Origin of the sequence: Streptomyces sp. NPDC049813 (assembly GCF_044465085.1) — a bacterium.
GTDB lineage: Bacteria > Actinomycetota > Actinomycetes > Streptomycetales > Streptomycetaceae > Streptomyces.
Genome location: NZ_JBITLI010000002.1, coordinates 112,064 through 219,172, shown reverse-complemented (window position 1 = coordinate 219,172; position 107,109 = coordinate 112,064). Strand labels below are relative to the sequence as shown.

Annotated in this window: 83 protein-coding genes, 1 tRNA gene and 1 other RNA gene (1 of these 85 running past the window's edge); 59 read left to right on the top strand and 26 right to left on the bottom strand. The window is 72.6% G+C overall.

The genetic code is table 11. The annotated features are described in order from the left end of the window. The first annotated feature begins 404 nt into the window (after window positions 1-404). The 5 genes from ACIBW6_RS05035 (at window position 405) to ACIBW6_RS05015 (ending at window position 9,989) form a co-directional block, all read left to right on the top strand. On the top strand, window positions 405-1,538 hold the full coding sequence (locus ACIBW6_RS05035) for an acyltransferase family protein (protein ID WP_399056783.1): 1,134 nt from the start codon (window positions 405-407) through the stop codon (window positions 1,536-1,538). Between the two features lie 60 nt (window positions 1,539-1,598). Further along, complete coding sequence (locus ACIBW6_RS05030) at window positions 1,599-2,477, top strand: TylF/MycF/NovP-related O-methyltransferase (protein WP_399056780.1); 879 nt, start codon at window positions 1,599-1,601, stop codon at window positions 2,475-2,477. 167 nt (window positions 2,478-2,644) lie between these two features. Next, window positions 2,645-6,109, top strand: coding sequence for a CDP-glycerol glycerophosphotransferase family protein (locus tag ACIBW6_RS05025; protein ID WP_399056778.1), 3,465 nt, complete (start codon window positions 2,645-2,647; stop codon window positions 6,107-6,109). After that, on the top strand, window positions 6,106-8,847 hold the full coding sequence (locus ACIBW6_RS05020; RefSeq protein ID WP_399056776.1) for a CDP-glycerol glycerophosphotransferase family protein: 2,742 nt from the start codon (window positions 6,106-6,108) through the stop codon (window positions 8,845-8,847). Before ACIBW6_RS05025 ends, ACIBW6_RS05020 begins: the two co-directional genes overlap by 4 nt. Beyond that, window positions 8,844-9,989, top strand: a complete 1,146-nt coding sequence (locus tag ACIBW6_RS05015) for a glycosyltransferase (RefSeq protein WP_399056774.1) — start codon at window positions 8,844-8,846, stop codon at window positions 9,987-9,989. The genes ACIBW6_RS05020 and ACIBW6_RS05015 overlap by 4 nt, the downstream gene beginning before the upstream one ends. Window positions 9,990-10,007: 18 nt before the next feature. On the opposite strand, the gene ACIBW6_RS05010 is transcribed toward ACIBW6_RS05015, so the two are convergent. From ACIBW6_RS05010 to ACIBW6_RS04990, 5 genes are all read right to left on the bottom strand, one after another. Then, window positions 10,008-10,895 (bottom strand): class I SAM-dependent methyltransferase, encoded by an 888-nt coding sequence (locus ACIBW6_RS05010; protein ID WP_399056772.1) that lies wholly within the window; start codon window positions 10,893-10,895, stop codon window positions 10,008-10,010. Between the two features lie 256 nt (window positions 10,896-11,151). Then, the gene (locus ACIBW6_RS05005) at window positions 11,152-12,033 is read right to left on the bottom strand and encodes a carbohydrate ABC transporter permease (RefSeq protein ID WP_399056770.1); all 882 of its coding nucleotides are present in this window, start codon (window positions 12,031-12,033) and stop codon (window positions 11,152-11,154) included. Then, entirely contained in the window at window positions 12,030-13,358 is a 1,329-nt protein-coding gene (locus tag ACIBW6_RS05000; RefSeq protein ID WP_399057667.1) for a carbohydrate ABC transporter permease, read from the bottom strand. The genes ACIBW6_RS05005 and ACIBW6_RS05000 overlap by 4 nt, the downstream gene beginning before the upstream one ends. Before the next feature lie 127 nt (window positions 13,359-13,485). After that, window positions 13,486-14,862 (bottom strand): ABC transporter substrate-binding protein, encoded by a 1,377-nt coding sequence (locus ACIBW6_RS04995; RefSeq protein WP_399056768.1) that lies wholly within the window; start codon window positions 14,860-14,862, stop codon window positions 13,486-13,488. A 460-nt stretch (window positions 14,863-15,322) separates the two neighbouring features. After that, the gene (locus ACIBW6_RS04990; protein ID WP_399056766.1) at window positions 15,323-19,327 is read right to left on the bottom strand and encodes an FHA domain-containing protein; all 4,005 of its coding nucleotides are present in this window, start codon (window positions 19,325-19,327) and stop codon (window positions 15,323-15,325) included. 432 nt (window positions 19,328-19,759) lie between these two features. Between ACIBW6_RS04990 and ACIBW6_RS04985 the strand changes: the two genes are divergently transcribed. The 4 genes from ACIBW6_RS04985 to ACIBW6_RS04970 all read left to right on the top strand — a co-directional run bounded on the left by ACIBW6_RS04985 (window position 19,760) and on the right by ACIBW6_RS04970 (window position 25,371). Then, window positions 19,760-21,436 (top strand): serine/threonine-protein kinase, encoded by a 1,677-nt coding sequence (locus tag ACIBW6_RS04985; RefSeq protein WP_399057664.1) that lies wholly within the window; start codon window positions 19,760-19,762, stop codon window positions 21,434-21,436. 174 nt (window positions 21,437-21,610) lie between these two features. Then, a complete protein-coding gene (locus ACIBW6_RS04980; RefSeq protein WP_399056763.1) occupies window positions 21,611-22,912 on the top strand; it encodes a protein kinase in 1,302 nt (433 codons plus the stop codon). Window positions 22,913-23,116: 204 nt separating this feature from the next. Beyond that, window positions 23,117-24,223 carry a peptide chain release factor 2 gene (gene prfB, locus ACIBW6_RS04975; RefSeq protein WP_399056761.1) on the top strand — a complete coding sequence of 369 codons (1,107 nt, stop codon included), beginning with the start codon at window positions 23,117-23,119 and terminating at the stop codon, window positions 24,221-24,223. Between the two features lie 335 nt (window positions 24,224-24,558). After that, the gene (locus ACIBW6_RS04970) at window positions 24,559-25,371 is read left to right on the top strand and encodes a hypothetical protein (RefSeq protein WP_399056759.1); all 813 of its coding nucleotides are present in this window, start codon (window positions 24,559-24,561) and stop codon (window positions 25,369-25,371) included. A 209-nt stretch (window positions 25,372-25,580) separates the two neighbouring features. Here ACIBW6_RS04970 and ACIBW6_RS04965 read toward each other — a convergent pair whose 3' ends face one another. Continuing rightward, on the bottom strand, window positions 25,581-25,772 hold the full coding sequence (locus ACIBW6_RS04965; protein WP_399056757.1) for a hypothetical protein: 192 nt from the start codon (window positions 25,770-25,772) through the stop codon (window positions 25,581-25,583). A 351-nt stretch (window positions 25,773-26,123) separates the two neighbouring features. Between ACIBW6_RS04965 and ftsE the strand changes: the two genes are divergently transcribed. From ftsE to ssrA, 5 genes are all read left to right on the top strand, one after another. Then, complete coding sequence (gene ftsE, locus ACIBW6_RS04960; protein WP_324767349.1) at window positions 26,124-26,813, top strand: cell division ATP-binding protein FtsE; 690 nt, start codon at window positions 26,124-26,126, stop codon at window positions 26,811-26,813. Between the two features lie 72 nt (window positions 26,814-26,885). Next, window positions 26,886-27,803, top strand: a complete 918-nt coding sequence (ftsX, locus tag ACIBW6_RS04955) for a permease-like cell division protein FtsX (protein WP_399056754.1) — start codon at window positions 26,886-26,888, stop codon at window positions 27,801-27,803. 78 nt (window positions 27,804-27,881) lie between these two features. Further along, window positions 27,882-29,051 (top strand): S41 family peptidase, encoded by a 1,170-nt coding sequence (locus ACIBW6_RS04950; RefSeq protein ID WP_399056752.1) that lies wholly within the window; start codon window positions 27,882-27,884, stop codon window positions 29,049-29,051. 31 nt (window positions 29,052-29,082) lie between these two features. Then, a complete protein-coding gene (gene smpB, locus ACIBW6_RS04945; protein ID WP_399057662.1) occupies window positions 29,083-29,619 on the top strand; it encodes an SsrA-binding protein SmpB in 537 nt (178 codons plus the stop codon). Between the two features lie 128 nt (window positions 29,620-29,747). Then, window positions 29,748-30,135, top strand: a transfer-messenger RNA (tmRNA) gene (ssrA, locus tag ACIBW6_RS04940). Between the two features lie 73 nt (window positions 30,136-30,208). Here ssrA and ACIBW6_RS04935 read toward each other — a convergent pair. Beyond that, on the bottom strand, window positions 30,209-31,627 hold the full coding sequence (locus ACIBW6_RS04935) for a hypothetical protein (RefSeq protein WP_399056750.1): 1,419 nt from the start codon (window positions 31,625-31,627) through the stop codon (window positions 30,209-30,211). Window positions 31,628-31,934: 307 nt separating this feature from the next. Here ACIBW6_RS04935 and ACIBW6_RS04930 point away from each other — a divergent pair, with 307 nt between their 5' ends. Both ACIBW6_RS04930 and dacB read left to right on the top strand, forming a co-directional pair. Further along, the gene (locus ACIBW6_RS04930; RefSeq protein WP_399056747.1) at window positions 31,935-32,942 is read left to right on the top strand and encodes a PHB depolymerase family esterase; all 1,008 of its coding nucleotides are present in this window, start codon (window positions 31,935-31,937) and stop codon (window positions 32,940-32,942) included. Between the two features lie 29 nt (window positions 32,943-32,971). After that, a complete protein-coding gene (gene dacB / locus ACIBW6_RS04925; RefSeq protein ID WP_399056745.1) occupies window positions 32,972-34,597 on the top strand; it encodes a D-alanyl-D-alanine carboxypeptidase/D-alanyl-D-alanine-endopeptidase in 1,626 nt (541 codons plus the stop codon). A gap of 4 nt (window positions 34,598-34,601) precedes the next feature. On the opposite strand, the gene ACIBW6_RS04920 is transcribed toward dacB, so the two are convergent. Then, window positions 34,602-35,936, bottom strand: coding sequence for an MFS transporter (locus ACIBW6_RS04920; RefSeq protein ID WP_399056743.1), 1,335 nt, complete (start codon window positions 35,934-35,936; stop codon window positions 34,602-34,604). A gap of 84 nt (window positions 35,937-36,020) precedes the next feature. Here ACIBW6_RS04920 and ACIBW6_RS04915 point away from each other — a divergent pair, with 84 nt between their 5' ends. The 14 genes from ACIBW6_RS04915 to ACIBW6_RS04850 all read left to right on the top strand — a co-directional run bounded on the left by ACIBW6_RS04915 (window position 36,021) and on the right by ACIBW6_RS04850 (window position 53,275). Further along, on the top strand, window positions 36,021-37,013 hold the full coding sequence (locus ACIBW6_RS04915) for a LysR family transcriptional regulator (RefSeq protein WP_399056741.1): 993 nt from the start codon (window positions 36,021-36,023) through the stop codon (window positions 37,011-37,013). 215 nt (window positions 37,014-37,228) lie between these two features. Further along, on the top strand, window positions 37,229-37,987 hold the full coding sequence (locus tag ACIBW6_RS04910) for a hypothetical protein (RefSeq protein ID WP_399056739.1): 759 nt from the start codon (window positions 37,229-37,231) through the stop codon (window positions 37,985-37,987). Then, a complete protein-coding gene (locus tag ACIBW6_RS04905) occupies window positions 37,988-40,183 on the top strand; it encodes a glycosyltransferase (protein ID WP_399056737.1) in 2,196 nt (731 codons plus the stop codon). Next, window positions 40,180-41,748 carry an acyltransferase gene (locus ACIBW6_RS04900; protein ID WP_399056735.1) on the top strand — a complete coding sequence of 523 codons (1,569 nt, stop codon included), beginning with the start codon at window positions 40,180-40,182 and terminating at the stop codon, window positions 41,746-41,748. The genes ACIBW6_RS04905 and ACIBW6_RS04900 overlap by 4 nt, the downstream gene beginning before the upstream one ends. 109 nt (window positions 41,749-41,857) lie before the next feature. Further along, window positions 41,858-42,787, top strand: coding sequence for a hypothetical protein (locus ACIBW6_RS04895; protein WP_399056733.1), 930 nt, complete (start codon window positions 41,858-41,860; stop codon window positions 42,785-42,787). 146 nt (window positions 42,788-42,933) lie between these two features. Next, window positions 42,934-44,295 (top strand): nitrate/nitrite transporter, encoded by a 1,362-nt coding sequence (locus tag ACIBW6_RS04890; protein ID WP_399056731.1) that lies wholly within the window; start codon window positions 42,934-42,936, stop codon window positions 44,293-44,295. Window positions 44,296-44,449: 154 nt separating this feature from the next. After that, complete coding sequence (locus ACIBW6_RS04885; RefSeq protein ID WP_399056729.1) at window positions 44,450-45,616, top strand: uroporphyrinogen-III synthase; 1,167 nt, start codon at window positions 44,450-44,452, stop codon at window positions 45,614-45,616. A gap of 69 nt (window positions 45,617-45,685) precedes the next feature. Then, on the top strand, window positions 45,686-46,228 hold the full coding sequence (locus ACIBW6_RS04880) for a GNAT family N-acetyltransferase (protein ID WP_399056727.1): 543 nt from the start codon (window positions 45,686-45,688) through the stop codon (window positions 46,226-46,228). A gap of 53 nt (window positions 46,229-46,281) precedes the next feature. Continuing rightward, a complete protein-coding gene (locus ACIBW6_RS04875) occupies window positions 46,282-46,890 on the top strand; it encodes a CGNR zinc finger domain-containing protein (RefSeq protein WP_399056725.1) in 609 nt (202 codons plus the stop codon). 116 nt (window positions 46,891-47,006) lie between these two features. Beyond that, a complete protein-coding gene (locus tag ACIBW6_RS04870) occupies window positions 47,007-47,582 on the top strand; it encodes a sigma-70 family RNA polymerase sigma factor (RefSeq protein ID WP_365573088.1) in 576 nt (191 codons plus the stop codon). Beyond that, window positions 47,579-48,388 carry an anti-sigma factor family protein gene (locus ACIBW6_RS04865; protein WP_399056722.1) on the top strand — a complete coding sequence of 270 codons (810 nt, stop codon included), beginning with the start codon at window positions 47,579-47,581 and terminating at the stop codon, window positions 48,386-48,388. The genes ACIBW6_RS04870 and ACIBW6_RS04865 overlap by 4 nt, the downstream gene beginning before the upstream one ends. A 92-nt stretch (window positions 48,389-48,480) precedes the next feature. After that, entirely contained in the window at window positions 48,481-50,850 is a 2,370-nt protein-coding gene (locus ACIBW6_RS04860; protein ID WP_399056720.1) for a HelD family protein, read from the top strand. A 381-nt stretch (window positions 50,851-51,231) separates the two neighbouring features. Further along, the gene (locus tag ACIBW6_RS04855) at window positions 51,232-52,665 is read left to right on the top strand and encodes an NAD-dependent malic enzyme (RefSeq protein ID WP_399056718.1); all 1,434 of its coding nucleotides are present in this window, start codon (window positions 51,232-51,234) and stop codon (window positions 52,663-52,665) included. A gap of 328 nt (window positions 52,666-52,993) precedes the next feature. Next, window positions 52,994-53,275: an HU family DNA-binding protein gene (locus tag ACIBW6_RS04850; protein ID WP_016645140.1), complete on the top strand. Its 282-nt coding sequence runs from the start codon at window positions 52,994-52,996 to the stop codon at window positions 53,273-53,275. Window positions 53,276-53,648: 373 nt separating this feature from the next. Here the strand turns inward: ACIBW6_RS04850 and murA are convergent, their stop codons facing one another. After that, window positions 53,649-54,989, bottom strand: coding sequence for a UDP-N-acetylglucosamine 1-carboxyvinyltransferase (gene murA / locus ACIBW6_RS04845; protein ID WP_399056716.1), 1,341 nt, complete (start codon window positions 54,987-54,989; stop codon window positions 53,649-53,651). A 282-nt stretch (window positions 54,990-55,271) separates the two neighbouring features. On the opposite strand from murA, the gene ACIBW6_RS04840 reads away from it, so the two are divergent. From ACIBW6_RS04840 to mycP, 11 genes are all read left to right on the top strand, one after another. Further along, complete coding sequence (locus tag ACIBW6_RS04840; RefSeq protein WP_399056714.1) at window positions 55,272-55,832, top strand: YqgE/AlgH family protein; 561 nt, start codon at window positions 55,272-55,274, stop codon at window positions 55,830-55,832. A 52-nt stretch (window positions 55,833-55,884) separates the two neighbouring features. Next, the gene (locus tag ACIBW6_RS04835) at window positions 55,885-56,172 is read left to right on the top strand and encodes a DUF3039 domain-containing protein (protein ID WP_356494052.1); all 288 of its coding nucleotides are present in this window, start codon (window positions 55,885-55,887) and stop codon (window positions 56,170-56,172) included. A 235-nt stretch (window positions 56,173-56,407) separates the two neighbouring features. After that, entirely contained in the window at window positions 56,408-57,718 is a 1,311-nt protein-coding gene (locus ACIBW6_RS04830; protein ID WP_399056711.1) for an extracellular solute-binding protein, read from the top strand. After that, window positions 57,715-58,638, top strand: coding sequence for a carbohydrate ABC transporter permease (locus ACIBW6_RS04825; protein ID WP_399056709.1), 924 nt, complete (start codon window positions 57,715-57,717; stop codon window positions 58,636-58,638). Before ACIBW6_RS04830 ends, ACIBW6_RS04825 begins: the two co-directional genes overlap by 4 nt. Then, window positions 58,635-59,507 carry a carbohydrate ABC transporter permease gene (locus ACIBW6_RS04820; RefSeq protein ID WP_399056707.1) on the top strand — a complete coding sequence of 291 codons (873 nt, stop codon included), beginning with the start codon at window positions 58,635-58,637 and terminating at the stop codon, window positions 59,505-59,507. The genes ACIBW6_RS04825 and ACIBW6_RS04820 overlap by 4 nt, the downstream gene beginning before the upstream one ends. 1 nt (window position 59,508) lies before the next feature. Further along, the gene (locus tag ACIBW6_RS04815) at window positions 59,509-61,134 is read left to right on the top strand and encodes a beta-N-acetylhexosaminidase (protein ID WP_399056705.1); all 1,626 of its coding nucleotides are present in this window, start codon (window positions 59,509-59,511) and stop codon (window positions 61,132-61,134) included. Between the two features lie 409 nt (window positions 61,135-61,543). Beyond that, entirely contained in the window at window positions 61,544-62,440 is an 897-nt protein-coding gene (locus ACIBW6_RS04810) for an FAD binding domain-containing protein (RefSeq protein ID WP_399056703.1), read from the top strand. Further along, window positions 62,437-65,151 (top strand): 2Fe-2S iron-sulfur cluster-binding protein, encoded by a 2,715-nt coding sequence (locus tag ACIBW6_RS04805; RefSeq protein ID WP_399056701.1) that lies wholly within the window; start codon window positions 62,437-62,439, stop codon window positions 65,149-65,151. Before ACIBW6_RS04810 ends, ACIBW6_RS04805 begins: the two co-directional genes overlap by 4 nt. Beyond that, window positions 65,148-67,484, top strand: a complete 2,337-nt coding sequence (locus tag ACIBW6_RS04800; RefSeq protein WP_399056699.1) for a xanthine dehydrogenase family protein molybdopterin-binding subunit — start codon at window positions 65,148-65,150, stop codon at window positions 67,482-67,484. The genes ACIBW6_RS04805 and ACIBW6_RS04800 overlap by 4 nt, the downstream gene beginning before the upstream one ends. Window positions 67,485-67,695: 211 nt before the next feature. Beyond that, entirely contained in the window at window positions 67,696-68,214 is a 519-nt protein-coding gene (locus ACIBW6_RS04795; protein ID WP_399056697.1) for a hypothetical protein, read from the top strand. Between the two features lie 1,735 nt (window positions 68,215-69,949). After that, window positions 69,950-71,365 carry a type VII secretion-associated serine protease mycosin gene (gene mycP / locus ACIBW6_RS04790; RefSeq protein WP_399056695.1) on the top strand — a complete coding sequence of 472 codons (1,416 nt, stop codon included), beginning with the start codon at window positions 69,950-69,952 and terminating at the stop codon, window positions 71,363-71,365. A gap of 28 nt (window positions 71,366-71,393) precedes the next feature. Here mycP and ACIBW6_RS04785 read toward each other — a convergent pair whose 3' ends face one another. From ACIBW6_RS04785 to ACIBW6_RS04765, 5 genes are all read right to left on the bottom strand, one after another. Continuing rightward, on the bottom strand, window positions 71,394-71,702 hold the full coding sequence (locus ACIBW6_RS04785; RefSeq protein ID WP_399056693.1) for a hypothetical protein: 309 nt from the start codon (window positions 71,700-71,702) through the stop codon (window positions 71,394-71,396). A 392-nt stretch (window positions 71,703-72,094) separates the two neighbouring features. Then, window positions 72,095-72,649, bottom strand: a complete 555-nt coding sequence (locus ACIBW6_RS04780) for a hypothetical protein (protein ID WP_399056691.1) — start codon at window positions 72,647-72,649, stop codon at window positions 72,095-72,097. Window positions 72,650-72,664: 15 nt separating this feature from the next. Further along, window positions 72,665-74,965 (bottom strand): hypothetical protein, encoded by a 2,301-nt coding sequence (locus ACIBW6_RS04775; RefSeq protein WP_399056689.1) that lies wholly within the window; start codon window positions 74,963-74,965, stop codon window positions 72,665-72,667. Further along, a complete protein-coding gene (locus tag ACIBW6_RS04770) occupies window positions 74,965-75,474 on the bottom strand; it encodes a hypothetical protein (protein WP_399056686.1) in 510 nt (169 codons plus the stop codon). Before ACIBW6_RS04770 ends, ACIBW6_RS04775 begins: the two co-directional genes overlap by 1 nt. 396 nt (window positions 75,475-75,870) lie before the next feature. Then, window positions 75,871-75,942, bottom strand: a tRNA-Cys gene (locus ACIBW6_RS04765). Window positions 75,943-76,161: 219 nt separating this feature from the next. Between ACIBW6_RS04765 and ACIBW6_RS04760 the strand changes: the two genes are divergently transcribed. From ACIBW6_RS04760 to ACIBW6_RS04745, 4 genes are all read left to right on the top strand, one after another. Further along, on the top strand, window positions 76,162-77,643 hold the full coding sequence (locus tag ACIBW6_RS04760) for an MFS transporter (RefSeq protein ID WP_399056684.1): 1,482 nt from the start codon (window positions 76,162-76,164) through the stop codon (window positions 77,641-77,643). Window positions 77,644-77,837: 194 nt separating this feature from the next. Beyond that, the gene (locus ACIBW6_RS04755) at window positions 77,838-79,640 is read left to right on the top strand and encodes a DEAD/DEAH box helicase (protein ID WP_399056681.1); all 1,803 of its coding nucleotides are present in this window, start codon (window positions 77,838-77,840) and stop codon (window positions 79,638-79,640) included. Window positions 79,641-79,939: 299 nt separating this feature from the next. Beyond that, the gene (locus tag ACIBW6_RS04750) at window positions 79,940-80,581 is read left to right on the top strand and encodes an IclR family transcriptional regulator (RefSeq protein ID WP_399056679.1); all 642 of its coding nucleotides are present in this window, start codon (window positions 79,940-79,942) and stop codon (window positions 80,579-80,581) included. 491 nt (window positions 80,582-81,072) lie between these two features. Continuing rightward, complete coding sequence (locus ACIBW6_RS04745; protein ID WP_399056677.1) at window positions 81,073-81,873, top strand: S16 family serine protease; 801 nt, start codon at window positions 81,073-81,075, stop codon at window positions 81,871-81,873. 28 nt (window positions 81,874-81,901) lie between these two features. On the opposite strand, the gene ACIBW6_RS04740 is transcribed toward ACIBW6_RS04745, so the two are convergent. The 5 genes from ACIBW6_RS04740 to ACIBW6_RS04720 are packed head-to-tail and all read right to left on the bottom strand — an operon-like array spanning window position 81,902 to window position 86,141. Beyond that, window positions 81,902-82,870: a glycine betaine ABC transporter substrate-binding protein gene (locus ACIBW6_RS04740; RefSeq protein ID WP_399056674.1), complete on the bottom strand. Its 969-nt coding sequence runs from the start codon at window positions 82,868-82,870 to the stop codon at window positions 81,902-81,904. Then, window positions 82,867-83,721 (bottom strand): ABC transporter permease, encoded by an 855-nt coding sequence (locus tag ACIBW6_RS04735; protein ID WP_399057660.1) that lies wholly within the window; start codon window positions 83,719-83,721, stop codon window positions 82,867-82,869. The genes ACIBW6_RS04740 and ACIBW6_RS04735 overlap by 4 nt, the downstream gene beginning before the upstream one ends. Window positions 83,722-83,729: 8 nt before the next feature. Continuing rightward, window positions 83,730-85,001 (bottom strand): ABC transporter ATP-binding protein, encoded by a 1,272-nt coding sequence (locus ACIBW6_RS04730; protein ID WP_399056671.1) that lies wholly within the window; start codon window positions 84,999-85,001, stop codon window positions 83,730-83,732. Then, window positions 84,994-85,641: an ABC transporter permease gene (locus tag ACIBW6_RS04725; RefSeq protein WP_399056669.1), complete on the bottom strand. Its 648-nt coding sequence runs from the start codon at window positions 85,639-85,641 to the stop codon at window positions 84,994-84,996. The genes ACIBW6_RS04730 and ACIBW6_RS04725 overlap by 8 nt, the downstream gene beginning before the upstream one ends. 29 nt (window positions 85,642-85,670) lie before the next feature. After that, window positions 85,671-86,141, bottom strand: coding sequence for an Lrp/AsnC family transcriptional regulator (locus ACIBW6_RS04720; RefSeq protein ID WP_399056667.1), 471 nt, complete (start codon window positions 86,139-86,141; stop codon window positions 85,671-85,673). 122 nt (window positions 86,142-86,263) lie between these two features. Between ACIBW6_RS04720 and hppD the strand changes: the two genes are divergently transcribed. Further along, window positions 86,264-87,421, top strand: a complete 1,158-nt coding sequence (gene hppD, locus ACIBW6_RS04715; RefSeq protein WP_399056665.1) for a 4-hydroxyphenylpyruvate dioxygenase — start codon at window positions 86,264-86,266, stop codon at window positions 87,419-87,421. Between the two features lie 582 nt (window positions 87,422-88,003). On the opposite strand, the gene ACIBW6_RS04710 is transcribed toward hppD, so the two are convergent. Next, window positions 88,004-89,542, bottom strand: a complete 1,539-nt coding sequence (locus ACIBW6_RS04710; protein WP_399056662.1) for a tetratricopeptide repeat protein — start codon at window positions 89,540-89,542, stop codon at window positions 88,004-88,006. 108 nt (window positions 89,543-89,650) lie between these two features. Here ACIBW6_RS04710 and ACIBW6_RS04705 point away from each other — a divergent pair, with 108 nt between their 5' ends. Further along, window positions 89,651-91,021, top strand: a complete 1,371-nt coding sequence (locus tag ACIBW6_RS04705; protein WP_399056660.1) for an FAD-binding oxidoreductase — start codon at window positions 89,651-89,653, stop codon at window positions 91,019-91,021. A 22-nt stretch (window positions 91,022-91,043) separates the two neighbouring features. On the opposite strand, the gene ACIBW6_RS04700 is transcribed toward ACIBW6_RS04705, so the two are convergent. Further along, the gene (locus ACIBW6_RS04700) at window positions 91,044-91,523 is read right to left on the bottom strand and encodes an SsgA family sporulation/cell division regulator (RefSeq protein ID WP_399057658.1); all 480 of its coding nucleotides are present in this window, start codon (window positions 91,521-91,523) and stop codon (window positions 91,044-91,046) included. 243 nt (window positions 91,524-91,766) lie between these two features. Between ACIBW6_RS04700 and ACIBW6_RS04695 the strand changes: the two genes are divergently transcribed. Together ACIBW6_RS04695 and ACIBW6_RS04690 are read left to right on the top strand one after the other, a co-directional pair. Continuing rightward, window positions 91,767-93,731 (top strand): RDD family protein, encoded by a 1,965-nt coding sequence (locus ACIBW6_RS04695; protein WP_399056657.1) that lies wholly within the window; start codon window positions 91,767-91,769, stop codon window positions 93,729-93,731. 108 nt (window positions 93,732-93,839) lie between these two features. Next, window positions 93,840-94,550: an RDD family protein gene (locus tag ACIBW6_RS04690; protein ID WP_399056655.1), complete on the top strand. Its 711-nt coding sequence runs from the start codon at window positions 93,840-93,842 to the stop codon at window positions 94,548-94,550. Between the two features lie 36 nt (window positions 94,551-94,586). Here the strand turns inward: ACIBW6_RS04690 and ACIBW6_RS04685 are convergent, their stop codons facing one another. Next, on the bottom strand, window positions 94,587-94,886 hold the full coding sequence (locus ACIBW6_RS04685; protein WP_399056653.1) for a hypothetical protein: 300 nt from the start codon (window positions 94,884-94,886) through the stop codon (window positions 94,587-94,589). 347 nt (window positions 94,887-95,233) lie between these two features. Here ACIBW6_RS04685 and ACIBW6_RS04680 point away from each other — a divergent pair, with 347 nt between their 5' ends. Together ACIBW6_RS04680 and ACIBW6_RS04675 are read left to right on the top strand one after the other, a co-directional pair. After that, window positions 95,234-97,621 carry an immune inhibitor A domain-containing protein gene (locus ACIBW6_RS04680; RefSeq protein WP_399056651.1) on the top strand — a complete coding sequence of 796 codons (2,388 nt, stop codon included), beginning with the start codon at window positions 95,234-95,236 and terminating at the stop codon, window positions 97,619-97,621. 133 nt (window positions 97,622-97,754) lie between these two features. Further along, on the top strand, window positions 97,755-98,075 hold the full coding sequence (locus ACIBW6_RS04675) for a hypothetical protein (protein ID WP_399056649.1): 321 nt from the start codon (window positions 97,755-97,757) through the stop codon (window positions 98,073-98,075). 168 nt (window positions 98,076-98,243) lie between these two features. On the opposite strand, the gene ACIBW6_RS04670 is transcribed toward ACIBW6_RS04675, so the two are convergent. Both ACIBW6_RS04670 and ACIBW6_RS04665 read right to left on the bottom strand, forming a co-directional pair. Then, a complete protein-coding gene (locus ACIBW6_RS04670; protein WP_399056647.1) occupies window positions 98,244-98,843 on the bottom strand; it encodes an isochorismatase family protein in 600 nt (199 codons plus the stop codon). 111 nt (window positions 98,844-98,954) lie between these two features. Then, window positions 98,955-100,283: a nicotinate phosphoribosyltransferase gene (locus tag ACIBW6_RS04665; protein ID WP_399056645.1), complete on the bottom strand. Its 1,329-nt coding sequence runs from the start codon at window positions 100,281-100,283 to the stop codon at window positions 98,955-98,957. Between the two features lie 118 nt (window positions 100,284-100,401). Between ACIBW6_RS04665 and clpS the strand changes: the two genes are divergently transcribed. The 7 genes from clpS to ACIBW6_RS04630 all read left to right on the top strand — a co-directional run bounded on the left by clpS (window position 100,402) and on the right by ACIBW6_RS04630 (window position 105,207). Next, on the top strand, window positions 100,402-100,719 hold the full coding sequence (gene clpS, locus ACIBW6_RS04660; RefSeq protein WP_399056642.1) for an ATP-dependent Clp protease adapter ClpS: 318 nt from the start codon (window positions 100,402-100,404) through the stop codon (window positions 100,717-100,719). A gap of 44 nt (window positions 100,720-100,763) precedes the next feature. Then, window positions 100,764-101,372: a DUF2017 domain-containing protein gene (locus ACIBW6_RS04655; RefSeq protein WP_399056640.1), complete on the top strand. Its 609-nt coding sequence runs from the start codon at window positions 100,764-100,766 to the stop codon at window positions 101,370-101,372. Window positions 101,373-101,728: 356 nt separating this feature from the next. Then, on the top strand, window positions 101,729-103,165 hold the full coding sequence (locus ACIBW6_RS04650; RefSeq protein ID WP_399056638.1) for an amino acid permease: 1,437 nt from the start codon (window positions 101,729-101,731) through the stop codon (window positions 103,163-103,165). Window positions 103,166-103,251: 86 nt separating this feature from the next. Then, a complete protein-coding gene (locus ACIBW6_RS04645) occupies window positions 103,252-103,668 on the top strand; it encodes a Mov34/MPN/PAD-1 family protein (protein ID WP_399056636.1) in 417 nt (138 codons plus the stop codon). Window positions 103,669-103,758: 90 nt separating this feature from the next. After that, entirely contained in the window at window positions 103,759-103,860 is a 102-nt protein-coding gene (locus ACIBW6_RS04640) for a putative leader peptide (RefSeq protein ID WP_018531834.1), read from the top strand. A 100-nt stretch (window positions 103,861-103,960) separates the two neighbouring features. After that, window positions 103,961-104,239 (top strand): MoaD/ThiS family protein, encoded by a 279-nt coding sequence (locus ACIBW6_RS04635; protein ID WP_399056633.1) that lies wholly within the window; start codon window positions 103,961-103,963, stop codon window positions 104,237-104,239. A gap of 17 nt (window positions 104,240-104,256) precedes the next feature. Next, complete coding sequence (locus ACIBW6_RS04630) at window positions 104,257-105,207, top strand: PLP-dependent cysteine synthase family protein (RefSeq protein ID WP_399056630.1); 951 nt, start codon at window positions 104,257-104,259, stop codon at window positions 105,205-105,207. Between the two features lie 169 nt (window positions 105,208-105,376). On the opposite strand, the gene ACIBW6_RS04625 is transcribed toward ACIBW6_RS04630, so the two are convergent. Further along, window positions 105,377-105,811: a type II toxin-antitoxin system PemK/MazF family toxin gene (locus ACIBW6_RS04625; RefSeq protein ID WP_399056628.1), complete on the bottom strand. Its 435-nt coding sequence runs from the start codon at window positions 105,809-105,811 to the stop codon at window positions 105,377-105,379. Window positions 105,812-106,009: 198 nt separating this feature from the next. Here ACIBW6_RS04625 and ACIBW6_RS04620 point away from each other — a divergent pair, with 198 nt between their 5' ends. After that, window positions 106,010-106,762, top strand: coding sequence for an MBL fold metallo-hydrolase (locus tag ACIBW6_RS04620; protein WP_399056626.1), 753 nt, complete (start codon window positions 106,010-106,012; stop codon window positions 106,760-106,762). 79 nt (window positions 106,763-106,841) lie between these two features. Here the strand turns inward: ACIBW6_RS04620 and ACIBW6_RS04615 are convergent, their stop codons facing one another. Continuing rightward, a protein-coding gene (locus ACIBW6_RS04615; protein ID WP_399056624.1) for a PTS transporter subunit EIIC crosses the window boundary here: on the bottom strand, window positions 106,842-107,109 show its 3' end. 995 nt of this gene lie beyond the right edge of the window; only the last 268 of its 1,263 coding nucleotides appear in the window; the start codon falls outside the window, past its right edge; it ends in the stop codon at window positions 106,842-106,844.

Genomic DNA, 107,109 nt, shown 5'->3' with positions numbered 1-107,109 from the left:
GACGAGGCCCCGCACGGCACCGCCCGCCCGATCCCCCTGGCGGAACTCAGGCCGCCCGCGCCGGTGGTCCCGGTCGCGTGGCGGGGGCCGGGTGAGGGCGATTCGGGCGGCAGCGCTCAGCCGTCTCCGCAGGCCGAGCCGGTGCCGTCGGCCGACGCATGGCGGCCCCCGCACGACGAGGCCCCGCACGGCACCGCCCGCCCGATCCCCCTGGCGGAACTCAGGCCGCCCGCGCCGGTGGTCCCGGTCGCGTGGCGGGGGCCGGGTGAGCGTGGCCCGCGGAGGAGTGCCCGGCCGATCGCCTCGGTCGGACTCCGGCCGGCCGCGCCCGTGGTTCCCGTCGCCCGGCGGAAGCCGCCGGGCGGCGCTCACCCCGTCCCCCTCGCCGGGCGGTGGGTGCGGCTGTGACCACCGCGCTTCTCCCCGCTCAGCCGCCGCTGCGGCAGCGCGCCCGCGCGGCCCGGGCCGGGCGGCTCGACTCGCTCACGGGGCTGCGGTTCCTCGCCGCGTTCGCCGTCTTCGCGCACCACTTCACGGGCGCGAGCCCCTCCGGCGGCGTCGCCCACGCGCCCGTGCTGTTCCCCTACACCACGATGGGCGTCAACGGCGTCGGGTTCTTCTTCGTCCTGTCCGGCTTCCTGCTCGCCTGGGGCCACCGCGCGGGCAGCGGCGCCAAGGAGTTCTACCGGCGCCGGGCGGGCCGCGTCCTGCCGCTGCACCTCGCCGCGACCGTGCCCTGCATCTGGGTGTTCCACGTGTGGGGCGGGGTGCCGTGGGACCTGCCGAGCTTCCTCGCGTCGCTGGTGCTCGTGCAGACCTGGTTCCCGGGCGTCGTCCCGATGTTCCCCGGCAACGGCGTGTCGTGGACGCTCAGCGTCGAGGTCTTCTTCTACCTGCTCTTCCCGTTCGTCATCCGCGGCGCCTACCGGCTGCGCACCCGGACCCTGTTCGCCCTCTCCGGGTCCGGGCTCGTCGCGATGTGGGCCGTCAACTGGTGGGCGGCCGCGCACCTTTCCCCGTTCCACCGGGAATGGCTGATGCGGCTCCCGGTGACCCGGCTGCCCGAGTTCGCGCTCGGACTCACGCTCGCGCTCGCCGTCGGCCGGGGCCTGCGCCTGCCGCTGCGGCCCGGCGTCCTCGCCGCGCTCTTCGCCGGGTACACGGTGGTGTACGTACACCGCGCCACCTGGTGCCCCGGCGCCGTAGCCGACCAACTGGCGTGGACCGTACGCCCGTTGGTCGCGCTCTTCTCCGCGCTGGTCATCGTCGCGTACGTGCAGCGCGAGCGGGCCGGGTGGCGCGGCTGGCTCTGCACCCCGGTCATGGTGCGGCTCGGGGCCTGGTCGTACGCGTTCTACCTGCTGCACCAGACCGTGAACCGGCTGATCCTCGACCGCTGGGGCCGGGCCGAGCCGGGCAACCTGTCCGTGTTCACGCTGCTCGGCGTCGCCTCCGTCGTCGTCGCGCTGTCCTGGGCCGCGTACACCTACGTCGAGGAACCGGCCCGCCGCTGGTGGAGCCGGAGCCAAAGCACGTAGTGTGACGGCCAGTTGACAGTGCGTGACATGGCGGGGCATTTGGGCGTAGTGTCCCGCTCCATGGCATGGAAGAAAGCTGTCAACGACGCCCTCCGGACCCTCACCGGATACCAGTTGACCCGGCCGCGGGTGCCCGCCCCGCGCGCCGAGGCGCCGAAGGCCCCCGAGCCCGCGCCCCCCACGCCACCCGCACCGCCCGCGCCCGGCCCCGGCAAGAGCGAGAGCGAGAGCGCAAGCGCGAGCGCGAGCACGAGCAAGGGGCCGCGGCTGCCCGTCGACTACGACGACGAGGCCAAGGAGACGATCCGCGCGGTCAAGCCGTGGACCATGACGTCCCCCGAGCGGCTCAACGCGTTCATCCTCGCCACCCGGTACGTCGTCCGGCACGGCATCCCCGGCGACATCGTCGAGTGCGGGGTGTGGCGCGGCGGTTCCATGCAGGCCTGCGCCAAGACGCTGCTGGGCTGCGGCGCCACCGACCGCGACCTGTACCTCTTCGACACCTTCGAGGGGATGACCCCGCCGACCGACGAGGACCTGCGCCGTGACGGGACGCCCGCCGCCGACATGCTCGCCCGGCACGGCAAGGAGAACGCGATCTGGGCGTACGCCACCCTCGACGACGTCAGGTCCGGTTTCGAGCAGGTGCCGTACCCGGCCGAGCGCGTCCACTACGTGCAGGGCAAGGTCGAGGAGACCGTGCCGGGTCAGGCGCCGGACCGGATCGCGATCCTGCGGCTCGACACCGACTGGTACGCCTCCACCAAGCACGAACTCGACCACCTCTACGACCGGTTGGTCCCCGGCGGCGTCCTGCTCATCGACGACTACGGCTACTGGCAGGGCTCCCGCCAGGCCGTCGACGAGTTCCTCGAGCGGACCGGGGAGCGGTTGTTGCTGCTGCGGATGGACGAAGGGCGCATCGCGGTGAAGCCGTGACCCCGCGCGCCCGCCCCGCCCGCCCGTGACGTCCGGTCCCCGCGCCGCCCGGTGCGGGGGCCGCCGCGCGCTCACCCAGATGGCCCAGGACCGGTGACCGGGCACGGCGGCACCGGTTGTCCACCCGAAGGCCCCCCGTCGTCCGCCGGAAGGAATGTGCGCAGCGCATGACACCCCGCCTCACCGTCGTCGTCCCCGTATACAACGTCGAGGAGTACCTCGGCGCCTGCCTGGAGTCGCTGGCGGCCCAAGCCGTGCCGGACCTCGAGGTCGTGCTGGTCGACGACGGTTCCACCGACGGCAGCGGCGGGATCGCACGCGCGTACGCCGCGCAGGACTCCCGGTTCCGGCTGGTCGAGCAGGCCAACGCGGGCCTGGGCGCCGCCCGCAACACCGGCGTCCGGCACGCCACCGGCAGCCACCTCGCCTTCGTGGACAGCGACGACGTCATCCCCGAGGGCGCCTACGAGCTGATGCTCGCCACCCTTGAGGAGTCCGGCTCCGACTTCGTCACCGGCAACGTCTTCCGGCTGCGCGCCGACGGCACCGCCGACCAGTCGCCCATGTTCCGCAAGGTGATGGCCGCCGGCCGCGTCGCCACCCACGTCACCCGGGACTGGGACCTGCTCGCCGACCGCATCGCCTGCAACAAGGTCTTCCGGCGCGCCTTCTGGGACGAACACGCCCTCGCCTTCCCCGAAGGCGTCCTCTTCGAGGACATCCCCGTCGTGCTGCCCGCCCACTTCCTGGCGCGCTCCGTCGACGTCCTGGAGGAGACCGTCTACCTGTGGCGCGACCGCGAGGGCTCCATCTCCAACCGCCGTGCCCTGCCGCGCGCCGTGCGTGACCGCACCGCTTCCGTCACCCACGTCAGCCGCTTCCTCGCCGGACGCCCCGAGTGGCAGGAGGGCAAGCGCCGCTACGACGCCTCCGTGCTCGGCGGCGACCTGTGGATGTTCATGGAGGCGCTCCCGGACGGCGACGCCGCCTACCACGAGGCGTTCCTGGACCACGCCAACGCCTTCGCCGACCGCGTCGACCCGGCCGTCGTCGACACCCTGCCGCTCGGCCTGCGGGTGCGCTGGCGGCTGATCCGCGAGCGCCGCCTCACCGAACTCCTCGCCTTCATGGCGTACGAGAACGCCAACTCCGGTGCCTTCCGGGTCCGCCGCGGACTGCGCGGCCGGCGCGCCGACTTCCCCGCCCTGACCGGCCGGCTGCCCCGCAAGGCCGCCGCCCTCACCCGGGCCGAACTGCCGCTGGAGGCCCGCGTCACGCACGCCGCCTGGAGCGAGGACGGCCTGCTGCGCCTCAAGGGCTACGCGTACGTGCGCAACCTCCCCCCGGGCCGCATCCGCGCCCGCGTCCGCGTCGCCTGGCTGCGCGCGGGCCGGCGCCGCGCGGTGCCGCTGTGGCTGCGCACCGTCCGCTCGCGCGAGGCGACCCTCGCCTCCCGGCAGGGGCTGCACAGCTACGACCGGACCGGGTTCGAGACCGCCCTCGACCCGGCGCGGCTGGTCACCCGGCGGGCCGCCACCACCTGGAAGCTGGAGCTGGGCGCGTACGCGGGCGGCCTGCTGCCGCGCACCGGACCGGTCCGGATGAGCGGCACCTGCCCGCTGCCCGTGCGCCACCTCGACGACTTCCTGCGGATCAGCCCCACCCTCCAGCGCGGCCGGCTGCGCCTGCGCGTGGAGCGGCTGCGCGCGCGCCTCGCCGGGCACGAGAGCGACGGCCGGCGGGTGCGCGTCACCGGCGAGCTGAAGTCCGCGAGGCAGCCCGCGCCGGTCGCCGTACGCGTCGAGAACTGGCGGACCAAGGAGGCCCACGACCTGCCGCTCACCCGCGACGGGCGCACCTTCACCGCCGACGTGCCGCTCTCCCTCTTCGGCGGCGCGCAGGGCCCCGCGGACCCCTGGGGCGTCGCCCTGGTCGGCGCGGACGGCGAGGCGACCCCCCTCGCCGCGCGCCCCGACACCGCGCCCGGCCGCTACGGCCTCGGCGGCGGCCGCGAGCTGATGGTGCTCGCCAACGCCTCCGGCAACACCGAACTGCGCGACCAGACGGTCCGGCCCGTCGTCGACACCGTCCGCTGGGAGGAGGACGGCCGGCTGCTGCTCGCGGGCAGCTACCCGGACACCGCCCGCCGCGAACTGGTCCTCGTGCACAGCGGCCACGACGAGGAGGCCGTGGTGCCGCTCCGGCTCGCCGACGGCCGTTTCGAGGCCGTCCTGTCCCCGCAGGCGCTCCCCGGACCGGCCGGGACGCTGCCGCTGGCCGAGGGCAACTGGTACCCGTCGCTGCGCGCGAGCGGCGACAGCGACCCCGACGGGCGCGTCCCCGTCCTCGTCGCACCCGTCCGCCACCCGGACCTGCCGCTCGTCCGGACGCTCGGCGGCCGCGACTTCGTCGTGCAGCGCCGCCACCACGACCACCTCCTGCTCACCTCCGGCACCTCACTGCCCGAAGCGGACCGCGGCCGCGGCGCCCAGCAGGCGCTGCGCCGGGCCTACGTGGTCCAGCGCACCCTGCCGCGCCGCGACGCCGTCCTCTACACGAGCTTCGACGGCCGCCAGTACTCCGACTCGCCGCGCGCCGTCCACGCCGAGCTGGAGGCCCGCGGCGTCCCCCTGGAACACCTGTGGGCCTTCCGCGACCAGCAGGTCGAACTGCCGCCCGGCGCCACCCCCGTCGCCATGTGGAGCGCCGCGTGGCACGAGGCGCTGGCCCGCAGCCGGTACATCGTCACCAACACGCACCTGCCCGCCTGGTTCGAGCGCGCGGAGGGCCAGTACGTCGTCCAGACCTGGCACGGCACCCCGCTCAAGCGGATCGGCCGCGACCTGCTGGGCAACGCCTCCGCCGACGCCCAGTACATCGCCACGCTGCCCGCCCGCGCCGACCAGTGGTCGCTGCTCGTCTCCCCGAACAGCTTCGCCACGCCGGTCCTGCGCGGCGCCTTCGGCTACACCGGCTCCGTCCTCGCCGGCGGCTACCCGCGCAACGACGTGCTGCACGCCCCCGACCGGGAGAAGCACGCCACCGCCGTCCGCGAACGCCTGGGCGTCCCCGAGGACAAGCGCGTCATCCTCTACGCGCCGACCTGGCGCGAGAACCAGCCCCGCCGCTCCGGCCGGTACGGGCTCGACCTCCAGCTCGACCTGGCGGCGGCCCGGGCCGCCCTCGGCGACGACCACGTCCTGCTGGTGCGCCGCCACTACCTGGTCGGCGGCTGCGTCCCCGAGAACGACTTCGTGCGCGACGTCACCCGGTACCCGGACGCCGCCGACCTGCTGCTCGTCGCGGACGTCCTGGTCACCGACTACTCCTCGATGATGTTCGACTTCGCGCAGACGGGCCGGCCGATGCTGTTCCACACCTACGACCTCGACCACTACCGGGACTCCCTGCGCGGCTTCTACTTCGACTTCACCGCCCAGGCGCCCGGCCCGCTGCTGCGCAGCAGCGACGAGGTGATCGCCGCGCTCCTCGACCCGGACGCCGCGGTCGCCGGGCACCGGGACGCCTACGCGCGGTTCCGGGAGGCGTTCTGCGACCTCGACGACGGCAGCGCCGCCGCGCAGGTCGCCGACGCGATGCTCGCCCACGGCGCGGACGGAGGCCACCGATGACCCCCGCCACCACCCCTGACGTCAGCGTCCTCCTCGACTGCCCGGCGGGCACCGACCCGGCGCGGCTCACCGCCACCCTGCGCTCCGTCCAGGACCAGACCCACGGCCGCACCGAGGCCGTGCTCACCGGCGACGGCGCCCCCGAGGCGGCCGCCGCCCACCCCGGCCGGGCCCGCACCGGCGCCCCCCGCGGCACGTACGTCCTGCCGCTGGCCGCCGGCGAACTCCTGGAGCGCGACGCCTGCCGCAACCTCCACGCCACCGCCCGCCGCACCGACGCCGACCTGATCGCCGGCCGCTGGACCCGGCTGACCGGCACCGGCACGAAGGACTCGAAGGGCTCGAAGGAACACAGCCCCGCCTGGCAGAGCGCCCTGTACGCGCGCTCCCGGGTGCTGACCGCCGCGGACCAGGCGCCGGAGCTGCTGACCCGGCCCGCGCTGACCGCCGGGTACTGCGTGCGCAGGACCCTGCTGGAGGCCGCCGCCCCCGGCGCCCGCGACGGGCTCGACCTCGCGCTCGCCGCCCGGCGCATCGCCCTCGTCCCGCAGCTGATCACCACGCACCGCGCCGCCCCCGACCCCCGCACCGGGCTCCAGGCCGCCGCCGCCCGGCACCGGCACGCCCTCGCCCTGCTCACCGACCCCGCGCTGCGCGCGGCCCGCACCCACGCCTTCGCCGCCGACGACGTGCTGCCCCTGGTCCGCGCCTTCCCCGGACTTCCCCGCGCCCGCCGCGCCGAACTGGCCGCCGAATCCGCGCGGTTGCTCGACGGGCTGCTCGACGCGGCCGCGCTCGACGGGCTGGCGCCCCTGGAGCGCGTCGCCGTGGCGCTGCTCGCCGCCGGGGACGCCGACGGCGTGCACCGCGCCGCGCACGCCCTGCAACGGCCCGGCACCGTCGTCTCCGCGCTGACCCGCACGGACGGCCGCGTCCATTGGAGCCCGGAGCACCGGGGCCCCGCGTACGACGTGACCGAACTCGGCCACCAGTACACGCCGCTCACCGGACTCGCCCTCCTCACCCGCGTCACCCGCTGCGCCCGCGAGGACGGCCTGCTCGTCGTCGAGGGCGAGACCGTCGTGCCGCTCGGCCTGACCGGCGACGCCCGCCCGCAGGCCCTCACCGGCACCCTCGACCTGCGGGTGCGCGGCGGGAGCCGGACGGTGACCGTGCCCGCCGACGACGTCCGGCTCCAGGGCGGCGCCACCCTCGCCTGGCGGGCCGCCGTGCCGCTCACCCGGGCCCTGCGCCCGCGCGGCATCGGCGACCGCGTCTGGGACCTGCGGCTGCGCCTGGCCGCCGACGGCGCACTGCTGCGCCCGCTCGACCTGTGCGCCGGGCCGGACACCGTGCCAGGACCGGCCGCCGCGCTCCCGGCCCGGCCCCGGCTCACCCGGCTCACCGGCGACACCTGGCAGCCCTACGTCACCGCCCGCCACCACCTCGCCCTGTGCCTGCTGCCCCGCGCCCGGCCCGCCCGCACGGCCGCCGCCGTCGCCCGCTACCTCACCCGCTTCCGGCCCGCCCGGGCGCTGCGCACGCTCGGCAAGAAGCTCCGGAGGCGGTACGACGCCCTGCACACGCGGCGCTTCAAGACCCGCGTCTACCAGCGGTTCCTGCGCCACCTCCCGGTCAGCCGCGGCACCGTCGTCTTCGAGAGCCACATGGGCAAGAGCTACAGCGACAGCCCGCGCGCCGTCCACGAGGAACTGGTGGCCCGGCGCCGCGGGGCGCGCGTCGTGTGGTCCTACGCGACGTCCCCGGCCGGCTTCCCCACGGACGCCACCCTCGTGCGCCGCTGGTCCTGGCGGTACCTGTGGGCCCTCGCGCGCGCCGAATGGTGGGTCGACAACCAGGGGTTCCCGCACGCCCTCGACAAGCCGCGCCACACCACGTACCTCCAGACCTGGCACGGCTCCGCGTACAAGCGGATGGGCTTCGACGAGATCCGGCACCGCACGCAGAACGCCCCGCAGCGCGAGAGGCTCGCGCGCGCCGTCGCCCGGTTCGACCACTTCCTCGTCCGCTCCGAGCACGACGTGCGGACCCTGGCCCGCGCCTACCGCCTGCCCGAGGAGCGGCTGCTGCGCGTCGGTTACCCGCGCAACGACCGGCTGGTGGCGGCCAGGAGGCGTGACGAGCGCGAGGGCCGCTTCCCCCGCCCGGCCCCCGCCGCCGCCCTCGGCATCCCCGACCACCGGACGGTCGTGCTGTACGCGCCCACCTTCCGCGGCACCCCGAAGAACCGGACGGCCCGACTGCCGCTCGACGTACGGGCGTTCGCCGAACGGTTCGGTGACACGCACGTGCTGCTGGTGCGCGCCCACTACCTGGAGGCGGCGGCGCTGCCCGCCACCCCGCCCGGCACCGTCCTGGACGTCGGCGCCCACCACGACGTCCAGGAACTCCTGTGCCTGGCCGACGTACTGATCACCGACTACTCCTCCGTCATGTTCGACTACGCCCTCCTGGACCGCCCGCTCGTGCACTTCGCGCCCGACCTCGACGCGTACACCGCCGAGCGCGGCAGCTACTTCGACCTGCGCGCCCGCGCCGGCGGCCCGGTCGCCGAGACCCAGGAGGAGCTGCACCGCGTCCTCGCCGGGATCAAGGAGGCCGACGGCGACTGGCAGGAGGCGCGGCGCGCGTTCGCCGCCGAGTTCGGCACGTACGACGACGGCGGGGCCGCCCGCGCGGTCGTCGACGCGCTCTTCACGCGAAAGGCAGGTTCATGACCGCGGCCCGCGACCTCTTCCTCGTCGCCAACAGCACCGACGAACTCGGCGGAGTCACCGCCTGGACCCACCAGATGGCCCGCCTGTTCACCGGCGCGGGCCACCGCGTGCACGTCGTCGGCGTCCACGAGTCCGAGCTGAAGATGGCGGTGCCCCAGGCCCCCGGCTACGCCGTGACCAGCCTCTACGAGCGGCATCCGGCGACCGCGCGGCCGCTGCGCGGCGCCCGCAGGTTCAGCCTGCCCGCCCGGCGCGCCGAGCGCCGGCGGGTCGCCGCGAAGAAGCGGGCCCGCGCCACGCTGGAGTCGGTCCTCGCCCCCGCGCCGCCCGGCTCCGTCGTCGTCGTCACGCAGGTGTGGCCGATGGAGTGGCTGCGCGAGATCGACACCTCGCACCTCACGGTCGTCGGGATGAGCCACGAGTCGTTCGCGTACTCGCGCGCGAGCCACCGCTACCACTGGATCAAGCGGCACTACCCGCACGTCGACCGCTGGCTGGTGCTCACCCAGGAGGACGCCGACGTCTGGGCGGCCGAGGGCCTCAACAACGTGGACTTCATGCCGAACGCCCTCGCCCACCTGCCCGACGTGCCCTCCCCGCGCACGGAGAAGGTGGTCTGCTCGATCGGCCGGCTCGCCGACCAGAAGGGCGTCGACATGCTCCTCGACACCTGGGCGAAGGTCGCGCCGTTCCGCGCGGACTGGCAGCTGCACGTGTACGGGGCGGGCGCCGACGAGCCCCAGCTGCGCCGGCACTGCCGCGAGCTGGGCCTCGACGGGTCGGTGCGGTGGCGCGGGCGCACCGACGACGTGCCCGGCGCCCTCGCCGCCTCCTCGGTGTTCGTGCAGTCCTCCCGCGGCGAGGGCTTCCCGCTGGCCCTCATGGAGGCGATGGCCGGGGCCGTGCCGTGCGCCGCGTTCGACTGCGCGCCCGGCGTCCGCGAGATCGTCCGCGACGGCGAGGACGGCCTCCTCGCCCCGGTCGGCGACGTTGACGCCCTCGCCGACCGGCTGCTGCGCCTGACCGGCAACCCGCGGCTGCGGGACGCGATGGGGGAGCGGGCCCGGGTCAACGTGCAGCGGTTCTCCGAGGAGCGCGTCCTGGAGCTGTGGGAGGACCTGTTCGCGCTCCTGGAGCGCTGACCCCGCCCCGTACGGGCTTCAGCGGCGGCCGAGCAGGGAGCGCAGCGGGTTGCGGGACCGGGAGCCGCTTTGCCGCGGTGCCGCCGCGGGCTGCGACGCGGCCTGCGCCTCCGGCTGCGGCTGCGACTCCGCTTCCGGCTTCTCGGCGGCGTACCGGGAGCGCGGCTGCGCGGGCTGCTTCGCCCTGCGGCCGTCGATCCGGATCATCGAGTGCCCGGCGACCTCCTCGGCCCCGTGCCAGAAGTCGTCCCGCCCGGCGAGCATCGCGCCGAGGTCGCCGCGCACCGGCTCGAAGGCACCCCAGGTCCCGTAGAACTTGGTCGCGGTGATGCACAGCGGCTTCAGCCCGGTCGTGGCGACGGCGCCCCAGGTGGCCGCGGCCACGCCCGGACAGTGCTCGGCCCGGAAGTCGTCGAGGACCACGACGCCGTCCTCGCCGAGCAGGGTGCGGGCCGCCGCGATGTCCCCGTGCACGTGCTCGTACAGGTGCGAGGCGTCGACGTGCACGAAGCGGCAGCTGCCCGCCGCCACCCGGTCCGTGATCACCTGTGAGGGGCCCTGGACGACCCGTGGCAACTCCTCGTGGAAAGCACGGTAGTTGGCCTCGAAGGCGGTCCGGGTCAGCGTGCTGTACGACTTGTTCATCTCCTTGTCGTTGGCCGTGTCGGAGGCCGGGGAGTCGAAGAGGTCGCAGACCGTGAACGTCTCGCCGTCGGCCAGGTACTGACCCATGAAGATGGCGCTCTTGCCGAGGTAGACCCCCAGTTCGAGCAGGTCGCCCGCCTGCCCGCGCTCGCGCTGCCGGGTCAGGAACCAGTCGAAGAGCACCTGGTCGATGGGGTGGAACCAGCCTTTGACCTCGTCGAGGGCGGCCGGGCGTGGCAGAGCGGGTGCCTCGTGCTGCATGTCTTCTCCCGTGTCGGATGGGGCTCGGGGTGCGGGCGGACAGCCGTGCTGGGGCGTGGGGGCAGGCGCGGGCCCGGTCCGGAGGGACGTGCGGGTCACGGAGGCCATCAGCACTGGGTAGGACCGCCGGGTGTCCGGAGGATGGCCGGAAAGCGACGGGCAGCCGTCCCGCGCGATGAACAGCCGGTGCGGGCCCGGAACAGAGGTGAGGGGTGGACCGTGTCCCGGCCCACCCCTCACCTCGTACGACGCTCCGCTACTTCACGGCGCCCGCCATGACACCGGAGACGAACTGGCGCTGGAACGCGAAGAACACCGCCAGCGGCACCACCATCGAGATGAACGCGCCCGGGCCGAGCACGTCGACGTTGTTGCCGAACTGCCGGACCTGGGTCTGCAGCGCGACCGTGATCGGCTGGCTGTCGGTGTCCGTGAAGATCAGCGCGACCAGCATGTCGTTCCACACCCACAGGAACTGGAAGATGCCGAGCGAGGCGATCGCCGGGCCGCCCAGCGGCATCACGACGCGCAGGAACAGGCGCAGCTCGCCCGCGCCGTCCAGCCGCGCCGCCTCCAGCAGCTCGCGGGGGATCTCCGCGAAGAAGTTCCGCAGCAGGAACACCGCGAACGGCAGCCCGAACCCGACGTGGAAGAGGATCACGCCGAAGATCGACCCGAAGATCCCGATGTCGCCGAAGAGCTTGGCGATCGGCACCAGCGCGAGCTGCACCGGCACCACGAGCAGCCCCACCACGACGAGGAACCACCAGTCGCGCCCCGGGAACTCCATCCAGGCGAAGGCGTATCCGGCCAGCGAGCCGATGACGATCACCAGCAGCGTCGCGGGGACCGTGATCAGGGCCGTGTTGACCAGGGACCTGGTGACGTCGGAGTTCTCCAGGAGGCGGGCGTAGCTGTCGAAGGTGAGCTGGGACGGCTTGCCGAACACCTTCCACCAGCCGCTGCCCGCCATGTCGTCGGGGCTGCGCAGCGAGGAGAACAGCAGGCCGACCGTGGGCACCAGCCAGACCGCGCCGACCAGGACCAGGACGAACTGCAGGACGCCGCTGCCGACCTTGTCGGTGACGCGGCTCGCGAGCGACCGCGGCTTCTTCACTGTGTCGTCGACGGTGGTCATCGTCGTTCCTCCCGCCGCAGGCGCCGCATGTTGAACCACATCACCGGGATCACCAGGAGCAGCAGCAGGACCGCGATGGCGCTGGCCAGCCCCTCGTTGCCCTCGCTGAACGCGGACCGGTACAGCTGCAGCGCCAGCACGTTGGCGTCGTCCTGCGAGGAGCCCGGGGCGATGATGAAGATCAGGTCGAAGATCTTCAGGACGTTGATCATCAGCGTCACCAGGACGACGGCGAGCACCGGGGCGAGCAGCGGCACCGTCACGCGGCGGAACACCTGCCACTCGCTCGCGCCGTCGACCCGGGCCGCCTCCAGCAGCTCCCGGGGGATGCTCGCCAGACCGGCCCCGATCAGCACCATCGCGAAGCCCGCCCACATCCACACGTACGAGACCATGATCGAGGTGGTCACGATGTTGAGGTAGAGGTCGAAGCCGCCGAGGTGGATCGTGAAGTACTTCTTGTCGCCGAGCCAGTCGACGCCGTTGTAGGCCTCCTCGAAGTTCGAGGGCGGCAGCCGCAGCCGCGCGCCGTCGGCCGCGGCGGGCAGGCTGAACGTGCCGTCGGACGCGGCCGTCGCGGACGCCACCACCTTGCCGCCCTTGACCGCCTCGATCCGCATGCCCGGGTAGCCGAGCTCGGTGGCGTCGATGCCGTTCAGGCCGCCCGCGCCCTTGCCGAGGGTGAAGTCCTGCCAGACGGTGCCGGTGACCCCGGCGCCCGCGGCGCGCGGCTCCTTCGCCGGCGCCGCGTCCTTCGGCATCTGGTCGGCGGCGACCCCGACGAGCGCCAGCTTCACCGGCTGCCCGGCCCGCACCGGCTCCTTGGTGAGGTAGGGGCCGCCGCTCTTGCCGGCGAGCGCGCCGTTGGGCCGCGGATGCGCCTTCGGGAAGGCGGACGACCCGGCGAACGTGTCGTGGACGCCGACCCAGACCGCGTTCACCGCGCCCTTCTCCGGGTCCTGGTCGTAGACGAGCCGGAAGATGATGCCCGCGGCCAGCATCGAGATGGCCATCGGCATGAAGACGACCAGCTTGAACGCGGTGCCCCAGCGGATGCGTTCGGTGAGCACGGCGAAGATCAGGCCGAGCGCGGTGGCGACCGTCGGGGCGAGCACCACCCAGAAGATGTTGTTGTTGATCGCCGCTTTGGTGTCGGCGCGGGTGAACAGCGTCTCGTAGTTGTCGAACCCGATGAACGAGCCGCCCGACGCGTCGAAGAAGCTGCGCACGAGCGAGTACCCGATGGGGTACACGACCAGCGCGCCGAGCAGCACGAGCGCGGGCAGCAGGAAGAGCAGGGCGACCGTTCTGCGGGTGCCCGTCACGCTCTTGGACCGTGGGGGTTTCCTGGCGGGGGTGGGCCCGGACGGCGCCGCCGGTGCACCCGTGGTGACGGGCTCCCTGGCGGTGCGGTCCGGGCCTTCCCCGGCGGCGGCCGAGGTCATCGCCGCGTCAGTCCTTGTACGCCTTGGCCGCTTCGGCCTCCAGCGTCGCCTGGGTGCCCGCGATGTCCTTCGGGTTCACCAGGAAGTCCTGGAGCGCCTTCCACTCGCCCTTGCCGGGCGTGCCGCCGAAGGCCTGCGGGGTCTGGTCCGACATGTCGAAGCGGAAGTCGTCGCCCGCGTCGATGACGGCCTTGGCGATGGTGCGCTGCACCTCGTTCGGGTACGCCGACACGTCCACGTTCTTGTTCGGCGAGAGGTACCCGCCGAGCTTGGCCTGGATCGTCGCCGCGTCGGGCGAGGCCAGCCAGGTCACCAGGGCCTGCGCCGCCGGGGAGTCCTTGAGGATCACCGCGGCGTCACCGCCGCTGACCACCGGCGCGTCCGCGCCGACCGCGGGGAACGGGAACACCTTGGCGTCCGAGCCGATCTTCGCCTTGGTCTGCCCGATGTTGACCTGCGCGAAGTCGCCCTCGAAGACCATCGCGCCCTTGGGCTGATCGCCGCCGGTGAAGGTCTGCTCGACCGACTTCGTGAACTCGGTCTGCACGGCTCCCTTGTTGCCGCCCGCGAGGAAGTCGCTCTTGCCCCACAGCTGCGCGAGCGTGGTCAGCGCCTGCTTGACGGACGGGTCCGTCCACTTGATCTCGTGCTTGGCCAGCTGGTCGTACTTCTCGGGGCCGGCCTGCGAGAGGTAGATGTTCTCGAACCAGTCGGTCAGCGGCCAGCCGTCGGCCCCGCCGACCGACATCGGCGTCACCCCCGAGTCGTAGACCGACTGGGCGGTCGCCAGGAACTCCTTCCAGGTCTTGGGCTCCTTGGCCGCCGCGTTCTCGAAGACCGCGTTGTTGTACCAGACCAGCGACTTGTTCGCGGCCTTGTAGTACGCCGCGTACTGCGTCCCGCCGACCTTGCCCAGGTCCTGCCAGCCCTGGCTGTAGTTCTTGGTGAGCTGGGCCTGGGCGTCCTTGCCGAGCGGCTTGGCCCACTTCTTGTCGACGGCCTGCTTGATGGCGCCGGGCTGCGGCAGCATCGCCACGTCCGGCGGGGCCCCGCCGGCCACCTTCGACCCCAGGAAGTTGATGATCGGGTCCTGGGCCGGTACGAACGTCACCTTGGCGCCCGTCCGCTTCTCGAACTCGGCCAGCACCTGCTTGAAGTTCTTCTGCTCGTCGCCGGTCCACACCGCGGCGATCTCCAGCGACTCACCGTCCAGCTTCGGCAGTCGGACCCCGGAGGCGGGTTTCGTGCTGTCGCCCCCGCTCGCCTTGTCGTTCTTGTCGCCGTTGTCGTCATCCCCGCACGCGGTGAGCCCGAGGGCCAGTGACCCGACGGCCACGGCCACGAGGGCTCGGCGGAATATGGGTGTACGAAGAGTGCTGCGCATCGCTGCCCCGTTCTCGTCCTGAACGCTGAACGTACGTACTGAGCGCTGTCCCGTGCGCACTGGTCTACGCCCGACCAGGGGAAACCGGCAAGAGTGCCAGGGCCGTCCCGGCGGTGATCGTGACGGGGTCGTGATGCGTCAACGCCGTTACGCGGGGCACGAGTTGCCCCGAGCACCCGGGTGACCTCCCGGGCGAGGCCCGCCAGTACGCGGGCGCTCCCCGCCCTGGGCAATCTGCCTCCTCCTGACTCCGTCCGGGGCCCAGAGCGGCAGGCAATGCAGGACGCCCCCGCCTTGGGCAATCTGCCGCCAAGGGCGGCAGGGTGGGCAAGGCGGCCCCCAGCGCCGGGCGCGCTCATCGACGACCCGGACCCGAACCCCGCTGCCGGGCACACGGGCAGCCCCGCCGCGACAACCCCGCCGGGCGCACATCCTGCCGGGTCCACCCAAGCGCAGGCCCTCACAGAAGCGAGGGCACCTCCCGCGCCGCCACCGACCGAGCGGCCCGCTCCAGCGCACTGGCCAACAACGCCAGATCCGTCGGCCCGTTCCCCAACTCCCGTACGGGCCGCCGATCCGGCGGATCCCCCATCCGCGCCCAGTCGAGCCCGACCACCGTCGGCCGCTGCGTGGCCGTCCGGGGGATCCGTCCGGTCACCCGGCCCGCCTGCACCCCCACGTCCCGCCCGTCGGCCCCCCGCAGAACCCCGCGCCCCGGCGCCGGATCCTCCGCACCCGACCCGGCCGGGTCAAGGACCACCGACGGCAGCCCCGCCCACCCCGGCGCCGCGCCGGAGGCGAACGCCGCCACGAGATGGACCCCGAGCCGCTCCCCGTCCCGCGCCACCGCCTCCAGGGCCCGCACGACGGACCCCGCGGCGGGCCGCCCCGGCGAGCCGAGCGGCGGCGCCAGCAGCGCGTCCAGGTCGTCGACGATCACCACGAGCCGCGGCAGCACCGGCCCGGCCTCCGCCTGCTTCGGCGCCCCGCCGGGCCGCAGCCGGATCGTGGCGGCGCTGGGCGGCGCGTCCAGATCGGCGGCCCCGCCCGAGCCCGCCCCGCCGGAGGACGGCCCCCCGGCGGACGGTGCGCCGCGCTGCGCCACCATCCGGCCCGAGACGGCCCGCTGCGTGTGCCACTCCGTGAAGTGCGTCCGCCCCGTCAGCTCGGCCCGCCGCTTCAGCTCCGTGGTCAGCGACTGCGCGAACTCCCGCATGCGCACCGGGTCGTTGGCCGCCAGGTGCGTCGTCACGTGCGGCAGGTCGGTGCAGACCCGCAGCCCGTCCACCCGCTGGCCGCGCTCGCCGCCGGTACCGCCGCCCTGCCCGTCCACGAGCACGACACCGAGCCGGTCGGGCCGCTCGGCGGCGGCCAGGGACGCGGTGACCGAACGCAGCAGCTCCGTACGGCCGCTGCCCGCGGGCCCCTCGATCAGCAGATGCGGCCCGTCGGCGGCCAGATCGACGGCGACCGGGCCGCGCGGCCCCGCCCCGAGCACCGCCCACACCCGCCCGCCCAGCGACCCCGGATCGTCCGCGGCCGCCGCCCAACGGGCCAGCAGCGACGCCGGGGTGGCCCGCGCCAGGCCCAACTCGTCCAGCAGCCGCGCCGACTGCGGCAGCGGCGCCGACACCCGGGCCTGCCGGGACCCCGGGCCGCCCGCCGCGTCCGTACGCAGCGGCGCCAGCGCCCGCGCGAACCGCTGCGCCCAGGCGAGCGACACCGCGTCCACCGTGGCGACCGTGCCGTGCCCGGCGAGCTGACCGTGCGCCGCCCGGTGCAGCCGCAGCGCCGTCGCCACGTCCCCGCTGAGCAGCGCCACCGCGCCGCACGCCCGGAACGCCGGGCTCTGCGCGCACGCCTCCTCGTACGTCTCCGCCACGGGCGACGCGGGGGAGGCGGGGGCCGCCTCGGCCAGCGCGAGGACGTGGATCCCGGCCGGGGCCCCTTCGGCGGCGAGCCGCGCGGTGGCCTCCCGCAGCGTGGCGGAACCGGGGTCGCCGTCGACGACCACGATCGTCGGCACGACGGTGCCGTCCCCGCCCGCCGCCGGGTCGGCGCGGCCGGGCCGGAACCCCGCCGCGTGGTCGTCGAGCCGCCGCAGCAGCTCGCCGGTCCGCGCCGCCGCCTGGTCACGGTCGTACGCGAGCAGCAGCCGGCAGTCCTGCCCGTGGGCCGGGCGCACGTGCGGCAGCCAGCCCAGCCAGGACCACTCCGCGACGCGCTCCTCGACGGTCCGGGCGCGGTCCGTGGCGATCAGTACGATCTCCAGCCGGTCCGGCGCGTGCAGCGCGGCGAGCTGGGCGAGCGCGCAGCGGGCGAGCCCCGTGAGGCGGGCCCGCGGACCGGCCAGGCCGAGCGCGCCGGCCTCGGCGATCCCCACGGTCACCGGCACCGCGGGCAGCAGCCCCGCGCCGTCCGGGCCCGTGCGGTCCACGGTGCCGAGCCGCACGGCCAGCGCCTCGGGGTGCCCTGGCCCGCGCTCCCACAGCCGGGGCCCGGGGCCCAGCGCGGTCAGCAGCAGCGCGGCGGCGTCCGGCCAGGTCTCCTCGGTGGCCCCGGTCACGCCCGCCGGCACGGGCTCGGGGGTGTGCGGGGTGCGCAGTGCGTACGGTTCGTGGATCTCGTGCTGCTGGTCCTGCTCGTCGCGGCCGCGGCGCAACAGCCGCCCCAGGCCGCCGCGCCGGCGCGCGGGACGCGGCAGCGGGGTGCCGCGCGGCGGGGTGCCGAGCCGGGTCCGCTCCACCTCGGGCGGCCCACCCTGCCCCGGCACCTGGGCCCCGCCCCCGTACCCCTCCCCGGCGGCTCCCCAGGAGGCATCCCCGTACGCATGCCGCGTCTCGTCCGACCCCGCGCCCGAGGCGCCCCGGGCGAACCCGTCCCGCCCCTCGCGCCGGCTCCCGCCCCACGACCCCGCAGCGGCCGTGCCCCGGGCGTCGTCCCCGGCCCCCGCCCGGCCCCCGTCCCACGAGGCCGCGCCGCGACCGCCCGCAGCGCCGTACGCGGAGGCCTGCCGGGGCCCGGGGAGGCTCTCACCCCTGCCGCCGTATCCGGAGCCCCGCCCGCTGCAACTCGCCCCGCCGTACCCGCCCGCCTGCGCGGCACGGCCCGCGTCGCCGTACCCGCCCGCCTGCCCGGCAGGGTCCGCGCTGCCGTATCCGGCCGCCTGCCCTGTACCGCCCGCCCCGCCGTACCCGCCCGCCTGCCCGGCAGGGTCCGCGTCGCCGTTTCCGGCGGCCCGCCCGGCACGGCCCGCGTCGCCGTACCCGCCCGCCTGCCCGGCACGGCCCGCGTCGCCGTATCCGGCGGCCCGCCCGGCACGGCCAGAGTCGCCGTACCCGCCTGCCTGCCCGGCAGGGCCAGAGTCGCCGTACCCGCCCGCCCGCACGGCACGGCCCGCGTCGCCGTATCCGGCCGCCTGCCCGGTATCGCCCGCGTCGCCGTATCCGGCGGCCCGCCCGGCACGGCCAGAGTCGCCGTACCCGCCCGCCTGCCCGGTACCGCCCGCGTCGCCGTATCCGGCCGCCTGCCCACCACGGCCCTGCCCGCCATCACCGGAGCCCCGCCCGGCCCCGGCCCCGTCGTCCCCGGGGGCCCGGCCGGGCCCGACCTGATCGCCGTACGCGGAGACCGGCCGGGGCCCGGCCCCAGCCCCCTCCTCGCCCCCGGCGCCCTGCCCAGGGTCCCGCCCGGGCCCGCTCGGGTCGTCGTGGCCGGAGCCGCGTACGGACTGGCCCGCACCCGCGGCCGAACCCCCGGCGGAGCCGTCCGCGGGGGGCTGGGACGGGATCAGGCCGGGGACGCTCACGCGGACGTGGCCCTCCCCGTCGGGCGCCGTCCGCACCGGCGCCGCGGCATCCGCGCCTCCCGCGACAGCGACCCGCAGGGCCGATTCGCCGAGCCGCAGGAGGGCGCCGGGGGAGAGGCGGACGGGGCGGTCGCCGAGGGGGCGGCCGTCCACCGTCGTGCCGTTCGTCGAGCCCAGGTCCACCACCGAGACCGCACCATCAGCGGCCAGCGTCACCGCGCAGTGCAGCCGCGACACGTCCGGGTCGTCCAGCGGCACGTCCGCGTCGGCGGAGCGGCCGACGCGGATCTGCCCGCCGTGCAGCAGGTGGACGCCGCCCGCGTCCGGCCCGGCCACCACGTGCAGCTGCGCGGCCGCGCCGTCCGGCTCGGGCCCGGGGTCGGTGGGCGCGCCCAGCGACAGCACCGCCCCGTCGATCAGCGGCGGGTCGCCGAGCAGGCAGCGCTGCGCGTCGAGCCGCTCGGCCCCCGCGTACAGGACCGTGGACGGCGCGTCGCCGCCCGCGACGGCGGCGGCGAGGCCGGAGGCGACGGCGGCGAGCGCGGTGCCGCCGGGCGCGGTGACCAGGACGTCCACCGCGCCGCCCGCGGCTCCCGCGCGCGCGGACGCGTCGGGGCGCGTGCCCAGGGGGTCTACGACGGTAAGGCGGATCTGCATCGCCGTCTGCGGTCCCTTCTGCGCGGGCGCCCGGGACGGAACAGCCCGCGGTCCCCCCACCGCAGATTCCCCCATCGCTACGGGCACGTCAGCCAGTGCTGGAGGCATCCTCGCACCTGCCACCGACAACACGCCCGCCCCCCACCCGTAAGTGATCTTGATTGGTCGGCTCTGCCCGCAAAAGTGCCTGCTGCGGGCCGCAAGGCAGCCGCTTGAGATCGGTCACGTCGCCGCGCGGCAACCAAGGGCGCGGCCCTTGCGTCTTCCCGTCGGACACGGGTGTGCCCGGGGCGACGGGCACCGGGACGGGCAGGAGGCCCCCGCGATCGACCGCCGGTACCCCGGACGCCGCCACTAGAGTGGGCCGCGACACCCGGGACCGGGACCAGGCAAGTGCAGACCAAGCAAGTACCGATGCAGGGAGCGCATGACGTGCGGCCGGTAGGGAGCAAGTACCTGCTCGAGGAGCCGCTCGGACGCGGCGCCACGGGCACCGTCTGGCGGGCCCGCCAGCGCGAGACCGCGGGCTCCGAGGCGGCCGTCGCCGGGCAGCCGGGCGAGACCGTCGCGATCAAGGTCCTCAAGGAGGAGCTGGCGAACGACGCGGACGTGGTGATGCGCTTCCTGCGGGAGCGCTCCGTCCTGCTGCGTCTCACCCACCCGAACATCGTGCGCACCCGCGACCTGGTCGTCGAGGGCGAGCTGCTCGCCCTCGTCATGGATCTGATCGACGGCCCCGACCTGCACCGCTACCTGCGCGAGAACGGCCCGTTCTCGCCGGTCGCCGCCGCGCTGCTGACCGCGCAGATCGCCGACGCGCTCGCCGCCAGCCACGCCGACGGCGTCGTGCACCGCGACCTGAAGCCGGCGAACGTGCTGCTCAAATGGGACCAGGACGAGGGCGCGGGCATGCACCCGATGCTCACCGACTTCGGCATCGCGCGCCTCGCCGACTCCCCGGGCCTGACCCGCACGCACGAGTTCGTCGGCACGCCCGCGTACGTGGCCCCGGAGTCCGCCGAGGGCCGCCCGCAGACCAGCGCCGTCGACATCTACGGCGCGGGCATCCTGCTGTACGAGCTGATCACCGGCCGGCCGCCGTTCTCCGGTGGCTCGGCGCTCGAAGTCCTGCACCAGCACCTCAGCGCCGAACCGCGCCGCCCCTCGACCGTCCCCGACCCGCTGTGGACGGTCATCGAGCGCTGCCTGCGCAAGAACCCGGACGACCGGCCGAGCGCCGAGAACCTCGCCCGCGCCCTGCGCACCGTCGCCGGGGGCATCGGCGTGCACGCCAACAGCGCGCAGATCGCCGCGGCCGAGGGCGTGGGCGCCCTGCTGGCCCCCGATCCCGACCCCGCCCCGGTCCCGGGCGCCCCCGGCGCCGCCGACCCGACGCAGGTCCTGCCGGGCAACGCGCCCTCGTACGACCCGAACGCGGCGACCAGCGTCATGCAGCAGCAGGGGAACCAGCCCGGCGGGTACGGGGACGCGGACCCCACGTCCGTGCTGCCGAACCGCGGCGCCGCCGACCCGACCGCCGTCATGCCGCCCGTCCCGCCGCACCAGCCGGGTCAGAACCCGGCCGGCGGCGAACCGGAGGGCCCGCACCCCTGGCAGAACCAGCTGCGCGCGGCCCGCGACCGCAACGAGCAGACGCAGGTCCAGTACCTCGACCCGAACCAGGACCCGCTGCGCCGCCGCCCGCAGCGCCAGGTCGCGCGTCCCGAGCAGCAGCAGCGGCCGCAGCAGTACGCGCCCCAGCAGCGGCCCCAGCAGCCGCGCCGCCAGACCCCGCAGCCCCAGCAGGCCGCCCCGCAGCGTCCGCAGCGCCAGCAGTACGCGCCGCCGCAGCCGCCGCCGCGCCAGGCACCGCCGGCCCGGGAGCCGCGCGAGCCCCGCGGGCGCAGCGCCAACCCGATGAAGATCCCCGGTCTCGGCTGCCTCAAGGGCTGCCTGTTCATGATCGTGATCCTCTTCGTGGTGAGCTGGCTGGTCTGGGAGTTCACCCCGCTCCAGGACTGGATCGGCACCGGCAAGGGGTACTGGGCCCAGCTCTCCGACTGGTTCACGACGGTGACCGGCTGGATCGGTGACCTGGGAGGTCAGTAGCGGGCGCGACCGTTTCACGAGCGTTTCGCACGCGTTCCCGAGCGGGCGCGGACCCGCGACCGACCGTGAGTTTGCGGATTTGTCGACATCCGACGGGTGATTTCCCCCGCGGATGCGTTGGTTGGCGTCCGGGCCGCGTAGCTTGGGCGCCAACACGCGTCTGTAGGAGCAGTCTTGGCACGGAAGATCGGCAGCCGGTACACCGCCCACCAGATCCTGGGCCGCGGCAGTGCGGGCACGGTGTGGCTGGGCGAGGGACCCGACGGTCCCGTCGCCATCAAACTGCTGCGCGAGGACCTCGCCTCCGACCAGGAACTGGTCGGCCGCTTCGTCCAGGAGCGCACCGCCCTGCTCAGCCTCGACCACCCGCGCGTGGTCGGCGTCCGCGACCTGGTGGTCGACGGGAACGACCTGGCGCTGGTCATGGACCTGGTCCGCGGCACCGATCTGCGCACCCGCCTCGACCGCGAGCGGCGCCTGGCCCCCGAGGCCGCCGTCGCCATCGCCGCGGACGTCGCCGACGCGCTGGCCGCCGCGCACGCCGCCGGGATCGTGCACCGCGACGTGAAACCGGAGAACGTGCTGCTCGACATGGAGGGCCCGCTCGGCCCCGGCGGCGCGCACCCCGCGCTGCTGACCGACTTCGGCATCGCCAAGCTCATCGACACCCCGCGCCGCACCCGCGCCACGAAGATCATCGGCACGCCCGACTACCTCGCGCCCGAGATCATCGAGGGCCTGCCGCCCCGCGCCGCCGTCGACATCTACGCCCTCGCGACCGTCCTGTACGAGCTGCTCGCGGGCTTCACCCCGTTCGGCGGCGGGCACCCGGGCGCGATCCTGCGCCGGCACGTCACGGAGACCGTCGTCCCGCTGCCCGGCATCCCCGACGAGCTCTGGCAGCTGCTGATCCAGTGCCTGGCCAAGGCCCCCGCGTCCCGGCTGCGGGCCTCCGAGCTGGCCGCGCGCCTGCGCGAACTGGGGCCCCTCCTGGCGGGCATGGCCCCGCTGGACGTAGACGACCCCGACGACCCCGACGACCCCGACGGCCCCGACGACGCGGACGCCTCCGGCGCCGGTGAGGGAGCCGCCGCGGACCCGGCCACCGAAGCCTCCCGCCCGGCGGGGCCGGATCCGTCCGGGGCGGCCGCGCCCCGCCGCGGCGCGGTCTCCCTGGTCCCCGGCGCCGCCCCGGCGGACTCCAACCGCGACACCCACACCTCGATGCGGGTCCCGGCCCCGGACGAGCTGGCGGGCGGCGCCCGCGGCACGGCCCGTGCCCCCCGCGCCACGGGCGCCCCCCGCCCCGGCTCGGCCCGCAACCGGCACCCCGCGCGCCGCCGCCGCATCACCCTGGGGGTGGCCGGGCTCGTCCTCGCGGTGGCCCTGGGCGGCGGCATCTGGGCGGCGACGTCGTCCGGGGACGGGGAGCGGCCCCCCTCCGACGAGAACAACTCGGCACCGGCGGCACCGTAGGCGCGGGGCGGGTCCCCGTCCTCCCCGATGTGATGCCGCACGCAGTGCGCATCACAGGGGCGCGGGGAACTGCGCGACCAGCCCCCACCGGACGGGCACCCGCCCACGAACCCACCCACCCCCCCCCCCACGGCGCGAACCCGCACACCCCACCCCCGGGGTACGCCTCACACCGCCACCCGGCGGAGCCGTTACGCTGGACCCGTGGCAGTCGTCGATGTTTCCGAAGAGCTGAAGTCCCTCTCCTCGACCATGGAGTCGATCGAGGCCGTCCTGGACCTCGACAAGATGAGGGCAGATATCGCCGTGCTCGAGGAGCAGGCGGCCGCGCCGTCCCTGTGGGACGACCCGGAGGCGGCACAGAAGATCACCAGCAAGCTGAGCCACCTCCAGGCGGAGGTCCGCAAGGCCGAGGCGCTGCGCGGTCGTATCGACGACCTCTCCGTCCTCTTCGAGATGGCCGAGGAGGAGGACGACCCGGAGACCCGGGCCGAGGCCGAGACCGAGCTGACCTCGGTGAAGAAGGCGCTGGACGAGATGGAGGTCCGTACGCTCCTCAGCGGTGAGTACGACTCCCGCGAGGCCCTGGTCAACATCCGCGCGGAGGCCGGCGGCGTCGACGCGGCCGACTTCGCCGAGCAGCTCCAGCGCATGTACCTGCGCTGGGCCGAGCGCCACGGCTACAAGACCGAGGTCTACGAGACGTCGTACGCGGAAGAGGCCGGCATCAAGTCGACCACCTTCGCCGTCCAGGTCCCGTACGCGTACGGCACGCTCTCCGTCGAGCAGGGCACGCACCGCCTGGTGCGCATCTCGCCCTTCGACAACCAGGGCCGCCGGCAGACGTCGTTCGCCGGCGTCGAGGTGCTCCCCGTCGTCGAGCAGACCGACCACGTCGAGATCGACGAGTCCGAGCTGCGCGTCGACGTCTACCGCTCCTCGGGCCCCGGCGGCCAGGGCGTCAACACGACGGACTCCGCGGTCCGCCTGACCCACCTGCCCACCGGCATCGTGGTCTCCTGCCAGAACGAGCGCTCGCAGATCCAGAACAAGGCGACCGCGATGAACGTCCTCCAGGCCAAGCTCCTGGAGCGCCAGCGCCAGGAGGAGCGGGCCAAGATGGACGCCCTCAAGGGCGACGGCGGCAGCTCCTGGGGCAACCAGATGCGGTCGTACGTGCTGCACCCGTACCAGATGGTCAAGGACCTGCGCACCGAGTTCGAGGTCGGCAACCCGCAGTCGGTGCTCGACGGCGAGATCGACGGTTTCATCGAGGCGGGCATCCGCTGGCGCAAGCAGCAGGAGAAGTAACCCGCGATTTATCGACAAGGCAACTGCCGCGCAATCAGCGGCAGTTGCCTTCGCGTTTTCCCGGTCCGGACGCAACTGGGCCAACTGTGAAGGACTATCGGCCTTTTACGTCACAGTCACATGTCCGTACGACGGTCAAGTCGCCCCATACAGCGGCAAACCAGGCGCAACGACCTTGACGCCGGTCTGAAAACTGGGAAGGCTGGCGCGCGGCATGCGTATCCGTGGGACGCGTGTGAACGGGGGCCGGGTCGAACACGACGTCTGCTGCCCCCCTTTGAACGCCGTCCCGGGCGCTGCTCCATTCACGATTGGCTACTGGGGGTAGCAGACAGATGACCAAGAAGACGCGGATCCGTGTAGCGCGGATAGCCGCCGGTGCGGTGATCGCCGCCGGCGCGTCGCTGACCGCCGCGGGTGCCGCTTCCGCCGCCGATGTGAACATCGGCATCCTCGGGCTCGGTGCTGATGTGCACGCCGGTTCCGACGGTCTCAGCGCGAGCCTCGGCGCGGACGACGACGACCCCTGCCCGCCTGACGTCTGCGTCGACGGTGGCGCCGAGAACGGCGGGTCGGAGAACGGCGGCGCCGAGAACGGCGGCGCCGAGAACGGTGGCGCCGAGAACGGTGGCGCCGAGAACGGTGGCGCCGAGAACGGTGGCGCCGAGAACGGTGGCGCCGAGAACGGTGGCGCCGAGAACGGCGGGTCGGAGAACGGCGGGTCGGAGAACGGCGGGTCGGAGAACGGCGGCAGCCAGAACGGCGGCTCCCAGAACGGCGGCTCCGAGAACGGCGGCTCCCAGAACGGGGGCAACGGCAACGGCGGCAGCCAGACCGGCGGCAACGGCAACGGCGGCAGCCAGAACGGCGGCGGCTCGTCCACCGGAGGTTCCACCACCGGCGGCGACAACACCAACCCCGACGGCAACAACAACCCCGTCGAGCAGGGCCAGGGCAAGGACAGCCTGCAGGACACCGGCTCCACGCCGGCCGAGCAGACCGCTGCCCAGGGCAAGGGCGGCGAGCTGGCCGAGACCGGTGCCGACGGCACCACGATCCTGCTGATCGGCGCCGCGACCATGATCGCGGGCGGCGTGGGCTTCCGGTTCCTGCCGCGCCTCGCGGGCAACCGCGGCGCTGCCGCGTAACACCCCGGCGCGGGTCGGTCGCACCGCGCACACGGAAGGGCCCGGAGCCACTCGGCTCCGGGCCCTTCCCGGTGCTCGGCCGGGCCGCGTGACCGACGGCGATCCGCAGGTCGGACAGGCCTCACCGGCCAGACAGGCCCCACGGGCCAGACAGGCCCCACGGGCAAGACAGGTCAGACGGGCAAGACGGGCAAGACAGGTCGGCCAGGTCAGACCGTCTGGTGGGCGAGGAGCGCCACCGCCGCCACCAGCACGGCCACCAGCGCGATCAACGTCATCGGGTTCAGCCCGGCGAACGGGCTCTGCTGCTGGAGCCGCTCGCGGTTCGCCCGGCACACCGGACAGCGGCCCTCGCTCACGGGCGCCGCGCAGTTCGCGCACACCAACCGGTCATAGGTCATGCGCTGGTCCTCCTCACGCGCGGCGGAGCCGACGGAAACGTCTGCCAGATTCCCACTGGTTCTCTCCGCTCAACGCTCCGGGACACGCAACCGTTCCCCCTCCACTGTGCCAGCTTCCCGTATTTTCGGCGCGGCCCGCCCACAGGACGGGCCCTGACCAGCCACGGACCAGCCACGGACCAGCCACGGGGCGGACAAAAACGGCACGCGCGGCACCGCGCACCGGGACAAAACGCACAAGCGGGGACGGCGCCTGCGCTCCCTGTGCCGGTTCGCGTATGGTCACGCTCACCGAGGGGGTGCCTCGCCCGAGCCCCCCACCCCGACGCCCCCGACGCCCGAGGCGCATCCGTGATCCGATTCGACAACGTCTCCAAGGTCTATCCGAAGCAGACCCGGCCCGCCCTCAGGGATGTCTCCCTGGAGGTCGAGCGCGGCGAATTCGTCTTCCTGGTCGGCTCGTCCGGCTCCGGCAAGTCGACGTTCCTGCGGCTGATCCTGCGTGAGGAGCGGTGCAGCCACGGCCAGGTGCACGTCCTGGGCAAGGACCTCGCCCGCGTCTCCAACTGGAAGGTCCCGCAGATCCGCCGCCAGCTCGGCACGGTCTTCCAGGACTTCCGGCTGCTGCCCAACAAGACCGTCGGCGAGAACGTCGCGTTCGCGCAGGAGGTCATCGGCAAGGGCCGCGGCGAGATCCGCAAGGCGGTGCCCCAGGTCCTGGACCTCGTCGGCCTCGGCGGCAAGGAGGAGCGGATGCCGGGCGAGCTGTCCGGTGGTGAGCAGCAGCGCGTGGCCATCGCCCGCGCCTTCGTCAACCGGCCCAAGCTCCTGATCGCGGACGAGCCCACGGGCAACCTCGACCCGCAGACCTCGGTCGGCATCATGAAGCTGCTCGACCGCATCAACCGCACGGGCACCACGGTCGTGATGGCCACCCACGACCAGAACATCGTGGACCAGATGCGCAAGCGCGTCATCGAGCTGGAGAAGGGCCGTCTCGTGCGTGACCAGGCGCGCGGCGTCTACGGCTACCAGCACTGAGAAGTACCGGACTGCGAAAGTACCGGACCAAGAAGTACCGAGAGAGAAGCTGCGAAAGGCTCAGTCAGCGTCATGCGTGCCCAATTCGTTCTGTCGGAGATCGGTGTCGGCCTGCGCCGCAATCTCACGATGACCTTCGCCGTCATCATCTCGGTGGCCCTCTCGCTCGCCCTGTTCGGCGGCTCGCTGCTCATGAGCGACCAGGTCAACCAGATGAAGGGGTTCTGGTACGACAAGGTCAACGTCTCCATCTTCCTGTGCAACAAGGGGGATTCGGAGTCCGACCCGAACTGTGCCAAGGGCCCGGTCACCGCGGAGCAGAAGAAGCAGATCCAGGACGACCTCGCCAAGATGGACGTCGTCCAGAAGGTCGCCTACGAGTCCCAGGACCAGGCGTACAAGCACTACAAGGAGCAGTTCGGCGACTCCCCGCTGGCCAGCTCCCTCACCCCGGACCAGCTGCAGGAGTCGTACCGGATCAAGCTGAAGGACCCGGAGAAGTACGAGGTCATCGCCACCGCGTTCAACGGGCGGCCCGGCGTGCAGTCCGTGCAGGACCAGAAGGGCGTGCTCGACAACCTCTTCCGGCTGCTCGGGTACCTCAACTACGCGGCCGGGGCCGTGATGCTGGTGATGCTCATCGTGGCGCTGCTGCTGATCGTGAACACCGTGCGCGTCTCCGCGTTCAGCCGGCGCCGGGAGACCGGGATCATGCGGCTCGTCGGCGCGTCCGGGTTCTACATCCAGGCGCCGTTCATCATGGAGGCCGCGGTCGCCGGACTGATCGGCGGCGGCATCGCCTGCGTCTTCCTCGCCGCCGGCCAGTACTTCGTCATCGACAACGGCGTCGCGCTCTCCGACAAGCTCCAGCTGATCAACTTCATCGGCTGGGACGCGGTCCTCACGAAGCTCCCGCTCATCCTCGCGGTCAGTGTCCTGATGCCCGCTCTGGCCGCGTTCGTCGCGTTGCGCAAGTACCTGAAGGTGTGACAAGAGTCCCCGGAGTCGCGGGGCGCCGAGCGGGTCAACCTCCCGTACGGCGCCCGGCGTTGTCCTAGACTCACCGACATGTCAGGCCCGGATCCGCTCTCCGTGCTCGCCTCGCTGCGCCGCCTCGGCCGCGGGGCCTCCCTGACATTGGTCTTCGCCGGCGTCCTCGCGGCCGGTACCGCGACCGGCTCCTGGCCCGACGAGGACCCCGATCCCGCCACCGGACCGGTCCGGGCGGCCGCCCCGCGCGAGGCGCCGTCCGACGATCCCACCGAAGCCGCGGCCCGGGCCGTGGAGGACGGCAAGTCCCCGACGCTCGCCGCCGAGGAGGCCGTCAGCCGCAGCGGGGACCGCTGGGGCGCGGTCTACTCGCAGGGCGAGTACGAGGAGTTCGAGCAGGCCCTCGACGGCGAGTACACCGGCGTCGGCCTGTGGGCGCGGCGCTCCGCCGACGGCGACGTCCAGGTCACCCGGGTCCGCTCGCACTCGCCGGCCCAGCTCGCCGGCATCCGTGAGGGCGACCGCATCGCGGCCGTGGACGGCCGCAAGGTCACCGGCCGTCCCGTCACCGAGGTCCTCGGCCTGCTGCGTGGCGAGCACGCCGGCAGCCCCGTCCGGGTCGGTCTTGAGCGCGGCACGCGCGCGTGGAGCCGGACGCTGCGCCGCGCCCAGCTGTCCACCGACTCCGTCACCACGACACGGCTCGTCACCGGCGCCCTGCTGGTGAAGGTCAGCGCCTTCACCAAGGGCTCCGGCGCCCAGGTGCGCCGGGCGGTGCGCGAGGCCCCCGCGCGCGCGGGCATCCTCCTCGACCTGCGCGGCAACTCCGGCGGCCTGGTCACCGAGGCGGTCGGCGCGGCCTCGGCGTTCCTGGACGGCGGGCTCGTGGCGACGTACGACGTGCGCGGTGCGCAGCGCGCCCTGCACGCCGAGCGCGGCGCCGACACCGCCCGGCCGGTGGTCGTGCTGGTCGACGGCGGGACGATGAGCGCGGCCGAGCTGCTCACCGGCGCCCTCCAGGACCGCGGCCGCGCGGTCGTCGTGGGCACCAGGACCTTCGGCAAGGGTTCGGTCCAGATGCCGAGCCGGCTGCCCGGCGGCTCCGTCGCGGAGCTGACCGTCGGGCACTACCGCACCCCCTCCGGGCAGGGCGTCGACGGCCGGGGCATCACCCCCGACCTGGTGGCCGAGGACGACGCCCGGCAGCGGGCCGAGACAGTATTGAGTGGCCTCGGCACCCCCTCGTAGTGCGAAAATGGCCAGCACTATGGCCAAGGGAATGTACGTACCGAAGGAGTCCCAGCCCAAGCAGGGCAAGGGGGACGCGTCCAAGAAGGACGGCAAGCGCAAGATCGTCGCGCAGAACAAGAAGGCGCGGCACGACTACACGCTCATCGACACCTACGAGGCCGGCATCGTGCTGACCGGCACGGAGGTCAAGTCGCTGCGCCAGGGACGCGCGTCCCTGGCCGACGCCTTCGTCCAGATCGACGGGGACGAGGCGTGGCTGCACAACGCCCACATCCCCGAGTACAGCCAGGGCACGTGGACCAACCACGCGGTGCGCCGCAAGCGCAAGCTCCTGCTGCACCGCGAGGAGATCGACAAGCTGGAGTCGAAGGCGCAGGAGTCCGGGCACACCATCGTGACCCTCGCGATCTACTTCAAGGACGGCCGAGCCAAGGCCGAGATCGCGCTCGCCAAGGGCAAGAAGGAGTACGACAAGCGGCAGACGCTGCGCGAGCAGCAGGACCGGCGGGACTCGGACCGCGCCATCGCGGCGGCGAAGCGGCGCCAGCGGGCGCGGGAGCGCTGACCTGGCGCGACGGGCGCCGCGGTGCCGCACAGGAATACGCTGGCACCGACCCGCGTTGGTCACGTACGATGGGTACTGCTCCTCACGCGGGAGCGCCGGGCCGCAAGGCCCACTTGAAAAAACAACATGGGGATGATCGGTTTCGACAGCGGATGTCGAAGCAGGTGAAGCGTGTCGAGGAAGCGGCAATGATCTCGTAAACCATATGTCGCAACCAATAATCGCCAATTCCAAGAGCGATTCCCAGTCCTTCGCCCTCGCTGCCTGATAACAGCGACTGAAGGACCCTAAAAGGGTGTCAGCCCGGGAGTGTTCCCGACCCGGATCCTGGCATAATCTAGGGAACTAAACCATCGGGCCCGGTCACGGGGTCCGATGGGAAATCAAACAGTGACTGGGCCCGTCGGCGACTTGTTCGCGTGATCGCCGGGGCCGAGAAAATCGCAGCGAACTGCACACGGAGAAGCCCTGCTGCTGCACCGTTGGACGCGGGTTCGATTCCCGCCATCTCCACCACCCCATGTAGCCCCTGACCCGCGCGTACCGCGCCGGGTCAGGGGCTTTTTGTTCTCTCTGTCCGGTGGCCGGTTCAGCGCCGGTAGAGGGTGATCTCCACGCCGCGGACCGCGCGGTGGAAGGCCGGGGACAGCCCTCCGGCCCCGGCGAGGGCACGTTTCTGCACCGCGGCGGTGCGGGCGCCCGCCCTGCGGGCGTCGGCGGAGAGGTACCGGCAGTCGATGTGCCAGACGCGGGGCGCGTCCGTGAGGCGCCGGCGCAGGAGTGCCTCGTCGACCGCGACGGCGTCGAGCGTGCCGTGCTCGGCGGCGCTCCGGGTCGTGCCCAGGTCTTCCAGGCCGGCGAACGCCTCCGGATACGCGGAGGCCATCAGGCCGCACCGGCCGCCGCTGAAGAGGACCCCGTCCCCGGGCACCGCGCGCTCGCGCACCGTGGCGATCACGGCGCTGGTGTCCCAGGAGCGGCTGTCCTGCTGGCGGATGGCGACGTGGGACGCGGCGAACGGGACGGCCAGCAGGAGCCCGAGCGCGACCCGGCCCGGTCGCGGCAGAACGGCCCCCGCCGCCGCGAGCAGCAGCGCCAGGGCCGGGAGGCAGAACAGGAGATAGCGGTAGGCGAACAGGGGCTGGCCGAGCGAGGCGCCCAGAAGCAGCAGCGGCGGGACGAGCAGCCAGGGCGCGCCGACGGCGAGGGCGAGCGGCGGAGCCGTGCGCCGCCGGATCACCAGGACGGTGAGGGCGAGCAGGGCGGCCGGGGTGAGCAGCAGCTTCAGGGAGCCGGGCAGGGTGCCCTGGCCGGGGGTGAGCAGCCAGGTCAGGAAGGTGTAGGGCGTGCCGCTGGTGACCGGCGGGATGTCGCCGAGGGCTGCGTGCTGGGAGTAGCCGAGCACCAGTAGCGGGATGACGGCTGCGGTGCCCGCCGCGAGAGCGGGCAGCAGCCGCACGACCACGCGCCGGGGCGGCCGTCGCACCACCACGGTGACGCAGTGGGCGGCCGCCAGGAGCAGCCCCAGCACGTTGAACCAGCCCAGCAGGGCGATCAGCACGGCGTAGGCGGCGAGCCACCGGGGGCCGGAACCGCCCTGGAGGATCTTCACCAGCGCCCCGGTGGCCAGGACGGCGACCGCCATGACGAAGGCGAACGAGCGCGCCTCCTGCCCGTACCGCGACGCGGTCGGCATGACGGCGAGCAGCAGTCCGGCGGCCAGCCCGAGGCGCGGACCCGCCAGCAGCTTCCCCACCCAGGCGAGGGACGCGGCCGCGACGGCGACGGCGAGCGCCGAGGGCAGCCGCATCGTGACCGCGCTGACCCCGGCGACCTGCCCCACCAGGTGCATCAGGAGGTAGTGCAGCCCGTGCACCGCGTCCACCTGCCCCAGCAGCGTGAACAGCTGCGGCCACGTCCGGTGCGCCACGTCCATGGTGACGATCTCGTCGGTCCACGGCGAAGGAGCCGAGATCCGCGTCATCCCGAGGCCGAATCCGACGACCATCGGAACCCAGAGTGCCGCGCGATGCAGAACGGGCAGCGGTGAACGAATAACCGGATTGATGGATTCCCCCCCGTGACCGGTTTACCTGCGCACCTGGAATTCTATTGACGTGGCAATAGGTGCGACGCCGCTATTTCCGGCCATTGAAATCGAGCCGAACGGGTGGATGCCGAAGTGCGAAAGGGCGGTTTCGGCCTGAAAGGAATTCCGGGGGTGTCGCACCGTCGCTTCCCCACAGCCCGCCCCCCACCGTTGTGTGGGCCCGGCCCATATCGGGGCTCCGGGGGCCGCCCTAGCTTCGCTCCCCATGACACGCACTCGCGGCCCAGCCGCACTCGTCCTCGCCGGTCTCGCCCTCGTGGTGTACCTCGTCCTCCCCGCCCCCGCGCAAGCCGCCACCGCGCAGGCCGCCCCCGCCCCGCGCGCCCTCGCCGCCGTCCAGGAAGTCACCGGGTTCGGGGCGAATCCGGGCGCCCTGAAGATGTACCGGTACGTTCCCGCGGGGCTGCCCGCCGGGCGGCCCGTCGTCGTCGCCCTGCACGGCTGTACGCAGAACGCCGCCGGGTACGGCACCGGCGGCGGCTGGACCGCGCTCGCCGACCGGTGGGGGTTCTCGCTCGTGCTGCCCCAGCAGACCCCGGCCAACAACCTCAACTCCTGCCTCAACTGGTTCCAGGCCGGTGACATCGAGCGCGGCCGGGGCGAGGCGGCCTCCGTCGCGCAGATGGCCGACAAACAGCTCGCCGACGCGGGCGGGGACGCCGCCCGGGTCTACGTGACCGGGCTCAGCGCCGGTGGCGGCATGACGGCCGTGATGATGGCCGCCTACCCCGAGAAGTTCGCCGCCGGGGGCGTCGTCGCCGGGCTGCCCTACGGATGCGCGCAGGCCGCCGCGTCGCCGTACGTCTGCATGTACGTCGGCGCCACCCAGACCCCCGGACAGTGGGGCGACCGGGTACGCGCCGCGCGGCCCGGGTACACGGGGCCCTGGCCCCGGCTCACCGTCTTCCAGGGCAGCGCCGACTACACGGTGAAGCCCGTCAACATGAGCGACCTGGTCGAGCAGTGGACCGACGTGCGCGGCGCCGACCAGGGCGCCGACATCAGCGACACCGTCGCCGGCTACCCGCACCAGGTCTTCCGCGACGCCACCGGCGCCCCGGCCGTGGAGACGTACAGCATCACCGGCATGGGCCACGGCCAGCCCGTCGACCCGGGGAGCGGCGCCACGCAGTGCGGGACCGCGGGCGCGTACATCCTCGACGTGAACGTGTGCGCCGCCTATGTCCTCGGCCACTCGTGGGGTCTTGGCTGAGCGGCGCGGGTCCGGGATCCTCCTGTGGCATGAGGAGACCTGAGGGACCCGCAGGGCACGGCTTCGACTCCCCTCGGACGTGGAGGAGATGGGTCTGGCCCGCTGTCGTGGGGGTGGCCGCCGCCACCCTCACGTGGAGCGCCCCCGCCGGGGCCGGCACCGCCCCCGGCGGGCTCGCCGAGGCCATCGACACCATCCTCGGCGACCCGCGGGCCGAGGGCGGCGCGGCCAGTGTCGTCGTCGCCGACGCCACCGACGGCGAGACCCTCTACCAGCACGACCCGACCGGGCGGCTCGTGCCCGCCTCCAACACCAAGCTCGCCACGTCCGCCGCGGCGATGGCCCTGCTCGGCCCCGGCCACCGGTTCACCACCGACGTGCTGGCCGACGGCCGCACCCGCGGCGGGGTCCTCCACGGCGACCTGTACCTGCGCGGGACCGGCGACCCCACCACCCTCGCCGCCGACTACGACCGGCTCGCCGCCCGGGTCGCCGCCGCCGGGGTGCGCGAGGTCGACGGGCGGCTCGTCGCCGACGACACGCGCTTCGACGACCACCGCCAGGGGGACACCTGGGGCGCCGACGACGAGTCCTCGTACTACGCCGCCCAGATCTCCGCGCTCAGCGTGGCCCCCGACACCGACTACGACACCGGGACCGTCATCGTCGAGGTCGCGCCGGGCCGCACCGCGGGGGAGAAGCCCGTCGTGCGCGTCACACCCCCGACGGACTACGTCCACCTCGACGTGCGGGCACGCACCGGCGCCGCCGGGACCGGGGACACCGTCGCCGTGGAGCGGCGGCACGGGACCAACACCATCACCGTCAGCGGCACGGTCCCGGCCGGCGGGGACACCACCAAGGAGTGGGTCACCGTCTGGGAGCCGACCGGGTACGCGGCGGCCGTCTTCCGCGCCGCGCTCACCGCGCACGGTGTACGGGTGAGCGGCGCCACCCGACTGGGCCGGGCCGCCCCGGCGCGGGCCAGGACGCTCGCCGCGCACGACTCCATGCCGCTGAAGGATTTGCTCGTCCCGTTCCTGAAGCTGTCCAACAACATGCACGCCGAGGCGCTGACCAAGGCCATGGGCCACCGGGCCACCGGCAGGCCGGGCAGCTGGGGCGACGGGGTCGCCGCCATCGCCGCCTACCTGAAGGGCGCAGGCGTCGACGCCGGCAAGGTGCGGCAGGTCGACGGCTCGGGGCTGTCGCGCAAGGACAACTTCGCCGCGCGGCAGCTCGCCGATCTGCTGCTCGCCGTGCGCCACGAACCCTGGTACGCCGACTGGCGCGCGGCGCTGCCGCTGGCCTGCGACCCGGACCGGTTCACCGGCGGGACGCTGCGGTCCCGGATGTGCGGGACTCCGGCCGCGCTCAACGCCCGTGGAAAGACCGGGTCGTTGACCGGGGCGAGCGCGCTGTCGGGGTACGTGACGGACGCCGGCGGGCGCGAGCTGGTCTACAGCATCGTGCAGAACAACTACCTGGTCGACTCGGTGAAGCCGCTGGAGGACGCCATCGTCGTGACCCTCGCGAAGTCGACCGCCGAAGGCGCTCCGGCGGCGCCCGTCGCTCCGCAGGCCGCCCGCGCCGTGCCCGCCGTGGAGCGGGACGGGGAGCTGGAGTGCTCCTGGCGCAAGCCCGCCACCTGCTGACCGGTCACGCCGGCCCGGCGCCGCGGTCCGGGCGCCGGGCGTAGCCGTAGAGCGACAGCAGCAGCGCCGTCGCCGCCGCGGCGGCCGGTACCGCGTACGCCGTCGTGGGGCCCCAGTGCTCCACCGCGGCGCCGCCCGTCGCCGAGCCGAGCGCGATCCCGCCGAGCAGGCCGGTCACGGCGAGCGTCATACCCTCGTTCAACTGGCCCGGCGGGGTGCGACGTTGGATGAGCGTCATGCCGGTCACCATCGTCGGGGCGGTCGCCATCCCGGCGATCAGCAGCGCCCCGGCGAGCGCCCAGAGCGATCCGGTGACGGCGGCGGCGAGCAGCGGCAGCGTCATCAGGGCGGCCGTCGCCGCGACGCAGAGCACGTGCCGCCGCCCGGCAGGGCCTGACGGCTTCGTCGCTCCGTAGACGAGACCCGCCGCGCACGAACCCGCTGCCTGGAGCGCCAGGACGGCGCCCGCCCACACCTTGTGGCCCTGCGCGTCCGCGAAGGCCACCGTGCCGACCTCCAGTGAGCCGAAGACCGCTCCCAGCGCGAGGAAGGCGATCAGCAGCGGGGGCATGCCCCGCGCGCGCAGCGGTGATCTGGTCGCCTCCGTCCGTGCGCGGGGCGGCGGTTCCGTGCCGCGCTGCGCGGCGAAGACCAGCATGCCCGTCACCATGAGCACGACGCTGACCAGCGTGCCCGCCTCCGGGAACAGCGATCCGCACAAGAAGGCGGCCACCACCGGGCCGAGCATGTAACACAGCTCGTCCGCCGCCTGCTCGAAGGAGTTCGCGGTGTGCAGTGCCTTGGCGTCCCCCTGGAGGAGGTGGGCCCAGCGGGCCCGGGACATGCCGCCCGTGTTGGGGGTGGCCGCGGTCGCCAGGTAGGCGGCGAACAGGGTCCAGTCCGGGGTGCCGAGGTGTACGCAGAGCAGCAGGGCGAGCGAGCCGCACGCGGAGACGAGGGCGGCCGGGACGGCGATCCGGGCCTGGCCGTGGCGGTCGACGAGCCGGGCGGTCCACGGCCCGACCACCGCGTTGGCCACCAGACCCGTCGCGGTGACGGCACCGGCGAGCGCGTACGAGCCCCGGCCACCGGAGATCATGATGACCGCGCTGATGCTGAACATCCCCTGCGGGAAACGGGCTATGAGGTTCCCCAGGGTGAAGGCACGCGCCCCGGGAAGGGCGAACAGACGGGCGTAGGGGGAGGTGCGGGGCGGTTTCGGTGCGGCGGGGGCGGTCGTGTCCGGCGGGAGCGTCGGCGCGGCGGGGGCGGTCGTGCCCGGCGGGAGCGTCGGCGCGGCGGGCGCTGGTGGCCCCGGGGGTGTGGTCGTTTCCGGCATGGAAGAGAGCCTCGCGGCAGGGCGGGCGCGCGGTCCAACACCTACTCCGCGCCCATTCACGCACCCGTGTTGTAAGTTCCCCCGATGGCGATCCCCGCACCCGGCTCCCCCGGCATCGACCCGCGCCTGCTGCGCGCCTTCCTCGCCGTCGCCGACGAGCTGCACTTCACGCGGGCCGCCGCCCGGCTCTACGTGGCGCAGCAGGCGCTCAGCCGGGACATCCGGCGCCTGGAGCGGGAGTTGGGCGCCGAGCTGTTCGGCCGCACCACCCGGCAGGTCACCCTCACCGCGGACGGCGCACGGCTGCTGCCCTACGCGCGGCGCGCGATGGAGGCGCAGGACGAACTGCTCGCCGCGTTCCGCGGACCCGCACCCACCGGTGAACCGCTGCTCGTCGACGTCAACAGCCCCGGCCTGGTCCACGAGCGCGTCCTCGCGCGGGCCCGCGCACTCGCGCCGGACCACGAGCTGATGGCCCGCTACGAGAGCGGTCTGACCTATGCCGCCGCCGAGCTCCTCGCCGGACGGATCGACGTCTCCTTCGGCCGGTTCGCGGGGCTCGACCCGGCCGTGCGGGAGCGGCTCGCCCAGCAGCCCGTGCGCTACGAGCCGATGGCCGTCGTGCTCCCCGAGGAGCATCCGCTGGCCGCCCTCGACGCCGTGCCGCTCGACCGGCTCGCGGGGGAGAAGGTGTACGCGGGCGCCGGCAACCCGCGGACCCCCGAGTGGACCGACCTGGCCCGGCGGCTGTTCGCGGGGCGCGGGATCGGGATCGCCCCGGCGGCGCCGCTCGCCGTCGGCGAGGAGGAGTTCCGGCGCATCATGGCGAAGTACCGCAATCCGGTCCTGACCGGTGTGGACTTTCCGGCCATGCCCGGCTCGGTGCTGCGGCCGCTCGTCGACCCGGTACCGCTGTCGCCCGTGTCCCTGGTGTGGCGAAAAGGGCGCGAACACCCAGGAATTGCCGCGCTGCGCGAGGCCGCCGCCGCGCTCGCGGAGGAGAACGGATGGTTGAACCGTCCCCCGAACGGGTGGTTGCCGGCCGCTGACGCCCTCGTCATGAGCAGCCGCGATTGACTGGCGCACGCGAGTGTCACTCGCGTGCGCAGCATTCGTGGCTGCCCGGGGACCGTGCGGTCCCGGGGCGTCAGGACCGGGTGGGGGCCCGGTCCCGCCGGCGGGTTCCCCGGTTCTCGCGCGCGCACCCTTGAACGTGTCCCTGGGGGGATGTGCGTACCGTGGAGAACTGGCGAGAAGATGTCCTGCCGGGACAGACCCATGATCCCAATGAAGTGACGGTCCAACTGGACGGCGCGGGCCGCAGGTTGGGCGGAGCCGCGGCGGGCGCGGCGGCCCGGGCCGGGAAGCCCGGGGGCAGGGGCGGGGCCAAGGAGGTCCCCGTCTTCGTCGACGACTCGGGACGGCGCGGCCGCACCTTCCGGCGCGTCGGCGTACTGATGGGCGTGGCCTGCGCCGTCTACGCGGTGGTCATCGCGATCACCCTGCTCTCGGGGAACTCGGCCGCGCCCTGGCTGCCCATGCCCGACGGCCGCGCCGGCCAGGTCGACACCAAGCCGCTGACGCCCGCCGACACGGCTCCGGCGCCGACCGAGCCCGGCGGCGCCCCGGACCCGGGCGCCTCCGGCTCCGCGTCCGGCGCAGAGGCCGCCCGGGCCCGCGGCGGGACGCCCACCCCGGGCCCGGAGCGCGCAGGCCAGGACCGCACCCCCGGCACCACCGCGGGCACCGGCAGCACCGCGCCCGGCAAGCCCGGCAAGCCCGGCAGGCCCGGCGCGGTCAAGCCGACCGGGCCCGCCGCGCCGCCGACGACACCGGCGGTTCCCAAGCCGCCGGCCGACCCGTCCGGGCAGCCGTCCACCGGCTCCAGCCCGCCGCCGGCCGACCCGTCCGGCCAGCCGTCGCCCGACCCCGTGGCCGGCGGCACCGACACCACCGCCGCGGGCCCCGTGCTCGGCACGGTCGTCGGCCGGGTCCTCGGGGGCGCCCGGTCGGCGCTTCCCGCCGTGTCCCTGGAAAGCAGCGTCCTGTAGATGCCCCACCGCTCCCGTCCCCGCAAGGCGCGTGCCCGACGGCGGCGCCTGCCCCTGCGCTACCTGCTGCCGTCGCTGCTGCTCGCCGCCGTGCTGGGCATGCTGATGCTGCGCGGCTACGTGCACAGCGAGATCCTCGCCGACCACCGCGTCCGGCCCGAGGCGGCCACCCGGCACGTCCCCGACGAGATCCTCGACGGCGGCCCCGTCATCGACACCCGGGGCGGCCGGGAGAGCAGCCGCTCCATCGACCGGCACGAGCTCGTCCTCACCTTCGACGACGGGCCCGACCCGGAGTGGACCCCCAAGGTCCTCGACGTCCTGAAGAAGCACCACGCGCACGCCGTCTTCTTCGTCACCGGCACCATGACCTCGCGCCACCCGGACCTGGTGCGGCGCATGGTCGCCGAGGGCCACGAGGTGGGCCTGCACACCTTCAACCACCCCGACCTGTCGTACCAGTCGACGCGGCGCATCGACTGGGAGCTGTCGCAGAGCCAGCTGGCGCTGGAGGGCGCGGCGGGCGTGCGCACCTCCCTGTTCCGCCCGCCGTACTCCTCGTTCGCCGACGCCATGGACGACAAGTCGTGGCCCGTGACGCGGTACATCGGCTCGCGCGGCTACATCACGGTCGTCAACGACACTGACAGCGAGGACTGGAAGCGCCCCGGCGTCGACGAGATCATCCGCCGCGCCACCCCGCGCGACGGCGAGGGCGCCATCGTCCTGATGCACGACTCGGGCGGGAACCGCGCCCAGACCGTCGCCGCGCTCGACCGGTTCCTGCCCCGGCTCCAGAAGGACGGCTACCGGTTCGAGAACCTGACCGAGGCCCTCGGCATGCCCGGCGCGCACACCCCCGTCACCGGCGTGGAGCTGTGGAAGGGCCGCGCCTGGGTCTACGCCGTCCAGGCCTCGGAGCACCTCACGGGCGTCATGGTCGCCGGGCTCGCCGTCATCGGCGTCCTGGTCCTGGGCCGGTTCGGCCTCATGCTGCTGCTCTCCGTGCTCCACGCCCGCCGGGTGCGGCGCCGCGGCTTCGCCTGGGGGCCGCCCGTCACCGAGCCGGTGTCGGTGCTCGTACCGGCGTACAACGAAGCGAAGTGCATCGAGAACACCGTCCGTTCCCTGACGGCGGGGGAGCACCCCGTCGAGGTGATCGTCGTCGACGACGGCTCCACCGACGGCACCGCCCGCCTCGTGGAGGAGCTGCGGCTGCCGGACGTGCGCGTGGTGCGCCAGCACAACGCGGGCAAGCCCGCCGCCCTCAACCGGGGCCTGGCCAACGCCCGCCACGACCTCGTCGTGATGATGGACGGCGACACCGTCTTCGAGCCCGCCACCGTGCGCGAACTGGTCCAGCCGTTCGGCGACCCGCGCGTGGGCGCCGTCGCGGGCAACGCGAAGGTGGGCAACCGCGACTCGCTGATCGGTGCCTGGCAGCACATCGAGTACGTGATGGGCTTCAACCTCGACCGCCGCATGTACGACGTCCTGCGCTGCATGCCGACGATCCCGGGGGCCGTGGGCGCCTTCCGCCGTACGGCCCTGGAGCGGATCGGCGGCATGAGCGACGACACCCTCGCCGAGGACACCGACGTCACCATGGCGCTGCACCGCGACGGCTGGCGCGTGGTCTACGCGGAGAAGGCCCGCGCGTGGACCGAGGCCCCCGAGTCCGTGCAGCAGCTCTGGTCGCAGCGCTACCGCTGGTCGTACGGGACCATGCAGGCCATCTGGAAGCACCGCCGCGCGCTGGTCGAGCGCGGCCCCTCCGGCCGCTTCGGCCGCGTCGGACTGCCCCTGGTCAGCCTGTTCATGGTGCTCGCCCCGCTGCTGGCACCCTTGATCGACATCTTCCTGCTGTACGGGGTGGTGTTCGGCCCCACCCAGAAGACGGTGGTGGCCTGGCTCGGCGTGCTCGCCGTCCAGGCGGTCTGCGCGGCGTACGCCTTCCGGCTCGACAAGGAACGCATGACGCACCTCATCTCCCTCCCGCTCCAGCAGATCCTCTACCGGCAGCTGATGTACGTGGTCCTGCTCCAGTCCTGGATCACCGCTCTCACCGGGGGCCGGCTGCGCTGGCAGAAGCTGCGCCGCACGGGCGCGCTGGGCTCGGCCCCCGGCGGGGCGCCCGGAGTGCCGCGGCAGCGGGCCGCTTCGGTCGCCGACGACGACAGGAGGCCGGTCGCATGACCCAGCCCCACGACGACCCCGTACGGGGTGCCGGGCGCGCCGCAGGGCCGCCCGCGCACGAGGACCACCGGTCCGGCGGCCCCGCCTGGCCGGCCGCCTCCGCCGGGCCCGGCACGTCCGCCTGGCCGCACCCGTCCGCGCAGGCCGCCGCGTCCGTCGCGGAGGTGCCGCACCGCACGGAGAGCACCGCTCTCGTACCGCCGGCCCCGAACCCGGCCCACGCGGCCCCGGCCCCGGACCCGGCCCACGCGGCCCCGGCCGCGAACCCGGCCCACGCGGCCCCGGCCGCGAACCCGGCCCACGCGGCCCCGGCCGCGAACCCGGCCCACGCGGCCCCGGCCGCGACCGTGCCCGCGCAGCCGGACCCGGAGCCGTCCGCCGCGGCCGCCCCCGGGAAGCCGGGCCGGGACCGCTACCTCGACCTGCTGCGCTCCCTCGCCCTCTTCCGCGTCGTCCTCTACCACCTCTTCGGGTGGGCGTGGCTGAGCGTGCTCTTCCCGTCCATGGGCGTGATGTTCGCGCTCGCCGGCTCGCTGATGGCCCGCTCCCTCGGCCGCCCCGCGCCGGGCGTGATCCGCGCGCGCGTGCGACGGCTGCTGCCCCCGCTGTGGGCGTTCAGCGCGCTCGCCCTGCCGCTGCTGTTCGCCGGCGGCTGGAACCCGTACGAGGACCCGGACAGCGGCGGCTTGTGGGGCTGGCTCAGCCTCGTCGACTACGTCGTGCCCGTCGGGGCGCCCTCCTTCCCCTGGGAGATCGCGAACCCGCCGGGCTTCCTGGAGAGCAGCTGGGCCGAGCAGGGCATCGGGCCGCTCTGGTACCTGCGCGCCTACCTCTGGTTCGTCCTCGCCTCCCCGCTGCTGCTGTGGGCGTTCCGCAAGGTGCCGTGGGCGACGCTGCTCGCGCCGCTCGCCCTCACCGCCGTCGTCGGCACGGGCCTGGTGGAGATCCCCGGCCGGGCCGGTGACACGGTCGTCGACTTCGCCGTCTTCGGCAGCTGCTGGGTGCTGGGCTTCGCCCACCACGACGGGGTGCTCGCCAGGGTCCCGCGGTACCTGGCGGTCTCCGGCGCCGCGCTCGTCATGGCCTTCGGCCTGTGGTGGGCCTCGGGCCACCTCACCGACGAGGGCTGGGACCTGAACGAGATCCCGCTCGCGCAGGCCGCCTGGTCCCTCGGGTTCGTCGTGATCCTGCTCCAGTACGCGCCCTCCTGGCAGCGGTTGCCGGGGCGCCTGGCGCGCTGGGACCGGCCGGTCACGCTCGCCAACAACCGCGCCGTGACCATCTATCTCTGGCACAACCTGCTGATCATGGCGACCTTCCCGGTGGTCGACATGTGCTACGCGTTCCCCTTCATGAACGAGACGCTGAACTCGGCCCTCGACACGACCTACGAGTTCTGGACGTTCGTCCTCGTGTGGCCGCTGGTCGCGCTCGCGATCGTGGGGGTGGGCTGGATCGAGGACCTGGCCGCCGGGCGCCCGCCCCGGCTGTGGCCGGACGGCCGGCAGAGAAAGAGAAGGGGACGAGGGGGACGAGTGGGACGAGGGGAACGCGTACGCCACTGACGCGCCGTCCGCCCGGCCCGGGCGGGGGTTGTCTCCCCGGGGCCCCGCGGGTTGACTTGGGCGGACCGTGCGGCGCGGGCCGCATGGTTCCACGGGGACGGGGACAGGCATGACGCAGCCGCCGCAGGACGGCCAGGGGTACGGGTACGGCGGGCCGCCGCAGCAGCCGCCACCGCCCCACGCGCAGCAGCAACCACCGCATCCGCAGCCACAGCAGCCGCCCGCCGGGCCCTACGGCGCCCCCGGCCCGTACGGCACCCCGCCGCCCTCCCCAGGCCCGTACGGCGCCCCGCAGCAACCCCCGGGCCCCTACGGCTCCGACAACCCGTACGCGAGCGCGCCCACCACCCCGCAGCCCGCGTACGGGCAGCAGCAGTACGGTCAGTTCCCGCCGCCCCAGGGCCCGTTCCAGCCAGGGCCGGGGCAGGGGCCGGGGCCGGGCGGTGGCAAGAAGCGGGCCGTGCTGATCGCCGTCGCGGTCGTGGTCGTCGCGGCGCTCGCGGGCGGCGGCGTCCTGCTGGCCACGAGCGGTGACAACGGCGGGGACGAGCCGCTGGCCGGGCGGAGCAGCGTCGTCGCCACGGGGAGCGTGGGCCAGGACCCGAGCGAGTCGGAGCTGCCGAGCCCCGTGCTGCCCCCGTCGCCCGAGCCGTCCGGCGACGCGTCCGATACCGCATCCGATGACCCGTACGCCGACGACCAGGGGCCCGCCGAGCGGCCGGCCGGGTCCACCGGCTACCAGGGCCAGTGGCAGAACGAGAAGGCGCAGACCCTCACCGTCGGCGCCAAGATCGCCTCGGGCAGCGCCAAGGGGAAGTACAGCGTCTCCTACATCGACTCGGCCGGTAAGGGCATCTGCAGCGGCATCGGCCAGACCGAGCACGGGACGGGCTTCCGGATCGCCGTCTCCTGCGTCGGCCAGGACACCGGGGACGAGGTGTTCGCCGCCAACCTCACCCAGGCCTCCGGCATCGTCACCCTCACCTGGGACAAGGGCGGTTCGGTCAAGCTGCCCCGGTCAGGTCGCGGCGCCACCTGAGCCGTTCCGCGGCGCCGCGCCTCACGGCCCGCCCCCGCGCCGGGTGAGAGCAACGTTCCCCCGGGGTCATCGCCCGCCACAGTCCGGAAATCCGGCCTGCCTACCGTCGGTCGCGTCAGGCAGCAACCGCGATCCTGGAGGCGTGAATGGCAGGCCGGAGCCGGACCCGTGAGTGGGTCGAGCGGTGGGACCCCGAGGACAGCGAGTTCTGGGCGGAGACGGGCGCCCGGGTCGCCCGGCGCAACCTCGTCTTCTCCGTCCTGTCCGAGCACATCGGCTTCTCCGTGTGGACGCTGTGGTCGGTCATGGTCCTGTTCATGGGTCCCGAGTACGGCATCGACCCCGCGGGCAAGTTCTTCCTCGTTTCGATGGCCACGCTCGTCGGCGCGTTCGCCCGCGTCCCCTACACCTTCGCCGTCGCCGTGTTCGGCGGCCGCACCTGGACGGTCGTCTCGGCGAGCATGCTGCTGGTGCCGACGGTCGTCGCGTTCGCCGTGATGGAGCCCGGGACCTCGTACGGCACGTTCCTGCTGTGCGCGGCGCTCACCGGCGTCGGCGGCGGCAACTTCGCCTCCTCCATGACGAACATCAACTCCTTCTTCCCGATGCACAAGAAAGGCTGGGCGCTCGGCCTGAACGCGGGCGGCGGCAACATCGGCGTCCCCGTCATCCAGCTCGCCGCGCTCACCGTCATCGGCCTGGGCGGCGGCCCGCGCGTCCTGCTGGGCCTCTACATCCCGCTGGTCCTGCTCTCGGCGCTGTGCGCGGCCCTGTTCATGGACAACCTCGCGACGGTGAAGAACGACACCGGCGCCGCGTGGGACGCCGTCAAGGACGCCCACACCTGGATCATGGCGTTCCTGTACGTCGGTACGTTCGGCTCGTTCATCGGCTACTCGTTCGCGTTCGGCCTCGTCCTGCAGACCCAGTTCGGCCGCACGCCGCTCCAGGCGGCCGGGGTCACCTTCATCGGGCCGCTGCTCGGCTCGCTGATCCGGCCGGTCGGCGGGCGGCTCGCGGACCGGTTCGGCGGGGCCCGCATCACCCTGTGGAACTTCGTGGCGATGGGCGCGGCGACCGCCGTGGTGATCCTCGCCTCGGTCCGGGAGTCCCTCGCCCTGTTCACGAGCGCGTTCATCGTCGTGTTCGTGCTGAGCGGCCTCGGCAACGGCTCCACGTACAAGATGATCCCCGGCATCTTCCTGGCCAAGGCGCGGGGGACCGGCCTCACCGGAGAGGCGGCGGCCGCGTACGGGCGGCGTCTGTCGGGCGCCTCCATGGGGCTGATCGGGGCGGTCGGGGCGCTCGGCGGGCTCGGCATCAACCTCGCGTTCCGCCAGTCCTTCCAGACGGCCGGGACCGGCACCGGGGCCTTCGTCTCCTTCCTCGCCTTCTATGCGGTGTGCTTCGCGGTGACGTGGGCCGTATACCTTCGCCGGAGCGCCGCGCGTTCCGTGGCCGCGCCGAGCGCCGGGGCGAAGCCGCAGCTCAGCTACGCCGACGTGTGAGGAACGGGCCCGTAACACGCCCGCAATCACCCGGATCCGGGTCTGTCACGCTGTGTTGACAGGCTCGGACCCCGGCAGGACAGCAGCGGACGAGCAGCAGCACCGAGCGGCACACCAGTGCACGGGACGACCGTCGAGCGGGACGAGAAGCAGCATGGACGACGAACAGCAGGCCCCCGGGGCCGCGCAGCCGCACGGCCCGCTCGCGGGGTTCACCGTGGGGGTGACCGCCGCGCGCCGCGCCGACGAACTGATCGCGCTGCTGGAGCGGCGCGGTGCCACGGTGCTGCACGCGCCCGCGCTGCGGATCGTGCCGCTCGCCGACGACAGCGAACTCCTCGCCGCCACCAAGGAACTGATCGACCACGCGCCCGACGTCGTGGTGGCGACGACCGCGATCGGTTTCCGCGGCTGGGTCGAGGCCGCCGACGGCTGGGGCCTCGGGGAGGCGCTGGTCGCCCGGTTGCGCGGGGTGGAGCTCCTCGCCCGCGGCCCCAAGGTGAAGGGCGCGGTCCGCGCGGCCGGGCTGACGGAGGAGTGGTCGCCCGCGTCGGAGTCGATGGCCGAGGTGCTGGAGCGGCTGCTCTCCGAAGGGGTCCAGGACCGGCGGGTCGCGGTCCAGCTGCACGGCGAGCCGTTGCCCGGTTTCGTGGAGGCGCTGCGCGAGGCCGGGGCCGAGGTGGTGGGCGTGCCGGTGTACCGGTGGATGCCGCCGGAGGACATCGCGCCGGTGGACCGGCTCCTGGACGCGACGGTGGCGCGGGGCGTGGACGCGCTGACCTTCACCTCGGCGCCCGCGGCCGCGTCCCTGCTCGACCGGGCGCGGGAGCGCGGCCTGCTGCCCGGGCTGCTCGCGGCGATGGAGCACGACGTGGTCCCGGCCTGCGTGGGCCCGGTGACGGCGCTGCCGCTCCAGGCGCACGGGGTGGCGACGGCGCAGCCGGAGCGGTTCCGGCTCGGCCCGCTGGTGCAGCTGCTCTGCCGTGAACTGCCCGCCCGCGCGCGGACGTTGCCGGTGGCCGGGCACCGTGTCGAGCTGCGCGGGCACGCCGTCGTCGTCGACGGGGAGCTGCGCCCCGTGCCGCCCGCCGGCATGTCGCTGCTGCGTTCCCTCGCCCGGCGGCCCGGCTGGGTGGTGTCCCGCGCGGACCTGCTGCGCGCCCTGCCCGGCGCGGGCAGCGACGAGCACGCCGTGGAGACGGCGATGGCCCGGCTCAGGGTGGCGCTCGGGGCGCCGAAGCTGATCCAGACGGTGGTCAAGCGGGGGTACCGGCTGGCCCTCGACCCGGCGTCGGCCGACGCGAAGTACGCGGACGAGTGAGGCGGCCGCCCGCCCCCGACGGCGCCACCGCACGAACCGCCCCCGCCCGGCCGCGCGTACCGTACGCGCATGCTGATCACCCCTGACATCGAACTGCGCCGGGCCGTCGCCGCCGACGCCCAGGCCCTCGCCGACGCCCAGCTGCGCAACCGCGCGTACCTGCGGACCTGGGAGCCGTACCGCAGCGAGGACTTCTACACCGCCGCGGCGCAGGCCGAGCGGATAGCCGAGCCGGGCGGCGCGATGTGGCTGCTGTTCGACACGGCGGCCGGTGGCCGTGTCGTGGGCCGCGCCGCGCTCAGCGGCATCGTGCTCGGCCCCCTGTGCAGCGCGAACCTGGGGTACTGGGTCGACCCCGGATACGCCGGGCGCGGCCTGGTGAGCGCCACCGTGGCGGAGATCTGCCGCGCCGCCCGCGACGAGTTCGGCCTGCACCGCGTCGAGGCGGGCACCCTCGTGGACAACAAGGCGTCCCAGCGGGTGCTCACCAAGAGCGGCTTCGTCGAGTACGGCCTGGCCCCCCGCTTCCTGCACATCGACGGAGAGTGGCGCGACCACGTCCTGTTCCAGCGGATCCTGCACGACGGGCCGCCCGCACACGTCCCCTCGTAAGCCCGCGGCACCGGGGGTTCCGGCGGCGCGCCGGGGCGGGCACTGTAGAGGGCATGGCAGCAGTACCCACAGGACCCACCCTCCCCCCACTCCGTCCTCCGCACGACTTGCGGTTCGACTCCGGACGCCTGTGCCTGGACCTGGTCGCCACCGCCCACCCCGACGAACGCCTCACCTCCCCGGAGCGGCTGCGCGCCTGGCTCGTCGGCGCGGGGCTCGTCCCCGGCCCCGCGGCGCTGCCCGCCTGCACCGGCGCCTGGCTCGCGGCCTTCCGCGAACTGCGCGGCCACATCGGGCAGTCGGTCCGCGGCGAGCTGGCCGGCCGGCCCGCCCCCGCCGCCCTCGACCGCGTCAACCTGCTTGCCCGCACCGCCCCGCCCGCACCCCGCGCCGTCCGCGCGGGCGACGGCGCCCTCGTCCGCTCCCTGCACGAGGAGCCGGGCTGCCCCGCCCTGCTCGCGGCCGTCGCCCGGGACGTCGTCGACCTGCTCACCGACCCCGCCGCCCGGGGCTGCCTGCGCCAGTGCGCGGGCGACAACTGCCCGATCATCTACCTCGACACGTCCCGCGGGCGCCGGCGCCGCTGGTGCTCCAGCGAGATCTGCGGCAACCGGGAGCGGGTCGCCCGGCACCGCCGCCGCGCGGCTCTCGCCAGAGCCTGACCCGCCCGCCCGCCGAACTCCCCTTGAACACGCGCCCCTTCGCGTACGTATCCCACCCGTGAGCCCAGCCGAGAAGAGACGGCCGGATCGCCGAACTGGGGACACCGGAGGTAGGCGTGCGCAAGGATTCCGCCGTGGCCGATGAACGCCCTCCCCGGGCCCGACATCGCGCGTCCCGGCCCCCGGAGCCGGACGAGGAGCTGATGCGTGCGCTCTACGCCGAGCACGCGCGCCCGCTCCTCGCCTACGTGCTCCGCCTGGTGGCCGGGGACCGCCAGCGCGCGGAGGACGTCGTGCAGGAGACGCTCATCCGCGCCTGGAAGAACGCCGGTCAGCTCAACCGGGCGACCGGCTCGGTACGCCCCTGGCTGGTGACGGTCGCCCGACGGATCGTCATCGACGGCCACCGCAGCCGGCAGGCCCGGCCGCAGGAGGTCGACGCGTCACCGCTGGAGGTCATCCCCGCGGAGGACGAGATCGACAAGGCGCTGTGGCTGATGACCCTCTCCGACGCCCTGGAGGACCTGACCCCCGCACACCGGGAAGTACTCGTGGAGACGTACTTCAAAGGGCGTACCGTCAATGAGGCGGCCGAGACGCTCGGCATCCCCAGCGGCACGGTGCGCTCCCGCGTGTTCTACGCACTGCGTTCCATGAAGCTGGCGCTGGAGGAGCGGGGGGTGACGGCATGACGTCGGCGTACGGGGGGTACGGACCGTCCGGCCACGAGCCGGCCGGGGACGTGCACGAGACAGTCGGCGCCTATGCGCTGGGGATCCTCGACGACGCCGAGGCGAGCGCCTTCGAGGCCCATCTGGCGGCGTGCGAGCACTGCGCGGCGCGGCTGGAGGAGTTCGCCGGGGTGGAGCCGGTGCTCGCGGCCCTCGCGGACCTGCCGGACGCGCGCGACACGTCCGCGGTGCGCCGCGTCGGCGAGTCCCTCGCGGCGGCGCCCAGCCCCCGCCTCGCCCGGTCGCTGGCCGGCGAGGTCGCCCGCGGCCGGTCCCGCAGGCGCCGCCGGGGCCTGTACCTGGTGGCGGCCGCCGCCGTCCTCATCGTCGGCGGCCCGCTGTCGGTGCTGGCGGCGACCGGCGACGGCGGCGCCGCGGACGTCGCGGACCCGCACCCCACCAGCCCCGCCGAGGACGCCTTCTTCCACCACATGGACGAGAAGGTGCAGGCCACCGACGCCACGACGAAGGTCAGCGCGACCATCGGCATGGAGAAGAAGGCCTGGGGCACCCACACCGTCCTGCAGCTGAAGAACGTCAAGGGGCCGCTGAAGTGCTCCCTCGTCGCCGTCGGCAAGAACGGCGAGCGCGAGACGGTGACCACCTGGGCCGTCCCCGCGTGGGGCTACGGCATCGCCTCCAGCCCGCACGAGAGCGCCACGCACCCGCTGTACGTGCACGGCGGCGCCGCCTTCACCCGCGGCCAGATCGACCGTTTCGAGGTGGAGACGCTCGACGGGAAGCGGCTCGTGGAGGTGAACGCGTGAGCACCCGGTGAGCCCCGCCGTCGCGGACGTAGCCGCCGGGGCCCCCTGTCGCGTATTTTTGACGGCTGCCCAGCACGTCAGAAGGGGGCCCGGTGGCCGCTCAGGCTCAGCAGGATCCAGCGGTGGACTCGGATACGGACTCCGTTCGTGACCGCGAGATCGGTGTCGAACAGGAACATCTCGACGCCGTCTACCACCGCTTGGAAGAGAAGATCCACGAGGCGGAGTTCCTGATGGACGACGCCGCGAAGCGGGGGCAGGTCGGCACGCCCGGCGCGCTCGCCGAGCGCGACGCGCAGGTGTTCCGGGCGGGGGTCCACCTCAGCCGCCTCAACAACGAGTTCGAGGACTTCCTCTTCGGCCGCATCGACCTGCTCCGGGGCAAGGACGGCAAGAAGGGCCCGGACGGCGCGTACACGGCCGTCGAACCCGCCGATGGCGCGGTGCGCGAGGACCGCACGGCCGACATCGCCGAGACGCTGCACATCGGCCGCATCGGCGTCCTGGACGCGGACTACTCGCCGCTGGTCATCGACTGGCGCGCCCCGGCCGCCGCCCCGTTCTACCGCTCCACGCCGGTCGACCCGGGCCGTGTCGTGCGCCGCCGCGTCATCCGCTCCAAGGGCCGCAGGGTGCTCGGCGTCGAGGACGACCTGATGCGCCCCGAGCTGACCGCCTACCTGGACGGCGAGCGGCTCCCCGCGATCGGCGACGGCGCGCTGATGGCCGCGCTCGGCCAGGCCCGCAGCCACTCCATGCGCGACATCGTGGCCTCCATCCAGGCCGAGCAGGACCAGGTGATCCGGGCGCCCGCCGCGTCCGTGACGTACGTCGAGGGCGGCCCCGGCACCGGCAAGACGGCCGTCGCCCTGCACCGCGCCGCCTACCTGCTCTACCAGGACCGCCGCCGGTACGCGGGCGGCATCCTCATCGTCTCGCCCACGCCCCTGCTGGTCGCCTACACCGAGGGCGTGCTGCCCTCGCTCGGCGAGGAGGGCCAGGTCGCGATCCGCGCGGTCGGCTCGCTGGTCGACGGCGCCGAGGCGAGCGAGTACGACAGCCCGGCCGTGGCCCGCGTCAAGGGCTCGTCGCGGATGCTGAAGGTGCTGCGCAAGGCGGCCCGCGGGGCCCTGGAGTCGGGCCGTCCGGCCCCGGCCCCCGCGGAACAGCTCGCGTTCGGCGAGGAGCCCGACGAGGAGGCCCCGGCCGCCGCCGGGACCCCGGACCGGCTGCGGGTCGTCGCCTTCGGCCGCCGCCTGGAGCTGGAGTCCGGCCAACTGAACCGCGTCCGCCAGGCCGCCCTGAGCGGCACGGCGCCCGTCAACCACCTGCGCCCGCGCGCCCGCAGGCTGCTGCTCGACGCCCTGTGGGAGCAGTCGGGCGCGGGCAGCCGGCACACCGACCCGGAGCTCGCCGCCGAGCTGCGCTCCTCCTTCGACGAGGACATCACGGGCGAGGACGACTTCCAGCGCTTCCTGGACGCGTGGTGGCCCGAGCTGACGCCGCGCGCCGTGCTGGCCGCGATGGCCGACGAGCGGCGCCTGGGCCGCTGGGCCCGGCGGGTCCTGAACCCCGGCGAGATCCGCAAGGTCGCCCGGTCGCTGCGGCGCGAGACGCTGTCGGTGCACGACGTGGCCCTGCTCGACGAGCTGACCGCCGTCCTCGGCGCCCCGGCCCGCCCGAGGAAGAAGCGCGAGTACGACCCGCTGGACCAGCTCACCGGCCTGGAGGAGCTGATGCCGGGCCGCGAGGAGACCCAGCGCGAGCGTGCCGAGCGCCTCGCCCAGGAGCGGACCGAGTACGCGCACGTGATCGTGGACGAGGCGCAGGACCTCACACCGATGCAGTGGCGCATGGTCGGCCGCCGCGGCCGGCACGCCACCTGGACGGTGGTCGGCGACCCGGCCCAGTCGTCCTGGTCGACGCCGGACGAGGCGGCCGAGGCCCGGGACGAGGCGCTCGGCAGCCGCCCCCGCCGGCGCTTCACGCTCACCGTCAACTACCGCAACCCGTCCGAGATCGCGGAGCTGGCCGCGAAGGTGCTGGCGCTGGCGATGCCGGGCTCCGACTCCCCGTCGGCGGTCCGCTCCACCGGCGTCGAGCCGCGCTTCAGCGTGGTCCGCGACCGGCTCGGCAGCACCGTGCGGGAGGAGGCCGCCCGGCTGCTCGACCGGGTCGACGGCACGGTCGGCGTGGTCGTCGCGATGAACCGGCGCGCGGAGGCGGCCCGCTGGCTCGACGGGCTCGGCGAGCGGGTGGTCGCGCTCGGCTCGCTGGAGGCCAAGGGCCTGGAGTACGACGCCACCGTGGTGGTCTCCCCGGCCGAGATCGCCGACGAGTCCCCGGCGGGCCTGCGGGTGCTGTACGTGGCCCTGACCCGGGCCACGCAGCAGCTCACCGTGGTCTCCGCCGAGCGCGACGAACCGGACGCCGAGGGAGTGCCGGACCTGCTGCGCGACTGACCCGTGTGCCGGTGGTCGCCGCCGGGGTCTGGGGTGTCGCGGGAGAATGCAGTACCGTGGGAAGTGGCACCGGCTCGATCCAAGCCCCCGGGCCCAACCTTCGTCCCTCAGAGGGACCACTTGCCGCGAGGCGAGCATGGCGGGCCGGTGTCATGAACGCAGAGAGAGGCCCACGTCACCCAGTGACGTGGGCCTCTTCTCGTACCCGGTCACGTTCCCGGCGCCTCTTCCTGTTCGCCGCAACTTCTCGTATGGTGGAAACCAGTTTCCGAAAGAGCGGTGAACGTAAGGTTCACAATCCGATGCGGCTACCACGTACTCGGCGGTAGGTGCGACCATCGGACGGCAACAGCTACACGGTGAAAGCAGAGGAAGTCGGCCATGGCAACGGCGCCCAGCGTCTCCTACTCGATGACGGTCCGGTTGGAGGTGCCCGCGAGCGGTACGGCTGTCTCGCAGCTCACCACCGCCGTGGAGTCCTCCGGCGGCTCGGTGACCGGCCTCGACGTCACCGCCTCCGGCCACGAGAAGCTCCGGATCGACGTCACGATCGCGGCCAGCTCCACGTCCCACGCGGACGAGATCGTCGAGGAGCTCCGCAAGATCGAGGGCGTGACGCTCGGGAAGGTCTCCGACCGTACGTTCCTGATGCACCTCGGCGGCAAGATCGAGATGCAGTCCAAGCACCCCATCCGCAACCGTGACGACCTCTCCATGGTCTACACGCCGGGTGTGGCGCGCGTCTGCATGGCGATCGCGGAGAACCCCGAGGACGCCCGGCGCCTGACCATCAAGCGCAACACCGTTGCGGTCGTGACGGACGGTTCCGCGGTGCTCGGCCTCGGCAACATCGGCCCGATGGCCGCCATGCCGGTCATGGAGGGCAAGGCCGCCCTGTTCAAGCGGTTCGCCGACATCGACGCCTGGCCGATCTGCCTGGACACCCAGGACACCGACGCCATCGTCGAGATCGTCAAGGCGATCGCGCCCGGCTTCGCCGGCATCAACCTGGAGGACATCTCCGCGCCGCGCTGCTTCGAGATCGAGGCCCGGCTGCGCGAGGCCCTCGACATCCCCGTCTTCCACGACGACCAGCACGGCACCGCGATCGTCGTGCTCGCCGCCCTCACCAACGCGCTGCGCGTGGCGGGCAAGGGCATGGGCGACATCCGCGTCGTCATGTCCGGCGCGGGCGCGGCCGGCACCGCCATCCTCAAGCTGCTGCTCGCGGCGGGCGTGAAGAACGCGGTGGTGGCCGACATCCACGGCGTCGTGCACGCCGACCGCGAGGACCTCAAGGACGCCGACAAGGACTCGCCGCTGCGCTGGATCGCGGACAACACCAACCCGGAGGGCCTCACCGGCACCCTCAAGGAGGCCGTGGTCGGCGCGGACGTCTTCATCGGCGTCTCCGCGCCCAACGTCCTGGACGGCGACGACGTCTCGGCCATGGCCGACGGCGCCATCGTGTTCGCGCTCGCGAACCCCGACCCGGAGGTCGACCCGGCGATCGCCCGGCAGACGGCGGCCGTCGTGGCCACGGGCCGCTCCGACTTCCCGAACCAGATCAACAACGTCCTGGTCTTCCCCGGCGTCTTCCGCGGCCTGCTCGACGCCCAGTCGCGCACGGTCAACACGGAGATGATGCTGGCCGCCGCCACGGCCCTGGCCGACGTGGTGAGCGAGGACGAGCTCAACCCGAACTACATCATCCCCAGCGTCTTCAACGACAAGGTCGCGGGCGCCGTCGCCGGTGCCGTGCGCGACGCGGCGAAGGCGGCCGGCGTGGTGGTGACAGGCGTCACGGGCGCCTGAGGTCCGGCGCGTCGCGGAACACGGGGCCCCGCCGGGCCCTCTAGGGTGGCCGGGAAGCAGGCCCCCCGACCCGCCCCGGGCCCTGGGCGGTAAGGCTTTCCGTGTGACCCCCAGGGGTACCGGATTGGCTTTACCGCCGCTGGTGGGGGCAGGATGCTTCCCCAAGGACTGCGTCCAGGGGGCGCCCCCACAGGGCGCCGGGGTCCGGAAGCCGGACCCGGGTCCTGGGCCTGACCGAGACCCTGGCAGCATCGGCTTCGCTGTTGCCTCACATGCGGCCCAGCCGCATGGCACGCCTCAACGGCAAGAAGAACACGGGAGTACAAACATGAACCGCAGTGAGCTGGTGGCCGCGCTGGCCGACCGCGCCGAGGTGACCCGCAAGGACGCCGACGCCGTGCTGGCCGCGTTCGCCGAGACGGTCGGCGAGATCGTTGCCAAGGGCGACGAGAAGGTCACGATCCCCGGCTTCCTGACCTTCGAGCGCACCCACCGTGCCGCTCGCACCGCTCGTAACCCCCAGACCGGCGAGCCGATCAACATCCCGGCCGGTTACAGCGTGAAGGTCTCCGCGGGCTCGAAGCTCAAGGAAGCCGCGAAGGGTAAGTAAGCCTTCGCCTTTTTCGGCGGGCGGCCATCCGGACTCCGGGTGGCCGCCCGCCGGGGTTTTACGGGGCATCCCGTCCGGCTGCGGGCCGGTGGGGCTTCTCGCGCCGTTCCCCGCGCCCCTGGAGCATGCGGCTCCGCCGCAGCCCCATGGGCCCCTGAGGTGGCGCACGCAGTGCGCACCTCAGGGGCGCGGGGAACTGCGCGAGAAGCCCCCACCGGGCCCGCAGACGAGAACGGGGCGCACGCAGTGCGCATTTCAGGGGCGCGGGGAACTGCGCGAGAAGCCCCACCGGGCCGCAGGCGGGGCCTGGGACGCCGCTGGGGGCCACCCCGGAATTCGGGTGGCCCCCAGCGGCGTAAGGGAGGGAGGAGGGCTAGGCGAGCGCCCGGCCGGGAAGCTCGACCTTCGCCCCGAGCTCCACCAGCTTCTCCATGAAGTTCTCGTACCCCCGGTTGATGAGGTCGATCCCGTGCACCCGGGACGTCCCCTGCGCCGCAAGCGCCGCGATCAGGTACGAGAAGCCCCCGCGGAGGTCGGGGATGACCAGATCGGCCCCCTCCAGCTTGGTGGGCCCGGAGACGACCGCGGAGTGCAGGAAGTTGCGCTGCCCGAAGCGGCAGTCGGACCCGCCCAGGCACTCGCGGTAGAGCTGGATGTGCGCGCCCATCTGGTTCAGCGCGGAGGTGAACCCCAGCCGGGACTCGTACACCGTCTCGTGCACGATCGACAGGCCCGTGGCCTGCGTCAGGGCCACGACGAGCGGCTGCTGCCAGTCGGTCTGGAAGCCGGGGTGGACGTCCGTCTCCAGGGCGATGGAGGAGAGCCGGCCGCCGGGGTGCCAGAAGCGGATGCCCTCGTCGTCGATCTCGAAGGCGCCGCCGACCTTGCGGTAGGTGTTGAGGAACGTCATCATCGAGCGCTGCTGGGCGCCGCGCACGTAGATGTTGCCCTCGGTGGCGAGCGCGGCCGAGGCCCAGGACGCCGCCTCCAGGCGGTCGGAGAGCGCGCGGTGCGTGTAGCCGCCGAGCTTGTCCACACCAGTGATGCGGATGGTGCGGTCGGTGTCCATGGCGATGATCGCGCCCATTTTCTGCAGGACGCAGATCAGGTCCTCGATCTCCGGCTCCACGGCCGCGTTCGAGAGCTCCGTCACACCCTCGGCGAGCACGGCCGTCAGCAGGACCTGCTCGGTGGCGCCCACGGAGGGGTACGGCAGCCGGATCTTGGTGCCGCGCAGCCGCTGCGGGGCCTCCAGGTACTGCCCGTCCGCGCGCTTCTCGATCGTCGCGCCGAACTGCCGCAGCACCTCGAAGTGGAAGTCGATCGGCCGGCCGCCGATGTCGCAGCCGCCGAGGCCCGGGATGAACGCGTGGCCGAGCCGGTGCAGCAGCGGGCCGCAGAGGAGGATCGGGATGCGCGACGAACCCGCGTGCGCGTCGATGTCGGCCACGTTGGCCGACTCCACGTGCGAGGGGTCCATCACCAGCTCGCCCGGCTCCTCACCGGGGCGGACCGTCACACCGTGCAGCTGGAGCAGGCCGCGGACGACGCGGACGTCACGGATGTCCGGGACGTTGCGCAGCCGGCTCGGGGCGCTGCCGAGCAGCGCGGCGACCATGGCCTTCGGCACGAGGTTCTTCGCGCCGCGGACACGGATCTCACCCTCCAGCGGGGTTCCGCCGTGGACAAGCAGGACATCATCGGTGACGGTCATGGATCTCGCGTTCCGAAGAGGGGGGCAGGGCCAAGTGACAACAAGGGACAAGGGTAAGGGCCGCCTGCCCCTGTTCCGTAAGTGTGAAGTCTGTTGGGACCGTCATGACTTCGCTACAACACGAACCGTTGCGAACGGGGCACATGGGGTGACGTGGGCGGGGGCGCGCGGCCTCGTGCGCGCCGTCCGCGGCGATCCGTGCTGAGCTGTGCTCTTCGCCGTTCCGCACGGTTCTCGCGCTTGCCGCCTCCCCGGCGGGCAATGTGCGGGATCATGTCTGCCATGACCGAGGTGTCCTCGCTCACAGGGCGACTGCTCGTGGCCACTCCCGCCCTGGCGGACCCGAATTTCGACCGTGCGGTGGTGCTCCTCCTCGACCACGACGAGAAGGGCTCGCTCGGGGTCGTCCTCAACCGGCCGACCCCGGTGGACGTCGGCGACATCCTGGAGGGCTGGGGTGAGCTGGCGGGCGAGCCCGGCGTCGTCTTCCAGGGCGGCCCCGTCTCCCTCGACTCGGCGCTGGGCGTCGCGGTGATCCCCGGCGAGGAGGGCCCGCTCGGCTGGCGCCGGGTGCACGGCGCGATCGGCCTGGTCGACCTGGAGGCGCCGCCCGAGCTGCTGGCGGCGGCGCTCGGCTCGCTGCGGATCTTCGCCGGGTACGCGGGCTGGGGCCCGGGCCAGCTGCGCGGCGAGCTGTCCGAGGGGGCCTGGTACGTGGTGGAGTCGGAGCCGGGGGACGTCTCCGCCACGCACCCCGAGGGGCTGTGGCGCGCGGTGCTGCGCCGCCAGCGCGGCAAGCTGGCGATGGTGGCGACCTACCCGGACGATCCCTCGCTCAACTGACGCCCCCGACGGCTCTTCGCCCCGTGCGCCGCCTTCAGTACCCTTGGCCCTTATGAGCACTCTTGAGCCCGAGCGCGGGACAGGTACGGGGACCCTGGTAGAGCCGACGCCGCAGACGTCGCACGGTGACGGCGATCACGAGCGCTTCGCCCACTATGTCCAGAAGGACAAGATCATGGCGAGCGCTCTCGACGGCACTCCTGTCGTCGCGCTCTGCGGCAAGGTCTGGGTGCCGGGCCGCGACCCGAAGAAGTACCCGGTCTGTCCCATGTGCAAGGAGATCTACGAGTCGATGGGTGCCGGCGGCGACAAGGACAAGGACGGCGGCAAGGGCAACTAAAAGCGCGCCCTCCCCGGGCGGCGACGCGCCCCCTTCCCGGGCGGCGACGGCCCCTACCCCCTGCTTCGAAGGCCCCTGGTGTGCGGTGACGCGCGCCGGGGGCCTTCGTGTGTCCGCGTGTTCGGTCGCTCGTAACCCATTGCGCTCACTGGTCCAGTCCTCTTAACCTCCGTCGTGTTGTGCACAGCGAAACAACCATTGCGTATGTTGCAACGACACTTCGGAGGCGTTTCCGATGAAGCTCCCTGTCCGGCTCTCCGTACGAACTGCCGTTCCCCTCACGGCCCTTGTGCTCGCGGCCACCGCCTGCGCGCCCGGCACCTCCGACAACAGCGGTGCCGCCAAGGACGAACAGAGCGGCACCCTGCGCGTCTGGCTCTTCCAGGAGGTCAACAACGCGCCCAAGAAGAAGGTCGTCGACACCGCGATCGGCGACTTCAGACGCGCGCACAAGGACGCGAAGGTCCAGGTCGAGTACATCCCCGTCGACACCCGCGCCGAGAAGATCAAGGCCGCCTTCAACGACCCCAAGAGCGCGCCCGACGTCATCGAGTACGGCAACACCGACACCGCCGGGTACGTGCGCGACGGCGGACTCGCCGACGTGAGCGCGGAGTTCGGCGCCTGGGCCGACGCCAAGGACACCGACCCGACCGCCAAGGAGTCCGTCACGGTCGACGGCAAGATCTACGGCGCGCCCTACTTCGTCGGCGTCCGCGCCCTGTACTACCGCACCGACGTCTTCAAGGACCTCGGCCTCGACGCCCCGCGCACCCAGGCCGAACTCGCCGCCACCGCCAAGAAGATCCACCAGGCCCGCCCCGAGCTGTACGGGCTCGCCGTCGGCGGCGCCTACACCTACGGCGCGATGCCCTTCATCTGGGCCAACGGCGGCGAACTCGCCGAGAAGAAGGGCGACTCGTACGTCTCCGCCCTCGACAGCCCCGCCGCCCAGCAGGGCATCAAGGCCTACACCTCGCTCTTCGGCTCCACCAACTGCCCCGCCGCCAAGTGCGCCGGCATGGGCGGCAACGACACCGTCACCGCCTTCGCCTCCGGCAAGGCCGCCATGGCGATCGGCGGCGACTTCAGCCACCAGGCCATGGAGGACGGCAAGGTCAAGGGCAAGTACGCGGTCGTGCCGCTGCCCGGCGTGAAGGCCGGTGAGATCGCTCCCGCGTTCGCCGGCGGCAACAACATCGGCGTCCTCAAGAGCACCTCGCACCGCACGCTCGCCGTGGACCTCATGAAGCACCTCGCCGGGAAGGACGCGCAGCGCGCCCTCTTCTCGGGGATGGGCTTCCTGCCCACCTACACCGACGTCCGGGCGGACGTCGCCCGCGAGGAGCCGTTCGTCGCGCCCTTCGTGAAGACGCTGGGCGCCGGCGCCAAGTTCGTGCCCGCCTCGCCCGCCTGGGCGAAGATCGACGCCTCGCTCGTCCTGCCGACGATGTTCCAGGAGGTCGTCAGCGGCCGCAAGGACGTCGCGGCGGCCGCGGGCGACGCGGCGAAGAAGATGGACGACGCCTTCGGGGCCGCCGGATGAGTTCCCTGCGGGCGGGCACCGCACGCGGGAGATCCGCGCGGGCGCGCGGCGGCGGCTGGACCCCCTGGCTCTACCTCGCCCCCGCTCTCGTCCTCCTCGGCGGGCTGCTCGTCTACCCGATCTACCAACTGGGCCTGATCTCCTTCCTGGAGTACACCCAGGCCCAGGTCAGCGGCGGCGCACCGACCACCTTCCAAGGCTTCGGCAACTACCAGCGGCTCTTCGCCGACAGCCAGTTCTGGCAGGTGCTGGCCGCCACCCTGCTCTTCGCGGCGGCCTGCGTGGTCAGCACCCTGCTGATCGGCTGCGCCCTCGCGGTGCTGCTGACCCGGGTGCGCGCCCTGCCCCGGCTCGCGCTGATGCTCGCCGCGCTCGGCGCCTGGGCCACCCCGGCGATCACCGGCTCCACCGTCTGGGTCTTCCTCTTCGACCCGGACTTCGGCCCGGTGAACAAGGTGCTCGGGCTCGGCGACTTCTCCTGGACGTACGACAGGTACAGCGCCTTCGCGCTCGTCCTGCTCGAAGTGGTCTGGTGCTCCTTCCCGTTCGTCATGGTCACCGTGTACGCGGGCATCCGGGCCATCCCGGGCGAGGTCCTCGAAGCGGCGTCCCTCGACGGGGCCTCGCAGTGGCGGACCTGGCGCTCCGTCATGGCGCCGATGCTCCGGCCGATCCTCGTCGTCGTCACCATCCAGTCGATCATCTGGGACTTCAAGGTCTTCACGCAGATCTACGTCATGACGAACGGCGGCGGCATCGCGGGCCAGAACCTCGTCCTGAACGTGTACGCCTACCAGAAGGCGTTCGCCGGCAGCGAGTACAGCCTCGGCTCGGCCATCGGCGTCGTGATGCTCGTCATCCTGCTCGCCGTCACCCTCGTCTACCTCCGGATCATGCGCAGAGAGGGGCGGGAACTGTGAGCACCCCCGGACTTTCCGGCATACGCGTCCTGCGCGCACCGCGGATCCGCCGGCCCTGGCGGCTCGCCGCGGAGGCCTCCGCACTGCTGATCGCGGCGGCGGTCGCCTTTCCCCTCTATTGGATGGTGCTCAGCGCGTTCAAACCGGCGGGCGAGATCGAATCGACCGAGCCGCGCCCCTGGACGCTCGCCCCGTCGCTCGATTCCTTCCGCCGCGTCTTCCAACAGCAGGAATTCGGCCGCTACTTCCTCAACAGCCTCATCGTGGCGGGCACCGTCGTGGTCGTCTCCGCGCTCGTCGCCTTTCTCGCCGCGACGGCCGTGACCCGCTTCCGCTTCCGGTTCCGCACGACGCTGCTCATCATGTTCCTCGTCGCGCAGATGGTGCCCGTGGAAGCGCTCACCATCCCGCTGTTCTTCCTGATGCGGGACTTCGGGCAGCTCAACACGCTCGGCTCGCTGATCCTGCCGCACCTCGCGTTCTCGCTGCCCTTCGCCGTCTGGATGCTGCGCGGCTTCGTGAAAGCCGTACCCGAGGCCCTGGAGGAAGCGGCCTATCTGGACGGCGCGAGCCGCTCCCGCTTCCTGTGGCAGATCCTGTTCCCGCTCGTCTTCCCCGGCCTCGTGGCGACGAGCGTCTTCTCCTTCATCTCCACCTGGAACGACTTCCTGTTCGCGAAGTCCTTCATCATCAGCGACACCTCCCAGTCGACGCTGCCGATGGCCCTGCTCGTCTTCTTCAAACCCGACGAGAACGACTGGGGCGGAATCATGGCAGCCTCGACCGTGATGACCATTCCGGTACTGGTTTTCTTCGTACTCGTACAGCGGCGCCTGGTCTCCGGCCTCGGCGGCGCGGTTAAGGACTGACGTGTCGGACACTCCCGCAGACCTCCTCCCCGCACCCCGCCGGCTGACCCGGGACGGCGCCGGCTCCTATGTGCTCGACAGCGGCACCGGACTCACCGCGGGGGAGGGCACCGAGTCCACCGCGCGCTGGCTGCGCGCCACGCTCGGCCAGGTCACCGGCCTCGCCCTGCCCCCGGTCGACGACGGCTCCGCGATACGCCTGCGCCTCGACCCCTCCCTCCCGGCGGAGGAGTACCGGCTGACCGCCACCGCCACCGGCGTCGACATCGTGGGCGGCGCCCCGGCCGGCGTGTTCTGGGGCGCCCAGACACTGCGTCAGCTGCTCGGCCCCGACGCCTTCCGCCGCGCCCCGCTCGCCGCCGGCCGGCCGTGGTCCGTCCCGCACGTCACCGTCGAGGACGGCCCGCGCTTCGGCTGGCGCGGCGCCATGCTGGACGTCGCCCGGCACTTCATGCCCAAGGACGGCGTGCTGCGCTTCATCGACCTGCTCGCCGCGCACAAGCTCAACGTCTTCCACTTCCACCTCAGCGACGACCAGGGCTGGCGCGTCGAGATCCAGCGGTACCCGAAGCTGACGGCGGACGCCTCCTGGCGCCCCCGCACCAAGCGGGGCCACCGCGCCTCCGACCTCTGGGACGACACCCCGCACGGCGGCTTCTACACCCAGGACGACATCCGGGAGATCGTCGCCTACGCCGACGCCCGGCACATCGCGGTCGTCCCCGAGATCGACCTGCCGGGCCACTCCCAGGCCGCCATCCACGCCTACCCGGAACTCGGCAACGCCGACGTCGTCGACACCGCCGCGCTCCCCGTCTGGGACACCTGGGGCGTCAACCCGAACATCCTCGCCCCCACCGACGCCACCCTGCGCTTCTACGAGGGCGTCTTCGAGGAACTGCTCGGCCTCTTCCCGTCGACCTTCATCCACGTCGGCGGCGACGAATGCCCCAAGGACCAGTGGCGGCAGTCGCCGACGGCCCAGGCCCGCATCCAGGAGCTGGGCCTCAAGGACGAGGACGAGCTGCAGTCCTGGTTCATCCGCCACTTCGACACCTGGCTGAGCGAGCGCGGCCGGCGGCTCATCGGCTGGGACGAGATCCTCGAAGGCGGCCTCGCGCCCGGCGCCGCGGTCTCCTCCTGGCGCGGCTACCAGGGCGGCATCACCGCGGCCCGGGCCGGCCACGACGTCGTCATGTGCCCGGAGCAGCAGGTCTACCTGGACCACCGGCAGGCACCCGGCGAGGACGAGCCGGTCCCGATCGGCTTCGTCCGTACCCTGGAGGACGTCTACCGCTTTGAACCCGTCCCGCCGCAGCTGAGCGCGGACGAGGCGCGGCACGTCCTCGGCACCCAGGCCAACCTGTGGACCGAGGTGATGGAGAACCAACGGCGCGTCGACTACCAGGCGTTCCCGCGGCTCTCCGCCTTCTGCGAAGTGGCCTGGAGCGAGCTGCCCGCGCCCGCCGAGCGCGACTACGCGGCGTTCGAGGCCCGGATGGCCGCCCACTACCGGCGACTTGACGCCCTGGGCGTCGACTACCGGCCTCCGGGCGGCCCGCTGCCGTGGCAGCGGCGCCCCGCCTTGCTCGGCCGCCCGATCGAGGGGGCGCCTCCGAACAAGTGAGGAGGGGCGGGGCGGGGGCGTCCCGGTGCCGTACGGGAGCCGCGCCGGGGGCAGGTCCTCCTGTGCGGGCGCGCTCGCCCCCGGGGCCCGCGCACGGCCCCCGCCCCACCGCCCCGCCGGACCCCTCATAGGTCACCGAAGAGTGTCAATTCGCCCTGACCGGCGATCCCCTGTCATATCGGTCATCTCCCAGGTGGAAGGGGCGAATGCCTCCTACCGGACCCCATCTCCGGGCGCCCGGGAAGATGTGCCAGAGTTGCCACGTCCGGCCTGTCAGCACGTACCGTACGGCGGAACAGGCGGAACAGGCGTAACGGCGGCAACGACGGTCACGCGAGCGGCGGCAGCCCATGTGACGACCACCGCGGCCGCCGGGCGCACGGCCGGGCATCGGGAAGGGGCAGCCGGTTTGACCACGCACGCACCGCAGGCGACACGGGCCGCGGTACTTCCGACTTCGCTGGACGAGGCGGTCGCGGCGCTCGCGGCCATGCCCGCCGCCGTGCCCGTCGCGGGCGGCACCGACCTCATGGCGCAGGTCAACGCGGGTCAACTCCGCCCCGCCGCCCTCGTCGGCCTCGGCCGGATCAGCGAGATCCGCGGCTGGCAGTACCAGGACGGCAACGCGCTGCTGGGCGCCGGCCTCACCCACGCCCGCATCGGCCGCCCCGACTTCGCCGCGCTCATCCCGGCCCTCGCCGCCTCCGCGCGCGCCGCGGGCCCGCCCCAGATCCGCAACGCCGGCACCCTCGGCGGCAACATCGCCTCCGCCGCCCCCACGAACGACGCGCTGCCCGTACTCGCCGCCCTCGAAGCCACGCTGATCATCGCGGGGCCGCAGGGAGCCCGCCGCGAGGTGCCCGTGTCGCACCTGCTGGCCGGGATGGAGATGCTGCGCCCCGGCGAACTCATCGGATTCGTCCGCGTCCCCCTCCTGCACGCCCCGCAGGTCTTCCTGAAGGCGACCGGCCGCACCGGACCCGGCCGCGCACTCGCCTCCGTCGCGCTCGTCCTCGACCCCGCCCGGCGCTCCGTGCGCTGCGCCGTCGGCGCCATCGCGCCGATGCCGCTGCGCCCCCTGGAGGCCGAGCAGTGGGTGGCCTCGCTCATCGACTGGGACGGCGACCGCGGCGCGCTCGTGCCGGAGGCCGTGCAGGCGTTCGGCGAGTACGTCGCCGCGGCCTGCATCCCCGACAACGCCCCCGCCCCGGACGGCACCCAGGAGCCACTGCCGCCCGCCGTACTGCATCTGCGCCGCACCGTCGCCGCGCTGGCCCGACGTGCACTTGGGAGGGCGCTGTCGTGACGAACGAGTACAACGGACCCGATACGGGAGCCCCGGGCGCCGACGGCTGGCAGCCGCTGCCCCAGGGCGAGTACGACTCCGACGCCACGGCCTTCGTACAGCTGCCCCCCGACGGCTTCCCGGACGCGCCGCTCGCCGCGCCGGGCCACGGCTACGTGCCGCCGCAGATAACGGTGAGCCCCGCCACCGGTGCCGCCGCGACCGACCCCGCCGCGACCGGCGTGTGGGTGCTGCCGCCGGAGCTGACGGGGATGCCGCCTGGATCCGGATCCGCCGGATCCGCCGGGGGCCCGGGCGACGCCGGTGACCCGGGTGACGCCGGCGACCCGCAGACCGGGTGGCCCGCGGTGCATCCGGGGATGGAGTCGTACGGGGCGCCGGACCACGGGTACCAGGGGCCGGGCGCCGGGGCGCACCCGTCGCACACGGCGTACCAGGGTCCGGGAGCGTCGCCGTACGGGGTGCCCTCCGGGTCGTACGCGGGGCCGTCCGAGGCGTACAGCGGGTCGTACGGCGGGGAGTCCGACGCGTATGGCGAGGGGTCTGACTCGTACGGTGGCGGGTCTGACTCGTACGGCGAGGGGTCTGACTCGTACGGCGAGGGGTCTGACTCGTACGGCGAGGGGTCTGACGCGTACGGGGCGCGGCGCGAGTCTTACGAGTCGTATGAGGAGCCCTCCTCGGCGTACGGGGGTGCGCACGGGGAGACGGGGCAGTGGTCGATCCCGGTCGCCGACGGGGTACTCCCGGAGGAGTCGGGGGAGTTCACCACGTCGTCGCTGGCCGCGCAGTGGGGCGACCGTACGCCGCCCGCGACGCTGCCGGGGGGCGCGCCCGCGCCCTGGGCCTCGCAGCCGTGGGCGCAGCCGGCCGCGCCCGTCGAGGAGGCCGGGGCGGCTGAGGGTGCTGACCGGGGGTCGTTGCCGAAGCCACGGTCCGGGTCCCACGCGGAGGCCGGGCGGGCCGAGGCGGTCGAGTCGGACGCGGCTGAACGTCCGGTGGAACGCCCGGTGGAACCGGAGCCCGAGTCACTGCTGCCGCCCGAGGCGGAGGCGGAGGCCGGGTCGCGGGCTGCGCGCCCGGAACCCGGGTCCGTACCGGATGCCGGGCCCGTACGGGAGGAGTCCGGGGCGGTGCCCGCGCCGGACGCCGGAGCGGGCACGGAACCGCGGCCCGCTCCGGACGGCGAGCCCGTCCGGAGCGCGGACGCCCAGCCGGTCCTGGACGCGCGGCTGACCACCGAGGCCGCCGATGCCGCCGATGGCGCGCCGGACTCGGCCGCGCAGGTGGCCCCAGGCACGCTGCCGGACGCGGACGGCCACGGGGTCCCGGCGGCCGTGCCCACGCCGGACGGCATGTCCGTGCGGGACGACGTGCTGGTGCGGGACGGGGTTCCGGTGCGGGGCGGTGTTCCCGTGCGGGGCGGTGTTCCCGTGATGGACGATGCGCTCGGGCGGGACGGCGTGTCCGTGCCGGAGGGCGCTGCTGGGCGGGACGGGGTTCCTGCGCAGGACGGTATTCCCGTGCGGGACGGGGCCCGACCGGACGATGGCGCCGCGCTGGGCGATGGCGCCGCGCTGGACGGTGACGCCGCGCTGGACGGCGGCGGCGAGCTGGACGGTGACGCCGCGCTGGACGGTGACGCTGCACCGGACGGTGACGCCGCTTCGGACGTCACCCCCGTGGCCGGCGCGAGCCCCTTGGCCGCCGCCGCCCCCGTGGCCGGCGCGAGCCCCAGGGCCGACGCCGCCCCCATGGCCGACGCCGCCCCCATGGCCGACGCCGCCCCCATGGTCGGCGCCACCCCCGTAGCCGACGTCGCCCCCACGCCGGAGGACGCTCGCGCACACGGGGCCGAGACCGCACGCGAGGAAGCCCCGGCCGCCAGGGACGACTCCGCACCCAGGGACGACTCCGCACCCAGGGACAACACCGCACAGGAAGCCGCCGCCTCCACCCCCGCGCCGGACGGCGAAGACGACACCCCGGCCACCGACCCCGACCCCGGCCCCACCCCCGCACACGACAACTCCACCGCCCCGCTCCTCGACGACCATCCCGTCGCCAGCTACGTCCTACGGGTCAACGGCACCGACCGCCCCGTCACCGACGCCTGGATCGGCGAATCGCTCCTCTACGTGCTGCGCGAGCGCCTCGGCCTCGCCGGGGCCAAGGACGGCTGCTCGCAGGGCGAGTGCGGCGCGTGCAACGTCCAGGTGGACGGCCGCCTCGTCGCCTCCTGCCTGGTCCCCGCGGCGACCACGGCCGGCAGCGAGGTACGTACGGTCGAGGGCCTCGCCGACGAGGGAGGCCCCTCCGACGTGCAGCGGGCGCTGGCCGCGTGCGGCGCGGTCCAGTGCGGGTTCTGCGTCCCCGGCATGGCGATGACGGTCCACGACCTCCTTGAAGGCAACCCGGACCCCACCGACCTCGAAGCCCGCCAGGCGCTCTGCGGCAACCTCTGCCGTTGCTCGGGGTACCGCGGTGTCCTCGACGCGGTGCGTCAGGTCGCCGACGAACGGCAGGCGTCGCAGCGGACCTCGGCGGAGACGGAGACGGGGGAGACAGGGCAGACAGGGCAGGCAGGCGAGACAGGGGAGTCGGGGCAGGCCGCCGCCGAGAGCGGGCCCCGCATCCCGCACCAGGCGGGCCCGGCCGCCACTGAGGACATCCGGGGCGACCAGGACACCCGGGACGGAGGCCGAGCGTGACCAGCGAGACGACAGAGGCCCCGGTGGCCGCGGAGGCGGAGGAGCTGCCGCACGGACTCGGTGCCACGCTCCCCGCGGTGGAGGCACGCGCCAAGACCGAGGGCACCTTCCCCTACGCCGCCGACCTGTGGGCCGAAGGGCTCCTGTGGGCGGCGGTCCTGCGCTCCCCGCACGCGCACGCACGCGTGGTCTCCATCGACACCACCCACGCGCGCGAGATGCCAGGCGTCCGCGCGGTCATCACGCATGAGGACGTGCCCGGCGGCCCGCTCGCGGGCCACCGCACCAGCGACCGCCCCCTCTTCGCCTCCGAGGTCGTCCGCCACCACGGCGAACCCCTCGCCGCCGTCGCCGCCGACCACCCGGACACGGCCCGGATGGCGGCCGCGGCGATCATCGTCGAGTACGAGATCCTCGAACCCGTCACCGACCCGGAGAAGGCCTTCGCGGCCGAACCGCTGCACCCCGACGGCAACCTCGTCCGCCACATCCCGCTGCGCCACGGCGACCTGGAGGCGACCGGCGAGATCATCGTCGAGGGCCTCTACCGCATCGGCCGCCAGGACCCGGCCCCGGTCGGCGCGGAGGCCGGTCTCGCCGTTCCCCGCCCCGACGGCGGCGTCGAGCTGTACATCGCCTCGACCGACCCGCACGGCGACCGCGACGTGGCCGCCGCCTGTTACGGCCTGGCGCCGGACCGGGTGAAGGTCGTGGTGACCGGCGTCCCCGGCGCGACGGCGGACCGCGAGGACCAGAGCTTCCAGCTCCCGCTCGGCCTGCTGGCGCTGCGCACGGGCTGCCCGGTCAAGCTCACGGCGAGCCGCGAGGAATCCTTCCTGGGCCACCCCCACCGCCACCCGACCCTGCTCCGCTACCGCCACCACGCGGACGGCGACGGCAAGCTGGTGAAGGTGGAGGCGCAGATCCTGCTCGACGCGGGTGCCTACGCGGACACCTCGTCGGACGCGCTCGCGGCCGCCGTCGCCTTCGCCTGCGGCCCCTACGTCGTCCCGCACGCCTCCATCGAAGGCTGGGCGGTGCGCACCAACAACCCGCCCTCCGGCCACGTACGAGGTGAGGGCGCGCTCCAGGTCTGCGCGGCCTACGAAGCCCAGATGGACAAGCTGGCCAAGAAGGTGGGCATCGACCCGGCGGAACTGCGGATGCGCAACGTCCTCGCGACCGGCGACGTCCTGCCCACCGGCCAGACGGTCACCTGCCCGGCGCCCGTCGCCGAACTCCTGGACGCCGTACGGGACTTCCCGCTGCCCGCCCTCCCCAAGGACACCCCGGAGGAGGACTGGCTGCTGCCCGGCGGCCCCGAGGGCGCCGGCGAGCCTGGCGCGGTGCGGCGCGGTGTCGGCTACGGCATCGGCATGGTGCACCTGCTGGGCGCCGAGGGCGCGGACGAGGTGTCCACGGCCACGGTCAAGGTGCACGACGGCGTCGCCACGGTCATCTGCGCCGCGGTCGAGACGGGCCAGGGCTTCACCACCCTCGCCCGCCAGATCGTCCAGGAGACGCTGGGCATCGAGGAAGTGCACGTGGCGCCCGTGGACACGGACCAGCCGCCGGCCGGGCCGGGCTGCCGCGGCCGCCACACCTGGGTCTCGGGCGGCGCGGTCGAACGCGCCGCGAAGATGGTGCGCACCCAGCTCCTCCAGCCGCTGGCGCACAAGTTCGGCATGTCCACGGAGTTGCTGCAGATCGCCGACGGCAAGATCACGTCGTACGACGGGGTGCTGTCCACCACGGTCGAAGAGGCCATGGATGGCAAGGAGTTGTGGGCCACGGCGCAGTGCCGCCCGCACCCGACGGAGCCGCTGGACGCGGCCGGCCAGGGCGACGCCTTCGTGGGCCTGGCCTTCTGCGCGATCCGCGCGGTCGTCGACGTGGACATCGAGATCGGTTCCGTACGGGTCGTGGAGCTGGCGGTGGCGCAGGACGTCGGCCGGGTCCTCAACCCCGGCCAGCTCGCGGCGCGCATCGAGGCCGGCGTCACCCAGGGCGTCGGCGCGGCCCTCACCGAGAACCTCCGCACCCCCAAGGGCATCGTCCGCCGCCCCGACCTCACCGGCTACGCCCTGCCCACGTCGCTGGACGCCCCCGACATCCGCATCGTGAAGCTGGTCGAGGAACGCGACGTGGTGGCCCCCTTCGGCGCGAAGGCGGCCGGCACGGCCCCCGTGGTCGCGTCCCCCGCGGCGATCGCCTCGGCGGTCCGCGCGGCGACGGGCCGCCCGGTCAACCGCCTGCCGATCCGCCCGCAGGCGGCGGTGGTCACGGCCCCCTCCGCCTCCTCCCTGGGCGCACCGCCGGAGTCAACTGCTTGAGCCGGGTGCTCAGTTCGGGCGACGCCGTCTCCCCCTGAGGCCGGCCCTCCCGGGCCCCGGGAACTGTTACCGGCCGTGTCGTCTTGTGACGTGATGTGAATCGCCTCTGCCCTGAGGCGCCTGTGAACTGTCAGTACGGATGGCTAAAGTTGTCACCGGACCAACTTGCTCTAAACGCATGTTCACGGGGGAACGGGGAGGGACGTACGCGATGGCGGACGACAAGGGCGGCGGCTCGGGCGGCCTCGGAGGCTGGGCCTTCAACGTCGTCGAGGCGGCCAAGGGCGCGGCTGCGGACATTGTGACGGAGCTGGAGTCGTTCACGGCTTTCCAGCAGCGGGTGGATCAGCTCATCAAGGACCTCAAGGCATCCCCGGCGGGACCGACCAAGGTCGGCCAGGAGGCCATGGCGCGCTCGAAGTTCGGCGGCGGCCACAAAGGCTGGCACGAGGCCGACACGGTATTCACCCAGTACGACACGGTGATCGCGGACCTGGAGAACCTCTCGAAGCTCCTTTCGGACTCGATAGAGGCCATGGGCATCGCCGTCATGGCTTCCCACAAGGGTTACGAGAACGTGGATCTGGACGTGCGCCGACGAATGGCGGCGATCAGCGCGGAGACGACGCATCACTATGGCGGCGCGTACGTACCCGAGCATCCGCATGAGAAGTCGGGCGGCTCCGGCCAGAAGGCCAGCGGTGACGGCGGACAGGAGACGGAACTCTGATGGCCGGTCAGAAGAAGACATCGTTCGACGGAATGACGCACGAGCAGATGCTGGCCTGGCTCGACGACGCGGATGCGGGCACGGTGCAGGCGGCGGCGGACAAGCTAGCGTCCGCGGCCAAGGAGATCCACAGCATCGCCGACGAGCTCAAGGTCCGTCCACAGTGGGTGAAGTGGAAGGGCGAGGGCGCCGACTCGTTCCGGCAGTGGGCAGGCAAGCTGGCCAACGCAACTGTCGCGCTGGGCGACTACAGCCAGGAATCGGGCAAGTGGCTCGGCCACGCGGCCCAGGCGATCAGCACGGCCAAGACCTCGGTGCCGCGGAACAAGAACGTCGACGCCAACATCGACGCGGCCCGCTCCGCGCACAACGACCCTGATGCGCAGTCCATCCTCTCCAAGAACATGGCCGTCCGGCAGCAGACGGCTGACGAGATGGACAAGCTGGGGCAGGCGTACTCGCTCTCGTCTTCGCAGATGGCCGCGGCACGCAAGCCGGATCTCCTGAAGTTTCCGCCGCCGCCGGTCGTTCTCCAGGATCCCGAGGCCGTCCGGCGTACTGGCGGAAGTGAGGGCCTGGCAACTGGCCAGGGCCGGACGACGGCCAGAGCTCCGTACGGTGACACCGCGCCCGGGACCACTCCCGCCCGCGCAGCAACAGTCTCAGCAACTGGCACGGACAGTGCCCACGCGGGCACAGAAACGGCGCATGCTCCGGTGGTCGGGGAGGTCAGCAGAGTCTCCCCCGTAGTGTCCGAGCCCGCGACACACATGAATGTCGACTCGGTGGAAACGCTTCCCCCGCCGACGCAGACACCACCCGCCGTCTCTCCGCCGAGTTCTTCGGGGCCGGTCAGCCCCGTCGTCGGAGGGCCGGGTATGCCGGGATCAGTGCCTCCCGCTTACGGAATCACGGGCACCCCGAGACCCCCCGCTCGGGCCACGGGACTGCCGGGGGCCGGGCGCCCCGGCGGGGGACCCGTCGCCCAGGGTTCAGCCGCTCGGCCAGCCCCCTCCGCCCCGGGCGCATACGGGCGCCCAGCACAGAACACCCCGCCCGTCCAAGGCGGGACGAGCGCGGGTAGGGCGTCCGGGCCGGGAGGACAGACGGGCCCGAGTACGGGGCGGACACCTGGCGCTGCTGGGCAGACAGGAACGAGCACCGGGCGGGCACCAGGCTCCGCGGCGGGGCGCGGACCCGCCCAGGGCGGCGTTACGGGCGGACGACCGCAACAGTCGACGGGTAGGCCCACGACTGGTGTGCCGCGAGGCACCGTTATGGGATCCGAAGGAACGGGCAACGGACGCGGAACGGCGGGTGCACGAGGCCTGCCGGGGCAGCCACAAGGCGGTATCAGTGGCCGGCCCACCGGCGCTGGTTCGGTTTCGCGGGGGACGAGCCCGGGCCGACTGTCTGCGGGGGCCAGTGACGACAGGGGCGTCGTCGGTGGCCGCCCGAGTCGGCAACAGCGTGCGAACGCGCAAGCTTTCACCCGTGGCGGCTCCGGTCTGGTCCGCCCGCAAGGCACGCCTGGCGCGGCAGGTGAGGACAACCTCAGCGGGGCTGGGCGTGGCGGTGGGGCGCCGCGCGGCTCACGACCGGGCAGGCGTCGGGACACCGACCAGAGCGACCGCCCGGATTACGTCACTGAAGACGAAGCGACGTGGCAGCCCGACGAGGGCCGTAGTGTGCCTCCCGTTGTCCCCGATGAGACCAAGAACGACGAGAGGTAGCCATGCCCACCAGCAGCACCCGCCGCAGAAGTCTGGGCGCGGCAGTCTCTGTGACGCTCGGGTTGCTCCTGGTGGGCACGTCGGCGTCGGTCCCTGCGTACGCGGACTCGTTTCGGGCCCAGCAGTGGCATCTGGACGCCATGAAGGCGGACCAGATGTGGCGGACTAGTACCGGCAAGGGCATCACGGTGGCAGTCCTAGACACAGGGGTCGACGCCGATCATCCTGACCTGCTCGGGCAAGTAGTGGCAGGGGAAGATCTCTCCAGGGGAGAGACCGGTGACGCAGGTGTGGACTACGACGGCCACGGCACCGGTATCGCAGGCATGATCGCCGGAACGGGGAAGGGCAACGGCGGAAACGGGGCCTTCGGTCTTGCGCCGGGAGTCAAGATTCTCCCCGTTCGTCTGTCCGATGGCGAGAAGGCGGCCAACCGCGCGGAGTCGTCCGAGAGGCTCTTCGAAGAGGCTGCGGTGGGGATCAGGTACGCCGCGGACCACGGTGCGAAGGTAATCAACGTCTCGCAGGGCGGGACCGCCGCGAGTGCACAGCTGAAGGAGCCCTCCGAGCGGTTGGCGGATGCGGTCGAATACGCCTTGGCGAAGGGCTCGTTGGTGTTCGCGGCGGTCGGAAACAGCGGGGACACGACAAACATCGTCGAGTACCCGGCGGCGACGCCTGGTGTCGTCGGGGTCGCGGCGATCGACAGGAACGGTCGCCGCACCAGCGAATCCGAGTACGGACCCCAGGTCGACATCGCTGCCCCAGGCATGGACATCGTCCATGCCTGCGGAGGCAAGACGGGCTACTGCAAGAGCCATGGCACCAGTGACGCCACTGCCCTGGCCTCGGCAAGCGCGGCCTTGATCTGGTCCAAGCACCCGAACTGGACCAATAACCAGGTGCTCCGGGTCATCCTGAACACCATTGGTGGCATCAAGGACGACAAGGACAAGCGCAGCGACTTCATCGGCTACGGGGCCGTCCGCCCCCGCGTCGCGCTCACCGACCCAGGTGACCCGGGCCCGGCCGACAAATTCCCGATGTCGGACTTCCCAGTGGCAGCCAAATCCCCGTCGGGCGAGGCCTCGAAGGGCACCGGCGGCGGTGCCGCAGCCACGGACGGCGCGAGTCCGGCCGCGGCGCCGGCCTCGAAGGACGACAGCGAGACCGGGTTGTGGATCGGTCTCGGCGTTGCCGCTGTGGTGGTGATCGGCGGGGCAGTGGCGTTCGGAGTGGCCCGGCGTCGGCGCCGCGATGCCCGACAGCTTCCGCCGCCGGGCATGCCGACGCCGCAGCAGTCGTACCTAGGGACTCCGTACGGTGCGCAACAGCCGCACGGAGGCCAGCAGCAGCCGTACGGTTCGGCGGCACCGGCCCCAAACAGCAACCCCGACAATCCATACCGTCGTTCCTGAAGGGCGGCTTCAGCGGGAGGGAACGGCTTCAGCCGCAGGTGTTCGATCGCTCCACGGCCTTGGTGTAGCTCGCGATGAGGTCTTTCATTGCGGTCGCGTCGTCGTGTCCGTTCGCATACACCTGAATTGCGGTGAAGAGAACGTGGTTCTGGTGCTCAGAACTGGCGCACGAAGTCGCAATTCCGACTGCTCCCGTGTCCGCACAAAGATACTTGTTATCGCTGGTCAGCTTGCCGCCGTCGATTCGGGCCAGAGAATCGGCGACATCCGTGACATCGTCGCCCCGTTCCCGCCACTCTCGGCTGGCGATCAGGGCCACCTTGTCATCGACGCTCATTTGGCAGCGGATTCTGCTCGGCACTGGGGTTTTCTCCTGCACGTCGACCGATTTCCCGTCTGGCAAGAAGGGCGTCAGAAGGGCGGAGTCGATGGGGATGGAGCACAGGGATTCGGGTGCGGCGTACTCTCGTTTCTCCTTCGGCCCTGTAGAGCAACCGGCAAGTACGTAAGCGGCAACCAGCGCTGCCGATAGCGTCGAAACCTGTCGACGAGTCACCGAGTAGCCCCTTTCGGAAGGGTGACTCGACGAATTCCAGGTATGAGCCCGAGGCGGTAGAGACCTTATTGGACTCATCCTCAGAAGCCCAACCCAGCCGGTCGGCCACGGCCGCGTGAGACGGCGTGCAGGACGTACATCGAGAGACGCCGGTCCCGTCATGCGCACGCCTTCTACTGGCATTGCCCTGATGTCTGTACTGCCTGAGTGTACGACGTGATCAATCGGTGCATGGCATCGGCGTCGCGTTCCTCTGTGTCATTCGCCTGCAGCCCGGTGAAGAGCTGCTGATCTGCATGTTTGGTATTCCTGCAGTCTTTGACCGCGCCGAAGGCTTGGTAACCGGAGTAGAGGTAGGTACCTCCCTCGGCAGATTTGTCAGGCGTGTCGAGGGTCTGGCCCGACGCGAACCTGGCGGTCGTAGATCCACTCTCCCACCACGACTGCGTGGTCAAGAAAGCGAGTTTCGAGTCCACGTGAACATCGCAATGGCGAGTGTTCGCATCTCCCTCTCTGCTCGTGACCGTGATCTTCTTACCAGCGGGCAAGAATTTCCCGAGTTCTTTTGTGTCGATCTTGGTGCCACACAATGATTGAGGCATGGAATACTCACGTTCGGAGTCCCCGCCCGAACATGCAGAAAGCGTCCATAGTGCGATGCCGCAAATGGCAAGAGCGGTCAACCGGCGGCGGCGGAGCCGATGGGTGAGGGGCATGGGGTAGTCCAATCCACAACTGTGACGTCAGGGTGTTGTGATAGCGCCTGGGTCTTGGCCGTCAAGGATCGCGCGAGCATTGATATAACCTTGCCTAGCTGATTGGCCGGCCCACGTGCCCAAATTTTCGGCATCGGCATTGTCGTACCGTTGAGCGGCCAGGCGGGCGGCCTGACTCGTTCTGGCGTTGTTCTCCTCTTGTCCCGTCTGCCAACGGTCTCCGGCTTCCTCGCTGTTGTCCACATGACCCTGGGCATCTGCGAAGACGCTCTCGAGTACACCCCCGGTCGCAGTGCCGACGGCGCCGCCCACGAGGGCACCGGCCCAGGGTGTCGCAATGAATGAGGTGCCCACTCCCGTGATGGTTCCGGCGGTGCCGGCAACCAGGTTCTTGTATTGGGCGACCGATTTATCGTAGTCCTCGTTCTTGGCGGCGTCTGCGGCGTTTACTTCCTCCTGGCGTCCGAGGCCGAGGACGCCGGAGATCTCACCTGAACTCTGAGAGATTGCCCTGACAGTCGTCTCGTCATCGTCGGAGAATCGGACATCGGCGGGCAGATCCGGATTCAGGTGGTACTCCATCAAGCGGGAGAGGTAATCCTTTTGGGCGACCTCGACAGCCGCGTACCCTTGCGGATTCTGTCCTACCGCAAAGAGGAACTTGTTCGTGTCCATAGGGTCGAGATCGGCTGCGGATCCGTTGGCGGGGTAAAGTTTTTCGATCCCCTTCCATGAATGCGGATCCATGTCAGGGTTCACTCCACTCTCTGCCCGATTGATATCGGGAAGATACTCCGAAGCGATCTGGCCCATGCTGTCCGACATGTACCCACGGTCAGTGAGGCGAGCGGAGTCGTCTCCGACCGAGGACACGATGGCGCTGAAGAGCTTGGCCTGCTCGGCGGTGTGCGGAGGCGTGTCCAGCGTCGGCAGCTCGCCAGCGGGATGCCCTGTCGTGGCGGCCTCCAAGGCCAGCGCCAGGTTGTTCATCCCACTGTTGTCCTCGTCGCCTTGCAGATTCGTCTCCTCAGGCCATTCCCGTTCCTCGAAGAGATACTGGAAGTTGGTCAGCGCCACTTTCCCCTTGTAATCATTTTCGTCGTCCGAGTCGCGCTCGAAGGGGGATTCTTCTCTCGACACGAACTGCTGATTGAAGAAGTCTGTGGCGGCGTCCGGGCTGTTGGAGAGCCCCTTCATGTATCCGGTGAGGGGGTCCGAACCGCTGTCGTCGCCGATGCGGTTGAGGATCGGGTCCGGGCCCAGGTGCTGCCAGGCCATGTTCGCGTGCTCGCCGTTGCCGGTGAGCTTGCGTTCCGTGGCCATGAGCTTGGTGCCGTAGTCCTTCATGAACTGGTCGTCGTAGTCGCCGGTGCGCATCAGGTTGCTCATGACCTGGAAGCCCATGGGGCCGCCCTTGTCGCCGTAGAGGGGCTTGTCGCCCAGGTCGATGGTCTTGCGCCGCCAGTCGTCCATCGAAGTCGAGTCGCTCTGGCTGGCGTTGGCGAGCGTGAGGCCCAGATTGTGCTGCATGTCGTCGAGTTGGTCGCGGCGGCCGTGACCGATGTCCCAGTTCATGCCGGGGTTGTTGATGCCGGCCCAGAACTCCATCGTCTTCTGCGGGCCGAGTGCGGTGGCGAACCGCTCGGAGAACAGGTCGTCGTTCTTGTACTTCTTCAGCCCGGCGTTGATGCGGTCGAAGTCCTTGACCGTGAGGTCCTCGGGGTCCTTCCTGGCGATCTTGGCCAGGTCCTCAGCTTCCTGGAGAGCCGCGGCCGCGTCGTCCCGGTTCTTGTAGCTCGCGTCCGCGAAGCCCATCTCGGCCTGGTCCGCGAGCGCCTTGAGGATCTTGCTTGCGGAACTGTCGCTCTCGGCTGCCTTCTCCAGGATCTTCTGGATGTCGTCGCGCAGCGCGTCGATGTCGGCCTGGTTGTCCTTGTCCGCGTGGGTGCGGGCCTCCGGCGGAATGTCCGTGGTGACGGTGAAGCCGCCGTCGTGGCCGATGACCTTGATGTGCTTCTCCCGGCCGCGGCGCACGGCCGCCTCGAGCTGCTTCTGATAACCCTTCAACTCACCCCGGGTGTCGTCCAGGACGCTGTGGATGGTCTTCGACTGGGTGTGGGCGTCGCCGAACTCCCCGGCGGTCTTGCCGATGAACTCCTTCGTCACCTGGGAGTTCAGGCCGGACCAGTCGGCCTTGTTGGCGGCCTTGTGCAGTCCGTCCTCGGCCTGTTTCTTCAGTTCTGCCAGATTGGTGACGAGTGTGCCCCAGTCCTCGACGGCGTCGTCGAGCAGCTTGAAGTCGGCGTCGAGGAGATCGTCGAAGTTCATCAGTCGTCCTTCTTCCCGTCCGGCTTGCCGTAGTAGGCGGGGTTCGGTCTGCCGGGGTCGCCGACTCGTTCGTCGAAGCCGTGGTCGAGGGCGTCGATGCTGCTCATCTGGCGCTGGATGTAGTGCTCGTCGCTGGCGTGCACCTTCTTCGTGACCTGCATGTGGTTCGAGATGTGGGCGCAGGCGTCCATCAAGGACTTCAACTGCACCTCCCAGCGGTCGGCCACGTGCTGCAGACCCGAACCGAGCGAGAAGCCCTGGCCCAGGAGGCTGCCGGCGGCCTTGCTGCTGCTCGAGTCCGCTACGCGCGCCTCGTCCCATAGGCCGTCGTAGAGCGCCTTGGCCTGGCTGCCGATCCTGGCGAGGTCGGCGTCGGCGACCTTGAGGTCACCCGTCCTGCCGGGGAGGGGTGGTGCGCCTCCTCCGCCGTCGGCCTGGTTCAGCCGCATCTGCGTCGTTTGCCGGTCAGCGGCCTCGGTCTTGAGCTTCTCCCACTCGTCCCACGCCACGGTGCGCCCTTTCCCCCGATGTCCCCGTTTGTCCGATTGCTTTCGCAACCAGATGGTGCTGTAGGTCGGCATCAAGTTAGCAATCCCGCGGAGGGGATCACAGTCCGCGTTGGTCCTGTCACGGGAGCGGTGAGGGTCGCCAACTGGAGCAATTGCGCTTATTTCGCGGGCCGTCGGCTGGTGGGAGGTGCGCGCCTGCGGGCAGGCTGCCGCCGATCAACTGGTACGCGCCTTGAGCAGCCGCGCAGCCGCGCCGGGAGCCCGGCTTCAGAGGCGCCCATCGGTGTCGAACGCGCTCAGCGTGGACAGGTGCGGCGGGCGGGCATGCCGAAGGGGCGTTCCGTCGTGGCGGGACGCCCCTTCTGTGCGTGCAGCTCAGCGCCGTCGAGCTGCCGGAGGCCGTGACCGGAATCGAACCGGTGTGCTTCGCTTTGCAGGCGAATCCCTAAACCACTCGGGCACACGGCCGTGTGTTGCGCGGGTAACTGGTGTTGCGACGGGCTGGTGTGAACGACCGTAGGCCGCCGGGCGCGGCTCCCTCAAGGGCGCGGCGCCGGTCGCAACGCGACTGCCATACGCCGTTCATGATGCGGGGCGGCGCGGGCGGGGGCGTAGGACCAAGGGATGAGGGCGTTCCCCGTCCTCCGACAGGGGTCAGGGCGCGCCATGCCCCTTACGCTGATCCGCATGGCTGCCCTCGACGACGACAGAGCGACCGAACAGACAGACGTCGGCGTCGGGCCGGGGGTCGCCCCGGGGCCCGACCTGGCCGCGCTCGCCGACGTCGAGGGCGTGCTCGGGCGGACCTACCGGGCCCTGAGCATCGGCATCGTCACCGTCGTGCTGCTCATCGCCTTCGAGGCGACCGCCGTCGGGACCGCGATGCCCGTCGCCGCGCGCGAGCTGGACGGGGTGTCGCTGTACGCCTACGCCTTCTCCGGATACTTCACCACCAGCCTCTTCGGCATGGTCGCCGCCGGGCAGTGGGCCGACCGGCGCGGGCCGCTCGGGCCGCTCGGCGCCGGGATCGGGGCGTTCGCCGCGGGGCTCGTCGTCGCCGGGACCGCGGGCGGCATGTGGCTGTTCGTGGCCGGCCGGGCCGTGCAGGGCCTCGGCGGCGGGCTCGTCATCGTCGCGCTCTACGTCGTCGTCAGCCGGGCCTACCCGGAACGGCTGCGGCCCGCCATCATGGCCGCGTTCGCCGCCGCATGGGTCGTCCCGTCGATCGTGGGGCCCCTGGCGGCCGGAGCCGTGACCGAGCACCTCGGGTGGCGCTGGGTGTTCCTGGGCATCCCGGTGCTCGTCCTGCTGCCGCTCGCCCTCGCGCTGCCGCAGATCCGGCGCCGGGCCGGCGGGCCCGCGCCCGGCGCCGCGGGCGGGGCCTTCGACCGGCGCCGGATCCGGCTCGCCCTCGGGATCTCGCTCGGCGCCGCGCTGCTCCAGTACGCCGCCCAGGACCCTCGGCCCCTGTCCCTGCTGCCCGGCGTCCTCGGCGCCGCCCTGCTCGTACCGTCCGTGCTCCGGCTGCTGCCCCGCGGCACGTACCGGGCCGTGCGCGGGCTGCCGTCCGTGGTGCTGCTGCGCGGGGTCGCGGCGGGGTCGTTCATCGCCGCCGAGTCCTTCGTGCCGCTGATGCTGGTCACCCAGCGCGGGCTGTCGCCGACCCTCGCCGGGTTCTCGCTCGCCGCGGGCGGCGCGACCTGGGCGCTCGGCTCCTGGATCCAGTCGCGGCCCCGGCTCGACCCCTACCGGGACCGGCTCACCGCCGGGGGCATGGTGCTCGTCGCCGCGGCCGTCGCGGCCGCCCCGAGCGTGCTGATCGCGGCCGTACCGGTGTGGACCGTCGCCGTGGCGTGGGGGTTCGGGTGCCTCGGGATGGGGCTGGTCGTCTCCGCCACCAGCGTGCTCCTGCTCCAGCTCTCCGCGCCCGAGGAGGCCGGGACGAACTCCGCCGCCCTGCAGATCTCCGACGGCCTCTCGAACGTGGTCCTGCTCGCCGCCGGCGGCGCCGCGTTCACCGCGCTCGGCGGGGGAGCGGTGGGGCAGGGCCATGAGGTCGTCGCCGGGTCCGGCGGATCCCACCCGGCCGCCTTCGTCGCCGTCTTCCTGCCGATGGCGGCGATCGCGCTGGCGGGGGCGTGGGTGGGGACACGGCTGCGCGAGAAGTGACGTGAGGTGGGGGACACCGGGGCGGGACGCACCCCCTGTGACACGCGTCGCACCCGCCCGCCCCCCGGCCTCGTCCGTCCGATGCGTCGACCTCCGCACCGGTAGGGTGGCCCGGTTGTCATACGTAGCCGTGTACGTAGCCGTGCCGTCGATCTCAAGTAAGCCGTGCCGTCGATCTCAAGTAACCGGAGACCGTGACTACCACGCCCGCCGCCCCGAGCGCCTCGTCCCACCACCTCTCGCCCGCCTTCCCTGGCCGCGCCCCCTGGGGCACCGCCAACAAGCTGCGCGCCTGGCAGCAGGGGGCGATGGAGCGGTACATCCAGGAGCAGCCGCGCGACTTCCTCGCCGTCGCCACCCCGGGGGCCGGCAAGACGACGTTCGCGCTGACCCTCGCGTCGTGGCTGCTCCACCACCACGTCGTGCAGCAGGTGACCGTGGTCGCGCCGACCGAGCACCTGAAGAAGCAGTGGGCGGAGGCGGCCGCGCGGATAGGGATCAAGCTGGACCCCGAGTACAGCGCGGGTCCGCTCAGCAAGGAGTACCAGGGCGTCGCCGTGACGTACGCGGGCGTCGGCGTGCGGCCCATGCTGCACCGCAACCGCAGCGAGCAGCGCAAGACGCTGGTCATCCTCGACGAGATCCACCACGCCGGTGACTCGAAGTCGTGGGGCGAGGCGTGCCTGGAGGCGTTCGAGCCGGCCACCCGGCGGCTCGCCCTCACCGGCACCCCGTTCCGCTCCGACACCAATCCCATCCCCTTCGTGCAGTACGAGGAGGGCAACGACGGGATCAGGCGGTCCTCCGCCGACTACACGTACGGCTACGGGAGCGCACTCGGCGACGGCGTCGTGCGGCCCGTCATCTTTCTCTCCTACAGCGGCAACATGCGCTGGCGCACCAAGGCGGGCGACGAGATCGCCGCGCGGCTCGGCGAGCCGATGACCAAGGACGCCGTCAGCCAGGCCTGGCGCACCGCGCTCGACCCGCGCGGCGAGTGGATGCCCAGCGTGCTGCGGGCCGCCGACGCCCGGCTCACCGAGGTCCGCAAGGGCATCCCGGACGCGGGCGCCCTCGTCATCGCCTCCGACCAGGACTCGGCGCGCGCGTACGCCAAGCTCATCCGGGAGATCACCGGCAGCAGGGCGACGCTCGTGCTCTCCGACGACACCGGGGCCTCGAAGCGGATCGACGACTTCGCGGCGAGCGAGGACCGGTGGATGGTCGCCGTGCGCATGGTGTCGGAGGGCGTCGACGTGCCGCGCCTCGCGGTCGGCGTGTACGCCACCACCATCTCGACGCCGCTCTTCTTCGCGCAGGCCGTCGGCCGTTTCGTGCGTTCGCGGCGGCGCGGCGAGACCGCGTCCGTCTTCCTGCCCACCGTCCCCGACCTGCTCGGCTTCGCCAACGAGATGGAGGTCGAGCGCGACCACGTCCTCGACAAGCCGAAGAAGGAAGGGGAGGAGGACCCCTACGCCGAGTCCGAGAAGGAGATGGACGAGGCGAACAAGCAGGAGGACGAGGACACCGGCGAGCAGGAGCAGTTCTCCTTCGAGGCGCTGGAGTCCGAGGCCGTCTTCGACCGGGTGCTCTACGACGGCGCCGAGTTCGGCATGCAGGCCCACCCCGGCAGCGAGGAGGAGCAGGACTACCTCGGCATCCCCGGGCTCCTCGAACCCGACCAGGTGCAACTGCTGCTGCAGAAGCGGCAGGCCCGGCAGATCGCCCACAGCCGCAAGAAGCCCGACACCGAGGCCGATCTGCTGGAACTGCCCGCCGAGCGCCGGCCCGTCGTCTCCCACAAGGAGATGATGGAGCTGCGCAAACAGCTCAACACCCTCGTCGGCGCGTACGTCCACCAGAGCGGCAAGCCGCACGGTGTCCTCCACACCGAACTGCGCCGGGTGTGCGGCGGGCCGCCCAGCGCGGAGGCGACCGCGGGGCAGCTGCGCCAGCGCATCGCCAAGGTCCAGGAGTGGGCGACCCGCATGAAGTGACACGGGTCCCAAGTGCGGGCAATCGGCAATAACTCCGGCCCCGCGCTGACCGGATTCTGGACGGAGTCTTCCGCTCAGCGGGACGACCTCGCTACATTCCCGGCAACGCACACGCCCCGTGGCAGCGCCGCCGCGGAGCGCAGCCGGTACGCACGAAGACAGTCGTCTGCAGCCGTAGAGCCGTATGCAGCCCAGCGCCTGATCACCGACCGGCGGCTCTGACGCGCGTCGCCCAAGGGACAGGCGACGCAAACCGCCGCGTAGGAGACCGCCGACCTCACCATGAAGGAGTGGGCGTCGTGACCGCGGAGACCTCCCAGACGCTCGACAGAGGACTGCGCGTCCTCAAACTGCTCGCCGACACCGACCATGGGCTGACCGTGACCGAGCTGTCCACCAAGCTCGGCGTGAACCGCACGGTCGTCTACCGCCTGCTCGCCACGCTGGAGCAGCACGCCCTCGTCCGTCGCGACCTGGGCGGCCGCGCCCGGGTCGGCCTCGGCGTGCTGCGTCTGGGGCGGCAGGTGCATCCGCTGGTACGGGAGGCGGCGCTGCCCGCGTTGCGGTCGCTGGCCGAGGACATCGGGGCGACGGCGCACCTGACGCTGGTCGACGGGTCGGAGGCGCTGGCCGTCGCGGTCGTCGAACCGACCTGGACGGATTACCACGTGGCGTACCGGACCGGGTTCCGCCACCCCCTCGACCGGGGGGCCGCGGGCCGGGCCATCCTCGCCTCCCGGCGCGGGGTGCTGCCCGAACCCGGCTACACCCTCACCCACGGCGAGCTGGAGGCCGGGGCGAGTGGCGCCGCCGCGCCGCTGCTCGGGGTGACCGGTCTTGAGGGGAGCGTGGGAGTGGTGATGCTGGCGGACGCGGTGCCCGAGCGGGTGGGGCCGCGGGTGATGGATGCGGCGCGAGAAGTAGCGGACGCGCTCCGCTGAGGGGCGGTTCCTGGTGACCCCGGGTCGGGTCGGCCCCGGGCCGCCGTGTCGGGGACGCGCCCGTCGCGCAGGTGCGGCTCTCGTCGTGGCCGGTCGCGCAGTTCCCCGCGCCCCTGAGCGTCTGCCGGGCCCGGCCATCCGTTGAGTGCGGCTCTCGTCGTGGTTGCTCGCGCAGTTCCCCGCGCCCCTAAAGGCATGCGGCTTCGCCGCAGCCTCAGGGGCCCGATGAGATGGCGCACGAAGTGCGCATCTCAGGGGCGCGGGGAACTGCGCGACCAGCCCCCACCGGGCGGGCGGACAAACAGGGGGGCGCACGCAGTGCGCCCTTCAGGGGCGCGGGGAACTGCGCGATCAGCCCCCACCGGCCGGCAGCTGATCGACAACCCATGGGGGCGCGCGAAGCGCGCGAGAAGCACAACCCGGGGCCGCGGTGAAGGGACCCCGCACGAGCCCAGGACCGCACACGGAACCCCCCGCGTTAGATTGGGGCCGTGTTCAACCGCCTCAGCCGCCCCGCTGCCCTCACCCTGTGCGCCCTCCCCACCGTCGCCCTGCTCGCGGTGGCCGCACTCGCCCCGCTGCCGTTCTCGGTGGCGCAGCCGGGCCCCACGACGAACGTGCTCGGCAAGGACGACGGCAAGCCCGTCATCGCCATCACCGGCGCCCCGACCCGCGACACCCGCGGAGCGCTGCGCGCGGTGACCATCGTGGCGACGGGCCCGGACGCCTCCGTGCACCTCGGTGACGTGCTCGACGGCTGGTTCGCGGAGGACCGCGCGGTCATGCCCCGGGACTCGGTCTACCCGTCGGGCGGCTCCACCAAGGAGATCGAGGCGCACAACAAGAAGGAGATGAAGGGGTCCCAGGACGCCGCCACCGAGGCCGCGCTCGGCTACCTGAACGACGAGGGCGCGACCACGGACGGCGTCGAGGTCGCCCTGCAGCTCGGCGACGTCGGCGGCCCCAGCGCGGGCCTGCTCTTCTCGCTCGGCATCGTCGACATGCTGGACGGCGACGGCAGCGGCGGCGAGCTGACCGGCGGGAAGTCGGTCGCGGGCACCGGCACCATCGACGACACCGGCCGGGTCGGCGCGGTCGGCGGGGTCTCCCTCAAGGTGCAGGCCGCCGACCGCGACGGCGCCACGGTCTTCCTCGTACCGAAGGCGGAGTGCTCGGACGCGAAGGCGTCGGCGCCGAAGTCGATGCGGCTGATCCCGGTGAGCACGCTGCGCGGAGCGGTCACCGCCCTGACCGACCTGGCGAAGAACACCGGCTCCGTCCCCGCCTGCTGAACCCGGCGCGCGCCCCCAGCCGCCCGGCTCACTCCTTGACGAACCCCTTCCGCACCAGCCAGTCCTTCGCGACGTCGTGCGGGTCCTGCCCGTCGACGTCGACCTTCGCGTTGAGTTCCTGCGCGACGGTGTTGTCGAGCGCCTTGGTGATGGGCGCCAGCACCTCCGCCATCTGCGGATACTTCTTCAGGGACTTCGAGTTGATCTCGGGCGCCGCGTTGTAGTTGGGGAAGAAGTGCTTGTCGTCCTGGGTGACGTGCAGGTTCATCGCCCTGATCCGGCCGTCGGTCGTGTAGACCTCGCCGAACGTGCAACTGCCCTTGGCGGCCTGCGTGTAGATGATCCCGCTGTCCATCTGCGTGATGTTCCCGGCGCTGATCTTCATCCCGTACGCCTTCTCCATCCCCGGCAGCCCGTCCGCCCGGTTGGCGAACTCGCTCTCCACGCACAGGGTGACGGCGCCCGGGTCCGACTTCGACAGGGCCGCGACGTCGGAGAGGGTCTTGGTGCGGTACTTCTTGAAGTTGGCCTGGTTCATGCCCAGCGCGTACGTGTTGTTGAGCGCGGACGGCGCCAGCCAGGTGATCCCGTTCTTCAGGTCGGCCTTGCGCACCGCCTCCCACTGCCGGTGCGGGTCGGGGATCGGGCGGGAGTTGCCGAGGTACGTGATCCAGGCCGTGCCCGTGTACTCGTACATGGCGTCCGCGTCACCGGACTTGATGGCCTCGCGGGCGCCGACCGAGCCCTGGATCCCGGTGCGGTCCAGGACGTCCGCGCCGGCCGCCTTGAACGCGATGCCCATCATCGCGCCGAGGATCAGCTGCTCGGTGAACTCCTTCGACGTGACGGTGATGTCCGCGCCCGCCAGCGGCGCGCCCCGGCCGACCGTGCCGGGCCGTACGTCGTCGACCAGCGGGCTGCCGCTGGTGAGCCCGCACCCGGCGAGCAGCACGAGCCCGCTCGCCGCCGCCGCTGCCATCCGCGTCCGGTACCTCATGAGCGCACCTCCAGGCCGCGCGGGCGCAGCAGGAGTTCGGCGAGCGAGGCCAGCCAGTCGACGAGCAGGGCCAGGGCGATGGTCAGGATCGAGCCGAGGATCAGGACCGGCATGCGCTGGTTGGTGATGCCGGTGGTGATGAGGACGCCGAGACCGCCGCCGCCGCCGAACGTGGCGAGGGTCGCCGTGCCGACGTTGAGGACGAGCGCGGTCCGCACCCCCGCGAGGATCAGCGGGACGGCCAGCGGCAGTTCGACCCGGGCGAGGACGCCCAGCGGCGACATGCCGATGCCGCGCGCCGCCTCCAGGAGCGTCGGGTCGTTGGCCTTGAGCCCCGCGATCGTGTTGGAGAGCACCGGCAGGATCGCGTAGATGATGATGCCGATCAGGGCGGTCCGCTGCCCGATGCCCAGCCAGATGACGAGGAGCGCCAGCAGGCCGATCGCGGGCGTCGCCTGCCCCATGTTGGCGAGCGTGAGGGCGAACGGGGTCGCTTTGCGGAAGGCCTTGCGGGTCAGCAGGATGCCCAGCGGGATCGCGATGATCAGCACGAAGAACGTCGAGATCACCGTGAGCGTGATGTGCTGGCGCAGCGCCTTCCACACCTGCCCGCCGGAGATGGCGTTCTCCGAGATCGAGTCGAGGTCGGCGCTGCGGAACCAGAGCCAGGTGGCGAGCAGCACCGCCGCCAGGACGACCGGCAGGAAGGTCAGCTTCTGCCAGGTGATGCGGCGCGGCTGCCGGCGCGCCGCGGACGGCGGCGGCGCCTCCTGTTCGCCCTCGCCCTCGTCGCGGAAGGCGAGGCCCTTGACCTCGTGCTCGCCCTCGGGACGCCCGTCGCCGCGCTTCAGGGGAGTGCTCACGCCGGCCCCCCTGCGTCGCCGGCCCCCGCGCCCTCCTGCTCCGCCTGCGTCTGACGGGCCCGGTGCTCCTCCAGGTCGTGCTGGTGCTCGGCCGCTTCGAGCCGGTCGGCGTCGAGGAGTTCGTGCACGGAGTTCATCAGGGTCTCCATGTCGACGACGCCCTCGTACTCGCCGCGCCGCCCGGTGACCGCGACGCGGCCCGCGTTGTCGGTGAGGACCGCCTCCAGCGCGTCGCGCAGGGTCGCGTCCCAGGTCACGGTGTCGTGGACCAGGGTGCCCGCGCGGGCCAGGGACCCCTTGGCCCGCATCAGGTCGCCGCGGCGCAGCCACTTGTAGGGGCGGCGGCGCCGGTCGAGGAGCAGCAGCTCGTTCGTCCCGGCGGCCCGCAGCTTGTTGAAGATGTCCTGGAGCGGGTCGTCGACGCCGACGGTCGGGTAGTCGGTGACCTCGACGTCGCGTACGCGGGTGAGGTTGAGCCGCTTGAGGGCCGCGCCCGCGCCGACGAACCCGGAGACGAAGTCGTCGGCCGGGTTGGTGAGGATGGCCTCCGGGGTGTCGAACTGGGCGATGTGCGAGCGCTCGCGCAGCACCGCGATCCGGTCGCCGAGCTTGATGGCCTCGTCGAAGTCGTGCGTGACGAAGACGATCGTCTTGTGCAGCTCGTGCTGGAGGCGGATCAGCTCGTCCTGGAGGTGGTCGCGGGTGATCGGGTCGACGGCGCCGAACGGCTCGTCCATCAGCAGCACCGGCGGATCGGCGGCGAGCGCCCGCGCCACGCCGACGCGCTGCTGCTGGCCGCCGGAGAGCTGGCGCGGGTAGCGGCCGTGGAACTCGCCCGGGTCGAGCCCGACGAGGTCCAGCATCTCCTCGACCCGGGAGGCGACCTTCGACTTCGACCAGCCGACCATCTTCGGCACGAGCGCGATGTTCTGCGCGACGGTCATGTGCGGGAAGAGGCCCGAGGACTGGATCGCGTAGCCGACCTTGCGGCGCAGCTTCACCGGGTCCATGTCGGTGACGTCCTCGCCGTTGATGCGGATGCGGCCGCCGGTCGGCTCGATCAGCCGGTTGATCATCTTGAGGGTGGTCGACTTCCCGCAGCCGGAGGGGCCGACGAAGATGATCAGCTCGCCCGCCTTGATCTCCATGTTCACGCTGTCCACGGCCGGATCGGACGAACCCGGGTAGCGCTTGCTGAGGTTCTCCAGCTCGATGGCGGCCCCGGACGCGCGCGTGCCGGTCGCGGTGTCGGAGACGGGTTCAGACACGGATCCCCCTCGGGATGGTCAGCCGTCCGATGAGGACGTACGCGGCGTCGAAGAGCAGGGCGAGGACGATGATGCCGAGCGTGCCCGCCAGCACCTGGTTGAGCGCGTTGGCGCTGCCCAGGGAGGCGATGCCGCGGAAGATCTCGTTGCCGAGCCCGGGCCCGGAGGCGTACGCGGCGATGGCGGCGATCCCCATCAGCATCTGCGTGGAGACCCGGATGCCGGTCAGGATCGGCGGCCACGCCAGCGGCAGCTCCACCCGGAACAGCCGGGCCGCCCGGGACATCCCGATGCCCTTGGCCGCGTCGATCAGCGTCGGGTCGACCCCGCGCAGCCCCACGATGGCGTTGCGCACGATCGGCAGCAGCCCGTACAGGGTCAGGGAGATGACGGTCGGCGCGACCCCGAGCCCCACCAGCGGGATCAGCAGGCCGATCAGGGCGAGCGAGGGGATGGTGAGGATCGTCGAGGTGGCGGTCGTCGCGAGGTTCCCGGCCCAGTCGCTGCGGTAGGTGACGACGGCGATCACGACCCCGATGAGGGTGGCGACCACCATGCACTGGAAGACGGCGCTGGCGTGCTGGTAGGAGTCGGCGAGCAGCTGCTGGTGGCGGTTGACCAGGTACTCCCAGAAGTTCATCGCACCTCGCAGCAGGACCGGGTCCGGTGTCAGGTATCTCCCGACGCCTGCTCCACCAGCGGGATGATCCGCGGCGGAACCGGATTTTCCATGACGATCGCCGTGGAAGCCCGGACGATGCCATCAAAACCGACAACCAGGTCGATCACCCGCTGGAGATCCGCGTTCGAGCGGGCCACGAGCCGGCAGAGCATGTCCCCGCTGCCCGTCGTCGTGTGCAGCTCCAGGACCTCCGGGACGCCGGTCAAATGCGCTCTGACGTCGGCTCCTTGGCCCTGGCGGATCTGCAGCGTCGCGAACGCGGTGACGGGGTAGCCGAGCGCCGCCGGGTCCACCTGGGGGCCAAAGCCGCGGATGACTCCGTTCGAGGTAAGCCGGTCCAGGCGGGCCTGCACGGTGCCGCGGGCCACGCCGAGCCGCCGCGACATCTCCAGCACCCCGATCCGCGGCTCCCGGGCCAGCAGCAGGATCAGCCGGCCGTCCAGACGATCGATCGGCATGCGCGCCTCCCGGGTGGTCATCCTGTGCAATCAGTCTGCCGGAACCCGCGGGTCCCTGAACAGATTGTCCAGCTGATACGCGAACTGTTGCGCACCTTGTGGAACGGCGGGAGCCTCCCCTCATGACGCAGACCACACACTCGTCCTCGCAGCACACCCCCGACACCGCCCGGCAGGCCGACCCCTTCCCGGTCAAGGGGATGGACGCGGTCGTCTTCGCCGTGGGCAACGCCAAGCAGGCCGCGCACTACTACTCCACCGCCTTCGGCATGAAGCTCGTGGCCTACTCCGGACCGGAGAACGGCAGCCGCGAGACCGCCTCGTACGTCCTGACCAACGGCTCCGCCCGCTTCGTGTTCACCTCCGTCATCAAGGCCTCCACCGAGTGGGGCCACTTCCTGGAGGACCACGTCGCCGCCCACGGCGACGGCGTCGTCGACCTCGCCATCGAGGTGCCGGACGCGCGCGCCGCGTACGCCTACGCCGTCGAGCACGGGGCCCGCGGCATCGCCGAGCCGCACGAGGTCAAGGACGAGCACGGCACCGTCGTCCGCGCCGCCATCGCCACGTACGGCAAGACGCGCCACACCCTGGTCGAGCGCTCCGGCTACGACGGCCCCTACCTGCCCGGGTTCCAGGCCGCCGCGCCGATCGTCGAGCCGCCCGCCAAGCGCACCTTCCAGGCCATCGACCACTGCGTCGGCAACGTCGAACTCGGCCGCATGAACGAGTGGGTGGAGTTCTACAACAAGGTCATGGGCTTCACGAACATGAAGGAGTTCGTGGGCGACGACATCGCGACCGAGTACAGCGCGCTGATGTCGAAGGTCGTCGCGGACGGCACGCTCAAGGTCAAGTTCCCGATCAACGAGCCCGCCGTCGCCAAGAAGAAGTCCCAGATCGACGAGTACCTGGAGTTCTACGGCGGGGCCGGCGTCCAGCACATCGCGCTCGCCACGAACGACATCGTCTCCTCGGTACGGACCATGCGGGCGGCCGGGGTCCAGTTCCTCGACACGCCGGACTCCTACTACGACACGCTCGGGGAGTGGGCGGGGGAGACGCGGGTCCCCGTCGAGACCCTGCGCGAGCTGAAGATCCTCGTCGACCGGGACGAGGACGGCTACCTGCTCCAGATCTTCACCAAGCCGGTCCAGGACAAGCCGACGGTCTTCTTCGAGATGATCGAACGCCACGGGTCCATGGGCTTTGGCAAGGGCAACTTCAAGGCGCTCTTCGAGGCGATCGAGCGGGAACAGGAGAAGCGGGGCAACCTCTGAGACCATCCCGCTCCGCGGCTGTACGGGGCATGCATCCGCGCGGCCCGGCGGGGACGACTCGCGCAGTTCCCCGCGCCCCTCACAGGCAGCCTTTCGGCTGGCGCGCCCTCGTGGTTGCTCGCGCAGTTCCCCGCGCCCCTGGGCGGTACTTCGTCCGCGGCTCCGGTGGGGCTTCTCGCGCAGTTCCCCGCGCCCCCGAGATGCGCACTTCGTGCGGCATCTCATCGGGCGCCCACGGGGCCCTGGAGCCGCGGCGAAGCCGCATGCTCCAGGGGCGCGGGGAACGGCGCGAGAAGCCCCACCGGCCGAAAGCCAACAACGGAGGCGCACGCAGTGCGCCTTTAGGGGCGCGGGGAACGGCGCGAGAAGCCCCACCGGTCCGCGGCCGAAAACGGGGGCGCACGGAGTGCCCCGTCAGGGGCGCGGGGAACGGCGCGGGAACCCCCACCGGTCCGCGGCCGAAAACGGGGGCGCACGGAGTGCCCCGTCAGGGGCGCGGGGAACTGCGCGACCAGCCCCCACCGGCCCGCAGCCGAACGACCAAGGGCTGGGCCCCGGCGCACCATCCGAGCGGCACCCGGCTCAGCCCCGTCCCCCCGGCGCCCCCGGCGCCTCGCGGGGAACCCCCCACACGCGGGCCGGCCCACCCCCCACCGGCTCCCCGAGCAACAAAAGCTCCCGCCGAACCCGCGGAGCGAACAGCGGGGAGAACCCCGGATCGATCCGCACCGCCTCCCGCAGATGCCGCCGCGCCGCCCCACCGAGCCCGAGCCGCCGCTCGACGACCCCCCGGTGGTACAGGAGAAGCCCGCTCCGCACACCCCCACCCCGCGAGGAATCCGTCGCCGCCCGCAGCAGCGCGATCGCCTCCCCGTCCCGCCCGGCCCGGTGCAACGCCCAGCCCAGCGCATCCGCCACCGGCGCCCCGTGCGACCGCGCCCACGCGCCCCGCAGCCGCGCCACCGCCGCCGCCGGCTCCCCGTGGTCCGCCTCGTACCGGCCGAGCACCAGCGTGTCGTCCACCCCGCGGGCTCCCCGCGCGGCGGCCCGGGCCCGCAGTGCGTCGTACTGCCCGCGGGCCGCGCGGTCCTCGTGCAGGGACTCGTACAACTCGCCGAGCTCAAGCGCGTACTGCGGCTCGGGCCGCCCCGCGAGCGCCCGCTGATAGGCCCGCACGGCCTCCCGCGTACGGCCCAGCGAGGCCAGCGCCCGCCCCTGCCCGGCATACGCCGCGAAGAACCGCGGGTCCGCGGCGAGCGCCGCGTCGCAGTACCGCAACGCGTCCCCCGCGTCCCCCCGCTCCCAGGCCAGTTCACCGCCGAGGTGCAGCAGCGCGGCCCGCTCCGTGGGCGTCCCCGCGCGGGCCGCCCCGTCGCTGAGCAGGGCCGCCGCGTCCTCCCGCCGGCCCTGGTCCCGGTACACGGCCGCGGTGCGCAGCACCACCGCCGTCCCGCCGGCGAGCGAGGACAGCTTCGCCAGGTGCCGCGCGGCCGCCGCGTGGTCACCGAGGCCCAGGTCGGCGTCGACCAGCGCCGCGTACGCCGTCCACCGCCGCGGCGCCGGCGCCACCGCGGCCTCGCCGAACCCGCGGGCGCCGCGCCAGTCGCCCCGCGCGGCGGCCAGCGAGGCGAGGCCGTCGAGGGCCGCCGCGTTGCGTCGCGGCCGCAGGGCGAGCGAACGGCGCAGCGCCGACTCGGCCCTGGGGTAGTACGCCGGGTCGGCGGTCCGCGCCCCGCGCTCGGCATAGGCGGCCCCGAGCGCCGCCCACGCCCCGGCGGAGCGCGGATGCGCCCGCAGCCCGGCCTCGCGCTCGGCGATCAGCGCGGTCAGGTCGGGCAGCGACGCGGGCGCCCCGGCCGCCTGGGCGATCACCGCCCGCCCGGCGGGCCCGGGTGAAGCGGGGACCGGCGCCCGCGCCTGCCCGTCCGGCCGCGCCACGAGCACCCCGCCGAGGAGCACGCACCCGGCGGCGAACGCAAGCAGCGCGCGCCGCAGCACGGGGGAGCGGCGCCGCACCGCACCGGTGAAGGCGGGCGGCACGCCGTGCACCGCCTCGTCATCCACATCGTCCGCAAGCTCCAGCTCCGCGTACTCCATGGCGTTGTCCATGGCCTTCTCCATGCCGCTCACTGTGCGGGCGTACCAGGAGCGCATCCGGCCGCCATCCCGGCCCGCGACCGACCCCGCAGACGGGTTCACACCGATGGCCCCGGGTGCCAGGCTGTGATCATGAGCCGCACCCTCATCGAACTGCTCGGGGACGGACTGCCCGCCGAGGCGCTCGTCACCGACCCCGACGTCACCGCCGCCTACGCCCACGACATGGCGAGCTTCTGCGACGCGGGCCGCCCCGCCGTCGTCGTGCTGCCCCGCACCGTCGAACAGGTCCAGCACGTCATGCGCACCGCCACCGCGCTGCGCGTCCCCGTCGTCCCCCAGGGCGCCCGCACCGGCCTGTCCGGCGCCGCCAACGCCACCGACGGCTGCATCGTGCTCTCGCTCGTCAAGATGGACCGCATCCTGGAGATCAGCCCGGTCGACCGGATCGCCGTCGTCGAACCCGGCGTCGTCAACGCCGCCCTCTCCCGCGCCGTCAACGACGTGGGCCTGTACTACCCGCCCGACCCGTCGAGTTGGGAGATGTGCACCATCGGCGGCAACATCGGCACGGCCTCCGGCGGCCTGTGCTGCGTGAAGTACGGCGTCACGGCCGAGTACGTGCTCGGGCTCGACGTCGTCCTCGCCGACGGCCGCCTGCTGTCCACCGGCCGGCGCACCGCGAAGGGCGTCGCCGGCTACGACCTGACCCGTCTCTTCGTCGGCTCCGAGGGCAGCCTCGGCATCATCGTCCGGGCGACGCTCGCCCTCAAGCCGCAGCCGCCCCAGCAGCTCGTGCTGGCCGCCGAGTTCGCCTCCGCCGCCGCGGCCTGCGACGCCGTCTGCGCGATCATGGAGGGCGGCCACGTCCCGTCCCTGCTGGAGCTGATGGACCGCACGACCGTCAAGGCGGTCAACGCCATGGCCCACATGGGTCTGCCCGAGACCACCGAGGCCCTGCTCCTCGCCGCCTTCGACACCCCGGACCCGGCGAGCGACCTCGCCGCCGTCGGCGCGCTGTGCGAGGCGGCGGGCGCCACCCAGGTGGTGCCCGCCGAGGACGCCGCCGAGTCCGAACTGCTGCTCCAGGCACGGCGGTTGTCCCTCACCGCCCTCGAAGCGGTCAAGGGCACCACGATGATCGACGACGTTTGCGTGCCGCGCTCCCGGCTCGCCGAACTCCTCGAAGGCGTCGAGCGCATCGCCGCCAAGTACGCCCTGACCATCGGCGTCTGCGCGCACGCGGGCGACGGCAACACCCACCCCACCGTCTGCTTCGACGCCCAGGACGCCGACGAGGGCCGCCGGGCCCGCGAGTCCTTCGACGAGATCATGGCGCTCGGCCTGGAACTCGGCGGCACCATCACCGGCGAGCACGGCGTCGGCGTCCTGAAGAAGGAGTGGCTGGCGCGCGAGCTCGGCCCGGTCGGCGTCGACGTGCAGCGGGCCGTCAAGGCGACCTTCGACCCGCTGGGCCTGCTCAACCCCGGCAAACTGTTCTGACCCCGGCCCCGGCTCGGCCCCCTCACCGCTCGTCGGACGACGACTCGTCCGACGGCCACGGGTCGCGCAGGTAGAGGTCGTCGCCGGCCGGGGTCGTGGCCAGCAGCTCGGCGAGGCCGTCGTCGATGCCGAGCTGCGCGGCCTCAGAGCCCGGAGGGACCACCCGCAGCGTCCGCTCCAGCCAGGCCGAGACCGGCACGGTGGGCGCTTCGAGCAGCGCGTCGCCGTCCGGCGAGGTCAGCGCCATCAGGACGACGCTGCGGCCGTCCACCTTGGTCGGCCAGATCCGCACGTCGCCGTGGCCGCAGGGCCGGAACACCCCCTCCACCAGCAGCTCGCGGGCGAACGTCCAGTGCACCGGATGGTCCGAGCCGAGATGGAAGGTGATGTGGACGGCGTACGGGTCGTCGGTGCGGTAGGACAGCCGGGCCGGCACGGGGATGCTCCGCTCCGGCGACAGCACCAGTTTCAGCTCGAGTTCGCGTTCCACCACGGTGTGCATCGCGGGCACTTCCTCTCCTGCGTACGGGGCCCCGGTGTGGGCCCGCACGGGGAGAGAGCGCGATGTGCCCGCCGCATTACGCGAGTTCGCCGAAGTTTCTTCGCGGGCCCGCCGCAGTCGCCGCGGCGCACGGCGCGTTGCCCGGAAAGTGGGGCGTACCGGCGGACCGGCGCGGGCGGGTGCGGCCGTCTGATAGATGTGGAGGCCACAACAAGACCCCCGAGCAGATACGGGACGACGGACATGAGCGCCCCAACCCCGGCCCCCGGTGACGACCGGCCCCGCGAAGGCTATTACCCCGACCCGTCCATCCCCGGATACGTCCGGTACTGGAACGGTGCCGCCTGGGTGCCCGGCACCAGCCGCCCCGCCCCGTCCGAGGGCGAGTCCCTGCCGGTCCCTGCCGGGTCGGCGCCCGCGGCACCGGCGCCGGGTCCCGTGGAGGAGACCGGCCCGGTCTTCCTCGACGAGGAGCCCTCGGTCCGGACGGAGACGGGCTCCGACGACCCGGACTCGCCCGAGCCCGCCACCGCCTGGGCGGCCGACACCTCCCACCAGAGCGGGTTCGGCGGCGAGCAGGACCGCCGCGTCTCCTGGGGCGCGGGCCCCGCGGGCACCGACCCGCGCGAGCCCACCGACCCCGCGGCCGCGCCCGAACCCCCCGCCGCCCCGGCCGTCCCCGCGCGCACCGACGGCAACGTCGCGATCCGCGCGGTGCGCCCCGGCGCCGGTGCGCCGCCGCGCGGCGACGGCACGATGACGATCCGAGCGGTACCCCAGCAGACCGCGGGCCGAACCCATTCCGCCGATCAACCCCAGGCCACCGGCCAGGCCCAGGCCCAGGCCTCCGCACAGCCCCAGGTCTCCGGGCAGCCCCAGGCCTCGGGCCCGGCCCAGGCCTCGGGACAACCACAGGCCTCCGCACAGCCCCAGGTCTCCGGCCCGGCCCAGGCCTCGGGACAACCCCAGGCCTCCGCACAGCCCCAGGCCTCCGGGCAGCCCCAGGTCTCCGGCCCGGCCCAGGTCTCCGGGCAGCCTCAACTCTCCGGGCAGGCCCGGGTCGCGGGGCAGTCCCCGGCCGCCGGGCAGGACCAGTTCTCGGGCCAGGTTCGGGGCTCCGGTCAACCCCAGGCTCCCGGTCAACCCCAGCCTTTCGCGCAGGCCCAGCCCCCCGCGCAAGCCCAGACCCCCGCCCAGGCGGGCTCCCAGCCGCAGAGCCCGGCTCCATCGCAGGCCCCGGTCCGGGCCCAGGCGGGCTCCCAGCCGCAGAGCCCGGCTCCATCGCAGGCCCCGGTCCGGGCCCAGGCGGGCTCCCAGCCGCAGAGCCCGGCTCGGTCGCAGCCCCAGCCCCAGGCAAGCGCCCCCGCACCGGCCCCGGCCCAGGCAGCCGCCCCGGCAAGCCCGGGTCTCCACCCGCAGCCCGGATACGGCTACCCGCCGCCCGCGGGGGCCCAGCCGGCCGCGGCCGGTGCGCCGCAGGGGAGCCGGTCCGGGTACGGCTACCCGCCGCCGCAGCCCGCCTACGGCTACCCCCAGCCCGCCGCGTCCGCCGCACCCGCCGTCGCCACACCCGTCACCCAGGGCCCCGGCGGCGGCTCGCCGTCCTGGGCGCAGCAGGTGCACCAGCTGGCGACCCCGGAGCAGGCCGCGGAACCGCAGGGCCCGGTCACCCCGTTCAAACCGGTGGCCGCCGACCCGTTCCTCGCCGCCGCGCAGGCGCAGGCGTCCGCGCGCCCCGCGGGCCTGGGCAAGCGGCTGCTGGCGCGGCTCGTCGACTCGCTCGTCCTGGGCGCCGTCACCGCGGCGGTCGCGGTGCCGCTCGGCACCCGCGCCCTCGATCACATCGACGGCAAGATCGACGCGGCGAAGGCCTCGGGCCGGCAGGTCACGGTCTGGCTCCTGGACGGCACGACCGCGACCTACCTCGGCATCGTGCTCGCCGTGCTGCTCGTTTTCGGCGTCCTGTACGAGGCGCTGCCGACCGCCAAGTGGGGTCGCACGCTGGGCAAGAAGCTGCTGGGGCTGAGCGTGCGGGAGATCGAGGGCAGCGACTCCCCGTCGTTCGGCGCGGCACTGCGGCGCTGGCTCGCCTACGCCGTGCCCGGCGTCCTGCTCATCGGGGTCATCGGCGTCCTGTGGGGCGCGATCGACCGGCCGTGGCGCCAGTGCCTGCACGACAAGATCGCGCGCACGTTCGTCGCCGGGTAGTCACCCGCCGGGCCGCCCCGCCCGATCATGGCCGGATGCCGCCGTCCGGGTCATCCGGACGGCGGCCCGCCGGGTGCGTCGCGCCCGGGTTCGCGGTCCACTCGGGCCATGAGTACCGAACCGCCGCCCAACGGATCCGGCAGGCCGCCGGACGACGACCCGTTCCGCAAGCCGCCCCCGGCCTCGCCGGGCGGCGGCTCCCCGTACGACGGTCCGCAGCCGCCGGGGGCGTCCCCCGGCCAGGGCCCGTACGACGCCCCGCAGAACCCCTACGGCGCGACGCCCCCGCCGGGCGGCGGCGCGCCCCCGCCGTACGGGGGCGACCCCTACGGCGGGGGTGGCGGCCACGGCGCCCAGGACCCGCCGGCCGGGATGCCGCCGCTGGCCGACAGCGGCAAGCGCGTGCTGGCCCGGATCATCGACCTGATCCTGGTCGGCATCGTGGTGGGCCTGCTGTCGTGGGCGTTCGGGACCTCCGAGTACGAGACCGACCCCGACAAGATCCAGTACGGCCGGCAGTTCGGGCAGTCGCTGCTCGCGGCCGTGCTCTACATCGGCTACGACACCGTGATGATGGCCAGGACCGGCCAGACGCTCGGCAAGAAGCTGCTGAAGCTGCGCGTGGCCAACCTCGACAACGGCGCGACGCCCAGCGTGCAGAGCAATCTGCTGCGCGCGGTCGTGCTGTGGATTCCGGCCGTCTTCTGCTGCGCCTGCATCTGGACGGCGATCTGCGGCGGCTGGAGCTTCTTCGACAAGCCCTACAAGCAGGGCCTGCACGACAAGGCCGCCAAGACGGTGGTGGTCAGCACCGCCTGACACACGGCGCGGTGCGGCGTCCGGCGGGTCCGTGGTTCACGGGCCCGCCGGTTCGCGTTCCCGCACGGAGCCGGCCGGGCCGCGCGCGTGGGCCGGAGCCGGGACGCGCTGCGCGGGCACCCGCTCGGACACCCCGCCCGTCGCCTCCGGGGCGCCGGCCGCCGGCTTGCGCGTCGGCACGGAGAAGGCCACGAAGAGTCCCAGGATGAGCGCCGACACGGCGATCACGCCCACGCCGGGGCCCGAACTCGTCTGTGACAGCAGCAGCATGGCGACGGTGGAGCAGATGACGGTGCCGGAACCGTAGAGGAGCTGTGCGACAGTCGGGCGAGGCATGGCGGTATCCGTCCTCGTGACATCAGGGAAGCGCGAGCGGGGCACGGCCGGTGGATCCCACCGTCGGCCCGGACTCTAATCGGACCTGTGCCCGAACGGAACGGTTGGTAAGCATGGCCTAACCCACAGTGCCGGTGCATGGGGGGCGCACGGAATCACCGGGTCCATCCTGTGGACGGGGTACGCGCCGTCGCGTATCGGCGCGCTTGTCCGGATTCCGGATCCGCCCCCCTGCATAGTGCAACGGAAACGTCACAGTCAAGGACTGTTAATTCTCCTCCTCCTCCGGTCAAATGGCGTCACTTGTGACACGTGGCGAGCCCGCCACGGAAGAGGGGACCACTCAAGTGACCACCAAGAGACGGGCGTTGAGATCCGCCGCCGTGCTCGTGACCCTGGCCGCCACCGCGGCCACGGGTGCGCTGGCGACGACGGCCTCCGCCGATGCGCCGGCCGTGCCGGGCACCACCTCCGGGAAGACGTACGGGGGCAAGGGCCATGTCATGGACGGCCCGTTCAGCAAGCAGCAGGAGCAGCAGCGGCAGACCGCCCTGCAGAACGTCCTGCAAGGAAAGTCGAAGGTCCAGGAGAGGCACGGCTCGAAGGTCGTCGACCTCGGCCGCGGCAAGTACGTCGAGCTGGGCCGTGAGCGCACGGACAAGATCTTCACGATCCTGACCGAGTTCGGCGACAAGGTCGACAACACCACCCTGGTGGACCGCGCGGACGACAACACCCCCGATCTGAAGCCGAAGTACGGCGGCACGCCCGGCCCGCTGCACAATCGGATAGCCGAGCCGGACCGTGCGAAGAACAACAGCACGGCCTGGCAGAAGGACTACAACTCCCAGCACTACAAGGACCTGTACTTCGGTTCCGGCAAGGGCGTCGACTCGCTCAAGACGTACTACGAGAAGACGTCCTCGGGTCGCTACTCGGTCGAGGGCGAGGTCTCGGACTGGGTCAAGGTCCCGTGGAACGAGGCCCGTTACGGCTCCAACTACTGCGGCGCCGACAACTGCCCGAACGTCGAGGACCTGGTCCGCGACGGCGTCACCGCGTGGGTCGAGCAGCAGAAGGCGGCGGGCAAGACCGACGCCGACATCAAGGCCGACCTCGCCCAGTACGACCAGTGGGACCGCACGGACCACGACAACGACGGCAACTTCAACGAGCCCGACGGCTACATCGACCACTTCCAGATCGTCCACGCGGGCGAGGACGGGTCGGCCGGCGGCGGCGCGCAGGGCGGCGACTCCCTGTGGGCGCACCGCGGTTACGTCTACAGCCGCGACGACGGCGACACCGGCCCCACGGGCTTCAAGGCGGGCGGCACCCCGGTCGGCGACACCGGCATCTGGGTCGGCGACTACACGATGCAGCCGGAGAACGGCGGCCTGGGCGTCTTCGCCCACGAGTACGCCCACGACCTGGGCCTGCCCGACCTCTACGACACCTCGAACGCGGCCGAGAACTCGGTCGGTTTCTGGTCGCTGATGTCGGCGGGCTCCTGGCTCGGCACCGGCAAGAACGAGATCGGCGACATGCCGGGCGACATGACCGCCTGGGACAAGCTCCAGCTGGGCTGGCTCAACTACGACAAGGCGAAGGCCGCGACCAACTCGCTGCACAAGCTGGGCGTGTCGGAGTACAACACCAAGCTGAAGCAGGCGCTCGTCGTCGAGCTGCCCGACAAGCACGTCACCACCGACATCGTGCAGCCCGCGCAGGGCTCCAAGCAGTGGTGGTCGGATTACGGCGACGACCTCGACAACACCCTGTCGCGCACGGTCGACCTGACCGGCAAGGCCAAGGCCGCGCTGGAGCTCGACGGCTGGTGGAACATCGAGAAGGACTACGACTACCTGTACACGCAGGTCTCCACCGACGGCGGCGCGAGCTGGAAGTCGATCGACGGCACGGCCGACGGCGTCACCATCCCGCGCGACGGCGGCGACAAGCCCGCGCTGACCGGTGACTCCACCACGTTCCAGCACCTCGTCTACCCGCTCGACGCGTACGCGGGCACCAAGATCGACATCCGGTTCCGCTACAAGACGGACGGCGGCGCGGGTGGCCTCGGCTTCACCGCCGACAACCTCTCGGTGCAGGCGGACGGCGCGGCGGTCTTCACGGACGACGCCGAGGGCGACGACAACGGCTGGACCGCGCGCGGCTTCTCCCGCGTCGGCGCCTCCATCAGCGGCGACTACCCGCAGTTCTACCTCGCCGAGAACCGCCAGTACGTGAGTTACGACAAGACCCTCAAGGTCGGCCCGTACAACTTCGGCTGGCGCGACGGCGGCGCGAAGAACGACTGGGTCGAGCACTACCAGTACCGCCCCGGCCTCGTCGTCTGGCAGTGGGACACCTCGCAGCGCAACAACAACGTCGGCCAGCACCCCGGCAAGGGCCTGATCCTGCCGGTCGACGCGCACGCGAAGCCGCTGAAGTGGGCGGACGGCAAGCTGATCAGCAACAAGATCACGCCCTACGACGCCGCCTTCGGCTGGTACCCGGTGCCGGGCATGAAGCTGCACAAGCTGGGCGTCGAGACGCGGATCCCGGCCCAGCTGGGCACCCCGGTCTTCGACGACCACAAGGGCACCTACTGGTACAAGGAGAACCCGACGGGGAGTGTCCAGACAACTGACACCAACACCCGGATCACCGTCCTGGGCCAGCCGCTCGACGGCTCCTCGATGACGATCAAGGTCGGCCCCTCGACGAAGTAGTCGGTAAAGCCGCAGGTCAGAACCGTATCGGCCGCGACCGTGCTAGCCAGGTCTAGCGGGTCGCGGCCGATCGTGTTTGAGTGCGTCCTGTGAGTTCCTTATTGACACCGCGTCTTACGGGGGTGTGACCGTCATGTCCGCAGGAGGGTTCTGCAAGCTGCCCGGAGGCAGCGTGGTGGTCGCGCTGACCCTGCCCGCGCCGGGCCCCGGCGAGCGCGCGGTCCGCGTCCTCGTGCACGCCGCCAACCGGGCCCGGGCCCTGACCCGCCTGCGCAACCTCGGCCTGCGCGCGGTCTACCTCCGGGGCAACGCCCACCCGCCGACCCCGGACGAGATCACCGCGGTCCTGCACCACCCCGACGGCCTGCTGTGGCGCGAGGCCCCCGACGCCTCGACAGGCGAGCTGTGGCACCCGATAAGAGCCCTGCTCCGCCTCGCCCCCAGCGGCGCCTGACGAAGCCGAGCACCACTCCCAGCACCACCGGTGCCCGCGCAAGCCGAGCCCCCTGGTGCCCGATCAGCCCGATCCGGCACCCATCAAGCCCCTCCGGCGATTGAGGAGCGGGGTCCGGGGCAGAGCCCCGCGGCCCGAACCGCGACCCGGCGCCCGAGCCACCAGCGCCTACGCCACCACGGGCTTCCCGCTCAGCTCGACCCCGGCGCCCCGCATCTCCTCCAGTGCCGCCTCCGTCGTGGCGGCGGCGACCCCCGCGGTCAGGTCCAGCAGCACCTGCGTACGGAACCCCTCGCGGACGGAGTCCAGCGCGGTGGCCCGCACGCAGTGGTCCGTGGCGATCCCCACCACGTCGACCTCGGAGATGTCCCGGTCCCGCAGCCACCGCGCGAGCGGCACCCCGTTCTCGTCCGCCCCCTCGAACCCGCTGTAGGCGGCCGCGTACGCCCCCTTGTCGAAGACGGCGTCGATCGCCCCAGAGGCGACCGCCGGCGCGAAGTTCGCGTGGAAGCCGACCCCTTCCGTCCCGGCGACGCAGTGCACCGGCCAGCTGGTGCGGTAGTCGGGGCTCTGCGGGGGCACGGCGAAGTGGTCGCCGGGCTCGATGTGGTGGTCGCGGGTGGCGACGACGTGCTGGTACCCGCCGCCCGCCGTCTGGCCGATCAGGTCCGTGACGGCGGCAGCGACATCGGCACCTCCCGCCACCGCGAGGCTGCCGCCCTCGCAGAAGTCGTTCTGCACGTCTACGACGATCAGGGCGCGGCGCATGACTGGGTCCTTACTGAAAGGCCAACGGGTCGGCTCGGAAACTACGAGCGTAGAAGCTTCGCGTGCCGAGCGGGAGGGGGCGGCCGGGCCGCCCGCCCCGCACGGCCGGGCTCACACGTACTCGGTGGGGATGACGGCCTCGCCCCGGGAGAGCTGCGTCGCCGACAGCGGAAGACCGTCGCGGGCCGCGATGTGCCGCTCGCGCACCGCGTCCAGCGGCTCCCGGGAGAGCACCTCGCCGCCCTTGACCAGCTCGACCAGGAGCTGGCGGTCGGCGAGCCCCTCGGGCACCGGGCCCGTGCCCACGACCTCCGCCTCCGCGGCGCCGTCCCGGTCCAGCCGGCGCGCGGCCCACTTGCGGCCGCCGATGGACGTCTTGCCGCCCGCCGCCTTCTTCGCCACCGGCACCAGCGGCGCCGCCGGGTCGGCGGACTCGGCGCGCGCCACCAGCTTGTAGACCATCGAGCAGGTGGGGTGCCCGGAGCCGGTCACCAGCTGCGTGCCGACGCCGTACGCGTCCACGGGCGCCGCGGCCAGCGAGGCGATGGCGTACTCGTCGAGGTCGGAGGTGACCACGATCCTGGTGTCCTTCGCGCCCAGCTCGTCGAGCTCCTTGCGCACCCGGTGCGCGACGAGCAGCAGGTCGCCGGAGTCGATCCGGACGGCGCCGAGCCCGGGCCCCGCGATCTCCACGGCGGTGCGGACCGCCTCCTGCACGTCGTAGGTGTCCACGAGCAGCGTCGTGCCCTCGCCGAGCGAGTCGACCTGGGCGCGGAAGGCGTCGCGCTCGGTGTCGTGCAGCAGCGTGAAGGCGTGGGCGCTGGTGCCGACGGTCGGGATGCCGTACCGGAACCCGGCCGCCAGGTCCGACGTCGTGGCGAACCCGCCCACGTAGGCGGCGCGCGAGGCGGCGACGGCGGCCAGCTCGTGCGTGCGCCGCGCGCCCATCTCGATCAGCGGCCGGTCCCCGGCGGCGGAGGCCATCCGGGAGGCGGCCGCGGCGATCGCCGAGTCGTGGTTGAGGATGGAGAGGATCACCGTCTCCAGGAGCACGCACTCGGCGAAGGAGCCCTCGACGCGCAGGACCGGCGAGCCGGGGAAGTAGACCTCGCCCTCCGGATAGCCCCAGATGTCACCGGAGAACCGGTACTGCGCCAGCCAATCCAGGGTCGGCTCGTCGACCACGCCGCGCTCGCGCAGGAAGCCGAGCACGTCCGCGTCGAAGCGGAAGTTCTCCACGGCGTCCAGGACGCGCCCGGTGCCCGCGACGACGCCGTAGCGGCGGCCCTCGGGCAGGCGCCTGGTGAAGACCTCGAAGACCGAGTGGCGGTCGGCCGTGCCCCCGTGCAGGGCCGCCTGCAGCATCGTCAGCTCGTAGTGGTCGGTGAAGAGCGCTGTCGACGGAACGTCCACCGGCAGGCCAAGGTCCGCTGTGTTCATGAGCTGGATGCTACCCCCTCTTAGCGTCAAGGTGACGATTTCTGGGGTCCATTTGTGCGAACGCCCACCGACCGGCCCGAGCGGCCCGTTTGTGCGGTTCTCCCTCCGTGGTGGCAGCATGGGCCGTGTGACGGCCCCAGCACCCTTTGAGATCGAAAGCCCCGAGACCACGGAGGATGTCTCCGTGGTCCCCGAGCCGGACGTCCCCTGGATCACGCTCGTCCACAACGACCCGGTCAATCTGATGAGTTACGTGACGTACGTCTTCCAGAGCTACTTCGGCTACTCCAAGGAGAAGGCCACGAAGCTCATGATGGACGTGCACCACAAGGGACGGGCCGTCGTCTCCACCGGGAGCCGCGAAGAGATGGAGCGGGACGTCCAGGCCATGCACGGGTACGGCCTGTGGGCGACGCTGCAACAGGATCGGAAGTAGGCGGGCCAAGTGCTGACGACGTACGTGAGAGGTGCCGCGCTCTGATGCCCGGGCACTTCGAACCGATCCCCGGCGGCGCGGCCGTCGCCCTCGACGACGTCGAGATCTCCATCATCCGCTCGCTCGCGGTCCAGCTCCTGGAGCTGATCGGCCCGGGCCCCGGCGGCGAGATCTCCGACGACCCGCTCGCCGAACTCTTCGCCGAGGGCCCCAGCGAACCGCCCACCGACGCGGTGCTGCGCCGCCTGCTCCCGGACGCGTACGGCGGCCCGGCGGCCGAGGAGGGCGTGAGCGCCGCGGACGCGGACGAACTGCGCGCCTACTCTTCGGAATTCCGCCGCTTCACCGAGAACGACCTGCGGGCCGGCAAGCGCGAGGACGCCCTCGCCGTGGTCCGCTCGCTGGACGCGCTCAGCCCGGACGGCGGCGGTGGCGGCGCCGTCCTCAAGCTCTCCCAGGACGAGTCCGTCCGCTGGATGCGGGCCCTGAACGACCTGCGCCTGGCCATCGGCACCCGCCTGGACATCACCGACGAGGAGGACACGGACCTCCTCTACCGGCTCCCGGACGAGGACCCGCGCAAACCGATGGTGATGGCGTACCTGTGGCTGGGCGGGCTCCAGGAGACCCTGGTCGAAACACTTATGCCCTGACATGTCCGGATGAAAGGGGTGTCCGCCGGGTGGCGCAGGCAAGCGCGTTCGCTCAGCGGGCACTCAAATCCGCATAACGATCGCGTCACCGCCCCGACCCCCATTGCGGTCGCGAACGACTTTTGTCCCCTTTTTCCAGTGGTCCGCGTCACATCCGCCCGCCCCGGGCACCGTGAACGCCGTGATAAATCTTCACGACCACCTGACGGACGCCACCCCTGTCCGCCGGGGGCGCCCTTGTCGGCCGACCGCCGGCAGGCACAGCTCCATCCATCCAGGGGCCCAGCCCCCAAGGATCGTCACAGTCGATCCGAGCCACCGACGGCACGGATCGGCATGGAGAAAGGCGCAGCACCATGACCTCAGTGCAGGTCGACGAGCACGATGCCGGCAATGAGGCCGTGAGCGACCCGGCCGAGGGCGGCGAGGGCTACAAGCGTGGCCTCGGCTCCCGGCAGATCCAGATGATCGCCATCGGCGGCGCCATCGGGACCGGCCTCTTCCTCGGCGCGGGCAAGGGCATCTCCAAGGCGGGACCCAGCCTGATCCTCGCGTACGCCATCGCGGGCCTCGTCATCTTCTTCATCATGCGGGCGCTCGGCGAGCTCCTCATGTACCGCCCGGTCTCCGGCTCCTTCTCGGAGTACGCGCGCGAGTTCATCGGCCCCTTCGCGGGCTTCGTCACCGGCTGGACGTACTGGCTCTTCTGGGTCATCACCGGCATGACCGAGGTCACCGCGGCCGCCACCTACATGACGTACTGGTGGGACATCCCGCAATGGGTCTCCGCGCTGGTCTTCACGTTCATCCTGTACGGCGCCAACCTGATCTCCGTGAAGCTCTTCGGTGAGCTGGAGTTCTGGTTCTCCATGGTCAAGGTCACCGCCATTCTCGGCATGATCCTGATCTGCGCCGGCATCCTCACGATCGGTTTCTCCGACGCCGGCGACACCGCCTCCGTGGCCCACCTGTGGGACCAGGGCGGCTTCTTCCCGCACGGCATCGGCAACACCCTCATGACCCTCCAGATGGTCATGTTCGCCTTCCTCGCCGTCGAGCTGGTCGGCGTCACCGCGGGCGAGTCCAAGGACCCGAAGAAGGTCCTGCCCAAGGCGATCAACACCGTGCCGTGGCGCATCGCCGTCTTCTACGTCGGCGCCCTGATCATGATCCTTTCGGTCGTGCCGTGGACCAACTTCCAGCCCGGCGTCAGCCCCTTCGTCGCCGCCTTCGAGAAGATGGGCCTCGCCGCCGGCGCCGGCATCGTCAACTTCGTCGTGCTCACCGCCGCCCTGTCGTCCTGCAACTCCGGCATGTACTCCACCGGCCGCATGCTGCGCGACCTCGCCCTCAACGGCCAGGGCCCGTCCTTCTTCACCAAGCTGACGAAGAACGGGCTGCCGCTCATCGGCACGACGGTCTCCGCCGCGATGATGCTGGTCGGCGTCTGGATCAACTACCAGTGGCCCGGCGAGGCGTTCAACTACGTCGTCTCCTTCGCCACCATCTCCGGCATGTGGGCCTGGATCGTCATCCTGATCTGCCAGATCCGCTACCGCCTGAAGTCCGACCGCGGCGAACTGCCCGTCTCCGAGTTCCGCGCCCCCGGCGGCGTCTGGGCCAGCGCCTTCTCGCTCGCCTTCCTCGCCCTGGTCATCGTGATGATGGGCATCGACAAGGACGCCCGGGTCTCCCTCTACGCGGCCCCGGTGTGGGGCGCCGTCCTCGGCGTCTCCTACTTCGTCCTGCGCAAGCGCAACCCGCAGAGCGCCGCGTTCGCCAAGCGCGGCTGACCGCCGCCGACGCACCGCGTCTCACCAGTCGGGCCGCCTCGTACCGCACTCCGGTACGGGGCGGCCCTCCTGCTTATCCTGGCCGCATGCTGACGATTTCGAAGGCCCTGTACGACCAGATCGTGGCCCACGCCCGCGCCGACCACCCCGACGAGGCGTGCGGCGTCGTCGCCGGCCCGGTCGGCGAGGGCCGCCCCGAGCGCTTCGTCCCGATGCTGAACGCCGCCCGCTCGCCCACCTTCTACGAGTTCGACTCCGGCGACCTGCTCAAGCTCTACCGCGACATGGACGACCGCGATGAGGAGCCGGTGGTCATCTACCACTCGCACACGGCCACCGAGGCCTACCCCTCGCGCACCGACATCTCCTACGCCAACGAACCCGGCGCCCACTACGTCCTGGTCTCCACCGCCGACACCGACGACGCGGGCCCCTTCCAGTTCCGCTCGTTCCGCATCGTCGAGGGCCAGGTCACGGAGGAAGAGGTCGAGGTCACGGCCTGATCCCGGCCCTGTCCCGCCCACTGGACGGATTTCGACCGCATGCTGAGATCACACTCCGGGAACCAGGCCGGGAATCGTTACGATGAGCCCATGGTTTCCCACGACGTGAGCGAAAAGACGCCGGGCACGCTGCTCGTGGCGCGGCTGCACGTCGACCTGTGCCGCCTCGCCAGCGCCATCTGTCCGCGCTGAACCGCGACCCCCGCGACCACCACGCACGGCCGAACCGCCGGTACCGGGCGCCGCCGCGTGCCCACCCACACGACTTCCGACTCCTGACAGGAGCACCAGCATGGCCATCGAGGTCCGCATCCCGACCATCCTCCGCACCTACACCGACGGCGCCAAGGCCGTCGAGGGCAGCGGGGACAACCTCGCCGAGCTGTTCACCGACCTGGACACCCGGTACACGGGCATCGCCGCCCGGATCGTGGACGGGGGCCAGCTGCGCCGCTTCGTGAACGTGTACCTGAACGACGAGGACGTCCGCTTCCTCGACGGCATCGACACCAAGCTGACCGACGGCGACAACGTCACGATCCTGCCGGCCGTGGCCGGCGGCATGCGCTGAGCCGGACGTAGCGACGCATGCGTTACGACAGTCCGCTGGCCGCGGTGGGCAACACCCCTCTGGTGCGCCTGCCGCGGCTCTCGCCCTCCGACACCGTGCGGATCTGGGCGAAGCTGGAAGACCGCAACCCCACCGGCTCGGTCAAGGACCGCCCCGCGCTCCACATGATCGAGCAGGCCGAGAAGGACGGCCGGCTCACCCCCGGCTGCACCATCCTCGAACCCACCTCGGGCAACACCGGCATCTCGCTGGCGATGGCCGCCCGCCTCAAGGGCTACCGCATCGTCTGCGTCATGCCGGAGAACACCTCCCAGGAACGGCGCGACCTCCTCGCCATGTGGGGCGCGGAGATCATCCCCTCCCCGGCCGCGGGCGGCTCGAACACGGCCGTACGCATCGCCAAGGAGCTGGCCGAGCGCCACCCGGACTGGGTGATGCTCTACCAGTACGGCAACCCGGACAACGCGGGCGCCCACTACGCCACGACCGGACCGGAGATCTTCGCGGACCTCCCCTCGGTCACCCACTTCGTGGCGGGCCTCGGTACCACCGGCACCCTCATGGGCGTCGGCCGGTACCTGCGCGAGCAGAAGCCCGACATCAAGATCGTCGCGGCCGAGCCGCGCTACGACGACCTCGTGTACGGCCTGCGCAACCTCGACGAGGGCTTCGTCCCCGAGCTGTACGACGCCTCCGTCCTCACCACCCGCTTCTCGGTCGGCTCGGCCGACGCGGTCACCCGCACCCGCGAACTCCTCCAGCTGGAGGGCATCTTCGCCGGCGTCTCCACGGGCGCCGCGCTGCATGCCGCGATCGGGGTCGGCAAGAAGGCGCTCAAGGCGGGCGAGGCCGCCGACATCGTCTTCGTCGTGGCCGACGGCGGCTGGAAGTACCTGTCGACCGGGGTCTACACGGCGGCCACGACGGAAGAGGCGATCGAGGTCCTGCACGGCCAGCTGTGGGCGTGAGCCCAGGGGCCTGAACCCAGGGGGGCTGAACCCAGGGGGGCTGAACCCAGGGGGCCTGAGCCTGCCGCCCAGGGCCGCACAGATCAGCCCCTCCGGCGCTTGAGGAGCGGGGTCCGGGGCAGAGCCCCGTGGCCCGCGCTCCGCGAGGGCCCGGCTCTCGCGAAGCCGGTCAGCCCAGGTGCCGCACCCGGCGCCAGAGCGCCGGGTCGACCTCACCGGCCCGCCGCCTGAAGTCCCGTAGCGGAACGTCCCGCAGCTCGTCCGTCTCCAGATAGCTGCGCCGCCCCCTTGCGTCCCCCACCGCACCGGGCGGCAGCGCGATCACCCCGGGCCGCTCCTCGTGGTGCCGGCTGGTGATCTTCACGACCTGGACCGTGTCGCCGCGCCGGCCCAGCACCAGGCAGGGCCGGTCCTTGCCGCCGGGCCCGTCCTCGTAGGGCACGAGCGCCCACCAGATCTCGCCCGGCCGCGGCCCCCCGGCCCGCCCGGCGGAAGGGGAGCGCAGCCGTCGCCGCCGCGAACCGCGGCCCCAGCCGTCGACGAGCGCCGCGATCAGCGCGAGCAGCACCACGGCCGCCAGAGCGAGCCACCAGGACGTGTCCATGGCTACGACGGTACCGGTGGGGCGCGCGGGCCGCCGCACCGGGCGAACGCCCCCCGAACCGGTGACAGCGCAGGTGAGTTCGCCCACAACGGCCCGCGACAAAGGAGCGACCGGCCCTTTCGCGCCTTACGCTCGACGGACCCTCAGTCCCGCTCCCCACCCGCTTTCCCGACCGCCAGCGCGGAGGTTCCGGCTCTTATGAAGCTCACCGTCGTCGGCTGCTCGGGGTCGTTCCCGTCCGCGGATTCGGCCTGTTCGAGCTACCTCGTCGAGGCCGACGGCTTCCGGCTGCTTCTCGACATGGGCAATGGCGCCCTCGGCGAGCTGCAGCGCCACTGTGGTCTCTACGACCTCGACGCGATCTTCCTCAGTCATCTGCACGCGGATCACTGCATCGACATGTGCGCGTACTTCGTCGTCCGCTACTACCGCCACGACGGCGGGCGTTGCGAGCCCATCCCGGTCTACGGGCCCGAGGGCACCGAACAGCGGCTGACCACCGCGCACGCCGACACCCCCTCGGCCTCCGCGTTCAGCGAGGTCTTCGACTTCCACACCGTCAAGCCGGGCTCGTACGAGATCGGCCCCTTCTCCGTGCGCATGGAGAAGGTCTGCCACCCGGTCGAGTCGTACGCGATCCGCATCGAGCACGGCGGCCGCTCCCTGACGTACTCCGGCGACACCGGACCGTGCGCGGCGCTCGACGAACTGGCCGCGGACAGCGACCTGTTCCTGTGCGAGGCGGCGTTCACGCACGGCAAGGAGAACATCCCGGAGCTGCACCTGAACGGCCGCGAGGCGGGCGACGCCGCGCAGCGGGCCGGCGCCCGCAAGCTGGTCCTCACCCACATCCCGCCGTGGACGGACCCCCAGGTGAACCTGGCGGACGCGCGGGGCGTCTTCGACGGGCCCGTCGAGCTGGCGGTGGCCGGGGCGGCGTACGAGCTCTGAGCCGGTGGTGCCGTGACACGGGAAAGGCCCCGGAACCGTAGGGTTCCGGGGCCTTCGCCATGGCAGGCGGGGGAGGGGCTCACGCCTTGGTGAGGTCCTCGATCTCCTCCTCGGGCTCGCGGCCCGGGGTCTTGAGGTCGAACTTGATGATCGCGAAGCGGAACACCACGTAGTAGATGGCGGCGAAGACCAGGCCGATCGGGATGATCAGCCATGGCTTGGTCGCCAGGTTCCAGTTCAGCGCGTAGTCGATGAAGCCCGCGGAGAAGTTGAAGCCGTCGTGCACGCCCAGGCCCCAGGTGATCGCCATCGACGCCGCGGTGAGCAGCGCGTGGAGCACGTAGAGG

What these genes read in the sequence shown, in the direction of transcription:
- ACIBW6_RS05030 (WP_399056780.1), top strand. Translation starts at nt 1,599, where the DNA reads ATGGCATGGAAGAAAGCTGTCAACGACGCCCTCCGGACCCTCACCGGA.
- ACIBW6_RS05025 (WP_399056778.1), top strand. Translation starts at nt 2,645, where the DNA reads ATGACACCCCGCCTCACCGTCGTCGTCCCCGTATACAACGTCGAGGAG.
- ACIBW6_RS05020 (WP_399056776.1), top strand. Translation starts at nt 6,106, where the DNA reads ATGACCCCCGCCACCACCCCTGACGTCAGCGTCCTCCTCGACTGCCCG.
- ACIBW6_RS05015 (WP_399056774.1), top strand. Translation starts at nt 8,844, where the DNA reads ATGACCGCGGCCCGCGACCTCTTCCTCGTCGCCAACAGCACCGACGAA.
- ACIBW6_RS05010 (WP_399056772.1), bottom strand. Translation starts at nt 10,895, where the DNA reads ATGCAGCACGAGGCACCCGCTCTGCCACGCCCGGCCGCCCTCGACGAG.
- ACIBW6_RS05005 (WP_399056770.1), bottom strand. Translation starts at nt 12,033, where the DNA reads ATGACCACCGTCGACGACACAGTGAAGAAGCCGCGGTCGCTCGCGAGC.
- ACIBW6_RS04995 (WP_399056768.1), bottom strand. Translation starts at nt 14,862, where the DNA reads ATGCGCAGCACTCTTCGTACACCCATATTCCGCCGAGCCCTCGTGGCC.
- ACIBW6_RS04990 (WP_399056766.1), bottom strand. Translation starts at nt 19,327, where the DNA reads ATGCAGATCCGCCTTACCGTCGTAGACCCCCTGGGCACGCGCCCCGAC.
- ACIBW6_RS04970 (WP_399056759.1), top strand. Translation starts at nt 24,559, where the DNA reads ATGACCAAGAAGACGCGGATCCGTGTAGCGCGGATAGCCGCCGGTGCG.
- ACIBW6_RS04965 (WP_399056757.1), bottom strand. Translation starts at nt 25,772, where the DNA reads ATGACCTATGACCGGTTGGTGTGCGCGAACTGCGCGGCGCCCGTGAGC.
- ftsX (WP_399056754.1), top strand. Translation starts at nt 26,886, where the DNA reads ATGCGTGCCCAATTCGTTCTGTCGGAGATCGGTGTCGGCCTGCGCCGC.
- ACIBW6_RS04950 (WP_399056752.1), top strand. Translation starts at nt 27,882, where the DNA reads ATGTCAGGCCCGGATCCGCTCTCCGTGCTCGCCTCGCTGCGCCGCCTC.
- smpB (WP_399057662.1), top strand. Translation starts at nt 29,083, where the DNA reads ATGTACGTACCGAAGGAGTCCCAGCCCAAGCAGGGCAAGGGGGACGCG.
- ACIBW6_RS04935 (WP_399056750.1), bottom strand. Translation starts at nt 31,627, where the DNA reads ATGGTCGTCGGATTCGGCCTCGGGATGACGCGGATCTCGGCTCCTTCG.
- ACIBW6_RS04930 (WP_399056747.1), top strand. Translation starts at nt 31,935, where the DNA reads ATGACACGCACTCGCGGCCCAGCCGCACTCGTCCTCGCCGGTCTCGCC.
- dacB (WP_399056745.1), top strand. Translation starts at nt 32,972, where the DNA reads ATGAGGAGACCTGAGGGACCCGCAGGGCACGGCTTCGACTCCCCTCGG.
- ACIBW6_RS04920 (WP_399056743.1), bottom strand. Translation starts at nt 35,936, where the DNA reads ATGCCGGAAACGACCACACCCCCGGGGCCACCAGCGCCCGCCGCGCCG.
- ACIBW6_RS04915 (WP_399056741.1), top strand. Translation starts at nt 36,021, where the DNA reads ATGGCGATCCCCGCACCCGGCTCCCCCGGCATCGACCCGCGCCTGCTG.
- ACIBW6_RS04905 (WP_399056737.1), top strand. Translation starts at nt 37,988, where the DNA reads ATGCCCCACCGCTCCCGTCCCCGCAAGGCGCGTGCCCGACGGCGGCGC.
- ACIBW6_RS04900 (WP_399056735.1), top strand. Translation starts at nt 40,180, where the DNA reads ATGACCCAGCCCCACGACGACCCCGTACGGGGTGCCGGGCGCGCCGCA.
- ACIBW6_RS04895 (WP_399056733.1), top strand. Translation starts at nt 41,858, where the DNA reads ATGACGCAGCCGCCGCAGGACGGCCAGGGGTACGGGTACGGCGGGCCG.
- ACIBW6_RS04890 (WP_399056731.1), top strand. Translation starts at nt 42,934, where the DNA reads ATGGCAGGCCGGAGCCGGACCCGTGAGTGGGTCGAGCGGTGGGACCCC.
- ACIBW6_RS04885 (WP_399056729.1), top strand. Translation starts at nt 44,450, where the DNA reads ATGGACGACGAACAGCAGGCCCCCGGGGCCGCGCAGCCGCACGGCCCG.
- ACIBW6_RS04880 (WP_399056727.1), top strand. Translation starts at nt 45,686, where the DNA reads ATGCTGATCACCCCTGACATCGAACTGCGCCGGGCCGTCGCCGCCGAC.
- ACIBW6_RS04875 (WP_399056725.1), top strand. Translation starts at nt 46,282, where the DNA reads ATGGCAGCAGTACCCACAGGACCCACCCTCCCCCCACTCCGTCCTCCG.
- ACIBW6_RS04865 (WP_399056722.1), top strand. Translation starts at nt 47,579, where the DNA reads ATGACGTCGGCGTACGGGGGGTACGGACCGTCCGGCCACGAGCCGGCC.
- ACIBW6_RS04855 (WP_399056718.1), top strand. Translation starts at nt 51,232, where the DNA reads ATGGCAACGGCGCCCAGCGTCTCCTACTCGATGACGGTCCGGTTGGAG.
- ACIBW6_RS04850 (WP_016645140.1), top strand. Translation starts at nt 52,994, where the DNA reads ATGAACCGCAGTGAGCTGGTGGCCGCGCTGGCCGACCGCGCCGAGGTG.
- murA (WP_399056716.1), bottom strand. Translation starts at nt 54,989, where the DNA reads ATGACCGTCACCGATGATGTCCTGCTTGTCCACGGCGGAACCCCGCTG.
- ACIBW6_RS04840 (WP_399056714.1), top strand. Translation starts at nt 55,272, where the DNA reads ATGACCGAGGTGTCCTCGCTCACAGGGCGACTGCTCGTGGCCACTCCC.
- ACIBW6_RS04835 (WP_356494052.1), top strand. Translation starts at nt 55,885, where the DNA reads ATGAGCACTCTTGAGCCCGAGCGCGGGACAGGTACGGGGACCCTGGTA.
- ACIBW6_RS04830 (WP_399056711.1), top strand. Translation starts at nt 56,408, where the DNA reads ATGAAGCTCCCTGTCCGGCTCTCCGTACGAACTGCCGTTCCCCTCACG.
- ACIBW6_RS04825 (WP_399056709.1), top strand. Translation starts at nt 57,715, where the DNA reads ATGAGTTCCCTGCGGGCGGGCACCGCACGCGGGAGATCCGCGCGGGCG.
- ACIBW6_RS04795 (WP_399056697.1), top strand. Translation starts at nt 67,696, where the DNA reads ATGGCGGACGACAAGGGCGGCGGCTCGGGCGGCCTCGGAGGCTGGGCC.
- mycP (WP_399056695.1), top strand. Translation starts at nt 69,950, where the DNA reads ATGCCCACCAGCAGCACCCGCCGCAGAAGTCTGGGCGCGGCAGTCTCT.
- ACIBW6_RS04785 (WP_399056693.1), bottom strand. Translation starts at nt 71,702, where the DNA reads ATGAGCGTCGATGACAAGGTGGCCCTGATCGCCAGCCGAGAGTGGCGG.
- ACIBW6_RS04775 (WP_399056689.1), bottom strand. Translation starts at nt 74,965, where the DNA reads ATGAACTTCGACGATCTCCTCGACGCCGACTTCAAGCTGCTCGACGAC.
- ACIBW6_RS04760 (WP_399056684.1), top strand. Translation starts at nt 76,162, where the DNA reads ATGGCTGCCCTCGACGACGACAGAGCGACCGAACAGACAGACGTCGGC.
- ACIBW6_RS04740 (WP_399056674.1), bottom strand. Translation starts at nt 82,870, where the DNA reads ATGAGGTACCGGACGCGGATGGCAGCGGCGGCGGCGAGCGGGCTCGTG.
- ACIBW6_RS04725 (WP_399056669.1), bottom strand. Translation starts at nt 85,641, where the DNA reads ATGAACTTCTGGGAGTACCTGGTCAACCGCCACCAGCAGCTGCTCGCC.
- ACIBW6_RS04720 (WP_399056667.1), bottom strand. Translation starts at nt 86,141, where the DNA reads ATGCCGATCGATCGTCTGGACGGCCGGCTGATCCTGCTGCTGGCCCGG.
- hppD (WP_399056665.1), top strand. Translation starts at nt 86,264, where the DNA reads ATGACGCAGACCACACACTCGTCCTCGCAGCACACCCCCGACACCGCC.
- ACIBW6_RS04710 (WP_399056662.1), bottom strand. Translation starts at nt 89,542, where the DNA reads ATGGAGAAGGCCATGGACAACGCCATGGAGTACGCGGAGCTGGAGCTT.
- ACIBW6_RS04705 (WP_399056660.1), top strand. Translation starts at nt 89,651, where the DNA reads ATGAGCCGCACCCTCATCGAACTGCTCGGGGACGGACTGCCCGCCGAG.
- ACIBW6_RS04700 (WP_399057658.1), bottom strand. Translation starts at nt 91,523, where the DNA reads ATGCACACCGTGGTGGAACGCGAACTCGAGCTGAAACTGGTGCTGTCG.
- ACIBW6_RS04695 (WP_399056657.1), top strand. Translation starts at nt 91,767, where the DNA reads ATGAGCGCCCCAACCCCGGCCCCCGGTGACGACCGGCCCCGCGAAGGC.
- ACIBW6_RS04690 (WP_399056655.1), top strand. Translation starts at nt 93,840, where the DNA reads ATGAGTACCGAACCGCCGCCCAACGGATCCGGCAGGCCGCCGGACGAC.
- ACIBW6_RS04685 (WP_399056653.1), bottom strand. Translation starts at nt 94,886, where the DNA reads ATGCCTCGCCCGACTGTCGCACAGCTCCTCTACGGTTCCGGCACCGTC.
- ACIBW6_RS04675 (WP_399056649.1), top strand. Translation starts at nt 97,755, where the DNA reads ATGTCCGCAGGAGGGTTCTGCAAGCTGCCCGGAGGCAGCGTGGTGGTC.
- ACIBW6_RS04670 (WP_399056647.1), bottom strand. Translation starts at nt 98,843, where the DNA reads ATGCGCCGCGCCCTGATCGTCGTAGACGTGCAGAACGACTTCTGCGAG.
- ACIBW6_RS04665 (WP_399056645.1), bottom strand. Translation starts at nt 100,283, where the DNA reads ATGAACACAGCGGACCTTGGCCTGCCGGTGGACGTTCCGTCGACAGCG.
- clpS (WP_399056642.1), top strand. Translation starts at nt 100,402, where the DNA reads ATGGGCCGTGTGACGGCCCCAGCACCCTTTGAGATCGAAAGCCCCGAG.
- ACIBW6_RS04655 (WP_399056640.1), top strand. Translation starts at nt 100,764, where the DNA reads ATGCCCGGGCACTTCGAACCGATCCCCGGCGGCGCGGCCGTCGCCCTC.
- ACIBW6_RS04650 (WP_399056638.1), top strand. Translation starts at nt 101,729, where the DNA reads ATGACCTCAGTGCAGGTCGACGAGCACGATGCCGGCAATGAGGCCGTG.
- ACIBW6_RS04645 (WP_399056636.1), top strand. Translation starts at nt 103,252, where the DNA reads ATGCTGACGATTTCGAAGGCCCTGTACGACCAGATCGTGGCCCACGCC.
- ACIBW6_RS04640 (WP_018531834.1), top strand. Translation starts at nt 103,759, where the DNA reads ATGGTTTCCCACGACGTGAGCGAAAAGACGCCGGGCACGCTGCTCGTG.
- ACIBW6_RS04635 (WP_399056633.1), top strand. Translation starts at nt 103,961, where the DNA reads ATGGCCATCGAGGTCCGCATCCCGACCATCCTCCGCACCTACACCGAC.
- ACIBW6_RS04630 (WP_399056630.1), top strand. Translation starts at nt 104,257, where the DNA reads ATGCGTTACGACAGTCCGCTGGCCGCGGTGGGCAACACCCCTCTGGTG.
- ACIBW6_RS04625 (WP_399056628.1), bottom strand. Translation starts at nt 105,811, where the DNA reads ATGGACACGTCCTGGTGGCTCGCTCTGGCGGCCGTGGTGCTGCTCGCG.
- ACIBW6_RS04620 (WP_399056626.1), top strand. Translation starts at nt 106,010, where the DNA reads ATGAAGCTCACCGTCGTCGGCTGCTCGGGGTCGTTCCCGTCCGCGGAT.